The sequence below is a fragment of the Pseudomonas sp. MYb13 genome (genome assembly GCF_002980075.1).
GTDB lineage: Bacteria > Pseudomonadota > Gammaproteobacteria > Pseudomonadales > Pseudomonadaceae > Aquipseudomonas > Aquipseudomonas lurida.
Genome location: NZ_PCQI01000003.1, coordinates 57672 through 170731, shown reverse-complemented (window position 1 = coordinate 170731; position 113060 = coordinate 57672). Strand labels below are relative to the sequence as shown.

The 113060-nt window shown below is 60.5% G+C and carries 107 protein-coding genes, 1 tRNA gene and 2 pseudogenes (2 of these 110 cut by a window edge); 63 read left to right on the top strand and 47 right to left on the bottom strand.

Annotated features, from left to right (window positions below):
* From CQ002_RS07680 to CQ002_RS07655, 6 genes are all read left to right on the top strand, one after another.
* Positions 1-593, top strand: partial view of a UDP-glucose 6-dehydrogenase gene (locus CQ002_RS07680; RefSeq protein ID WP_034105251.1) — the end only. Its footprint begins 799 nt before the window's first position; only the last 593 of its 1392 coding nucleotides appear in the window; the start codon falls outside the window, past its left edge; the stop codon is at positions 591-593.
* 3 nt (positions 594-596) lie between these two features.
* A complete protein-coding gene (locus CQ002_RS07675; protein ID WP_105162290.1) occupies positions 597-2219 on the top strand; it encodes a glycosyltransferase family 39 protein in 1623 nt (540 codons plus the stop codon).
* Between the two features lie 144 nt (positions 2220-2363).
* Positions 2364-2618: a type VI secretion system contractile sheath small subunit gene (locus tag CQ002_RS28765; protein WP_034105244.1), complete on the top strand. Its 255-nt coding sequence runs from the start codon at positions 2364-2366 to the stop codon at positions 2616-2618.
* Between the two features lie 175 nt (positions 2619-2793).
* The gene (locus CQ002_RS07665) at positions 2794-3504 is read left to right on the top strand and encodes an HPP family protein (protein WP_105162291.1); all 711 of its coding nucleotides are present in this window, start codon (positions 2794-2796) and stop codon (positions 3502-3504) included.
* 141 nt (positions 3505-3645) lie between these two features.
* Positions 3646-4749: an enoyl-CoA hydratase/isomerase family protein gene (locus tag CQ002_RS07660; protein ID WP_034105240.1), complete on the top strand. Its 1104-nt coding sequence runs from the start codon at positions 3646-3648 to the stop codon at positions 4747-4749.
* Between the two features lie 3 nt (positions 4750-4752).
* Positions 4753-5904: an acyl-CoA dehydrogenase family protein gene (locus tag CQ002_RS07655; RefSeq protein WP_034105238.1), complete on the top strand. Its 1152-nt coding sequence runs from the start codon at positions 4753-4755 to the stop codon at positions 5902-5904.
* A 131-nt stretch (positions 5905-6035) separates the two neighbouring features.
* On the opposite strand, the gene CQ002_RS07650 is transcribed toward CQ002_RS07655, so the two are convergent.
* Genes CQ002_RS07650 through CQ002_RS07635 form a run of 4 tightly spaced genes read right to left on the bottom strand, consistent with a single transcriptional unit; the run spans position 6036 to position 9922 of the window.
* Positions 6036-6809, bottom strand: coding sequence for an enoyl-CoA hydratase (locus CQ002_RS07650; RefSeq protein ID WP_034105237.1), 774 nt, complete (start codon positions 6807-6809; stop codon positions 6036-6038).
* A gap of 11 nt (positions 6810-6820) precedes the next feature.
* Entirely contained in the window at positions 6821-7948 is a 1128-nt protein-coding gene (locus CQ002_RS07645) for an acyl-CoA dehydrogenase (RefSeq protein WP_034105235.1), read from the bottom strand.
* 9 nt (positions 7949-7957) lie between these two features.
* Positions 7958-9142: an acetyl-CoA C-acyltransferase gene (locus tag CQ002_RS07640; RefSeq protein ID WP_105162292.1), complete on the bottom strand. Its 1185-nt coding sequence runs from the start codon at positions 9140-9142 to the stop codon at positions 7958-7960.
* Positions 9143-9154: 12 nt separating this feature from the next.
* Positions 9155-9922, bottom strand: coding sequence for an SDR family NAD(P)-dependent oxidoreductase (locus CQ002_RS07635; protein ID WP_034105232.1), 768 nt, complete (start codon positions 9920-9922; stop codon positions 9155-9157).
* A 213-nt stretch (positions 9923-10135) separates the two neighbouring features.
* Between CQ002_RS07635 and CQ002_RS07630 the strand changes: the two genes are divergently transcribed.
* From CQ002_RS07630 to CQ002_RS07610, 5 genes are all read left to right on the top strand, one after another.
* Positions 10136-11029: a bestrophin family protein gene (locus CQ002_RS07630; RefSeq protein WP_034105231.1), complete on the top strand. Its 894-nt coding sequence runs from the start codon at positions 10136-10138 to the stop codon at positions 11027-11029.
* A gap of 76 nt (positions 11030-11105) precedes the next feature.
* Positions 11106-12164: a HEAT repeat domain-containing protein gene (locus CQ002_RS07625; protein ID WP_098466523.1), complete on the top strand. Its 1059-nt coding sequence runs from the start codon at positions 11106-11108 to the stop codon at positions 12162-12164.
* 122 nt (positions 12165-12286) lie between these two features.
* Positions 12287-13786 (top strand): ATPase domain-containing protein, encoded by a 1500-nt coding sequence (locus CQ002_RS07620; protein ID WP_034105227.1) that lies wholly within the window; start codon positions 12287-12289, stop codon positions 13784-13786.
* A complete protein-coding gene (locus CQ002_RS07615; RefSeq protein ID WP_034105225.1) occupies positions 13786-15456 on the top strand; it encodes an ATP-binding protein in 1671 nt (556 codons plus the stop codon). The genes CQ002_RS07620 and CQ002_RS07615 overlap by 1 nt, the downstream gene beginning before the upstream one ends.
* Positions 15457-15598: 142 nt before the next feature.
* Complete coding sequence (locus tag CQ002_RS07610; RefSeq protein WP_105162293.1) at positions 15599-20335, top strand: hypothetical protein; 4737 nt, start codon at positions 15599-15601, stop codon at positions 20333-20335.
* Between the two features lie 46 nt (positions 20336-20381).
* On the opposite strand, the gene CQ002_RS07605 is transcribed toward CQ002_RS07610, so the two are convergent.
* From CQ002_RS07605 to CQ002_RS07585, 5 genes are all read right to left on the bottom strand, one after another.
* Positions 20382-20759, bottom strand: a complete 378-nt coding sequence (locus tag CQ002_RS07605) for a response regulator (RefSeq protein ID WP_003217591.1) — start codon at positions 20757-20759, stop codon at positions 20382-20384.
* A 78-nt stretch (positions 20760-20837) separates the two neighbouring features.
* The gene (locus tag CQ002_RS07600; protein WP_034105219.1) at positions 20838-22031 is read right to left on the bottom strand and encodes a hybrid sensor histidine kinase/response regulator; all 1194 of its coding nucleotides are present in this window, start codon (positions 22029-22031) and stop codon (positions 20838-20840) included.
* Positions 22025-22630 (bottom strand): chemotaxis protein CheB, encoded by a 606-nt coding sequence (locus CQ002_RS07595; RefSeq protein WP_034105217.1) that lies wholly within the window; start codon positions 22628-22630, stop codon positions 22025-22027. The genes CQ002_RS07600 and CQ002_RS07595 overlap by 7 nt, the downstream gene beginning before the upstream one ends.
* Entirely contained in the window at positions 22627-23457 is an 831-nt protein-coding gene (locus tag CQ002_RS07590; RefSeq protein ID WP_371919443.1) for a protein-glutamate O-methyltransferase CheR, read from the bottom strand. The genes CQ002_RS07595 and CQ002_RS07590 overlap by 4 nt, the downstream gene beginning before the upstream one ends.
* Positions 23458-26955: a response regulator gene (locus CQ002_RS07585; RefSeq protein WP_105162294.1), complete on the bottom strand. Its 3498-nt coding sequence runs from the start codon at positions 26953-26955 to the stop codon at positions 23458-23460.
* A 277-nt stretch (positions 26956-27232) separates the two neighbouring features.
* Between CQ002_RS07585 and CQ002_RS07580 the strand changes: the two genes are divergently transcribed.
* The 3 genes from CQ002_RS07580 to CQ002_RS07570 all read left to right on the top strand — a co-directional run bounded on the left by CQ002_RS07580 (position 27233) and on the right by CQ002_RS07570 (position 32911).
* A complete protein-coding gene (locus CQ002_RS07580) occupies positions 27233-30841 on the top strand; it encodes a hypothetical protein (protein ID WP_234010311.1) in 3609 nt (1202 codons plus the stop codon).
* A gap of 149 nt (positions 30842-30990) precedes the next feature.
* Entirely contained in the window at positions 30991-31353 is a 363-nt protein-coding gene (locus CQ002_RS07575) for a response regulator (protein ID WP_034105214.1), read from the top strand.
* A gap of 157 nt (positions 31354-31510) precedes the next feature.
* Positions 31511-32911, top strand: a complete 1401-nt coding sequence (locus CQ002_RS07570; protein WP_034105213.1) for a DUF1254 domain-containing protein — start codon at positions 31511-31513, stop codon at positions 32909-32911.
* A 44-nt stretch (positions 32912-32955) separates the two neighbouring features.
* Here the strand turns inward: CQ002_RS07570 and CQ002_RS07565 are convergent, their stop codons facing one another.
* Positions 32956-33627 carry a DUF3313 domain-containing protein gene (locus CQ002_RS07565; protein ID WP_069023794.1) on the bottom strand — a complete coding sequence of 224 codons (672 nt, stop codon included), beginning with the start codon at positions 33625-33627 and terminating at the stop codon, positions 32956-32958.
* Between the two features lie 90 nt (positions 33628-33717).
* Positions 33718-34212, bottom strand: coding sequence for a hypothetical protein (locus CQ002_RS07560; RefSeq protein ID WP_105162295.1), 495 nt, complete (start codon positions 34210-34212; stop codon positions 33718-33720).
* Positions 34213-34378: 166 nt separating this feature from the next.
* Between CQ002_RS07560 and ccoN the strand changes: the two genes are divergently transcribed.
* The 3 genes from ccoN (at position 34379) to CQ002_RS07545 (ending at position 36800) form a co-directional block, all read left to right on the top strand.
* Complete coding sequence (gene ccoN, locus CQ002_RS07555) at positions 34379-35806, top strand: cytochrome-c oxidase, cbb3-type subunit I (protein WP_105162296.1); 1428 nt, start codon at positions 34379-34381, stop codon at positions 35804-35806.
* 1 nt (position 35807) lies between these two features.
* On the top strand, positions 35808-36017 hold the full coding sequence (locus CQ002_RS07550) for a cbb3-type cytochrome c oxidase subunit 3 (RefSeq protein WP_034105204.1): 210 nt from the start codon (positions 35808-35810) through the stop codon (positions 36015-36017).
* Positions 36018-36107: 90 nt separating this feature from the next.
* On the top strand, positions 36108-36800 hold the full coding sequence (locus CQ002_RS07545; RefSeq protein ID WP_034105202.1) for an aspartate/glutamate racemase family protein: 693 nt from the start codon (positions 36108-36110) through the stop codon (positions 36798-36800).
* Here CQ002_RS07545 and CQ002_RS07540 read toward each other — a convergent pair.
* From CQ002_RS07540 to CQ002_RS07525, 4 genes are all read right to left on the bottom strand, one after another.
* Positions 36797-37309, bottom strand: a complete 513-nt coding sequence (locus tag CQ002_RS07540) for a GNAT family N-acetyltransferase (protein ID WP_098466532.1) — start codon at positions 37307-37309, stop codon at positions 36797-36799. The genes CQ002_RS07545 and CQ002_RS07540 overlap by 4 nt on opposite strands.
* A gap of 61 nt (positions 37310-37370) precedes the next feature.
* On the bottom strand, positions 37371-38435 hold the full coding sequence (locus CQ002_RS07535) for a DUF1176 domain-containing protein (protein ID WP_105162297.1): 1065 nt from the start codon (positions 38433-38435) through the stop codon (positions 37371-37373).
* A gap of 53 nt (positions 38436-38488) precedes the next feature.
* Positions 38489-39628 (bottom strand): glycerate kinase, encoded by a 1140-nt coding sequence (locus tag CQ002_RS07530; protein ID WP_034105196.1) that lies wholly within the window; start codon positions 39626-39628, stop codon positions 38489-38491.
* 91 nt (positions 39629-39719) lie between these two features.
* Complete coding sequence (locus tag CQ002_RS07525) at positions 39720-40826, bottom strand: sugar diacid recognition domain-containing protein (RefSeq protein ID WP_034105195.1); 1107 nt, start codon at positions 40824-40826, stop codon at positions 39720-39722.
* 162 nt (positions 40827-40988) lie between these two features.
* Here CQ002_RS07525 and CQ002_RS07520 point away from each other — a divergent pair, with 162 nt between their 5' ends.
* Positions 40989-42299: an MFS transporter gene (locus CQ002_RS07520; protein WP_069023790.1), complete on the top strand. Its 1311-nt coding sequence runs from the start codon at positions 40989-40991 to the stop codon at positions 42297-42299.
* Positions 42300-42348: 49 nt separating this feature from the next.
* On the opposite strand, the gene CQ002_RS07515 is transcribed toward CQ002_RS07520, so the two are convergent.
* A complete protein-coding gene (locus tag CQ002_RS07515; protein WP_069023789.1) occupies positions 42349-43053 on the bottom strand; it encodes an SDR family oxidoreductase in 705 nt (234 codons plus the stop codon).
* A 100-nt stretch (positions 43054-43153) separates the two neighbouring features.
* Here CQ002_RS07515 and CQ002_RS07510 point away from each other — a divergent pair, with 100 nt between their 5' ends.
* From CQ002_RS07510 to rarD, 3 genes are all read left to right on the top strand, one after another.
* Positions 43154-44056 (top strand): LysR family transcriptional regulator, encoded by a 903-nt coding sequence (locus CQ002_RS07510; RefSeq protein ID WP_034105190.1) that lies wholly within the window; start codon positions 43154-43156, stop codon positions 44054-44056.
* 80 nt (positions 44057-44136) lie between these two features.
* Positions 44137-45147 (top strand): aldo/keto reductase, encoded by a 1011-nt coding sequence (locus CQ002_RS07505; protein WP_069023787.1) that lies wholly within the window; start codon positions 44137-44139, stop codon positions 45145-45147.
* A gap of 226 nt (positions 45148-45373) precedes the next feature.
* Positions 45374-46255 (top strand): EamA family transporter RarD, encoded by an 882-nt coding sequence (gene rarD, locus CQ002_RS07500; RefSeq protein ID WP_105163135.1) that lies wholly within the window; start codon positions 45374-45376, stop codon positions 46253-46255.
* Between the two features lie 56 nt (positions 46256-46311).
* On the opposite strand, the gene hppD is transcribed toward rarD, so the two are convergent.
* The gene (gene hppD, locus CQ002_RS07495; RefSeq protein ID WP_034105188.1) at positions 46312-47388 is read right to left on the bottom strand and encodes a 4-hydroxyphenylpyruvate dioxygenase; all 1077 of its coding nucleotides are present in this window, start codon (positions 47386-47388) and stop codon (positions 46312-46314) included.
* Between the two features lie 245 nt (positions 47389-47633).
* Positions 47634-48557 carry a DMT family transporter gene (locus tag CQ002_RS07490; protein WP_105162298.1) on the bottom strand — a complete coding sequence of 308 codons (924 nt, stop codon included), beginning with the start codon at positions 48555-48557 and terminating at the stop codon, positions 47634-47636.
* Positions 48558-48634: 77 nt separating this feature from the next.
* Here CQ002_RS07490 and CQ002_RS07485 point away from each other — a divergent pair, with 77 nt between their 5' ends.
* The 3 genes from CQ002_RS07485 (at position 48635) to CQ002_RS07475 (ending at position 51692) form a co-directional block, all read left to right on the top strand.
* Positions 48635-49504, top strand: coding sequence for a LysR family transcriptional regulator (locus CQ002_RS07485; RefSeq protein ID WP_098466536.1), 870 nt, complete (start codon positions 48635-48637; stop codon positions 49502-49504).
* Positions 49505-49586: 82 nt separating this feature from the next.
* A complete protein-coding gene (locus tag CQ002_RS07480; RefSeq protein ID WP_034105182.1) occupies positions 49587-51128 on the top strand; it encodes an EAL domain-containing protein in 1542 nt (513 codons plus the stop codon).
* A 198-nt stretch (positions 51129-51326) separates the two neighbouring features.
* A complete protein-coding gene (locus tag CQ002_RS07475) occupies positions 51327-51692 on the top strand; it encodes a histone-like nucleoid-structuring protein, MvaT/MvaU family (RefSeq protein ID WP_034105180.1) in 366 nt (121 codons plus the stop codon).
* A 112-nt stretch (positions 51693-51804) separates the two neighbouring features.
* Here CQ002_RS07475 and CQ002_RS07470 read toward each other — a convergent pair whose 3' ends face one another.
* Positions 51805-52341: a DUF4946 domain-containing protein gene (locus CQ002_RS07470; protein WP_034105178.1), complete on the bottom strand. Its 537-nt coding sequence runs from the start codon at positions 52339-52341 to the stop codon at positions 51805-51807.
* 196 nt (positions 52342-52537) lie between these two features.
* Between CQ002_RS07470 and gloA the strand changes: the two genes are divergently transcribed.
* Complete coding sequence (gloA, locus tag CQ002_RS07465) at positions 52538-53059, top strand: lactoylglutathione lyase (RefSeq protein WP_034105176.1); 522 nt, start codon at positions 52538-52540, stop codon at positions 53057-53059.
* Between the two features lie 94 nt (positions 53060-53153).
* On the opposite strand, the gene ahpF is transcribed toward gloA, so the two are convergent.
* From ahpF to CQ002_RS07450, 3 genes are all read right to left on the bottom strand, one after another.
* The gene (gene ahpF / locus CQ002_RS07460; RefSeq protein ID WP_105162299.1) at positions 53154-54719 is read right to left on the bottom strand and encodes an alkyl hydroperoxide reductase subunit F; all 1566 of its coding nucleotides are present in this window, start codon (positions 54717-54719) and stop codon (positions 53154-53156) included.
* A gap of 126 nt (positions 54720-54845) precedes the next feature.
* The gene (gene ahpC / locus CQ002_RS07455) at positions 54846-55409 is read right to left on the bottom strand and encodes an alkyl hydroperoxide reductase subunit C (protein WP_010210361.1); all 564 of its coding nucleotides are present in this window, start codon (positions 55407-55409) and stop codon (positions 54846-54848) included.
* A 105-nt stretch (positions 55410-55514) separates the two neighbouring features.
* On the bottom strand, positions 55515-56471 hold the full coding sequence (locus tag CQ002_RS07450) for a site-specific integrase (protein WP_105162300.1): 957 nt from the start codon (positions 56469-56471) through the stop codon (positions 55515-55517).
* A 170-nt stretch (positions 56472-56641) separates the two neighbouring features.
* Between CQ002_RS07450 and CQ002_RS07445 the strand changes: the two genes are divergently transcribed.
* Positions 56642-57649 carry a DNA-binding protein gene (locus CQ002_RS07445; protein WP_105162301.1) on the top strand — a complete coding sequence of 336 codons (1008 nt, stop codon included), beginning with the start codon at positions 56642-56644 and terminating at the stop codon, positions 57647-57649.
* Here CQ002_RS07445 and gorA read toward each other — a convergent pair whose 3' ends face one another.
* Both gorA and galU read right to left on the bottom strand, forming a co-directional pair.
* A complete protein-coding gene (gene gorA, locus CQ002_RS07440) occupies positions 57650-59008 on the bottom strand; it encodes a glutathione-disulfide reductase (RefSeq protein ID WP_105162302.1) in 1359 nt (452 codons plus the stop codon).
* Between the two features lie 105 nt (positions 59009-59113).
* On the bottom strand, positions 59114-59953 hold the full coding sequence (galU, locus tag CQ002_RS07435) for a UTP--glucose-1-phosphate uridylyltransferase GalU (RefSeq protein ID WP_003173830.1): 840 nt from the start codon (positions 59951-59953) through the stop codon (positions 59114-59116).
* Positions 59954-60263: 310 nt separating this feature from the next.
* Here galU and CQ002_RS07430 point away from each other — a divergent pair, with 310 nt between their 5' ends.
* Positions 60264-60449, top strand: a complete 186-nt coding sequence (locus tag CQ002_RS07430) for a hypothetical protein (RefSeq protein ID WP_012724166.1) — start codon at positions 60264-60266, stop codon at positions 60447-60449.
* A gap of 144 nt (positions 60450-60593) precedes the next feature.
* Positions 60594-60875 (top strand): hypothetical protein, encoded by a 282-nt coding sequence (locus CQ002_RS07425; protein ID WP_034105166.1) that lies wholly within the window; start codon positions 60594-60596, stop codon positions 60873-60875.
* 9 nt (positions 60876-60884) lie between these two features.
* On the opposite strand, the gene CQ002_RS07420 is transcribed toward CQ002_RS07425, so the two are convergent.
* Both CQ002_RS07420 and CQ002_RS07415 read right to left on the bottom strand, forming a co-directional pair.
* Positions 60885-61115 carry a hypothetical protein gene (locus CQ002_RS07420; RefSeq protein ID WP_034105164.1) on the bottom strand — a complete coding sequence of 77 codons (231 nt, stop codon included), beginning with the start codon at positions 61113-61115 and terminating at the stop codon, positions 60885-60887.
* 225 nt (positions 61116-61340) lie between these two features.
* Positions 61341-61694: a hypothetical protein gene (locus CQ002_RS07415; protein ID WP_012724161.1), complete on the bottom strand. Its 354-nt coding sequence runs from the start codon at positions 61692-61694 to the stop codon at positions 61341-61343.
* Positions 61695-61906: 212 nt separating this feature from the next.
* Between CQ002_RS07415 and CQ002_RS07410 the strand changes: the two genes are divergently transcribed.
* The 4 genes from CQ002_RS07410 (at position 61907) to ada (ending at position 64200) form a co-directional block, all read left to right on the top strand.
* On the top strand, positions 61907-62209 hold the full coding sequence (locus CQ002_RS07410; RefSeq protein ID WP_034105160.1) for a DUF1883 domain-containing protein: 303 nt from the start codon (positions 61907-61909) through the stop codon (positions 62207-62209).
* Between the two features lie 25 nt (positions 62210-62234).
* Complete coding sequence (locus CQ002_RS28290; protein ID WP_098467678.1) at positions 62235-62402, top strand: hypothetical protein; 168 nt, start codon at positions 62235-62237, stop codon at positions 62400-62402.
* 4 nt (positions 62403-62406) lie between these two features.
* The gene (alkB, locus tag CQ002_RS07405) at positions 62407-63072 is read left to right on the top strand and encodes a DNA oxidative demethylase AlkB (protein WP_105162303.1); all 666 of its coding nucleotides are present in this window, start codon (positions 62407-62409) and stop codon (positions 63070-63072) included.
* A gap of 75 nt (positions 63073-63147) precedes the next feature.
* The gene (gene ada, locus CQ002_RS07400) at positions 63148-64200 is read left to right on the top strand and encodes a bifunctional DNA-binding transcriptional regulator/O6-methylguanine-DNA methyltransferase Ada (protein WP_105162304.1); all 1053 of its coding nucleotides are present in this window, start codon (positions 63148-63150) and stop codon (positions 64198-64200) included.
* Between the two features lie 87 nt (positions 64201-64287).
* Here the strand turns inward: ada and CQ002_RS07395 are convergent, their stop codons facing one another.
* Positions 64288-64881, bottom strand: coding sequence for an ABATE domain-containing protein (locus tag CQ002_RS07395; RefSeq protein ID WP_105162305.1), 594 nt, complete (start codon positions 64879-64881; stop codon positions 64288-64290).
* A 174-nt stretch (positions 64882-65055) separates the two neighbouring features.
* Between CQ002_RS07395 and CQ002_RS07390 the strand changes: the two genes are divergently transcribed.
* From CQ002_RS07390 to CQ002_RS07355, 8 genes are all read left to right on the top strand, one after another.
* On the top strand, positions 65056-65934 hold the full coding sequence (locus tag CQ002_RS07390) for an alpha/beta fold hydrolase (protein WP_034105151.1): 879 nt from the start codon (positions 65056-65058) through the stop codon (positions 65932-65934).
* A 109-nt stretch (positions 65935-66043) separates the two neighbouring features.
* Complete coding sequence (locus CQ002_RS07385; protein WP_034105149.1) at positions 66044-67102, top strand: nitronate monooxygenase family protein; 1059 nt, start codon at positions 66044-66046, stop codon at positions 67100-67102.
* 119 nt (positions 67103-67221) lie between these two features.
* Positions 67222-67980: a molybdate ABC transporter substrate-binding protein gene (gene modA / locus CQ002_RS07380; protein ID WP_034105147.1), complete on the top strand. Its 759-nt coding sequence runs from the start codon at positions 67222-67224 to the stop codon at positions 67978-67980.
* Complete coding sequence (gene modB, locus CQ002_RS07375; RefSeq protein ID WP_034105145.1) at positions 67981-68661, top strand: molybdate ABC transporter permease subunit; 681 nt, start codon at positions 67981-67983, stop codon at positions 68659-68661. It abuts the gene before it with no gap.
* The gene (gene modC / locus CQ002_RS07370) at positions 68661-69746 is read left to right on the top strand and encodes a molybdenum ABC transporter ATP-binding protein (protein ID WP_081327109.1); all 1086 of its coding nucleotides are present in this window, start codon (positions 68661-68663) and stop codon (positions 69744-69746) included. Before modB ends, modC begins: the two co-directional genes overlap by 1 nt.
* 78 nt (positions 69747-69824) lie before the next feature.
* Positions 69825-70862: a DNA topoisomerase IB gene (locus CQ002_RS07365; protein ID WP_034105143.1), complete on the top strand. Its 1038-nt coding sequence runs from the start codon at positions 69825-69827 to the stop codon at positions 70860-70862.
* A 124-nt stretch (positions 70863-70986) separates the two neighbouring features.
* On the top strand, positions 70987-72609 hold the full coding sequence (locus CQ002_RS07360) for an ABC-F family ATP-binding cassette domain-containing protein (protein ID WP_034105141.1): 1623 nt from the start codon (positions 70987-70989) through the stop codon (positions 72607-72609).
* A 69-nt stretch (positions 72610-72678) separates the two neighbouring features.
* Complete coding sequence (locus CQ002_RS07355; RefSeq protein WP_034105139.1) at positions 72679-73383, top strand: YoaK family protein; 705 nt, start codon at positions 72679-72681, stop codon at positions 73381-73383.
* Between the two features lie 143 nt (positions 73384-73526).
* Here CQ002_RS07355 and CQ002_RS07350 read toward each other — a convergent pair whose 3' ends face one another.
* The 4 genes from CQ002_RS07350 to CQ002_RS07335 form a co-directional block, all read right to left on the bottom strand.
* Positions 73527-73880, bottom strand: coding sequence for a hypothetical protein (locus CQ002_RS07350; RefSeq protein WP_034105137.1), 354 nt, complete (start codon positions 73878-73880; stop codon positions 73527-73529).
* Between the two features lie 173 nt (positions 73881-74053).
* A complete protein-coding gene (locus CQ002_RS07345) occupies positions 74054-74365 on the bottom strand; it encodes an AzlD domain-containing protein (protein WP_034105135.1) in 312 nt (103 codons plus the stop codon).
* Positions 74362-75057, bottom strand: a complete 696-nt coding sequence (locus CQ002_RS07340; RefSeq protein ID WP_034105133.1) for an AzlC family ABC transporter permease — start codon at positions 75055-75057, stop codon at positions 74362-74364. Before CQ002_RS07340 ends, CQ002_RS07345 begins: the two co-directional genes overlap by 4 nt.
* Positions 75058-75128: 71 nt before the next feature.
* Positions 75129-75344, bottom strand: a complete 216-nt coding sequence (locus tag CQ002_RS07335; protein ID WP_010210327.1) for a hypothetical protein — start codon at positions 75342-75344, stop codon at positions 75129-75131.
* A 177-nt stretch (positions 75345-75521) separates the two neighbouring features.
* On the opposite strand from CQ002_RS07335, the gene CQ002_RS07330 reads away from it, so the two are divergent.
* From CQ002_RS07330 to CQ002_RS07285, 10 genes are all read left to right on the top strand, one after another.
* Positions 75522-75878, top strand: a complete 357-nt coding sequence (locus CQ002_RS07330; RefSeq protein ID WP_069023768.1) for a metalloregulator ArsR/SmtB family transcription factor — start codon at positions 75522-75524, stop codon at positions 75876-75878.
* A gap of 19 nt (positions 75879-75897) precedes the next feature.
* On the top strand, positions 75898-77181 hold the full coding sequence (locus CQ002_RS07325) for an arsenic transporter (RefSeq protein WP_069023767.1): 1284 nt from the start codon (positions 75898-75900) through the stop codon (positions 77179-77181).
* A 14-nt stretch (positions 77182-77195) separates the two neighbouring features.
* Positions 77196-77666 (top strand): arsenate reductase ArsC, encoded by a 471-nt coding sequence (locus CQ002_RS07320; RefSeq protein ID WP_034105125.1) that lies wholly within the window; start codon positions 77196-77198, stop codon positions 77664-77666.
* An 11-nt stretch (positions 77667-77677) separates the two neighbouring features.
* Entirely contained in the window at positions 77678-78364 is a 687-nt protein-coding gene (gene arsH, locus CQ002_RS07315; RefSeq protein ID WP_034105123.1) for an arsenical resistance protein ArsH, read from the top strand.
* Positions 78365-78414: 50 nt separating this feature from the next.
* Positions 78415-79206, top strand: a complete 792-nt coding sequence (locus CQ002_RS07310) for an AraC family transcriptional regulator (protein WP_034105121.1) — start codon at positions 78415-78417, stop codon at positions 79204-79206.
* Between the two features lie 74 nt (positions 79207-79280).
* Positions 79281-79892 carry a LysE family transporter gene (locus CQ002_RS07305; RefSeq protein ID WP_034105120.1) on the top strand — a complete coding sequence of 204 codons (612 nt, stop codon included), beginning with the start codon at positions 79281-79283 and terminating at the stop codon, positions 79890-79892.
* Positions 79893-80210: 318 nt separating this feature from the next.
* Positions 80211-80504, top strand: a complete 294-nt coding sequence (locus CQ002_RS07300; RefSeq protein ID WP_098466552.1) for a hypothetical protein — start codon at positions 80211-80213, stop codon at positions 80502-80504.
* Positions 80505-80727: 223 nt separating this feature from the next.
* Complete coding sequence (gene mgtA / locus CQ002_RS07295) at positions 80728-83442, top strand: magnesium-translocating P-type ATPase (protein WP_105162306.1); 2715 nt, start codon at positions 80728-80730, stop codon at positions 83440-83442.
* A gap of 65 nt (positions 83443-83507) precedes the next feature.
* Positions 83508-83855: a DUF2493 domain-containing protein gene (locus tag CQ002_RS07290; RefSeq protein WP_034105114.1), complete on the top strand. Its 348-nt coding sequence runs from the start codon at positions 83508-83510 to the stop codon at positions 83853-83855.
* Between the two features lie 18 nt (positions 83856-83873).
* On the top strand, positions 83874-84695 hold the full coding sequence (locus CQ002_RS07285) for a hypothetical protein (protein ID WP_105162307.1): 822 nt from the start codon (positions 83874-83876) through the stop codon (positions 84693-84695).
* 141 nt (positions 84696-84836) lie between these two features.
* Here CQ002_RS07285 and CQ002_RS07280 read toward each other — a convergent pair.
* Positions 84837-85391 (bottom strand): annotated as a pseudogene (locus CQ002_RS07280) (tellurite resistance TerB family protein); the annotation flags it as partial.
* 109 nt (positions 85392-85500) lie between these two features.
* Here CQ002_RS07280 and CQ002_RS07275 point away from each other — a divergent pair.
* On the top strand, positions 85501-86028 hold the full coding sequence (locus CQ002_RS07275) for a DinB family protein (protein ID WP_105162308.1): 528 nt from the start codon (positions 85501-85503) through the stop codon (positions 86026-86028).
* On the opposite strand, the gene CQ002_RS07270 is transcribed toward CQ002_RS07275, so the two are convergent.
* A complete protein-coding gene (locus CQ002_RS07270; protein WP_069023761.1) occupies positions 86000-86473 on the bottom strand; it encodes a GFA family protein in 474 nt (157 codons plus the stop codon). The genes CQ002_RS07275 and CQ002_RS07270 overlap by 29 nt on opposite strands.
* A 197-nt stretch (positions 86474-86670) precedes the next feature.
* Between CQ002_RS07270 and CQ002_RS07265 the strand changes: the two genes are divergently transcribed.
* A complete protein-coding gene (locus tag CQ002_RS07265) occupies positions 86671-86952 on the top strand; it encodes a hypothetical protein (protein WP_105162309.1) in 282 nt (93 codons plus the stop codon).
* Between the two features lie 113 nt (positions 86953-87065).
* On the opposite strand, the gene CQ002_RS07260 is transcribed toward CQ002_RS07265, so the two are convergent.
* A complete protein-coding gene (locus tag CQ002_RS07260; RefSeq protein WP_105162310.1) occupies positions 87066-87530 on the bottom strand; it encodes a hypothetical protein in 465 nt (154 codons plus the stop codon).
* Positions 87531-87755: 225 nt separating this feature from the next.
* Between CQ002_RS07260 and CQ002_RS07255 the strand changes: the two genes are divergently transcribed.
* Positions 87756-87842, top strand: a tRNA-Leu gene (locus CQ002_RS07255).
* Positions 87843-88006: 164 nt separating this feature from the next.
* Here CQ002_RS07255 and CQ002_RS07250 read toward each other — a convergent pair.
* Positions 88007-88204, bottom strand: coding sequence for a hypothetical protein (locus CQ002_RS07250; RefSeq protein ID WP_105162311.1), 198 nt, complete (start codon positions 88202-88204; stop codon positions 88007-88009).
* Between the two features lie 281 nt (positions 88205-88485).
* Between CQ002_RS07250 and CQ002_RS07245 the strand changes: the two genes are divergently transcribed.
* Complete coding sequence (locus CQ002_RS07245) at positions 88486-89091, top strand: cysteine hydrolase family protein (RefSeq protein ID WP_034105091.1); 606 nt, start codon at positions 88486-88488, stop codon at positions 89089-89091.
* Between the two features lie 63 nt (positions 89092-89154).
* Here CQ002_RS07245 and CQ002_RS07240 read toward each other — a convergent pair whose 3' ends face one another.
* From CQ002_RS07240 to pstS, 6 genes are all read right to left on the bottom strand, one after another.
* Positions 89155-89745, bottom strand: a complete 591-nt coding sequence (locus CQ002_RS07240) for a hypothetical protein (protein WP_105162312.1) — start codon at positions 89743-89745, stop codon at positions 89155-89157.
* Positions 89745-90443 (bottom strand): hypothetical protein, encoded by a 699-nt coding sequence (locus CQ002_RS07235; RefSeq protein ID WP_098466560.1) that lies wholly within the window; start codon positions 90441-90443, stop codon positions 89745-89747. The genes CQ002_RS07240 and CQ002_RS07235 overlap by 1 nt, the downstream gene beginning before the upstream one ends.
* Positions 90444-90474: 31 nt before the next feature.
* Complete coding sequence (gene pstB / locus CQ002_RS07230) at positions 90475-91236, bottom strand: phosphate ABC transporter ATP-binding protein PstB (RefSeq protein ID WP_217268052.1); 762 nt, start codon at positions 91234-91236, stop codon at positions 90475-90477.
* Between the two features lie 76 nt (positions 91237-91312).
* A complete protein-coding gene (gene pstA, locus CQ002_RS07225) occupies positions 91313-92206 on the bottom strand; it encodes a phosphate ABC transporter permease PstA (protein WP_034105082.1) in 894 nt (297 codons plus the stop codon).
* Positions 92203-93171 (bottom strand): phosphate ABC transporter permease subunit PstC, encoded by a 969-nt coding sequence (pstC, locus tag CQ002_RS07220; protein WP_105162313.1) that lies wholly within the window; start codon positions 93169-93171, stop codon positions 92203-92205. The genes pstA and pstC overlap by 4 nt, the downstream gene beginning before the upstream one ends.
* Before the next feature lie 74 nt (positions 93172-93245).
* Positions 93246-94274 carry a phosphate ABC transporter substrate-binding protein PstS gene (pstS, locus tag CQ002_RS07215; RefSeq protein ID WP_069023754.1) on the bottom strand — a complete coding sequence of 343 codons (1029 nt, stop codon included), beginning with the start codon at positions 94272-94274 and terminating at the stop codon, positions 93246-93248.
* Positions 94275-94460: 186 nt separating this feature from the next.
* On the opposite strand from pstS, the gene ppk2 reads away from it, so the two are divergent.
* The gene (ppk2, locus tag CQ002_RS07210) at positions 94461-95378 is read left to right on the top strand and encodes a polyphosphate kinase 2 (protein ID WP_105162314.1); all 918 of its coding nucleotides are present in this window, start codon (positions 94461-94463) and stop codon (positions 95376-95378) included.
* A gap of 47 nt (positions 95379-95425) precedes the next feature.
* Here ppk2 and treS read toward each other — a convergent pair whose 3' ends face one another.
* From treS to CQ002_RS07195, 3 genes are all read right to left on the bottom strand, one after another.
* A complete protein-coding gene (gene treS / locus CQ002_RS07205) occupies positions 95426-97489 on the bottom strand; it encodes a maltose alpha-D-glucosyltransferase (RefSeq protein WP_105162315.1) in 2064 nt (687 codons plus the stop codon).
* 42 nt (positions 97490-97531) lie between these two features.
* Positions 97532-100741 carry a hypothetical protein gene (locus CQ002_RS07200; RefSeq protein WP_144401145.1) on the bottom strand — a complete coding sequence of 1070 codons (3210 nt, stop codon included), beginning with the start codon at positions 100739-100741 and terminating at the stop codon, positions 97532-97534.
* Positions 100742-100983: 242 nt separating this feature from the next.
* The gene (locus CQ002_RS07195; protein ID WP_034105075.1) at positions 100984-101751 is read right to left on the bottom strand and encodes an AraC family transcriptional regulator; all 768 of its coding nucleotides are present in this window, start codon (positions 101749-101751) and stop codon (positions 100984-100986) included.
* A gap of 188 nt (positions 101752-101939) precedes the next feature.
* Between CQ002_RS07195 and CQ002_RS07190 the strand changes: the two are divergent.
* The 5 genes and pseudogenes from CQ002_RS07190 to CQ002_RS07170 all read left to right on the top strand — a co-directional run bounded on the left by CQ002_RS07190 (position 101940) and on the right by CQ002_RS07170 (position 108362).
* Positions 101940-103564, top strand: a pseudogene (locus CQ002_RS07190) (APC family permease).
* 12 nt (positions 103565-103576) lie between these two features.
* Positions 103577-104503 (top strand): 4-hydroxyproline epimerase, encoded by a 927-nt coding sequence (locus tag CQ002_RS07185; RefSeq protein WP_105162316.1) that lies wholly within the window; start codon positions 103577-103579, stop codon positions 104501-104503.
* A gap of 37 nt (positions 104504-104540) precedes the next feature.
* Positions 104541-105488, top strand: a complete 948-nt coding sequence (locus CQ002_RS07180; protein ID WP_105162317.1) for a dihydrodipicolinate synthase family protein — start codon at positions 104541-104543, stop codon at positions 105486-105488.
* A 60-nt stretch (positions 105489-105548) separates the two neighbouring features.
* Positions 105549-107120, top strand: a complete 1572-nt coding sequence (locus CQ002_RS07175) for an aldehyde dehydrogenase (NADP(+)) (RefSeq protein ID WP_105162318.1) — start codon at positions 105549-105551, stop codon at positions 107118-107120.
* Positions 107121-107123: 3 nt separating this feature from the next.
* Positions 107124-108362: an FAD-binding oxidoreductase gene (locus tag CQ002_RS07170; RefSeq protein ID WP_105162319.1), complete on the top strand. Its 1239-nt coding sequence runs from the start codon at positions 107124-107126 to the stop codon at positions 108360-108362.
* Positions 108363-108400: 38 nt separating this feature from the next.
* On the opposite strand, the gene CQ002_RS07165 is transcribed toward CQ002_RS07170, so the two are convergent.
* The 3 genes from CQ002_RS07165 to CQ002_RS07155 all read right to left on the bottom strand — a co-directional run bounded on the left by CQ002_RS07165 (position 108401) and on the right by CQ002_RS07155 (position 111299).
* A complete protein-coding gene (locus CQ002_RS07165; protein WP_105162320.1) occupies positions 108401-109324 on the bottom strand; it encodes an ADP-ribosylglycohydrolase family protein in 924 nt (307 codons plus the stop codon).
* A gap of 37 nt (positions 109325-109361) precedes the next feature.
* Positions 109362-110342, bottom strand: coding sequence for a GlxA family transcriptional regulator (locus CQ002_RS07160; protein WP_052211099.1), 981 nt, complete (start codon positions 110340-110342; stop codon positions 109362-109364).
* A gap of 348 nt (positions 110343-110690) precedes the next feature.
* Positions 110691-111299, bottom strand: coding sequence for a LysE family translocator (locus CQ002_RS07155; RefSeq protein ID WP_034105062.1), 609 nt, complete (start codon positions 111297-111299; stop codon positions 110691-110693).
* Between the two features lie 742 nt (positions 111300-112041).
* Here CQ002_RS07155 and CQ002_RS07150 point away from each other — a divergent pair.
* The 3 genes in view from CQ002_RS07150 to CQ002_RS07140 are tightly spaced (at most 37 nt apart) and all read left to right on the top strand, a layout consistent with a single transcriptional unit that may run on beyond the window.
* Complete coding sequence (locus CQ002_RS07150; RefSeq protein WP_034105060.1) at positions 112042-112572, top strand: GNAT family N-acetyltransferase; 531 nt, start codon at positions 112042-112044, stop codon at positions 112570-112572.
* Positions 112573-112827: a hypothetical protein gene (locus CQ002_RS07145; RefSeq protein ID WP_034105058.1), complete on the top strand. Its 255-nt coding sequence runs from the start codon at positions 112573-112575 to the stop codon at positions 112825-112827. It abuts the gene before it with no gap.
* Positions 112828-112864: 37 nt separating this feature from the next.
* Positions 112865-113060, top strand: partial view of a Pathogenicity locus gene (locus CQ002_RS07140; RefSeq protein WP_105162321.1) — the 5' portion only. It continues 59 nt past the right edge of the window; the window shows 196 of its 255 coding nt (coding positions 1-196); it begins with the start codon at positions 112865-112867; its stop codon lies beyond the right edge, outside the window.

Here is a 113060-nt window from a genome sequence, read left to right as displayed (position 1 = left end):
TCCCCAAGGACATGCGCGCCCTGATCCACAGCGCCAAGCAGGCCAACTGCTCCAGCGACCTGCTTGAAGCGGTGGAAGCCATCAACCAGCGCCAGAAAAGCAAGCTGTTCGAACGCATCAATGCGTTCTTCCACGGCAACCTGCGCGGCAAGACCTTTGCCCTGTGGGGCCTGGCGTTCAAGCCCAACACCGATGACATGCGTGATGCGCCCAGCCGTGTGCTGATGGAAGCCCTGTGGGCCGCGGGTGCCAACGTGCGCGCCTTCGACCCGGAAGCCATGCAGGAAACCCAGCGCATCTATGGCGATGATCCACGGCTGATGCTGATGGGCACGCCGGAATCCACCCTGGGCGGCGCCGATGCGCTGATCGTCTGCACGGAATGGCAGCAGTTCAAGGCACCGGACTTCGACCTGATCCACCAGCGCCTGAAAACCCCGGTGATCTTTGACGGTCGTAACCTTTACGACGGTGAGCGCCTGGCGCGCAAAGGCTTCCACTACTACCCGATCGGCCGTGGCGACTCCTGCCAGTTGCCAATTCCCCAGCAGCAGTGGGTAGCTCACGTGGCAGAACAGGTCGTGGAAGCCTGATACGTGAACAAAGTCCAACCGCCCCTGTTAACGCCAACGATTCGCCGCCAATCCCTCGGGCTGGGGTTGCTGGCGCTGTTGCTGTTCATCGCCGGCAGCTGGCACCAGGCGATCATTGGCTTCGACTCACGCTTCGTGCTGTTCGCCCAGGAAATGCTGCGCCATGGGCCGGGCTTCTTTCCCACCACCTATGGGCAGCCCTACGCGGATTACCTGGCGACATCCACGGTGCTGACCTGGCTGCTGTCATTGCCCCTGGGTCAGGTCACCAGTCTCACGGCCTGGCTGCCCACGGCGATGGCATCGGCGTCGATCGTGGTCCTGGTGTATCGGCTCACGGCGCCCTACTCCCCGCGCTGGGGCCTGCTGAGCATTGCGATGCTGTTGCTGAGCAGTAGCTTTATCAGCGAAACCCGTGCGGTGTCCCTCGACCAGATGCTGGCCGCCATCGCGCTGGCCGTGTTCTACCTGGGTTATGCCCATGACCATTTCGGGGTGGGCAAACGCCTGCACTGGCTTTACCTGCTATTGATCGTCGGTTTTGCGATCCGTGGGCCCATTGGCCTGGTGGTGCCTACCGGCGTGCTGTGCAGCTATTACCTGATCAACCGGCAATGGCGCCAGCTGTTGAGCTTCGGCTTACTGGCACTGGCGTTGCTGGTGGCGTGTGTTGGCCTGCTGTTGCTGATGGCCAAGCTGAGCGGCGGAGAGAGCTTCATGCAGGACGTGATCCGCATGCAGTTCCTTGGCCGGATGGATGGCAGCGAAGGCTCCAGCGGCGTGCTGTATTACTTCACCAGTTCCCTGGGCAACTACGCCATGGCTTATCCGATGGCACTGTTGGTGCTGCTGGCGATGGTGGTCAGCGGGCGACGTGCACCGGGGCCCGCGTTGCAGTTGGTGTGGTACTGCGCGGCCGCAGGTTTGCTGGTCATGGTTGGCCTTTCGATTCCCCAGGCAAAAAAGGCGCGCTATGTGTTGCCCATGTTGCCGATGGCCGCGATCATCGCAGCGTACCCGTTCCAGGTGGTGCACGGGCGGTTCTTTGCCTGGCTGCGTGGGCTGATACTGGGTATCTGGACGGTGTTGCCGGGGCTATTGATCGCCGGATTACTGCTGGCACGTCCGCGCTATCCGGAACAATTGAGCCATCTCGGCGCGGTGTTCGCGCTGCTGGGTGCACTGCAGGCCCTGGCACTGTTGACGCTGTTCAAAGCACGCCTGCGCCCGGGCGGGCCCGCCGTGGCAGCCGTACTGGCCGTATGGGCGACCTTTATCCTGGTGGTCGAGCCGCTGGAGCGCAGTGTCTATGACACCCGCACCTTTACCCTGCAGGTGCATGAGCACGTGATGCAACAACGCGCGCCGGTGGTTTTGCACGGCCTGGGCAAAGACGCCAAGGCGATCAAATACATGGTCAACCTCGACTGTGACCAGGTGCCATTGTTTACCCAGCAAGCGGCTGACCTGAAGCCGATTCAAGGTCCCGCCTGGCTGGTCATGAGCGAAGCGGACTACGAAGCCTTGCAAGACCCGCGCTTTCGCGCCATCACCCCAACCCTGGCCGGTGAGTTCGACCGCAACCCTTATGTGCTGCTGCACCTGACCAAGCCCGCGCAACCCTGACGACGGCCCCAGCACAGAAAACTCCTACATAGCTTTGCGTAATAGCTGGTGCCATTTCTCTTCCCGGCGTCCAAAACCCGGCTGTAAACTCGCCCAGCTGGTGCGGTATTCATTCACCGCCACAGGTCATGGATTACAACAAGGATGTTGGAGGAGAACGCCGTGCCAGAGGATGTTTCGCTTGATCGCCCTGCTTTCTCGGCCCGTGCCGACGTGTATCTGGGCTACGTGCCCATGCCGTCGCTGGACCGACTGATGGGGTTGCGCGACATCCTGGTGGCATTGAAGGGCCCGCTCGCCAGTGAGCCAGGGCTACGGGAAAACCTGCAAAGACGCGTTATGGATGAAGAATTCCATAATCGCGTGCTCGGCAGGCTGTGCTGTTCGGTTTCGGTTTAGTCCCTTTATAGTTCATTATTTTTGCACTCAAGCCTCATTAATATGCATTGGCAGCCTGTTACGCAGGTCGGCACACTGCAGGGGTTCCTTCCCCCAAATGTTGGAACGTTCAAAGGGCTTCTCCGGGCAACCAGACAAGCCTTTTTTTTGCCCGCTGTTAACGGATTCTCCTTCAATGCTCGCTCGCTGGTTCCCCGCTGCTATCAACACCCGCCCCTCCGAATGGAGCCGTGCCGCGATCGGCATGGCCCTGGGTACCCTGTTCAGTGTCTGGCTCTGTTCCCAAGTGTTCGGCATGGAGGTGGCCCTGCACCTGCTCGGCCCCCTAGGCGCTTCGGCAGTGTTGTTGTTTGCGGTGTCGTCGGGAGCGTTGGCGCAGCCCTGGTCGATCATCGGCAGCTACCTGTGTGCCGGGGTCGTGGCGTTGCTGGTGGCCCGCGTCCTTGGGCCTTCCTTGAGCGGCGCCTGCCTCGCGGCGGGGATGACGGTGATACTGATGTGTTGGCTGCGGTGCCTGCATCCGCCGGCAGGTGGCCTGGCCATGACGCTGGTGTTGGCCGACCCTGCGTCCGCCGCCCTGGGGTGGTATGAATTGGGCGCAGTGCTGCTCGGTGCGGGTGCCCTGTTGAGTTGTGCACTGGCTTACAACAATGCCACTCGCACGCGTTATCCGAAGGGGGCTGCTGAAGCACCGGCGATTATCGTGACCCACCCTGACGCGGGGCCAGACCCTGCAATCACGGCAGCTGATTTGAAGCTGGCGCTCGCCGAAATGGAGCAGTTCTACGACGTGGAACCCACGGAGCTGGAGCAACTGATCCATGCCGCGCAAACTCACGCCAAGCGGCGTAGCATTGGTGAAGTGCTGGCAAGCCGGGTTGCCTGAGCCCCTCTTTTACTCCCTGCATAAATGCAAAAACGACCTGCATGATTCCGGGTTGTACTGGGCAAATTTGCACTGGTACGATCATGAGATGGTTCGTCCCCGAACATCTTGATAAAGAACAATAAAAGCAGGGAGTTATCGATGACTGCTCAGGTTTCAACCGAGGCAAGCCACGCAGAAACACTTCAGGACGAAGTCCTCGCCGAGGTCCGCAACCATATCGGCCACCTCACCCTCAACCGCCCCGCTGGCTTGAATGCCATTACCCTGCAGATGGTGCGCAGCCTGGCGTCCCAGCTGCAGGCATGGGCGGATGATCCGCAGGTGTATGCCGTGGTCCTGCGCGGGGCTGGCGAAAAAGCCTTTTGTGCCGGCGGCGATATCCGGTCGCTGTACGACAGCTTCAAGAACGGCGACACCCTGCACCAGGATTTTTTCGTCGAGGAATACGCACTGGACCTGGCCATCCACCATTACCGTAAACCGGTTGTGGCACTGATGGACGGGTTTGTCCTGGGCGGCGGCATGGGGCTGGTACAAGGCGCGGATTTGCGCGTGGTGACCGAGCGCAGTCGCCTGGCGATGCCGGAAGTGGCCATCGGTTACTTCCCCGATGTGGGCGGCAGTTATTTCCTGCCGCGTATTCCCGGTGAGCTTGGGATTTACCTGGGGGTCACCGGGGTGCAGATCCGGGCCGCCGATGCCCTGTATTGCGGGCTGGCCGACTGGTACCTCGACAGCACCAGGCTCGCCGACCTCGATCAGAAGCTCGATCGCCTGCAATGGCACGACGCGCCGCTCAAGGACCTGCAAGGCGTGCTCGCCAAGCTGGCGGTACAACAATTGCCCGATGCGCCGCTGGCGGCCTTGCGCCCTGCGATCGACCACTTTTTCGCGTTGCCGGATGTACCAAGCATCGTCGAGCAACTGCAGCAAGTCACTGTGGCCGACAGCCATGAATGGGCGCTGACCACCGCCCGCCTGATGCAGACGCGCTCGCCCCTGGCCATGGCCGTTACCCTGGAGATGTTACGCCGCGGCCGCCGCCTGCCCCTGGAGCAGTGTTTTGCCCTGGAGTTGCACCTGGACCGTCAATGGTTCGAACGCGGTGACCTGATCGAAGGTGTCCGCGCGCTGATTATCGATAAGGACAAGAGCCCGCGCTGGAACCCGCCGACCCTGCATGGGCTGGCCCTCAGCCACGTGGAGAGCTTTTTTCATCACTTCGAGAAGGTTGCGAACTAAGCCATGCAAGACATTGAATATACTGAAGAACAGGTAATGATCCGTGACATGGCACGTGACTTCGCCCGTGGTGAAATCGCGCCCTACGCACAAGCTTGGGAGAAGGCCGGCTGGATCGACGACGCCCTGGTGGCGAAGATGGGCGAGCTGGGCCTGCTGGGCATGGTGGTGCCGGAAGAATGGGGTGGCACGTATGTCGATTACGTCGCCTACGCCCTCGCCGTGGAGGAAATTTCTGCCGGTGACGGTGCGACTGGCGCCCTGATGAGTATCCATAATTCAGTGGGTTGCGGTCCAATCCTCAACTACGGCTCCGATGAGCAGAAACAAACCTGGCTGGCAGATCTTGCCAGCGGCCAAGCCATCGGCTGCTTTTGCCTGACCGAACCCCAGGCCGGGTCCGAAGCGCACAACTTGCGCACACGCGCCGAACTGCGGGACGGCCAGTGGGTGATCAATGGCGCCAAGCAATTCGTCAGCAATGGCAAGCGCGCCAAGCTGGCCATCGTGTTTGCCGTCACCGACCCTGATCTGGGCAAGAAAGGCATCTCCGCGTTCCTGGTGCCCACGGCAACGCCGGGGTTTGTGGTCGATCGCACCGAGCACAAAATGGGCATTCGCGCCTCGGACACCTGCGCTGTCACCCTCGACCAATGCACGGTGCCCGAAGCCAACCTGCTCGGTGAGCGTGGCAAGGGCCTGGCGATCGCCCTGTCCAACCTGGAAGGCGGGCGCATTGGCATTGCCGCCCAGGCATTGGGCATCGCCCGTGCAGCGTTTGAGGCTGCGTTGGTGTATGCCCGTGATCGTGTGCAGTTCAACAAGGCGATCATTGAGCACCAGGCCGTGGCCAATCTGCTGGCCGACATGCAAACCCAACTCAATGCCGCGCGCTTGCTGATCCTGCACGCTGCGCGACTGCGCAGCGCCGGCAAGCCGTGCTTGTCGGAGGCGTCCCAGGCCAAGCTATTTGCCTCGGAAATGGCGGAGAAGGTCTGCTCGTCAGCGATGCAGATTCACGGCGGGTACGGGTACCTGGAGGATTACCCGGTGGAGCGTTACTACCGGGATGCGCGGATCACGCAGATTTACGAAGGGACCAGCGAAATTCAGCGGATGGTGATTGCCAGGGAATTGAAGAACTACCCGCTGTGACCGACACACCACCCAACCCCTGCGGGAACTGACTTGCCTGCGATGCAGACGCCTCGGTTTATTCTTGTACCGAGGTGGTGCAATCGCGGGCAAGCCAGCGCCGGCAATGATTTGCGGCGCTGGAAGGTGGGTTATTTGTCTTTGAAATCCGGTGCACGCTTGGCCACGAATGCGGCCATGCCTTCCTTTTGATCCTGTGTTGCAAACGCGGCATGGAACACCCGGCGCTCAAAACGCACGCCTTCCGACAGGCTCACTTCAAATGCACGGTTCACGCTTTCCTTGACCATCATGCTGATCGGCACCGACTTGCCCGCGATCAGGGTGGCGACTTTCAGTGCTTCTTCCAGCAACTCATCGGCCGGCACAATGCGCGCCACGATCCCACAGCGTTCGGCTTCCACGGCGTCGATAAAGCGCCCGGTCAGGCACATTTCCATAGCTTTGGCCTTGCCCACCGCACGTGTCAGGCGCTGGGTGCCGCCCATGCCTGGCAGTACGCCGAGGTTGATTTCGGGTTGGCCGAACTTGGCGGTGTCGCCGGCGAGAATGAAGTCGCACATCAAGGCCAGTTCACACCCCCCCCCGAGAGCGAAGCCGTTGACGGCGGCGATGATCGGCTTGCGGCGGTTGGCCACGCGGTCGCTGTCGCTGAACAGGTCGTCAAGGTAGATCTGCGGGTAAGTCAGCTCGGCCATTTCCTTGATGTCGGCGCCGGCGGCGAAGGCTTTTTTCGAGCCAGTCAGCACAATGCAGCCGATTTCAGGATTGGCTTCCAGGCTGTCCAATGCCTGGTTCAGCTCGCTGACCAGCTGCGCATTCAGGGCGTTCAGGGCTTGCGGGCGATTGAGGGTAATCAGCCCGACGCGGCCCTGGACGTCGAGCAAAATGGTTTCGTAACTCATGTATCGGCTCCTTAGAGGTTGCGTGAGATGACCATGCGCTGGATATCGCTGGTGCCTTCGTAAATCTGGCAGACCCGCACGTCGCGGTAGATCCGCTCCAGGGGGAAGTCGTTCAGGTAACCGTAACCGCCCAGGGTTTGCAAGGCGGCCGAACAGACTTTCTCGGCCATTTCCGACGCAAACAGCTTGGCCATCGAGGCTTCCACCAACGCCGGCTTGCCGCTGTCGCGCAGGGCGGCGGCGTAATGCACCATTTGCCGGGCTACCGCGATCTGGGTCGCCATGTCTGCCAGGCGAAACGCTACGGCCTGGTGTTCGATAAGCGGCTTGCCGAAGCTTTCGCGCTCACGGGCATAGTCGCGGGCCGCTTCAAAGGCTGCGCGGGCCATGCCCACCGATTGCGAGGCGATGCCCACGCGCCCCCCTTCGAGGTTGGCCAAGGCAATCTTGTAGCCTTCGCCCTCCTCCCCGAGCCGATTGGCGACCGGCACCTTCACGTCTTCGAACAGCAACTGGCAGGTATCGGACGCATGCTGGCCGAGTTTGTCTTCGACCCGTGCCACGCTGTAGCCCGGCGAGTCGGTGGGCACGATAAACGCGGTGATCCCGCGTTTGCCCGCAGCCGGGTCGGTCACGGCAAACACAATCACTACCCCGGCATTCTGGCCGGAGGTGATGAACTGCTTGCAGCCGTTCAGGACGTAATGGTCGCCTTCCAGGCGCGCCCGGGTCTTCAGGCTGCTGGCATCGGAGCCCGCCTGCGGTTCGGTGAGCGCAAAGGCGCCAAGCATGGCGCCGCTGGCCAGGGGCTTGAGGAATTGCTCTTTCTGGTGGTCGTTACCGAACTTGAGAATCGGCACGCAACCCACCGAGTTATGCACGCTCATGATCGTCGAGCACGCACCGTCCCCCGCGGCGATTTCTTCCAGGGCCATGGCGTAGGCCAGGTAACCGGTATCGCAACCGCCCCACTGTTCCGGCACCAGCATGCCGAAAAAGCCCAGCTCGGCCATTTCACCGATGGCCTCCTTGGGGAAGCGGTGCTCGCGGTCCCATTCGGCGGCAAAGGGTTTCAGCCGTTCCTGGGCAAACTGCCGGGCGGCGTCGCTGATTTGCAGTTGTTCGTCATTGGGCAGCATCTGGACTCCTTAATACAGGCATTCGACGGCCATCGCCGTGGCTTCGCCACCGCCGATGCAAATCGCGGCGACCCCACGCTTGAGACCTTTCTGGCGCAGGGCCGAGAGCAGGGTCACCAGGATCCGTGCACCGGATGCACCGATCGGATGGCCCAGGGCGCAGGCGCCGCCATGAATATTGACCTTGGCGTGGGGGATCTCCAGCTTGCTCATGGTGACCAGGCTGACCACGGCAAAGGCTTCGTTGATCTCGAACAGATCGACCGCGTCCAGGCTCCAGCCGGTCTTGGTCATCAGCTTGCGGATCGCCCCCACCGGCGCCACGGGAAACAGCCCCGGTTCATCGGCAAATGCCGCATGGCCATGGATAACCGCCAAGGGCTTGAGGCCGCGCTTGTGCGCCTCGGACTGACGCATCAGCAACAAGGCCGCTGCCCCATCGGAAATCGAGCTGGAGTTGGCCGCCGTCACGGTGCCGCCTTCACGGAAAGCCGGTTTCAGGCTGCCAATCTTGTCGATCTTGGCCTTGGGCGGCTGTTCATCATGCAAGATGGTTTTCTGTTCTTTGCCCACGGTGACCTGCACCGGGACGATTTCAGCGGCGAAGCTGCCATGGGTAATGGCTTCTTGCGCACGGGTCAGCGAAGCGATGGCGAACGCGTCCTGGGCCTCGCGGGTAAAGCCGTTATGCAGGGCACAGTCTTCGGCGAAGGTGCCCATCAGGCGGCCTTTGTCGTAGGCGTCTTCCAGGCCATCGAGGAACATGTGATCAAGCACCTTGCCGTGCCCCATGCGGTAGCCGCTACGCGCGCGGTCGAGCAGGTACGGCGCGTTGGACATGCTCTCCATGCCCCCGGCAATGACCACGTCGACGCTGCCGGCCAAAAGCGAGTCATGGGCCAGGATTGCCGCTTCCATGCCCGAGCCGCACATCTTGTTGAGGGTGGTGCAACGCGTGGCCTTGTCCAGCCCGGCGCCCAATGCAGCCTGACGCGCCGGTGCCTGGCCGAGGCCTGCGGGCAATACACAGCCAAACAGCACTTCATCCACGGCATCGGTGGCGATACTGGCACGCTCGACGGCGGCGCGAATCGCAGCGGAACCCAGCTGCGGCGCAGTCAGGCCCTTGAGGTCGCCCTGGAAGCCGCCCATGGGCGTGCGCACGGCGCTGACAATAACGATAGGGTCGGTCATGGAGATTGCTCCTTATTTGGCCGCCATGCGCAAGGCGCCGTCGAGACGGATCACCTCACCATTGAGCATGCTGTTTTCAATAATGTGCCGCACCAGCGCGGCGTATTCGGCGGGTTTGCCCAGCCGTGGTGGAAATGGCACGCCGGCTGCCAGGGAGTCGCGTACTTCCGGGGTCATGCCGGCCATCATCGGTGTTTCGAAGATGCCGGGGGCAATGGTCATCACGCGAATACCAAAGCGCGCCAGTTCACGTGCAGCCGGCAATGTCAGGCTGGCGATGGCACCCTTGGACGCGGAATACGCAGCCTGGCCGATTTGCCCGTCAAATGCGGCCACGGAGGCGGTGTTGATGATCACACCGCGCTCGCCATCGGCATTCGCCTCGGTTTCAGCGATGGCGGCGGCGGCCAGGCGTAACAGGTTGAAGCTGCCGATCAGGTTGACGTTGATCACTTGGGCAAAGCTGGCCAGGCCGTGTGGCCCGTTCTTGCCGAGAATTTTTTCGCCACGCACCACGCCAGCGCAGTTCACCAGCCCGTGCAGGCCACCAAACGCTGCGACCGTGGCCTGCACGGCGGCTTCGGCGGCCGCTTCCTGGCTGATATCCGCGACAGCGCTGCGGGCGTTATCACCGAGCTGCTTGGCCTTGGCTGCCACGGCGTCGGCATTCAGGTCCACCAGCATGACCTTGGCACCGGCGGCGACCAGCATCTCGGCAGTCGCCGCGCCGAGGCCCGAGGCACCGCCGCTGACCAGGAAGATCTTGTTTTCAATCTGCATTGTTGTTTCCTTGAACGGTCCGAATCGTCGAAATAGTCGCCCCGCAGCGCACGCGCGGCAATGGTCAAAGCCTTCAACCTGCCTGACTGTTTTGGCCAGTCATCGACCTCGCCGATCAACCGGTCAGCCCAAGCGATTGGACGGCCAGGGATCAGGCTTCTAACCTGTAGGCCTGCGCCACCCCAACTGCTCCACGAAAAGAAGCCTGCATCGATGATAGTCCGCCCCAAACCCAACCTCCTGGGCATCCTGTTTTCCCTCAAGGGGTCGATTGCCAAGCGCATTGCCTTGCGCAGCCTGTTGGTGACCTTGCTGGCCTCGGTCATCGTGCTGGTAGAGACCCTGCACCCGGCGTATTTCTCCAAGGTCAACGCGACGCCGTTCACCCTGCTCGGGCTGTCGCTGTCGATCTTCATGAGCTTTCGCAACAACGCCTGCTATGACCGCTGGTGGGAAGGCCGCAAGCAACTGGGGCAGATGATCATCGATGTGCGCTCGTTGATTCGCGAAACCCAGGTGCTCAGTGATCCGGCCGAACGCGCTGGCTTGCTGCGCAACGTGTGTGGCTTTGCCCATGGCTTGATCGCACGCCTGCGCCACGAAGATGAGGCCCTGGCCATACAGCCTTGGGGCAAGGTCGCGCCCCACCACCCCAACCTCCCCGACAGCCTGCTGCAACAGCTGGGCGCGAGGTTGTCCGAGCTGGCCGAGCGAGGCGTGATCAGCGAATGGCGCTACACCCAGCTGGAAACCCGGTTGGTCAGTCTCAGCCAAGTGCAGGCGTCCTGCGAACGCATCAAGAGCACGCCACTGCCCTTCCCCTACACCCTGCTGCTGCATCGCACCATTTACCTGTTCTGCATCCTGTTGCCGTTTGCGATGGCCGAGCCGCTGGGCTGGTTGACGCCGGTGTTCACCGCCATCGTCAGCTACACGTTCTTTGGCCTCGATGAAATTGGCGACGACCTAGAGGACCCGTTCGGCTTTGACGAGAACGACCTGCCCTGCAATGCGATCCTGCGTACCCTGGAGCGCGAAGTCTTGGCTGCCCTCGGCGAAACCGATCTGCCGCCACCGCTGGAACCGGTGGAATACGTGCTGACCTGACACGGGTTTGACACCTGCCGTGGTCTGACCGAAGCTGACGACTTTGTACTAGCTGCCCAAGCTTTCGGACGCCTGCATGTCAAAGTCACGCCGTTACTCCATCATCGGCCTGTGCGCCCTGTTGTTGATTGTGCTGATCACCTGGTATTTCTCCCGTTCCACACCGGTGGCCGTGCCGCCCGCCATCGCCCATGGCTACGCCAAGGCCCTGAAACAGGCGCATAACGGTGAGCCCGGCGCGGCGCGCGTGTTGTACCAGCAACTGGGGCGGCCGGACTTGACTCCCGAGCGCCGGGCCGCACTGCATGCCGAACTGCCCAACTACCCCAGCCCCCAAGCCTTGAAGCTCGCGGACAAAGACCTGAGCAGCGATTCACCGCTGGTCCGCGAGGCGGCCATCCACAGCATTGTCGGCCTGGTGCCGACCGGCCAGCGCACGCTGCTGCTCGGCCCCGTGCTGGATGACCCCGAGCAGGAGGTGCGGTTTGCCGCCGCGAATGCGTTGCTTGGGTTGTCGCCCGACACCTTGGGCCTGTACTTCGGGCCCTTGCAGCAGGTGCTGGACGAGTTCATGAAAACGCTCAAGGCCCAGCCCGAAACCGCAGAAAGCTGGATCCAACTGGCGCGCCTCTACATCCACAGTGCCCTGTTGCCGGACGCGCAAAACGCCTTGGAACAGGCCATGCGCCTGCAACCGGACAACCTGCAGGCCGTCGTCGCGCAGATCGAACTGCTGGACAAACAAGGCAAGACTGACGAATCACGCCAGTTGCTGGCGCGCCAACTGGCGGCGCATCCCGAATCGGCCTACCTGCAACACGCCCTGGGCCTGTGGCTGTTGCACCATGGCGAACGCACCTATGCGCTGCTTGGCCTGTCCAAGGCGGTAGAGCTGGAGCCGGACAATCAGGATTATCGCTACGACCTGGCTACCACCCTGCACGCCCAGCAGGAATTGGAAGCGGCCCAGCGCCAACTGGAAGAAATCATCCAGCGCCATCCGGCCAATCGCAAAGCGCGGGTACTGCTCGTCAATTATTGGAAAGAGAGTGGCCAATTGCAGAACGTACAGGTGCTGCTGGCGCAACTCGAACAGCAGAATCCGGACGATCCCGCCTTGCAGCAAGGCCTTTGACGCCGCTCACGTCGATACAAATATTACGAAGTGTTGAACCGCCACAGGCCAGCACGGTCAAGAGTTTATGGCGCGCCTGAGGTGGCGCGTCCCTCTACTTGTACGTGACCTGAGGGCACTTCTTGTCTACATCCAAAGAGCTGTTCAGTGAAAAGGCGGCCACCGGCATCGAAGGTCTTGATGACATTCTTGCCGGGGGGCTATCGCGCAGCCACCTGTTCCTACTGGAAGGCGAACCCGGCACCGGCAAGACCACCGTCGCGCTGCACTTCCTGCAAGCTGGCGCCAAGAACGGTGAGACATGCCTGTACATCACGCTGTCCGAGACGGAGCGTGAGTTGCGCCAGGGCGCCGAATCCCACGGCTGGGACCTGGATGACAATATCCATATCTTTGAACTGACCCCACCGGAGAGCCTGCTCAACGCCGAGCACCAGCAGAGCCTGCTGTACTCCTCCGACCTGGAACTGGGTGAAGCCACCCGGCAGATCTTCGAGGTGGTCGAACGGGTCAAGCCGACCCGCGTGGTGGTCGATAGCCTTTCCGAGATCCGCTTGCTCGCCCAGAGCTCCCTGCGCTATCGCCGGCAAATCCTGGCGATCAAGCATTACTTTGTGCGCTACGACGCCACCGTGCTGCTGCTGGACGACCTGACCACCGAATCCCTCGACAAAACCGTGCACAGCGTCGCCCACGGGGTGATCCGCCTGGAAGAGCTGACCCCCAACTACGGCGCCGAGCGCCGCCGCGTTCGGGTGGTGAAATACCGCGGGCAAAAGTACCGCGGCGGCTTTCACGACTTCACCATCATGGCCGACGGCATCCATGTGTTCCCGCGGCTGGTCGCGGCCGAACATCGCGGCGGCTACGTGCGTGAGACATTGAGCAGTGGCATCGCCGAACTCGATTCATTGATGGGCGGCGGTGTCGAGACCGGCTCCAGCAGCTTGATCCTCGGCCCGGCGGGTACCGGTAAGTCGCTGATCTCGATGATCTTTGCCGCGGCCGCCGTGGCCCGTGGCGAGAAAGCCGCGCTGTTTATCTTTGATGAAGAGCTGGGCCTGCTGTTCGAGCGCATGAAAAACATGGGCATCGACCTCGCGGCCCTGCAGGCCACCGGCAATCTGCTGATCGAGCAGGTGGACGCTGCCGAGTTGACCCCGGGCGAGTTCTCCCACCGGGTGCGCCGTTGCGTGGACGAGCGTGGCATCAAGACCGTGGTCATCGACAGCATCAACGGCTACCAGGCTGCCATGCCGGAAGAAAACGCGCTGATCCTGCACATGCACGAACTGTTGCTGTACCTGAACCGTCGCGGCGCCGCGACCTTCATGACAGTCGCCCAGCACGGCCTGGTCGGTGACATGCAGGCGCCGGTGGACATCACCTACCTGGCCGACACTGTGATTCTGCTGCGTTACTTCGAGGCGCTGGGCAAGGTACGCCGTGCCATTTCGATCATCAAGAAACGCACGGGCATGCATGAATCGACCATTCGTGAATACCGCATCGGCAACCGCGGCCTGACGGTCGGCGAACCCCTGGATAACTTCCAGGGCGTATTGCGCGGTATTCCAACGTTCACCGGCACCGGCTCGCCTCTGCTCAAGGAAGAGGGATAGTGACTGCCCTATCCCCTGTCTCCGAGCGTGCAATCATCCTGGCGCCCTTGGGTCGTGACGGCTCATTGGCGCTGGCGATGCTCAATGAGGCCGGCTACACCGGCATGATCGCCAGCAACCTGACGATGCTCTGCGACGCGCTTGAAGAAGGCGCGGGACTGCTGGTGATTGCGGCCGAGGCCCTGCGCGGTGTCGACCTTGAGCCGCTGCTGGAGCACCTGCACCATCAGCCGGCCTGGTCGGACCTGCCCATCGTATTGATGACTCACCACGGCGGCAGTGAACAGAATGGTTCCTCCCACCTCAGTGGCTTGCTGGGCAACGTGACCTTCCTGGAGCGGCCCTTCCACCCCATCACGTTGATCAGCCTGGTGAGCGCCGCGTTGCGTGGGCGCCGGCGGCAATACGATGCCCGTGACCGGCTGATCGACCTCAGCGAAAGCGAGCTGCGCCTGCAACGCACGCTGGAAACACTTGAACAGCAAGTCGAGGAGCGCACTGCCCAACTGCGTACTAATGAAGAGGCGTTGCGCCAATCGCAGAAAATGGAGGCGGTCGGGCAATTGACCGGCGGCATCGCCCATGACTTCAACAACATGCTGACCGGCATCATCGGCAGCCTGGAGTTACTACGAAGGCGTGTTGCTCGCGGCAAACTGGACGATCTCGACGGCCTGATCGACCTGGGTGTGACGTCGGCTAACCGCGCCGCTGGCCTGACCCACCGCTTGCTGGCCTTCTCCCGTCGCCAGTCACTGGATTCCAAGCCCGTTGAGATCAACCAACTGGTCACCTCCATGGGCGAGCTGTTGCAACGCAGCATCAATGAAAGCATCGCCCTGGATATGCGCCTGGCCGCTGAACTGTGGACCGCCGAAGCCGACCCCAACCAACTGGAAAGCGCCCTGCTCAACCTGGTGATCAATGCGCGCGATGCCATGCCCGGCGGCGGCAAGCTGGTGGTCGAAACCAGCAACCGCCACCTCGACAGTGTGTTTACCGCGGCCTATGGCACGTTGACGCCAGGCGATTACGTCGAACTGAGCGTCAGCGATACCGGCTGCGGTATTCCCGAACACTTGCTAACGCGCGTGTTTGACCCGTTTTTCACCACCAAGCCCATCGGCCAGGGCACCGGCCTGGGGCTGTCGATGATTTATGGCTTCGCGCGCCAGTCCCACGGGCATGTCACCATCCACAGTGAAGTCGGCATAGGCACCACGGTCAGCCTGTTCCTGCCACGCTTTGTTGGCGAACTGCACACCCAGGAGCCGCTCAACCCGACATTGCTGTCCGTCGCCAATGTGGGTGAAACCATATTGATCGTCGAGGATGACCCGGCGGTGCGGGTGCTGGTCTGTGCCGTGCTCAAAGAGTTGGGTTATGCGTTTGTCGAAGCCGGTGATGCCGACACGGCGTTGCCCATCCTTGAGTCCGAGCAGCGCATTGACCTGTTGATCAGTGACGTCGGCCTGCCGGGCATGAACGGACGGCAGATGGCGGAAATCGGTCGCAAGATCCGGCCCGGGCTCAAGGTGTTGTTTATCACCGGGTATGCCGAACACGCGGCAGTACGGGGTGGTTTCCTGGACCCCGGCATGCAGTTGATCACCAAGCCGTTTACGTTTGATCTGTTGACGGCGAAGGTGCGGGAGATGATTCACGCGTGAGCTAGCTGCCGAAAAGCGCTGACATATTGAACAGCTGGGGGGACTGGAACCGTAACACCCCGGGGGGACACGAAGGTTTACACCGACGCGCATGAAAATTCGCTGAGGTCAGCCTGAAATTACCTTACGAGTCCGTTCAACCATGATTCCTTCCAGCCACGTTACCGCTCGCCGTCAACTGCCGCTGACTGCTGAACTTGAAAACCCGATCGTCAACCGAACACAGGCTGCAGCGCACGACAGCAATCCTGTCAGCGGGCCCGGACCCTTGGATGGCGACGCACAGGCCAAAGGCGACAGTGAATTGGCCGGCCTAGTGGCGCATGCGCTGCGGCTGGGGGCTCGTACCGGTCGAGTGGGTGATATCAACCATATTCCCCCTGCTTCAGCCTTCGGCCAGTGGTGGTCACACCTGCACGCTGTGATGAACAACCCACATTTCGTCAGGTGGGCGGCTGGCCAGAAAATTGATCGGTCAAAAGCGATAGAGATCAACCCCAGGGAAAACTACATCACCGCGATGGTCGACGGTCAGCGCAAGACGTTTTCGGGCTTCGATCACGGCTACGCCTGGACCTCGATGATGGCGCCGATCATGCGAGCGGTCAAAGCGGCGACCTCAGACTCTGGCTACATTTACAGCGCCTCAAACACGACATGGGCACCTTATTGGGCTATCGCGGACTTTTATGGCGAACCCATCATTGGGCAAACCAGAGAATCTGCCGAAGCGCGTGCCACCGAACTCGAACACGCAAAGGCCTTCGGCCCGACCTCACTTGCGCCTGAGCGATCCGAGGGGGTTCTGCAGGAGGAAAAGGCCAACCTGGCCAATAGCCACGATCAAACCAACGTCGCGTCGGCGCTGATCGATATCGTCCTGGCGGTCGACGATTTGTCCGCAGAACTGCTCTACCGCACGACCAAGGATCCCCTGGATAGCCTGTACCTGTCACCGTCGTTTGTCGAAGACAAGATTGAGCAACTTATCCGCAATAAAATGGGTAGCGTCAGTCTCTCACTGCATGCCGACTCCCCCTTCCAGCCGTCGCAAGAAAGCCCAACCGTCAGCCTCCACACCTACATCAGCGACAACGGCTGGGACGTGCCCAAGCACCGCGACGAGCTTTTCAATCTCGGTCGCAGCCTGACCACCCCGCCACTTTCCCAGCCTCCTCACGGAAACTTTGGTGGGGCGTTGTCCTGGCCTGTCCCATTGAATGATGACGACCGGTACAACGTGAGAAATGCCCTGCGCCGAAACACCCTGGGTCTCAGTGAGCTGCAACATTATGACGAAGACAAGGGTGTACTGGGATACCTGACACACAACCAGTCGTTTGCACCTTACCAACTGCATGACCCGGCGCGGTTTATCCAAACCTTGCTCGCTACACCGAAGGCCCAGGCACTGGGTAAGGCACTGCAGGAAAAGTTTGATGGCATATCGACTTCGCAGAGCAACAACGACTGGACTTTGGGTGCCTTGGGCGCCACGCTTGATAAGGAATCCGAAGCCGGAAACACGTCCGCTCCCGCCCGGACAGGCATCGCCGGGTTTGATATGGCCCGCTACGAACACTGGGGCCAGCATCCCTCTGTGGTGGTAGCAGGCCTGGTCAGCCACTTGGTTGCAAAAGGACGCGCCAGCGCCGAGCTGGCGCCTATCGCAGCCCATGTGCTGCTGTCTCGCAGGGCGCCAGCTTTCCTGGTCAAGGATATTCCCGAAAAAATCACCTACGGCTCTCATAGCTGGGTGAGCTTGAGCACTGCTGTGGCGCGCCTGGAGAGCCAGGCGCCGGGTGCGACTGCGCACATGAAATACGCAGAAGTGATGCAACGGGCTGCGCTGGCGCCCGTGACCGAACAGGCGCGGCAGGTGGAGCAAAGCGCTCAGCGGGATGCGCTCAAAGACTGGGGAGTTGCCCACGGTATTATCCCGCTCGATACTCTGGACGACTACACAGACGAGCAGATGCGGCGTGTCTTCAGCGCATTCAACACTCAAGTGTCGGCGCTGCACGAAGCCTCGCAAGTGCAGTCGACACCGATGCCCGAGCGCCCGAAGATCGCGCTCAAGGCGCTCCAGGAGGTCTTCGGAAATCTGCCATTCGAAAAAAAATGTATTACGCCCTTCGTTGAGAACCGTGACTTTCCCGGACCTTACTCGGTGTTGGATCTTTACCTCAAGGGTGAACTCAGGGGAACAGAATGGACGTCATCGTCCGCCGACATCGACGTAAGACGTATAGCCGCGAACGCAGGCAAACTCCCTGACGTAAACGAGATTTTTCACACTGAGCTCTACCGGTATTTTTCCTCGGCGCAACAGTCGACCGCCACGCACGTCAAGCATCTGATTGCAGCACTGCCGCTCGAGGATAGAAAAAAGCTTGAGTACGGAAAAATCACCTTGCTCAAGGAATATCTGCTTCCGAGCGTTCACTACCGCAATAGGTATAGCGAAAACTGGAAAGTACCTGGCAGCCTATTGGTAAAAGCGCAACTGGGTGGCAACGTCGACATTTATGAAGTCAACACGAAGCAAAACAGTGTTCGCAAACGCAATGAACTCATCGGCCACCCCACAGGGCGTGGCGTGTTGATGGATATTTACGTTCATAAAATGCTTTTGGAGGTTAAGCCTACCGGTAATTACCCATCCAACATCGCTGGCGAAAAACCCCTAAGGGGTACGCCAGACAGCTTTGCCAGCGAGAAGACCCGCTACATTGCCGACGCCCTGGTGCAAGACCTCGGTATCCGGGCGCTCGAGGATGAAGCCAGGGGCATCACGACCTTCGACACCGAAGTCCCGTTCTACAAAAAAGCCCGCGAGTTCATGCTCGATCTCATCCCCCTGCGCTCGGCGATCCAGAACTTCCGAGCCGGTAACATCGGCGATGGCATGGTTGACCTGGCCTTCGACGCGTTCGGTTTTGCCGTGGGTATAGGCACAGCAGCCAAAGGCGGCAAAGCACTCCAGGCCGGCGCGTCGACCCTGAATCGATTTTCTCGCGGAGCAAAAATCGTTGGCCGGGGCGCCCTTGGGAGCCTCAACCCGGTGGATGGTTGGATGGACTTGGCCCGGGGAGGCACACGGTTGATCAAGCAAGGCACCCGTCATGCAATGTCGGCAGGCGCGAGCGCAGTCAACGCGCTCAAGGGCGCCGGGCACTATGACGTGCTCAAGGCGGCGAGCAAACACTACGACGCCGTAGCGACGGGCACTTACAAGCGTGCAGAAGAGACTCTTGAAGGCGCTGCAGTGCTCAGGCATGGAAAATGGTACCGCTACGATCCAGCCTCGAGCCAAGCGTTCGGCACGGCGCTCAGTGACTTCTTACCGTCCATGGGCGGCACCTCTCCTGCCTTTGGAGACTGGGCGGTGGGTCAACGGGTATTAACGGACAGTGAAAAAGCGATCAAGGCCCGATGGGACGCGGCGGTCAAACGTTCCAAATTTGGCGTGGGAAAGTTTGAATTTGAAGCGGCGTATTACAGTACGAATCCACCCAAGGACTTGATGAACAAAACAAAAAATATGACAGCGATGGAATTGATGGCGCTGGCGCAAGGCAACACTACCCAGGCAGGCGTCATGGGGACGCTGGTCAGGCAATATGACAACTTGGCGTTTAAGCAGGGAAAAAAAACGGCGACCCAGTTTATCGACACTATCGACCCGGATTTCGGAACGGTATTTCCAATACCGCAAACCGTTTATCTCAGCTCGACAGCGCAGTTCTCTGACGGCCAGTGTGCAGCCCTATCACGCGCCCTTGCGACCGCCGTCGAGCAAGGCAAAGAGAAAACACTGATCAACAACCTGTTCAAGGCTGCTGCCCGTCCTGATACGGCAGAAGCCAGAGAGTTCATGCGCACCCTCAGTCGCCTTCAAACCTTTACCGGGGGAGAAAGTACCTTTCATGCACAGAAAGTGTTGCGACAGGTGACCCCTCAGGACATGGTCCGGGAGCTTTCTCGCTCGACTGTCACCCAATCCGTCATGATCGATTCGCCGGGACATGCGATGGCGGCAGGCGTTGTGGTTGATGGCGCCGATAAAAAATACTATTTCTATGACCCCAACGCGGGCGTCGCTTTCTTCCCAAGCGCCGAGGCAATGGAGACAGGGCTGACCAAACTATTCAATGATAAACGTCTGCAAGGCCAGTACAGAACGCATGGGGTTGATCCCAAACGCTTGGAATTCAAGATTTTTGACCACGACGATGGGTGGAGAAAACTGGCTAGTATCGACGAAGTGAGCTTCACAAAACTCTTTGACGTCCCCCTTCACGAAAATGCGGTGGCCAGCATCTCCCATGAGCGGTTGAAGGAGCGATGGGACACCTTGCAAAAGGTCCCGGGCAATGAAGGATTAAACTGCTATCAGGCTTCGCTGCGTGTCGCCCAGGCAGAACATAACCTTACACCCGAAGCCGTCGATGCAGTCAAAGCGGCTACGAAGGGAGGCGGTGCCACCAGTTATACACCGCGCTACCTGGAGTTGATGGGGATCACGCCTGACGACCTCAAAACCACCTTTAATGCAGCGGATATCAAAGAGTCCGGGTTTCTCAACTTCAAGCATGGCAATGACGGTGGGGAATTTGGTCACACCGTCTACATTCAGAAAACCGACAATAATGAATTATTCCTGTTCAACACCAACAGCCCTGACCTGGACGTGGCCATGATCAAGAATGGCAAGCCGATAGAGATAAGTGGCGGAATGACGGTGTTTCATCTCGATGACGCGGGTCAAAGAGGCCTGCAAGGGTTTCTGGACGGGATCGCTGTTGGAAAAGACTGGCAGTTTGTCTACACACCCGTAAGCACAGTCACGGCCAATGTACAGGGCCTGCCGCACTGATCAGGTAGAAATGGCGGCAGCGTAGCTATCGTCGCCGCCGCTCCCTTCACGCCAACAAACGCTGGATATGCTCTTGCAGCGTATCCAGGTCGAACGGCTTGGCCAGGATCGGCGCGTTTCGCGTGATCGGGCTGTTGCAGTCGAGGATTTCCTGCGGATAACCACTGATAAAGATGACCTTCAACTCGGGGCGCAACTTGATCGCCGGTTCGGCGATCTGCACGCCGGAGATCCCCCCCGGCAGGCGGTAGTCAGTGACCATCAGGTCCAGGTGCGGCTTGGTGGCGAGGATTTCGAAGGCCTGCTCGCCATCGATTGCCTTCAACACCCGGTAGCCCAGCCCGGCCAGGTATTCACCCAGCACAAACATAATGGATTCGTCGTCTTCGACGATCAGTACGACGTCTTGTGCATCTTCACTCATGGGAAGCCTTTGTCAGGTCATTTGCTGCAATTACGACCATGGGGTCATGCAGAGGTTGCGTCGAGGTGACGATTGATTTCACGCCGGTGCGTCCAGGGGCAGGCACACGCGAAACAGGGCGCCCTCGCCTATCTGGCTTTCGACCTCGATGGAGCCGCCATGAGCCGCGACGATCTGCTCGGAAATAAACAGGCCGAGGCCAAGACCCGCCGCCACCTGGCTGGCCGAGACCCGCTCGAACTGCTGGAAAATACGCTTCTGGTTCTCTTCGCTGATACCGATCCCCCGGTCACGCACTTCAACCCGCGCTTCTCCATGCGCGGTATACACGCGCACGTCCACAGGGCTCTTGGCCCCGTAGCGCAGGGCATTGGTGAGCAGATTGGTCACGACCTGCTCGATGCGGAATTCATCCCAGTTGCCCTCGACCGGCCCTTCAGCGCTCAGTTGCATGGACGAGTCGGCGGCCGCCACTTGCGGGGCGAAGTTTTCCACCAGGTTGCGCACCAGTTGCGTAAGGTCAAAGCGCGCCGGGCGAATGGACAGCTTGCCCGTGCGGATACGCGACACGTCGAGCATGTCTTCGATCAAACGGATCAGGCTCTGGATCTGGCGCTCGTCGCGATCGACCATGGCGTGCATCTTGTCCAGGGTGAATGCGGCGGCGTTGTCCCGGGCCAGGTGCATCTTGCGCAGCTGTGTCTCGAGGATCAGCCCATTGAGGGGCGTGCGCACTTCATGGGCGACGATCGACATGAAGTCGTCACGCATGCGCACGGCCTGCTCCAGCTCGGCCTGGGTAGCCTGCAGGCGCGTCAGCAGCAACTCCTGCTCGCGACGGCTACGTTCCAGGGCTTCGACCTGCTGCTTCATGGCCTTGCTCTGGCGATACAGATCGACGAACACATTGACCTTGCTCTTCACCGCATGGATATCCAGCGGCTTGTGCAGAAAGTCCACGGCACCGCTTTCGTAACCCTTGAAGGCGTAATTGAGCTCGCGGCCGGCGGCACTGACGAACACAATCGGGATGTTCTTGGTTTTCTCGGTACCGCGCATTAATTCGGCCAGCTCGAACCCGTTCATGCCGGGCATCTGCACGTCGAGAATCGCCATGGCGAATTCGTGCTCCAGCAACAGGGACAAGGCCTCGTCGGCGCTCAATGCCTTGAATACCTGGCGGTCCTCGCGCTTGATCAGCGCTTCGAGGGCCAGCAGGTTTTCCGGCAGATCGTCGACGATCAGCAGTTTGGCCTGGACAGTACTTAACATGGGGAATATTCCAGGGAAGCCAGCAATGAGCCAATGCGGCTCAACGTCAGAATGTGGTCGGGTGTATGCAGCGCCAGCGCTGCGCGGGGCATGACGGCAACACGTGCTTCAGAGGGCTCTTGCACCACGGTGGTCCCGCCTTGTTGCTTGACGTGGGCCAGCCCGCGGGCGCCATCCTGGTTGGCGCCGGTCAACAGAATGGCAAGCAGGCCTTTGCCGTAGGTATCGGCGGCAGAAACAAACAGGAAATCAATTGCCGGCCGCGAGTGGTGCACGCGGTCTTCCTGGCTCAGCGACAGGCTGCGATCATGCTCCACCGACAGGTGATAACCGGGGCCGGCGAAATACAGGGTGCCGGGCTTGAGCACTTCCTTGTCGCGCGCTTCAACCACCGGCATGGCGACACGCCGGTCAAACACCTCGGCCAATTGGCTGCGACGCTCGTCCGGCAAGTGCAGTACGGTGATGATTGGCAAGCCGAAGTCTGCGGGCAACTGAGCGAATATCGTCAGCAACGCCTCCACGCCACCAGCGGATGCGCCGATGACGATAGCTTCTATGCCCCGGACCGATGCCGGGCTGGCAGCCGCTTGATTCATAGCTTCCGGTAGATCCGTTCCTGTTTGACCAACGCTTCGAATTGTTTCCCGTAGGCGGAGAAATCCAGCGTTTCCTTACTGCCCAGCACCAGGAAGCCGCGATGACACAGCGACTCATGGAACAAACCAAACGCCCTATCTTGCAGCTTTTTATTGAAATAAATCAGGACGTTGCGACAGGAAATTAATTGAGTTTCTGAGAATACACTATCGGTTGCCAGGCTGTGGTCGGCAAAGGTGACATTCTCGCGCAGCGTTTTGTCGAAGATCGCGTAATCGTATGCCGCAGTGTAGTAATCGGCAAATGAACGTTGGCCGCCGGCTTGCTGGTAATTGGCGGTGTAGGCCCGCACGTTCTCCAGGGAGAAAATCCCCTGCTTGGCCTTGTCCAGTGACGCCGGGTTGATGTCAGTGGCGTAGATAATCGTACGCTCCAGCAGGCCTTCTTCGCGCAGCAGGATGGCCATGGAGTAGACCTCCTCGCCCGTACTGCAGCCCGCGATCCAGATCTTGATCGATGGGTAGGTCTTGAGTAGCGGTACCACTTCCTGGCGGATCGCCAGGAAGTGCGACGGGTCGCGAAACATCTCGCTCACCGGGATCGTCAGGAATTGCAGCAACTGCATGAACGCCGCCGGGTCATGCAGCACGCGCTCCTGCAGGGCGGATATGGTCGCGCAATCGAACTGGCGCAGCGCATGGGCCACGCGGCGTTTCACCGACGCCCCGGAGTAATCCCGGAAGTCATAGCTGTACTTGAGGTAAATCGCCTCGATCAACAGGCGCAGCTCAATGTCGCTGCTTTTGTCCAAAAAACATTGCTCCACTTAAATGCGTTCCATCTTCGGTAGCCATACGCGAATCAGTGAGAACAGACGATCCAGGTCAATCGGCTTGGCCAGGTAATCGTTGGAACCCGCCGCGAGGCAGCGCTCCTGATCGTCCTTCATGGCCTTGGCCGTCACCGCGATGATCGGCAGCTTTTTCCAGCGCGGGTCCTGGCGGATCAAGGCGGTGGCCTCGTAACCGTCCATTTCCGGCATCATCACGTCCATCAGCACCAGGTCGATATCGTCGACTTCATTGAGTTTGTCGATAGCTTCACGGCCGTTACGCCCGATGACCACTACCGCACCCTTGTGCTCCAGGGCGCTGGTCAGGGCGAAGATATTACGCACATCGTCGTCGACCAGCAGGATCTTGCGCCCCTCGAAGACCTTGTCGCGGCTGCGCGCGGTCTTGAGCATCTTCTGGCGGTCATGGGACAGCTGGGATTCGACTTTGTGCAGAAAGAGTGTGACCTCATCCAGCAAGCGCTCCGGCGACCGGGCTCCCTTGATGATGATAGAGCGCGAATACTTGCGCAGCTCGGCCTCTTCATCGCGGGTCAGGTTGCGACCGGTGTAGACGATAACGGGCGGGAACGAGCAGATATCCTCGGTGGCCATGCGCTTGAGCAGTTCGTTGCCGAGCATGTCCGGCAGCTTGAGGTCGATGATCATGCAGTCGTAGATATTGGTCCGCAGCAAGTCCAGGGCGGCCTGGGCGAAACCCACGTCGGTGATCTCGATGTCATCGTCGCCGATCAGGCGGGCAATGCTGTCGCGCTGCAGGTCGTCGTCCTCTACCAGCAGCACACGCTTGACCTTCTGTGTCAGCTTGGCTTCCAGGCGCGCAAACACGTCCTTGAGCTCTTCGCGGGTGGTGGGCTTGACCGCATAGCCGATGGCGCCCATGTGCATGGCGGCTTCGACACGGTCCTCCACAGAGATTACATGCACCGGGATATGGCGGGTGTTGGCGTGCTCTTTGAGGCGCTGCAGCACGGTCAGCCCGGAATGGTCCGGCAGGCGCATGTCCAGCAGGATCGCATCGGGCACGTATTCCTCGGCCAGGCTGTAGCCTTCGTCTGCGCCGTGCGCCACGAGGCAGTGATAGCCCAGCTCATGGGCCAGGTCGAACAGGATACGGGCGAAGTTCGGCTCGTCCTCCACCACCAGGATGCAGCGTGTGGTGAACGGCGCCTTGTCACGGTCGTCGGCAAAGCGCGGGATCTGGCTGGTATCGGCCACCGGCAGCGGCGATACCTTGACAGGCACCGGCGCGGGCGCCACGGCGACCTGGCGTGGCTGTTCGACCGGGGCGGCGTTTTCTTCACGCTCGACATACTTTTCCGGCAGTACCAGGGTGAAGACACTGCCCTTGCCGGGCTCACTGCTCACGCTGATGTAGCCGCCCAGCAGGGTCGCCAGGTCACGGGAGATCGACAGGCCCAGCCCCGTGCCGCCATACCGGCGATTGGTGGTGCCGTCGGCCTGGCGGAAGGCTTCGAAGATGCTTTCCTGCTGGTCCGGGGCAATGCCGATGCCGGAGTCGCGAACCGTGAAGGCAATACCCTCCCCTGGCGCGCGGGACACGCTAAGGCTGACGTCGCCCTGTTCGGTGAACTTGACCGCGTTGGACAGGAGATTCTTGAGGATCTGTTCCAGGCGCTGGCGGTCGGTAAACAGCATGGTCGGCGAACCTTCCTGGACTTCCACGTGAAAGCCCAGCTTGCGATCGGCCGCCAACGGCTCGAACATCCCGCGCAGGCCGTCCACCAGGCGCGCCACACTGGAGTTTTCCGGGCGCACTTCGAGCTTGCCGGCCTCCACCTTGGAGATGTCGAGGATGTCATTGATCAGGTTGAGCAGGTCATTGCCGGCGGAATAGATCGACTCGGCAAACTTGACCTGTTCGGCGCTGAGGTTTTCCTGGGGGTTCTCAGCCAGCAACTTGGCCAGGATCAGCGAGCTGTTGAGCGGCGTGCGCAGCTCGTGGGACATATTGGCGAGGAATTCGGACTTGTACTTGCTGGAGCGCTGCAGTTCTTCGGCGCGATCCTCCAGCTCGATCTGAGCCTGGTTGAGCTCGATGTTCTTGCGGTCCATGGCGTCGCGTTGCTCGGCCAGTGTCTGCGTCTGCTCGGCCAGCTGTTCGTTGGTCTGCTCCAGCTCGGCTTGCTGGGTTTCCAGGTGAGCCTGGGATTCCTTGAGGATACGCGACTGCTCTTCCAGCTCTTCGTTGGCGGTCTTGAGCTCTTCCTGCTGCACTTGCAGCTCTTCGTTGAGCTGCTGGGTTTCGGCCAGCACTTCCTGCAGGCGCTGGCGATAGCGGGCCGCCTCGATGGAGGTGCCGATATTGCCTGCGATGAGCTCCAGCAGCTCTTCGTCGCGCTCCTGCAGCGGACGCAGGAAGCCCAGTTCGAGCACGCCATTGACGCGATCATCATCGCTGGTGGGCATGACCAGCACGCTGCGGGTATGCCCTTCACCCAGGCCGGAGCTGACCTTGAAGTAGTCCACCGGCACATCGTCCAGGCGAATCAGGCGATCCAGTTGGGCCGCCTGGCCGACAATGCCTTCGTCACTGTAGATCGCTTGTTCCAGCTGTTCCTGCTCGCGGGAGAAGCCGTAGGTGGCCACGCGCCGCAGGCCGCCGTGTTCTTCACGCACGTACAGCGCGGCAACGGCGGAGCCCATGTACTGGGCAAAGAATTGCAGGATATTGCGCCCGAGCATGTTCAAGCTGAGTTGACCGAGTACCTGTTCAGCCAGTTCAGTCTGGCCGTTGCGCAGCCAGGCTTGTTGTTCCAATCGGCCTGCAATCTTCTGTTGCGACGCGAGGTTTGCGCTGTAACTCTCTGACAACGCGACTAAATTCCTACGACCGATATACGCCAGGAAACCACTCAGGCCTAGCACGAAGACCAGGTACAGGGTGACGCTGACCACGGTGGTGCGGGTGACTTCCTGGTTGCGGGTGATGCGGAATTGCTGCTCCATCGCCACCGCGTCGTCGTATTCCTTGCGGATCTCGTCGGTCAGGCGCTTGCCGCGGCCGGCCTTGACCGCACTGCGGTAATCGCCGCTGTTGCGCTGCATATCAATCATCGACTGGGCGTAGTTGTTCCACTCGACCTGCAGCGCTTCCAGGCGTTTGAGGCGATCCACCTGCTGCGGGTTGTCCGCTACCAGTTCCTGCAGGTTGCGCAGGTCGGCAATGATCCGTGGCTTGGCCACTTCGTAAGGATCGAGGAAATGCTCGTCGCCGGTGATCAGGAACCCACGCATGCCGGTTTCCAGGTCGACGGTCAGCTTGGACGACTCATTGAGGTTGTTGATAACCCGATCGGTGTGCTCCACCCATTGAATGACCGACAACAGATAAGTGATCAAGACGACGAAAAACACAGCACTGAGCACGCCCACACCCAGGGGCAATGCCACGTTTCTGCTCAGCAGGTTACGAAAGCTGTTTTCATCGACGGACGACGCGGGAGTCATGGGCATGCCTTGGCCAAAGGTGGAAAAACCGGGAGTTTGCCCCAAAGTCGCGCGCAAACGCTATTTTTCTCTATCTCAAAGCCATTACGTCCTTGCTCGACAGGCGAGAATTCTGCGGTGAACGGCCGCTTTTCGTCCTGCCGCTGATTTGACTTCTTACATACCCGGGCATTTGGCACAGGAACCCCTCGACCTTTTTGGCTCACCCAAAGACGTGCAGGGGAACAGGGAACCTCCTCTGGAAAAGCACCTATGTCATTCACGAAGGTACCCTTCTATGCTCAATCACGTCTCTTCTACCCCGCCACAGCCGACACCCATGGTTCCGGCATTGCTGCCCCGCGATCCGACCCCTGCAGGCTCAACGGTATCGATCCACACTGAGCGCGCGCCTGCCTTACCCCTAACCCGCACGCCCACTGTCCCCGTCACACTGGGGCACCGGGGGCTGAAGGCTGCGCTGGGCGACCGCCAGAACTGGCAAACCCTGGCGCAAAAACTCAAGGAAATCGTGAGCCGACCCGGGATCACTGACGCTGCGCCGGCGATACTGAAGGCATTGAGCAGTACGCCCATGGATTTGCACCCTGAGGCGTCTTACCCGATCGATAACGGTACGGCCGTGACGCTGAGGCACTTTATCGAGGCCCACGGCTTGCGCGTACCGAGCAACCTGTTCGAACTGACCGCCCTTGGGGATGCTGCGACCGTGCGCGCCTTGCCTCACCCCTTCGGCAACTTCGGCGGCGCGTTGTCCTGGCCCATCCCCCTGGATGAGGACGCCCAGTCGGGATTGCTCAGGCGAGCCGCCCGCCTTGTCCGCGAGCATGATGATGCGCCGCACAGTGGCCAACCGGAGGGCGTACTGGATTTTCTGCGTCGTGACCTGCCACTCACCGGGGAGACCTTATCGGACCCCGCCAAAACGCTGGAAACGCTTGTCACATCAAGCCGCGGACAGGCATTGGGGACCCAACTTCAAACTGACTTCAACGCAATTTGCACGGGGTGGAGCGCCAGCGACTACGCCCTGGCGGCCATCCACCTGAGCCTGGACCCCGCCAGCATCAAGGCATCGCCCCGCAATACCGTGGCGGGTTTTGACCTGGGGCAGCCTCAGCACTGGGGGAAACCCGCTTCGGCGGTACTCCAGGGGCTGGCCGCACACTTGGTCGCCACCGGCAAGGCAAGCGCTGAAATGGCCCACGTGGGTGCGTACCTGTTACTGATGAGGCGCGCGCCCGAGTTTCTGATCAAGGACATTCCCCCCAGTGTCACGTACGGCAGCCCGGCCTGGGTCAGTCTCTCCATTGCCGCGGCTACTCAGGAGGCCCGTTCACCCGGGACAGTGGCGAACATGACATTTGCCCAGGTCATGCTCAACGCCGAAGCGACCGCGCTGGCCAACCCGCAGGCCACGGCATTGGCGCAGACATCGGCGCTGCTCGACTGGGGCGTCGCTCATGGCGTGCTTGCACGCAAGCCCGACAGTGCGTACACCCATGCCGAGGTGGAGCAGACAAGAGCGACGTTCAATCAACAACAAACCGATTGCAAAGAAGCGTCTGCTTCGCTGGACAAGGACATCCCCACCCGCAAAGCGATCGCACTGGAAAAACTCAAGGAACGCTTCGGTGACCTGGGCGCGCTCTTTGAAGAAAAGCTCATATCCAGCGAAGGCGGAGGCGGAACCGGCCAGCAGACCAAGCTGACAGGCAAGCACTCACTGCTGGATATCGCGATGATGGACCTGGATGATCCCGCACCGTTTTACTCGGCTGACAGCCGAATCCCCTTGGCAGCGTTGAACGCCAACCCTAGGTTTGGTGTAAGGCAGGTATTTGACCAGCAATTCGACGCGGCTATCCAGGACCGAAAGACCGCCACAAGCGTCTCGATCAAGCACCTGATCGCGCAGCTTCCACTGGAAGATCGCAACAACCTTGAATACGGAGAGATCAGTTTCTATCAGGACACCTCTCACACCCTGGGGCGCGACTTCACCTCCAAATACCCGGATCCCAATAGCCAGGACTTGCTGGTGAAAACCACGCGCGCCGGCGTGACCACCGCGTACGAAATCAGCTTGGCCAGGGGCGAGATCAAATCCATCCCTCTGCATCGTGTGGAATTAAGCAGCACCCGGGAAGCCAACAAAGTCTACGAGACCAAACTGTTCACACCTGCCGGCAGTGAGCCCCACCACCGCCGCGAGACAACGCCCCTCGGCGCATTGCCGCCAGCGAGCTTCCGCTCGGACCGATCCCACAACATTGCGGATGCGTACATCAAGCACCTGGATTTCGACAACCCGAATGTAAAGTCGTACGCCAGAGGCCAAACCACACGGGACGAGCAGGCGGCAAGAGCGCTGCCCGTTGAGCAGTTTTTCCTGAACCTGGTGCCCTTCAGGTCAGCCATTGTCAACTTCCAAAAAGGCAACTACGGCGAGGGGGCGTTGGACCTTTCACTGGATATCTTTGGTTTTCTCACGGCGGGTGCCTCTACGGCAGGAAAACTGATCAAGTTGGGCGGCTCCGCCCTCTCCACAGGTGGCAAGGTGCTACGGGCCACCCGATTGATTGGTGCTGCGGCCATTGGCACGCTCAACCCTTTGGCCGGAGTGGGCGATGCGGCGGTGGGAACCGTCGGCGCGCTGGGCAGAGGCGGTCGGTATCTGCTGTCCAAAGGCACCGAGGCCGTCAACCTGCTCAAGGGGGCTTCCGGAAACTACAACCTGTTGAAAGCCGCCAGCAACGACAATGTGGTCGTCGCAACGGGGATGCTGAACGTTGCCCCGCGCGCTGTCGAAGGGGCCGCCGTGCTGAAGAACGGCCAATGGTATGCGTTTGATGTCGACAGGATGTGCGCTTACGGCGGACCGCTTCGGGGGTTCACGCCAGCAACCGTGGCGACCAAGGGCCAGATCAATCAGAGCTTTATAGACTGGCTCTACCGGCGACTCGCAGGCGATGAAGTGCCCACGACGGCGTCGCCGACCGTATTGGGCCAATATGTGCCCAAGGCATTCGAAGCAGCCCTGGAGACTGCCAGGCGCCCCAATAACATCAAGGACTTCGAGTTTGGCTATGCCCATGGTCATCCGGAGAAAGTGCCTGGTTATTCATCGAGCATGAACATGCTTGAACTCCAGACGCTGGCTTCTCAACGCTTTTTGGGGCCTGAAGACGTAGGCACTCTGGCCAAGCAAATCGAACGCCAGAAAGTGAAACTGACCCAGGACGGTTTCATGCTGTTCCAGCGCGATATCCAGGCCGCTGGCGGCACCGTGACGCCAATGCCTCAAGAGCTGTACCTCAGCCAGGTCCGGCTTGCTTCAGAAGGCGAATGCGCGGGTATCGCCAATACCCTTGCGCTGGCACTCAGGTCCGGCGATGAAAATACCTACCTGGGGAATATGTTCAAGGCTGCCGCCGCCTCTCAAGCACCGGGTGCCAAGCAGTTCATCGACAACCTCCATGATTTTCACCAGGCGGTCAATGGCTTCGAAACGTTCCATATGGGGAAGCCGGTCAGGCAAATCCCCTATCAGGAGATAGCCGCTGAACTCAGCCATGCCGCACCGCCCAAGACCCTCAGGATCGCCACGCGAGACCACGCACTGCTCGCGGGTGTGATGACGCGGGACAACAAGCCGGTGTGGTTCTACTTTGACCCGAACTTCGGGCTGGCCAAGTTTGACTCGGCCGACGCGATGAAGAATGGCCTTGAGCGAACCATGAACCGGGGAACCAGCCCGTTCCAGCATCGGGCCCTGGGTGAACACCCGGCATCCCCGGAGTACAGGGTGAGTGATTTTGACGCCAGCGACGTGAGTACCTACCACCTTCCTGCCGTCAGGCGCATGGCGTCGGTGCCGTTATGAGTGATCGAACAACCTGACGGGACATTCGGCTCCATGAAGGTCACAATGCCAGCAATTACTTTGGAACTTGCTGGCGTTGTCGCCACTCATTACTGAATTGTCTTTTGACCTTTCACGCTCAGCCCCCTTATCTTTCAGGAATGTTTACTATGTCCACCACCTCCACCATCCTTGTAGTCGAAGACGACGCCATCGTGCGCATGCTGATCGTCGATGTCTTGGAGGAGTTGGAATTCAACGTGCGCGAGGCTGCTGACGCTGAGGAAGCGCTGGCAGTGGTGAAAGACGCCGACACCGTCATCGACCTGATGATGACCGACGTCGGCCTGCCGGACATGGACGGCAAGCAACTGGCCACCAAGGTGCGTGAACTGCGCCCTGCCCTGCCTATCCTGTTCGCCAGCGGCTATGCAGAAAATATCGACGTACCCGCCGGCATGCAGGTGATCGCCAAGCCGTTCTCCATCGATCAGTTGCGCGACAAAGTCAAATCGATGCTGCCTGCGCTTTAATCCTGGCAAGTCTCCAAGTGCCGCCTGCCTAGGCGGCATTTTTGCGTAAAGCGTGTAGAGATTAACGTGACCTTGGGCCGATAAAATCGGACACTCAGCGCTTTCACGCGCCGTTCAAACAGATTCTTCAAAACGCATTCAGGAAGGACGCAACAACATGATTGCAAAACCGACGCGCCTGCTGTTGGCGAGCCTCTCGATACTCATGAGCACCGGTGCCTGGGCCGACTTCACGGCAACGCCCGACGAAGCGCGGGCCATCGCCAAGGAAGCCTACCTGTATGGCGTCCCGGTGGTGGAAATGTACAAGAGGCTCTACACCCAGGCCGTTGACAAGGGCGGCGCCAATTACAAGGCGCCGTTCAACCATATTGGCAACACCGCCCAGGTGTTCACCCCCAAGGACACTGCGTTCGCTACGCCAAACGCAGACACGCCCTATTCCTTCGTGTGGATGGACCTGCGCAGCGAGCCGCTGGTATTGACCTTGCCGAAAATCGAGGACAACCGCTATTACTCGGTCCAATTGATCGACCTCTATACGCACAACCTTGCTTACCTGGGTACTCGCAGCACCGGCAACAACGGTGGCCACTACATGATCGCCGGCCCCGACTGGAAGGGTCAGCAGCCGGTGGACGTCGACCGGGTGATCTACAGCGAAAGCACGATCGCCTATGCCCTGTACCGCACGCAGCTGTTCGACGAGAAGGACCTGAACAAGGTCAAGCAAATCCAGAACGGCTACAAAGTCCAGTCGCTGAGCAGCTACGTGAAGCAAGCTGCCCCGGCCAAAGCGCCGAAAATCGAATGGCCCAAGCCCACCGCCACCATGACCGAAGGGCCGCAGCTGTTTCGCTACTTGAACTTCATGCTTGCCTTCGCCGCGCCCCAGGACAGTGAAAAAGACCTGCTGGCACGTTTTGCCAAAATCGGCATCGCCCCCGGTGCGCCGTTCAAGGTCAACCAGTTGACGGCCGAACAGCGCAAGGCGCTGGACGCAGGCATCGCTGATGCCAGGGCTGAGTACAGCGCATTCAAGAAAGACAAGATCGACACGCACCAGGTGTCCAGCAATGACCTCTATGGCAATCGCGATCGCCTCCAGAACAACTACCTGTACCGTTTCGCCGGGGCCGAACTGGGCATTTTCGGAAACTCGGCCAGTGAAGCCGTGAACCTGCGGTACACCCTCGACAGTGAGGGCAAGCCAGCCAATGGCGCACGGCACAGCTATACCGTGCATTTTGCCAAGGACCAACTGCCGCCCACGGATGCGTTCTGGTCACTGACCATGTACGACGCCAAGACCCGGTTGCTGGTGCCTAACCACAAAAAGCGCTACCTGATCAATTCGCAGATGCTGGATAGACTCAAGCGGGATGCCGATGGCGGCTTGACCCTGGCATTGCAGCATCATGAACCGCCCAAGGACGAGCAGAGCAACTGGTTGCCCGCCCCTCCCGGTCCGTTTTACGCCGTGCTGCGCATTTATCTGCCCAAGCCCGAGGTCGTCAATGGCCAATGGAACCTGCCACCGTTGACACCGCTGAAGTAACACCACGCTGGCGAGGGGCTTGGCGTGTCGCTGCCAACCCTGAACTAGTGCTTTTTCAGCTTCAGGTAAGACTGATGCAGGTCCGCGGCCCAGCCGTCGATCACGGCCTTCACGTCGTTGGCCTGCATCACCTGGGTGTCATTGGCCAGCGGCTTGCCGGTACCTTTGCGCACCACTTGGGCGAGGACCCGGCCGTTGGCGCCGTCGAGAAACTGCGCTTCCGTGCCCAGGGTGGTTTCCTGGTCGCGGATCCCGGTACCGGCACTGACCGCTGCCGCTACCAGCGCGACCGGGACGAATTCATAGGGCTTGAGGCTTTCGGTCTTGCTGCTGACGGCGGTAATCGCGGCGCGCACCACCATGACCCCTGGGCCGGGACCGTTTGCCAAGGGCAGCGATTTTGCCAGCTCGCGCTTGAGCGCCTGGTTGAAGTAATCGTTGATGCCGCGCAGGGTGCTGTCCGGGATCTTCGCCGTGGCCTGGGGCTTGGGGTAGAACTGTGTCGGTTCGATGTACACCGCGTTGTAACGGCTCAAATCGAGGGTTGGATCGACCCAGCGCATGACTTCAGCACCCGATGGCGACTTGGCTTCCTTCAGTTGGCTGTAGTCAGAGAGAAAACCAGAGTATTCATCTGGTTGCGTAACCTTGCTGGCACACCCCGCCAGCCCGAGCGAAGCGATGCACAGCGTGCAGATCAATGGCTTTAGGTTCATCTTCAAACTCCCTGGCAGTTGGCGTTGGGACACTGATCTCTAGGTATAGCCAATCCTGGAGAAATAGCCCTGTGCCCACCACCAGGCTGCTCAGCCGCGCTCGCGCGGAATCAGGCTTTGCAGCTGCGACGCCAGGAAGTTAGCGTCGAAAGCGAAGGTGTCCGGGTCTTTGAGGCCGTTGGTCTTCTTCCATAACCAGTCGTTCTTATCCGCAGGCAGCACCAGTGACACACTGCCGTGCCGTGCGGCGGTCAAGCCGATGACCGAGACGGAGATCAACCCGCCCACGCCCATCACATCCGGCACGAACTCCACCGGCTTGCCGGTGATCTGCACGATCAGTTTCTCGGTCTTGAACGGCGACGTCTGCGCCGGCACGCTCGGGCCGCTGGCCACGTAAGGTTCACGGTGGACTTCGAGCAACCCGACGGTCTTGACCGGCTCCAGCCACTGCTCGACCTGGTCGAATAGTTCGCCGAGCTTTTGCGCCCATCGGGCCGACTGCAGGTCGAACTGCTGTTTTTTATACGCTTCGCTGTCGGCGTAATGACGAAGCATCTCGCCCAGTTGTTGTACATCGTCCATTGCGAATTTCCTTGGGTGAGCCAGGTTGCGTACCACGATCATGGCAGATGCGGCCCCTCAACGTACGGCTTAAAACTGATCCGCAACAATGAGGTTTTACTGAGCCTGTTTTGTTTTGCCCGCGCTTCCTACAGTGCCGCCACTTGGAACCGTGGGAGGACTGAGCATGAGCACAGCAACAACTGGGCAGGCCTATAACTACAAGGTCGTGCGCCAATTCGTTATCGCTACCATCGCCTGGGGCGTGGTAGGCATGGCCATGGGCGTGTGGATTGCCTCGCAGCTGGTCTGGCCCGAGATGAACCTGGATTTGCCCTGGACGACCTTTGGTCGCCTACGGCCCTTGCACACCAGCCTGGTGATCTTTGGCTTCGCTGGCAGCGCACAGTTTGCCGCCAGCTATTACGCGGTGCAGCGCACCTGCCAGGTGCGCTTGTTTTCTGACCGCCTCGCTGCCTTTACCTTCTGGGGGTGGCAGTCGGTCATCGTGATCATGTTGATCAGTTTGCCGTTGGGCTATACCACTACCAAGGAATACGCCGAGATCGAGTTCTCCGGCGCGGTCTGGATGGCGGTGGTCTGGGTGGCCTATGCCATTGTGTTTTTCACCACCGTGGTACGGCGCAAAACCCGGCATATCTACGTGGGTAACTGGTTTTTCGGGGCGTTCATCCTGGTGATCGCCATGTTGCATGTGGTCAACCACCTGGCGATCCCGGTGGGCTGGTTCAAGTCTTACCCAGTGTATTCAGGTGCGACGGACGCGATGGTGCAGTGGTGGTATGGGCATAACGCCGTAGGATTTTTCCTGACCACTGGTTTCTTGGGGATGATGTATTACTTCGTGCCCAAACAAGTCGGGCGCCCGGTGTACTCCTATCGCTTGTCCATCGTGCACTTCTGGGCACTGATCACCCTGTATATCTGGGCTGGCCCGCATCACTTGCACTACACCGCGCTGCCGGACTGGGCGCAGTCCCTGGGCATGGCGATGTCGCTGATCCTGCTGGCGCCTAGCTGGGGCGGGATGATCAACGGCATGATGACGTTGTCCGGGGCTTGGCATAAGTTGCGCACCGACCCGATCCTGCGTTTCCTGGTGTTGTCGTTGGCGTTCTATGGGATGTCGACGTTCGAAGGCCCGATGATGGCGATCAAGACCGTCAACGCCCTCTCCCACTACACCGACTGGACCATTGGCCATGTGCACGCCGGCGCCCTGGGTTGGGTGGCGATGATTACCTTTGGCTCGCTGTACCACATGATCCCCAAGGTGTTCGGTCGTGAGCAGATGCACAGCGTGCCGCTGATCAACCTGCATTTCTGGCTGGCAACGATCGGCACCGTGCTGTACATCGCCTCGATGTGGGTCAACGGGATTACCCAGGGCCTGATGTGGCGGGCTGTGAACGACGACGGCACCCTCACCTACTCATTTGTCGAGGCGTTGCAGGCCAGTCACCCAGGGTTCGTGGTGCGATTTGCCGGTGGCGTGTTCTTCCTCACCGGCATGGTGCTGATGGCCTACAACACGTGGCGCACGGTGCGGATCGCGGACTTGGAAATAGCCCAGCTCGATGCACGGATCGCCTGATATGTGGGGCTGGCTGATGGTGGCGTGCCTGTATGGCGCGGTGGAGTACTGCTTGCGCGGGGAATCTGACAAGAGCCTGGACGACGCCAGCTTGATGCCCTTCGCCGATGACCCGGAGGTGGCGCGGCGCGTGGAACAAGCGACCGGCAAGCAGATCAACGCGGTGGCGCCGCAAGCGGCCAGGCCGGGCTGGACCCACTTGGACATGTGAAACTGCACCGGTCATTTTGCCGACAACTGCGTATGACTAATCAACCGCCGATGCGTAAGGTGAAGCGACTTTCCTTGTCAGGAGCATCGCATGCGCACCATCGGCCTTATCGGCGGCATGAGCTGGGAATCCAGCGCCGAGTATTACCGCATCATCAACCAATGCGTGCGCGACCAACTCGGGCCGCTGCGTTCGGCACAATTGTTGATGTACAGCGTGGATTTCGGTCCGGTGGAACAGGCTCAACACGCGGGCCGCTGGGATGACGCCGCGCTGATCCTCGAAGATGCCGCACGCCGCCTGCAGGCTGGTGGCGCCGAATGCGTGGTGCTGTGTACTAACACCATGCATTTGGTTGCGCCGCGTATTGAAGCGGCAGTCTCGATTCCGTTCCTGCATATCGCCGATGCGGCCGGCGCTGCGGCCGTGGAGGCCGGCACGCTCACGGTCGGCCTGCTCGGTACCGCGTTCACGATGGAGCAGGACTTCCTCAAGTCACGCCTGGCAGCCCAAGGCCTGACCGTGCTGGTGCCCGAGGCGGACGAACGCCAGGCCGTGCACCGGATCATCTATGAGCAATTGTGTGTCGGCGTGATCAGCGATGCGTCGCGCAAGGTTTACCAAGGTGTGATCGAGTCCCTGGCCGCACGCGGCGCCCAGGCGATCATCCTCGGTTGCACGGAAATCAGCCTGCTGATCAAGCCCGAGCACAGCGACCTGCCGCTGCTGGACACCACCGCGCTGCATGCGCAGGCTGCGGTGGCGTTTGCCTTGCAGGACTAAGCCGACTGGCGCAGGCGCGCCATGCTCACGGTGTCGACAAACCGGCCGTCACGCAGGGCGTAGTCGCGTAATACGCCTTCGACCTCAAAGCCGAACTTGCGGTACAGCGCCTGCGCCGCTTCGTTGTCGGCATACACCGTGAGTTCCACCCGGTGCAGGTTCATCCAGTTGTCGGCGACGTCCAGCGCGGCCGACAACAGCCGCGAGCCGACGCCCTTGCCCTGCCACGCCGTCGCCACGCCCATGCCAAAAGAACCCACATGGGCCTGACGCACGCGCAGGTACTGTTCCAGGCCAAGCTGGCCAATGACCTCGCCAGCGTGCACCGCCACCAGCTGCAGCCGGCGCTCATTGTCCTGGACCAGCCTGTTGCGCCACGCCTCGACCGACTGGAAAGGCATTTGCAACACCTGGCGGCATACAGCCGGTTCGTTATAGAGCGCAGCGACGCCTTCAAGGTGGGCTTCGGTAAAGCGCTGGATCACGATAGGGGTTTCAGGTGTGTGCATTGTGTTTCATCCGTTGAAAAACAAGTGGCCGGCCAGTGTAGGGGGCATAACGGCCCGATGGCTAGGGGCCTGGAAGGGTCGACCACAACGATGGCCAATCACCGTAACCGACCCCGGTACAGCGCGGCATCATGTGAAATTCGCGGAGCCTGAAGCGTTCCCCGTCAAACACCCAGGAACCTCCGCCGCCACAATCGCCTATCCCACGTTGCTTGTAGAAATAACTCAGGGTGCCGGAGGCTTCGTCATACCCCACCGAGCCTTGTAGCGCAGCGCCATCCAACGGCAGCGGCTCCAGGTCGAGCGAGGTTGTCTCATAGGGCGCCTGGCGCTGGCGGCTGTTGACGTCGAACTCGCAGTTGTAGGCCGCGCAGTCATAACGCACCACCGTCATTGCCTGCTGTGCCGTCAGTGCCCCGGCCTCCGCCTCAGGTTCTCCTTCCTCTGGCTTGACCGCCTGCAACGCAGCGGCCACCAGGCCCGCCTGCTCCTGCGTCGTCAGGGACGGTGGCGTAACGAACCTGCGCAACACGGGCGTCGGCGCGCGCGGCGGCACTTCACTGGCCGCCCGTTTGCCGGGACGGGCCAGGGCCGTCACGTTATCCACGCGTCCCTGTACGGCATCCATCAACAGCAGCGAGGCACTCAGCCCACTGAGCGAGACATGCGCCGCCTCATCGCCTGGGAGCTGCAAGCGCTCGCCATTGCGCAGACGCTGCAACCAGCGCCGCGCCGCAGCGTTTTCGATCACGCCATAAGCGTGCACGTCGGGATCGCCGCCTTGATCGTCCAACTCGACGTGCAGATCCTGGGTCAATTCCAGGCCCAGGGGTTGGCCGTCCAGCAGCAAAGTGGAAAGGTCGACGTCCTGGCCCCGATGATCAAAACGCAGGCGCAAATACCCCTGTGGGCCGGCCTGGTGCCAGAGGTGCAAGGTCAGTGAACTGTAGTCTTCTTCATCCACGCCACTGGGTGCGCTGAGGGCATGGCAGTTGCGCAGGTTGTCGCAGCCCACCACCCATTGCTTGATCTCCCGTAGCAGCGGCACGGATTCGGCGGGCGGTTGTGCGACAGCGGGGGCAGCGGCGCTGGTGAGTAACAGGGCCAGGATTGCGGGGCGCAGCATGAGGACTCTCCGTGTCTAAAAGGCGCGGATTGTCCCATGTTCGTGATTACACGTCAGCGCTTGCCAGCGGTGCGCCACAGCCGCGCAATATCGGCCGCCCGCTCGCTCAGCAAACGCGGCGCTTCGCTGCACGCCTGCTCCAGGCTCATCGGCCCGGAGGGCAAGGCGAACGCCGCTGCCACGCCGTGAGCGTACATCTGCTCGTAGCCGTCGCCCAGCGTGCCGGCAATCACGATGACGGGCACGTTGTGTCGCTGGGCAATACGCGCTACGCCGAACGGCGTTTTGCCCCGCAGGGTCTGGGCATCGAAGCGGCCTTCACCGGTAATCACCAGGTCGGCGCCACGTACGGCTTCGTCCAGACCGACCAGTTCGGCCACCACCTCCACCCCGGCGCGAAATTGCGCGCCCAGGAAGGCCTTGGCGGCGAAACCCAGGCCGCCGGCGGCGCCGCTGCCGGGCTCGTCGCGCACGTCCTTGGGCAGGACGCTGGCGCAGTGATCGGCAAAATGGCCGAGGGCGGCGTCCAGTTCCTGCACTTGCTCGGGATTCGCGCCTTTTTGCGGGCCGAAAATCGCCGAGGCGCCGTGCGGGCCGCAGAGCGGGTTGTTGACGTCGGCGGCGATGTCGAAACGCACCTGTGCCAGGCGCGGGTCGAGTTGCCCAAGGTCGATGGTGGCCAGGCGGCTCAACGCCAGGCCACCAGGCGGCAGTGCTTGGCCTTCGGCGTCAAACAGTTGCACGCCGAGCGCCTGCATCGCACCGGCGCCGCCATCGTTGGTGGCACTGCCGCCAATCGCCAGGATAATGCGCTCAGCGCCGGCATCCAGGGCCGCGCGGATCAGTTCGCCGGTGCCATAGGTGCTGGTCTTGCACGCATCGCGTTGCCCCGGCGGGACCAACTGCAGGCCGCTGGCTTCGGCCATTTCGATGAGCGCGGTGCGGCTGTCGGCCAACCAGCCCCAATGTGCTTCAACCGCTGCGCCGAGCGGGCCGCGGACGTTTTGGTGACGCAACTGGCCGTTGCACGCCGCGAGCACCGAATCGACCGTGCCTTCACCGCCATCCGCCATCGGGCACTGGATCAATTGCGCATCCGGCCAGACCTGGGCCAACCCGCTCGCAATGGCCTGGGCGACGCCTTCGGCGCTCAGGCTGTCCTTGAACGAGTCGGGGGCGATGATGATTTTCATGGGCTTTCTCCGGTTTTTATGACGCCCATGCTGCCAGTTGGCACCGCCGCTGACGCCAGTCCGATGCACAAGTACGGACGAGGTTTGTTGTTCATTCCGACAAAGGCTGGGGCAACAACTGTACGCCGAGGTACAGCGCAAGCATGCCATCCAGGGTCAAGGGGTCAACGCCACTGAGTTCGGCAATGCGTTCCATGCGGTAGCGCAGGCTGTTGCGGTGAATGCCCAGCGCGTCGGCACAGGCCTGGCTTTGCCCGTCGTGTTCGCACCAACTGCGCAGGGTTGCCAGCAGTTGGCCGTTACTGTCCTTTGCCAGCACTTTGCGCAGCGGGTTGAGCAGTTCGTCCAGGGCGTCGTCGTTGCGATGGCGCCAGAGCATGACCGGCAGGCGATAGCGGTTGAGGGTCAGCAGCCGTGATTGCGGCAATACATCGCGCCCATACGCGAGCAAATCACCCACGCGTCGATAGCAGCGGCGCAGCCCCGCGAGCCCATCTGCCTGCCCGCCCACGGCAACGCGCAGGATGTTCCAGCCGAGGCCTTCGAGCTTGTCCAACAGCCGTGGGTTGTCGACCTGCACCGCTGCCGGCCGGCACCACAGCAATGAATATTGCGCCGAACTGACACACCAGCTGTCTGGATAGCGCGAGGTCAGCCAGGCACTCAAGGCCTCCGCCGATTGCCCCGCACCCAGTTCGAACAGGTACGGCGTGCGTGCCATCTGCGGCTTGAGCCCCAGTTGTTGGGCTTCATCCACCAGGCGCGGTGAGTCGCCGGTGTCGGCCAGCAGCAACGCCAGCAAATCATCACAACGCTGGCGCCGCCACTGTTGCTCGGCCTGCTGGTGGCGGTGGCTCACCAGCATTTCGGCAGTCATGCGTACCAATTCGGCATAGGTGCGCAAGCCTTCCGGTTCGCCGGTGATGCCGAGAACGCCGATCAGGCGCCCATCATGCAGCAACGGCAGGTTGATGCCCGGCTGCACGCCCTTGAGGTGCTTGGCGGTCTGGCCGTCGATTTCCACCACGCGGCCATTGGCGAGTACCAGTTGCGCGCCTTCATGGCGCGTGTTGATACGCTCGGGCTCGCCGCTGCCCAGAATCAGGCCCTGGCTGTCCATGACGTTCACGTTATAGGGCAGTATCGCCATGGTGCGATCAACGATATTCTGCGCCAGGTCATGATCCAGCTCGAACATGGGGCTAATTTCCTGGAAAGCGATGGGTTGTTCATCGGCACAGCGCAATTACCGCTTCACTGTGCGCAAGCACAAAGACAGCGGCCTGCAAGGTGGTCGAGACTCTTTGGGCGATCAACGTTACCTTCGCATCGCAAAAAATCATAATAAAGAGAGACTCCCATGTCACAGAGCGCCGCAGCCACACTGGCCACCGATGACGATAAAAACGCCATCTACAAGCGCATTACCCTGCGCCTGATCCCCTTCATTTTCATCTGCTATCTGTTTAACTACCTCGACCGGGTGAACGTTGGCTTTGCCAAGTTGCAGATGCTCGATGCGTTGAAATTCAGTGAAACCGTTTACGGCCTCGGTGCCGGGATCTTCTTCATCGGCTACGTGCTGTGCGGCGTACCGAGCAACCTGGCGCTGACCAAGTTCGGTCCGCGGCGCTGGATTGCACTGATGATGATCGTCTGGGGCACGCTGTCCACCTGCCTGCTGTTCGTCACCACACCGACACACTTCTACACCCTGCGCCTGTTTACCGGTGCCGCCGAAGCCGGCTTTTTCCCCGGTGTGGTGCTGTACCTCTCGCAGTGGTTCCCGACCTTCCGCCGTGGGCGGATCATGGCGCTGTTCATGTCGGCGATCCCGGTGTCGGGCCTGCTGGGCAGCCCGTTCTCCGGCTGGATCCTCAACCACTTCGCTGCAGGCCAGGGCGGCCTGGCAGGTTGGCAGTGGATGTTCCTGCTGCAAGGCATTCCGACGGTGGTCCTGGGCGCCCTCGCCTACTTCCTGCTCAGCGACAGCTTTGCCAACGCCAAATGGCTGAAGCCCCACGAGCGAGCGGTGCTGGAGGCCGACCAGGCGACTGACCTGGCCAACAAGCCGAAAACCACCACCGATTCGTTGGCTGACGTGTTCAAGAACCCGGCAATCTGGGCATTCGGCCTGATCTATTTCTGCATCCAGAGTGGCGTGTATGCGATCAACTTCTGGCTGCCGTCGATCATCAAGAACCTGGGGTTCAGCGATAACCTGGTGATCGGCTGGCTCAGTGCGATCCCGTACTTGCTGGCGGCGGTGTTCATGTTGCTGGTAGGTCGCTCCGCGGATTTGCGCAAAGAGCGTCGCTGGCACTTGGTGGTGCCGATGTTGATGGGTGCTGTCGGCCTGGTGATCGCAGTGAACTTCGCCACCACCCCGGCTATCGCCATCCTCGGCCTGACCATCGCCACCATGGGCGCGCTGACCGGCCTGCCGATGTTCTGGCCGGTGCCCACCGCCATGCTCAGTGCGGGCGCGGCGGCAGGTGGCCTGGCGTTGATCAACTCCATGGGCCAGATGGCCGGCTTCCTCAGCCCGTATATCGTCGGCTTTGTGAAGGATGCCACTGGCACCACGGATGTGGCGCTGTACTTGCTGGCGGCGGTGATTGTCGCCGGTAGCCTGCTGGCATTGCGGATGACGCGCACCCTGAAAGTCTAACGCCGCCGAATGTGCGGGCAAGCCCGCCCGCACATTGTTTGTTCGGTGTCTACAACAGGCCGCCGCCGTCGATATCGATCACGGCACCCGTCATGAAGCCGTTCTCCATGGCCAACACATACCCCGCCGCCACTTCGTCCGCCTGCCCCACTCGCCCGACCGGCAATGCCCCACCGGCCTTGGCAAACATCGCCAGGCGCTGCTCTTCAGCCAAGCCTGCATACGCCGGCGTATCGATCACGCCAGGGCTGATCACGTTGACCCGGCGCGGGGCCAGCTCCTTTGCCAGCTGCTTGCCCAATGCTTCGGTCGCGGCGTTGATGCCGGTCTTGATGAACTGGCCCGACGCCAATTTGCGTCCCAATTGCCCTGAGGTCAGGCTGATGCTGGCGTGTTCGTCGAGATATGGCAGCGCCCGTTGAATCGCCCGCAACGCGCCCCAAAGCTTCACATCGAAGTTTTCCTGGGCCTCGGTCAGGTCGGTTTCAACCAGGGTCTTGGCACGTACGCTGGGGCCTGAGGTGTAGACCAGGTGATCAAAGCGCCCGACGCTTTCGAACAGACGTTGCAAGGACGTCGCATCGGTGACATCCACCGGCTCGCTGCGCACGCCGTTTTCCACGCCGCTGACCAAGCGCCGTCCCGCCATCACCACGTGCGCACCTCGCGCAGCAGCGGCCTTGGCCACGGCCGCGCCGATTCCGCTGCTGCCGCCGATCACGATGACCGTTTTGCCGTTGAGAGAAGAAGTCATGGGGAAATTCCTGATGAAGAAAGTGAGCGTTCATCTTTACAGCTTGGTAATCGACGAAAAATCCCGGTAAAACGACAAGATCTTTAAAGGATTTTTACAAATGAGCTCGACCCTTGACCTTGAAGTGTTCGTGCGTACCGCCGACACCGGCAGTTTGTCTGCCGCTGCACGCGGGCTGGGCTTGACCCCGGCCGCTGCCAGCATCGCGCTCAAGCGCCTGGAAACCCGCCTGGGTATTCGCCTGCTGGCACGCTCGACCCGCAGCATGCGGCTGACTGAAGAAGGCCGGCGCTACCTCGAGAGCGTGCGCGTCGCATTGGAAGCGCTGTCCGAGGGCGAACAGGCGATCAAGCAGCAAGGCCAGAGCCTCAGCGGTTTGCTGCAACTGGCGGCGCCCTCGGATTTCGGGCGCAATGTGCTGCTGGGCTGGCTGGATGAGTTCAAACTCGAACATCCCACTATCCGCCTGCAATTGCTGCTCAACGACAGCAATGCCGACCTGTTTCGCGACACCGTCGACATCGCCCTGCGGTTTGGCGTGCCCAGGGATTCCAGCCTGGTGGCACTGCCGGTGGTGCCCGATCACCACCGCATCCCCTGTGCCAGCCCGGATTACCTGGCGCGCCATGGCACCCCCCTCACGCCGGCTGACCTGGCGCAGCACAACACCCTGCGCTACATGCGCCAGGGCCGCGCGAACAACACGTGGTACTTCCGCCAGGGCACGGTGCTGCAGGAGGTCGAGGTGTCGGGCGACTACCTGAGCGATGACGGTGAAATCGTACGGCGCTGGGCCTTGGCCGGTCACGGCATCGCCTACAAGGCCAATCTGGATATTGCCCAGGACATCAAGGCTGGTCGCCTGGTGCCTTTGCTGCCGGATTGGCAGGGTGAGCCCACGCCGTTCAACCTGATGTGCCCCCACCGCCTGCAAGTATCGGAACGGGTGAAGGTGCTGCATCGCTTTCTACAGGCGCGTTGCAAGACACTGCTGAGCACATGAAGAAACGCGCGCAGGGCTTGTCCCAGAGCCTCTGAGTCTGGTATTGCATGGGCACGTTTCCCTGCCTTGAGGAGTTATCCATGATCTACCGCACATTGGGCCAGTCCGGGTTGAAGGTCAGCGCCTTGACCCTGGGCACCATGATGTTTGGCGAACAGACCAACACCGAGGACTCGCTGCGCATCATCGACAAGGCCTGGGACCAGGGGATCAATTTCATCGACACCGCCGACGTTTATACCGGTGGGCGCTCCGAGGAAATCGTTGGCGAGGCGATTGCGCGCCATCGCGAGGACTGGGTAGTCGCGTCCAAGGTGGCGATAGGCCCTACCGATGGCCTGCCCAACCGCAGTGGCTTGAGCCGCAAGCGCATTTTCAATGCCTTGGAAGCCAGCCTCAGCCGCCTCGACACCGACTACCTCGATATTTACTACCTGCACCGCGAAGACCACGACACACCGCTGGAAGTCACGGTATCGGCGATCGGCGACCTGATTCGCCAAGGCAAGATCCGTTACTGGGGCCTGTCCAACTATCGCGGCTGGCGCATTGCCGAAGTGATTCGCGTGGCCGAACGCCTGGGCGTCGACAAGCCGGTGATCAGCCAGCCGCTGTACAACATCGTCAACCGCCAGGCCGAGGTCGAGCAGATTACCGCTGCGGCTGCCTACGGCCTGGGGGTGGTGCCCTACAGCCCGCTGGCGCGTGGCGTGCTCAGTGGTAAATACGCTCCGGACGTCACCCCTGAGGCCGGCAGCCGCGCGGCGCGCCAGGACAAACGTATCCTGGAAACCGAATGGCGCGTGGAGTCCCTGCGCATCGCCCAGCAGATTCAGCAGTACACCCAAGGCCGTGGCGTGGGCATCGTGGAGTTTGCGATTGCCTGGGTACTGAACAACTCGGCGGTGAGTTCGGCGATTGTCGGGCCGCGCACCGAGGCGCAATGGGATGCCTACATCGGCGCATTGGACGTGAAGATCACGACGCAGGACGAGGCGTTCATTGACTCGCTCGTGACACCGGGGCATTCGTCGACGCCAGGGTTCAATGATGTGGGGCACTTTGTATCGGGTCGCGTAGCGCGCGCCTAAGCCGGGAAACCTGGCTTTTTGCACTGGCAAAACCCAGTGTGGCGAGCGGGCCTGCCCCGCTCACCACGACACGCCCGCTCGCCACAGGGTTTGAACCAAACACCTGCGCGTAAAAATATTTTGCGTCAAACGCCCCAAAACAGCGCAACCCTCTCTCGCCAAAAGCACCATAATCCCCTGCTGAAATCCCCCCTCTTTTGTATCAATGGTTTTTCGCGAGGACAGTGTGTCTAAAGGTGTTGTGTTATCGGTCTTGGCCTCGGTGCTGTTTGCCGTGATGTATTACTTCACATCATTGCTCACTCCATTGAGCGGCCTGGAGATTTTCGGCTGGCGCATGTTGCTCACTGTGCCGTGCATGACGGTCTTCATGATCGTCAGCGGCGAATGGCGGCGCGTGTGGGAGCTGGTACGCGTGCTGGCGGGCAGTCCGCGCCTGATCGCGGGTGTGTTGCTCTCTTCTGCCTTGCTCGGCGTGCAGCTGTGGCTATTCATGTGGGCGCCGCTGAACGGGCGCAGTCTGGATGTGTCGGTCGGTTACTTCCTGCTGCCACTGACCATGGTGCTGACGGGGCGCCTGGTATGGGGCGAGCAGCTGTCCTACTTGCAACGAATCGCAGTATTTCTTGCAGCCCTTGGAGTGGTCAACGAGCTGTATCAGGCTGGCGGTTTCTCCTGGGCAACGCTGGTGGTGATCATCGGCTACCCGGTCTATTTCATCGTGCGCAAATACCTCAAGACCGACCACCTGGGCGGTCTCTGGCTGGACATGGCGCTGATGCTGCCGGTGGCCTGGTGGTTCGTGCAGAGCGGTGAGCAAGGCTTTGCGGTCATGGAGGCCCACCCGAAGCTGTACGCGTTGATCCCCATGCTGGGCTTGATCAGCGCGTCGGCGCTGGTGAGCTACATCATCGCCAGTCGGTTGCTCGCGTTCAGCCTGTTCGGACTGCTCAGCTACGTCGAGCCTGTGCTGTTGCTAGGCGTGGCATTGATCCTGGGCGAGGGGATCAAGGGCGGCGAATGGCTGACCTACATCCCGATCTGGCTGGCGGTGATGGTGCTGGTGTTTGAAGGATTCAAGCATTTGGTGCGCCAGCGCAAGGCCTGATGCGCAGGCAATAAAAAGCCCGGCCGGGACATCCCTCGGCCGGGCTTTTTTTTTACTTACTCGGCGGTCAACACACCACGACGCACCTGGTCGCGCTCGATGGACTCGAACAGCGCCTTGAAGTTGCCCTCGCCGAACCCATCATCGCCCTTGCGCTGGATGAATTCGAAGAACACCGGGCCCATCAGGGTTTCCGAGAAGATCTGCAGCAGCAGGCGCTTGTCGCCTTCGATGGAAGAACCGTCCAGCAGGATACCGCGTGCCTGCAACTGATCCACCGGCTCGCCGTGGTTTGGCAGGCGGCCTTCGAGCATTTCGTAGTAGGTGTCGGGCGGCGCGGTCATGAAGCGCATGCCGATATTCTTCAACGCGTCCCAGGTCTTGACCAGGTCGTCGGTGAGGAAAGCCACGTGCTGGATGCCCTCGCCGTTGAACTGCATCAGGAACTCTTCGATCTGCCCGGCACCCTTGGACGACTCTTCGTTCAACGGGATGCGGATCATGCCATCCGGTGCACTCATGGCCTTGGAGGTCAGGCCGGTGTACTCGCCCTTGATATCGAAGTAGCGCGCTTCGCGGAAGTTGAACAGTTTCTCGTAGAAGCTGGCCCAGTAGGCCATGCGGCCGCGATAGACGTTGTGGGTCAGGTGGTCGATGACCTTCAGGCCTGCGCCCTGAGGGTGGCGTTCTACGCCGTCGAGGTACACGAAGTCGATGTCGTAGATCGAGCTGCCTTCGCCAAAACGGTCGATGAGGTACAGCGGCGCACCGCCGATGCCCTTGATCGCCGGCAGGTTCAGTTCCATCGGGCCGGTTTCGATGTGGATCGGCTGCGCGCCCAGCTCCAGGGCACGGTTGTAGGCTTTTTGCGAGTCCTTGACGCGGAACGCCATGCCGCACACCGAGGGGCCGTGTTCGGCCGCAAAGTAGGAGGCGATGCTGTTGGGTTCGTTGTTGAGGATCAGGTTGATCTCGCCCTGGCGGTACAGGTGCACGTTCTTGGAACGGTGGGTCGCGACCTTGGTAAAGCCCATGATCTCGAAGATCGGCTCCAGGGTGCCCGGCGTCGGCGACGCGAACTCGATGAATTCAAAGCCCATCAGGCCCATTGGGTTTTCGTATAGATCTGCCATGATTTGGCGCCTCATCATTCTTGTGTTTGAAGGTTTCAATTGCCAGCAAGGATGAGGAGCACGGGCGGCGCACAGGAGAGGCCTCGCACGCTGCGGGCGAGGAAGTCACCAAAGATGAGGGGGGAGCCGAGTAGCTTCATGGTTACATCAGTCTCTGACGGCTTAGGCTTGCGTGAGCGCAAGTCCATATTCTTGTATGCGTAAATCGATTCTACACAGCGTAACAGTGTTTGTCCGTACTCTTATCAAATCCCCATTGCCCTGCCCCGTGCAAGGGGTTTGTTGCACAGGTAGATGCCCAGCAGGATCACCCCGCCGCCCACCAGCATCGGTAGGGTCAACTGTTCGTCGAGCAGCAGGGCGCCACAGATCACCGCCGTGAGTGGATTAAGCGCGATAAACACGCCGGAGCGCGTCGCCCCGATACGCCGGATGCCATCGTAATAGCCGATATAGGCGAGTGCCGAGCCCAGCACGCCCAGGTACGCCAGGCTCAGCACCTGCGGTAACTGCAGGCTGCCAATGGCCTCAAGCGTCACTCGCCCCAGGACCAGTGTGGTGAGGATGAGCATCAGGGTACCCAGCAGTATCGACCAGGTGACCGTCTGCAACGGGCCGAGGCTCTGATTCAGCCCACGGGAACACAGCGAGTAGACGCCCCACCCCACGACGCACCCGAAGATCAACAGATCTCCACGCCAGGTCTGGGTTGCTGGGTTCAGCACCTGCGGGTTACGACTGACAATCACCACGGCGGCGCCGGCCAGGCAAAAGGCGATACCGATGACCTTGATGGCACCCAGGCGCTCCTTGAACAACCACCAGGAGGCCAGCCCGATCACCGCCGGGTTCAACGCCACGATCAATGAGGCCCGCGACGCGTTGATGAACTGCAACCCATAGAAAAAACACAGGTTGTAGAAAAAGATGCCAAAGAAACCCAGTATCGCCAGTTGCCCCATCTGTCGAAGACTGGGGCGGGACAAGGCAATACGGGCGCACCCCATGAATGCCAGCAGGGCCAGGCTCGCCAGTACGAACCGCAGGCTTGCCGCCAGCAAGGGGTCGAGTGCGCCGGTCAAATAGCGACCGGCCACGAAGGTGCCGCCCCAGATCATGGTGACGGCGGCCAACTTCACGTAAATGATGCGATCCGAGGGTGAATGCACGGGCTGAGGCTCTAATGGCTTGAGGACCCCTGCATTCTTCTGGTAATACGGTGTCATCGTAAAATGAGTAATTGCTCATGACTCTGACCCAACTCGAAATTTTCTCGCTGGTTGCCGAACTGCAGGGCTTTACCAGTGCAGCTCACCGCCTTGGTATCAGCCAGTCGGCGGTGTCCCACGCGATCAAAGGCCTGGAACAGGAACTGGGGGTGGCGTTGTTCAGGCGCCACCAGGCCCACGTGGAGCTCAGCGATATTGGCACGCAGCTACTGGGGCGCGCACGGGCGATGCTGGGGCTGGCCAATACCCTGCAACAGGAAGCGGCGGACGCGCGTGGCATGAAACGCGGGACCCTGCGAATCGGCTCATTCGGCCCGACCGCCTCGACCTACCTGCTGCCGAAGATCCTCAGCTGTTTTCGCCTGGAATACCCTGGCATCGAAGTGCATGTGGACGAGGGGCCCGACAGGCAAGTGATCCATTGGCTTGACGAGCGCCGGATTGATATTGGTTTTGTGGTGCTGGAGCAGGAGCGCTTCGATACCTTCGCGGTGTTCGAGGATCAGATGGTGGCGCTGCTGCCGGCCGATCACAGGCTGGCAACCTGCGAACACGTGAGCCTCAAGGATCTGTGCAGCGACCCTTTCGCGCTGACGGAGGCCGGCTCCGCTGAACTGGTGGTACGCCTGTTCAATGAGGCGCGGCTGACCCCGAATGTGCGTTATCGCTGCTCGCAATTGCTGAGTACCCTGGAAACCGTAAGCCGCGGGGATGCAGTAAGCGTAGTGGCGCAGGCATCGTTGCCTGCTGGGCGCGATTCGCGCTACGTGCAACGCGCGCTGGCACCCCGCGTGTCGCGCCGGGTTGGCCTGGCGGTTCTGGATCGGCGCCAGTCTTCGCCAGCGGCGCTCGCGTTTATACGTATCGCCCAAGGACTGGAACTGTAGCAACTCGACACTCGCCGAGCTTATTCTGGCCCAGCCATCTATTATCGATTGAATCTGATCCCTGCAGCAGGCCGTTCCCTTCATGCCCCTGACCGTCAACGGCCCGCGAAAACGCGCCACTCGTTACTTGATCACGTCACTCAGTGTGTTGCTACCCATTGCGCTCGGGGTGGTCATTCTGCATTGGCAGGCCGAACGCACACTGGAACAAAATACCGCCCAGACTGCCCAGGAGGCGGTGCGCCAGTTCGATCTGATGCTCGACAACACTGCCCTCGCTGCCCAGGCCTTGCTACCGTTGGCGGGCCAGCCCTGCGATAACAGCGCGAAACTGGCCCTGCGCGAACAAGTCACGCGTCGGCCGTTCGTGCGTGCAACGACCTTGTCCTGGCAAAAAAATATCTACTGCAGCTCGCTGTTTGGCAGCGACTACGAATCACCGGTCAACCCGGACGACTACGTGGACGGGCGGTTATGGTTGATGAATGGCAACCCGGTGACGCCGGACACCGCACTCCTGGTTTACCGACTGGTAGACGGTGACAAAGCCGCTTTTGCGTCGATTGACGGTTACCACCTCACTAATGCGCTGCGCCTGATCAGCCGGTTCGCCCACTTGGTACTGCAGGTCGGCCCGAATTGGCTGGGCGCCGATGGCAAAGTGCATGACACCGCAGTACCGACGTTTGCCGTGGCCCATCATCACTTGGCGTCCGAACGCTATCACTACAGCGTCGATGCAGGCATGCCTGCCGGTGAAGTGTGGCGTTACATGCGAGCCCGATACCCAGCGGTGTTCAGCCTGGTGGTGTTCTTCGGCGTGCTGGCGGGCGTGCTTGCACATTGGTTGCAAAAGCGCTCTTCGGCACCGACTCACGAACTGCAACGGGCGCTGGGGGCCAATGAGTTCATCCCGTATTTCCAGCCGGTGGTGCGGGGTGATACGCGCGAGTGGGCAGGATGCGAAGTGCTGATGCGTTGGCAACACCCCAAGGAAGGCTTGGTGCGCCCCGACTTGTTTATCCCCCTGGCCGAACATTCAGGCCTGATCGTGCCGATGACGCGTGCGCTGCTGCGCCAGACCGCCACGCAACTGGCGCCCCATGCCGCGCGATTCAGCCCTGGCTTTCATATTGGCGTGAATATCACCGCACGCCACTGCCAGGATTTGGCGCTGGTGGACGACTGCCGTGAGTTTCTCGCGGCCTTTCCCGTCGGCCAGGTAACCCTGGTGCTGGAGTTGACCGAGCGTGAGTTGATCGAGCCCACCGACATCACCCGTCGCCTGTTCGACGCCTTGCACCAACTGGGGGTGATGATCGCCATTGATGACTTTGGTACCGGCCATTCCAGCCTGGGCTACTTGCGTAACTTCAATGTGGACTACTTGAAGATCGACCAGAGTTTTGTCGCCATGATCGGTGCCGATGCACTATCACGGCATATTCTGGACAGCATCATAGAACTGTCCGGCAAGCTTGACTTGGGCATCGTTGCAGAGGGTGTGGAAACCACGCAACAGTGCGAATACCTGGCGGCTCAAGGCGTGGATTTCCTGCAGGGCTACCTGTTCGGAAAGCCTTTACCCTGCGATGAATTTATTAAATCCCTGAGCCGCCATTGAATACCCCTGCACTACCTGGGCGGAAATAATGTTGTTCAAACAAAAGACATGATTTACTCGTGGCACATTAACTACTACAATTTTTCCTGCCTGTGCAGAATTCGCGGGACGGCTTCTTTCTTGAGTCGCCTTAAAGCGCTTGGCTTATAGCTTTGTCTGCAGTTGATATCAGCCAAATACACTATTGGAGTACAGATTTTGTCCAGACTCGCCGAATTTCGCGCAGCAGAAAAAGCCCTTCAAGAGCAGCTTGCCCAGCTGGAATCCCTGAAGAACGACGCCGGCCTGAAGAAAGAAATCGAATTCGAAGAAAAGCTTCAAGCCCTGATGAAAAGCTATGGCAAAGGCCTGCGCGATATCATTTCCATCCTTGATCCGAACCCGGGCAAGTCCAGCGCTGCTGCCGCTACCGCACCCAAACAGCGCCGCGCTCGCGTGGTCAAGGTTTACCAGAACCCACACACCGGTGAGCTGATCGAAACCAAAGGCGGCAACCACCGTGGCCTCAAGGCCTGGAAAGAACAGTACGGCGCCGCCACTGTAGATTCCTGGCTTCGCGGCTGATCGCCTGCACTAATAAAGAGCCCCGCTGATGCGGGGCTTTTTTTAATTCAATCGTTCGAATCCGAACTTAAATAACGTTTCATTATGTTCAGCATGGACGCCTGTTACACACTTAAAGTTTCAGGCTATCGCGCACCGAACTGACTTCATCCTTGCTGGCTTCGTACGCAGCGGCCTGCCCCGCGTATGAAAAAACATAGGCCTTATCGGTATCAACCGCCCCGACCAATGTTTGTGAAAGCACGTGACGCCCGTTCTCGGTAACCACGCAAGTAGTTTCCAGCGCTTCAAGGCGGCTCAATGTTGTAGGGCGCATCTTGCTGCACACACTTTGATACCCTCCCTGGGCAAAGTCTTTCTGGATGGACTTGCGCATCTCCAGCAATACCCCCTGGAGATTAACCTTGTGGCCCGTTTCAATCGGCGTGCCGGTCAATTCGATGACCATCAGGGTCGCGCCATTTTCATCATTCTTGATTGCTCGCTGCCGAGACACGGGCCGTGGCGCTACTGGCGCCTCACCGTCAGCCACGACCTCTTCGATCTGCCAGCCGCTGGGCCAATGAATCTCGGGGTCGGCCGCCATGGCCAGGGGGCTGGCCAACAGCAAACACACGACGCTCAACAGCGGTTTACGAAGTTCGATCATCATGCACAATACTCAAGGTCCAAGGGCCAAAGTTTGAGCCCCGGCGCCCATGGGCCGCAAGGCCTGCGAGGGCTTTTTCATTTGGCGCCCGGGGCGAGCCTTGCGTATCATGGCCCGGCTGCACGGATGCCAGCCGCAAGCCAAGGAACCGCTCACATCTTAGAGCCGCGTTTGCCCCATTTTTTCTGGAGGGCCCATGAGCCTGCACGAACTGAACACTTTCCCGGGCGTCACCGCCCAACCTGACACCGCCACCGCCCACTTCGTGTTCAACCACACCATGCTGCGGGTCAAGGACATCACCAAGTCGCTGGACTTCTACACCCGCGTCCTGGGCTTTTCCCTGGTTGAAAAACGTGACTTCCCGGAAGCCGAATTCAGCCTGTACTTCCTGGCCCTGGTGGACAAGTCCCAGATCCCCGCTGACGCCGCCGAGCGTACCCAGTGGATGAAGTCGATCCCCGGCATCCTGGAGTTGACCCACAACCACGGCACCGAAAACGACGCCGACTTCGCCTACCACAACGGCAACACCGACCCGCGCGGCTTTGGCCATATCTGCATCTCGGTGCCGGATATCGTTGCGGCGTGTGAGCGTTTCGAAGCCCTGGGCTGCGACTTCCAGAAGCGCCTGACCGACGGCCGCATGAAGAGCCTGGCGTTCATCAAGGACCCGGATGCGTACTGGGTTGAAATCATTCAGCCAGCGCCGATGTAATCGTCACGAAAGTCTGTAGGAGCCCGCTCCGGCAGAACACAAAAAAAAGCCCCATGATCACTCATGGGGCTTTTTTCATTTCCGGGCCCTGGGTTTATGCAGGCGCAGAGGTACGGATCAGGTGATCGAAAGCACTCAAGGAAGCCTTGGCACCCTCACCCACCGCGATCACGATCTGCTTGTACGGCACCGTCGTGACGTCACCGGCAGCGAATACGCCGGGCAGTGACGTCTCGCCACGGGCATCGACGATGATCTCGCCGCGCGGTGTCAGCTCTACGGTGCCTTTGAGCCAGTCGGTGTTTGGCAGCAAACCGATCTGTACAAAGATCCCTTCCAGATCGAGGGTCTTGAACTCGCCGTTGTCTCGATCCTTGTACGCCAGGCCCGTGACTTTCTGGCCATCGCCTTTCACTTCACTGGTCAGCGCACTGGTGATCACGTCGACGTTAGGCAGGCTGTAGAGCTTGCGCTGCAAAACAGCGTCGGCGCGCAACTTGCTGTCGAACTCGAGCAGGGTCACGTGGCTGACGATACCGGCCAGGTCGATGGCGGCTTCGACGCCGGAGTTACCGCCGCCGATCACCGCGACACGCTTGCCTTTGAACAGCGGACCGTCGCAGTGCGGGCAGAAGCAAACACCCTTGGCCTTGTATTCCTGCTCGCCCGGCACACCCATTTCTCTCCAGCGGGCACCGGTGGCCAGGATCACGGTCTTGGACTTGAGGGTCGCACCGCTCTCAAAACGAATTTCGTGCAGGTCACCGGCGTTTTTCGCCGGGATCAAGCTACTGGCGCGCTGCAGGTTCATGATGTCCACGTCGTACTGGCGTACGTGGGCTTCCAGGGCGCTGGCCAGTTTCGGGCCTTCGGTTTCCTGTACCGAGATAAAGTTCTCGATGGACATGGTGTCCAGCACCTGCCCGCCGAACCGCTCGGCAGCGACGCCGGTGCGGATACCTTTGCGTGCGGCATAGATCGCTGCCGCCGAACCGGCTGGGCCACCGCCGACGACGAGGACATCAAAGGCGTCTTTGGCGCTGATTTTCTCGGCGGCTTTTTCGATACCGCTGGTGTCGAGCTTCGCGAGGATTTCTTCCAGGCCCATGCGGCCCTGGCCGAAGTTCACACCATTGAGGTACACGCTTGGCACCGCCATGATCTGGCGTTCGTCGACTTCAGCCTGAAACAGCGCGCCGTCGATGGCGACGTGGCGGATGTTGGGGTTGAGCACAGCCATCAGGTTCAGCGCCTGGACCACGTCCGGGCAGTTCTGGCAAGACAGCGAGAAGTAGGTCTCGAAGCTGAACTCGCCTTTGAGGGCGCGGATCTGTTCAATCACTTCGACACTGGCCTTCGACGGGTGGCCACCGACTTGCAGCAGGGCCAGCACCAACGAAGTGAATTCATGGCCCATGGGGATGCCGGCAAAACGCAGGCTGATATCGGCACCCGGGCGGTTGATGGAGAACGAAGGCTTACGCGCATCATCACCATCGGTTTTCAGGGTAATCAGCGTGGTGAGGCTGACAACATCCTGCAAGAGGGCAAGCATTTCCTGGGATTTCGCACCGTCGTCGAGGGAGGCGACGATCTCGATCGGCTGGGTGACCCGTTCCAGGTATGACTTCAACTGAGCTTTAAGATTGGCGTCCAACATACGGGCGATTTCCTATTAATTCGGTTTATTGCAGACAAAAAAACGCCCGAGCGAATCTCGCCCGGGCGTTTCGAGGGCGGATGCAGCTTACTTAAGTGCGGAATACCGCCCTTGAGACTTCACGACTTAGATCTTGCCGACCAGGTCCAGGGACGGAGCCAGGGTGGCTTCGCCTTCTTTCCACTTGGCTGGGCATACTTCGCCTGGGTGGGCAGCTACGTACTGAGCGGCCTTGATTTTGCGCAGCAGCTCGGAAGCGTCACGGCCAACACCACCGTCGTTCAGCTCAACGATCTTGATCTGACCTTCTGGGTTGATCACGAACGTACCGCGGTCTGCCAGGCCAGCTTCTTCGATCAGTACGTCGAAGTTGCGGGAGATGGTCAGGGTTGGGTCGCCGATCATGGTGTACTGGATTTTGCCGATGGCTGGCGAAGTGTTGTGCCAGGCAGCGTGGGCAAAGTGGGTGTCGGTCGACACGCTGTAGATTTCGACGCCCAGTTTCTGGAATTCGGCGTAGTTGTCAGCCAGGTCTTCCAGTTCGGTTGGGCAAACGAAGGTGAAGTCGGCTGGGTAGAAGAACACAACGGACCACTTGCCTTTCAGGTCAGCGTCAGACACATCTACGAAGTTGCCGTTTTTGTATGCGGTAGCTTTGAACGGTTTTACTTGGCTGTTGATGATAGGCATCGTTGACTCTCCGTCAGGGGTTATGAAGTTGATGAGATGAATCCTACCCACTCTCTGCGCCGATGGCTCATTGGCAAACCTGATGCTGACGATTGGTTTTCCCTATCAGGTGACTGTATTAATAGAAGAAATCTCAAAGCAGTGGGTGGCCAAGGTCATGCCCAGAAAGGGCGTCGCTTCAACATAGCGCATGGCAGATTTCATGTCGCTCCAGCCGACGTAACTCATCAACGACTTCAGGTCCCAGCCACTGCGATGGGCCCAGGTGGCGAAGCCGCGGCGCAACGAGTGGCTGGTGTATTGCTCGGCGGGGATGCCGGCACGTTCCAGCGCCTGGCGCAGCAGTGGGATGACGCTGTTGGGGTGCAAGCCCTCCTCCCCCAGGTTGCCCCAGCGATCAATACCGCGAAACACCGGGCCACGAACGAGGGCCGAGGCGCTGAGCCATTCGCTGTAGGCCTGCACCGGGCACAGGCGCAGCAGTGCTGGCGTGTGGTAGGTCTTGCCGAGGTTGTCGCGGTCGCTTTTGCTGCGCGGCAGGTACAGGCTGATGCCGGCGCCGGGCGTAGCCTGCACATGCTCGATGTCGAGCCGGCACAGCTCATCGCTACGAAAGCCGCGCCAGAAGCCCAGCAGGATCAGCGCGGTGTCACGCTTGGCACGCAGCAACCGCGGCGCGTCCTGCGCCTGTGCCGCCGCCTTCGCTTCAGCGTCTAGCGACGCGACCACCTGCTCCAGGTGCTTGAGCTGCAGCGGCTCGGCCTGCTTCTCCTGCGCCGGGTGCACGGCACGGATGCCCTTGAGCACCTTGCGCACCACCGGCGCCTTGGTCGGGTCGGGAAACCCCTGGCTTGTATGCCACTGGGCCAATGCCGAAAGCCGCAGCTTCAAGGTATTGACGGCCAGCACGCCGGCGTGGGCGACCAGATACCGCGCCACGCTGTCGCTGGTTGCCGGCAGGAAACCGCCCCAACTCACTTCGAAATGCTCGATCGCCGCGCGATAGCTTCGCCGCGTGTTATCGCGGGTGGCGGCGTTGAGGTAACGATCCAGATCGCTCATGGGAGGCCTATTCGTACTGCTGGCAGGTGCTTTCGCGGACTAAATGCGTATGACACGGGATAATACGCCAATATCCCATCTGATAATTAACGGATTTCAAAGAATTTTCACACGTGATATAGTATGTAAATACATGATACGTACCACATTACGAAATCGACGGAGACCCCATGGCTCGCGGCGGCATCAACAAAGCAGTAGTTCAAACGGCACGCCTGGCGATCCTCGCCCGCGGCGAAAACCCCAGCATCGATGCAGTCCGCATCGAGATGGGCAATACCGGCTCGAAAACCACGATTCATCGCTATTTGAAGGAACTGGATGAGAGCGAAACCCGCGTCACCATCACCGAAGCCCCTATAGACGACGAGCTGGGTGAACTGGTGGCACGGCTGGCCCAACGCCTGAAAGAAAAAGCCCAGGAGCCGATCGACCTGGCCCTGGCGCAGTTCGAACAGCAGAAAGCCGCCCTGCTCGCTCAGGTGCAAGCCCTCGAAGAGGCCCATGGCCAACTCAAGCAACAGTTCGATATTCAAACCGCCGCCCTGGCAGAAGAAAGCGCCGCCCTGCACACCGCCAGCACCAGCCTGCAAACCGAACAAACCCGTAACGCCGGGCTGAGCCAGGCGTGCAGCGATTACGAGTTACGGATCAACGACAAGGACGAACAGATTCGTTCACTGGAAGAAAAGCACCTGCATGCCCGGGACGCCCTGGAGCACTACCGCACTGCAATCAAGGAGCAGCGCGAGCAGGAACAGCGTCGCCACGAAGGCCAGTTGCAGCAGGTGCAGGCTGAACTGCGCCAGGCGCAGCAGAGCGCCATGGTGCGCCAGGATGAAATCACCCAGCTGCACCGCGACAATGAGCGACTGCTGATTGAGCATCGGGTAACCGTGAAGGAATTAACGGCGCTGCAGGAGCAATCCCGCAAAGATCAGGCCCAACAACTCAAGTTGAGCGAACAGGTCGGCCTGATCGACAGCGAGCGCACCCTGCTTCAGGAGCGCCTGCGTGTCGCGGTGCTGGAGAGCCAGTCTCGCCAGGAAGCGCTGACTGAACACCAGCACACCAACAAGGCGTTGGAGCTGGAGCTGATCAAGGCCCAGGCCAGTATCGAGGCATTGCGCCTGGCGGCCGCCGTTGCGGCGACGCCAGAGGCAACCTCCAAAGCCTGATCAGCCCGCCACTGGCGTGCGCATGGTGACGAACTCTTCCGCCGCCGTGGGGTGCACGCCGATGGTCTCGTCGAAATGCTGCTTGGTCGCGCCCGCCTTGAGCGCGATTGCCAGCCCTTGCACGATTTCACCCGCGTCCGGACCGACCATATGGCAGCCCAGCACGTGGTCGGTGTCGGCGTCGACGACCAACTTCATCAGGGTCTTCTCCTGGCACTCCGTCAGGGTCAGCTTCATCGGCCGGAAACGGCTTTCAAAGACCTGCACCTTGTGGCCCTTCTCTTTCGCTTCTTCCTCGGTCAGGCCCACGGTGCCGATGTTCGGCAGGCTGAACACCGCCGTAGGGATCATCGCGTAATCCACCGGACGATACTGTTCAGGCTTGAACAGGCGGCGCGCCACGGCCATGCCCTCGGCCAGGGCGACCGGAGTCAACTGCACACGACCGATCACGTCGCCGATCGCCAGGATCGATGCTTCGGCGGTCTGGTACAGGTCATCCACCTCGACGAAGCCGCGCTTGTCGAGTTTCACGCCGGTGTTTTCCAGCCCCAGGTTATCCAGCATCGGACGACGCCCCGTGGCGTAGAACACGCAGTCGGCTTCCAGCACACGGCCGTCCTTCAGCGTTGCCTTCAGGCTACCGTCGGCTTGTTTGTCGATGCGCTCGATGTCGGCATTGAATTGCAAATCCAGGCCGCGCTTGGTCAGCTCTTCTTTCAAGTGCGTGCGCACCGAACCGTCGAAGCCGCGCAGGAACAGGTCGCCGCGATACAGCAGCGTGGTCTGTGCGCCCAGGCCATGGAAGATCCCCGCGAACTCGACGGCAATGTAACCACCACCGACGACCAGGACGCGCTTGGGCAATTCTTTGAGGAAGAACGCTTCATTGGAGCCAATAGCGTGTTCTCGGCCTGGAATCTCCGGGATCTGCGGCCAGCCACCCGTCGCGATCAGGATGTGCTTGGCGGTAAAACGCTCGCCGTTGATCTCGACCTGATGCGGATCAATCAGGCGCGCATGCCCCTCATGCAAGGTCACACCGCTGTTGACCAGTAGGTTGCGGTAGATACCATTGAGGCGGTTGATCTCGCGATCCTTGTTGGCAATGAGGGTCGCCCAATCAAAGTTCGCCTCACCCAGGGACCAGCCAAACCCGCTGGCCTGCTCGAAATCTTCGGCAAAATGCGCGCCGTACACCAGCAGCTTTTTCGGCACGCAACCGACGTTGACGCAAGTCCCGCCCAAGTAGCGGCTTTCCGCCACGGCCACCTTGGCACCATAGCCTGCGGCAAAGCGCGCCGCGCGAACACCGCCGGAACCGGCGCCAATTACATACAGGTCAAAATCGTAGGCCATTTCACTCTCCTCGGCAGGACATCAGCATACCGACTTACATGGGGCTGAAAAACGAAAAAGCCACCCGAAGGTGGCTTTTTTAGAACAGGCCGCTTACACCGTGAATCAGTAAGCCTTGCCCGTCTTGTAGAAGTGCTCGTAGCAGAAGTTGGTTGCCTCAATGTAGCCTTCAGCGCCGCCGCAGTCGAAACGCTGGCCCTTGAACTTGTAGGCAATCACGCAACCGTCTTTGGCTTGCTTGAGCAGGGCGTCGGTGATCTGGATCTCGCCACCCTTGCCTGGCTCGGTTTCTTCGATCAGCTTGAAGATGTCCGGGGTCAGGATGTAACGACCGATGATCGCCAGGTTGGAAGGCGCGTCTTCCGGTGCTGGCTTTTCAACCATGTCACGTACGCGGATCAGGCCATCGCCAATGTCGTCGCCGGCAATCACGCCGTACTTGTTGGTTTCGGTCGGGTTCACTTCCATCACTGCAACGATGGTGCAACGGTATTTCTGGTAGAGCTTGACCATCTGGGTCAGCACACCGTCGCCTTCCAGGTTCACACACAGGTCATCTGCCAGTACCACGGCGAACGGCTCGTCGCCGATCAGTGGACGGCCGGTGAGAATGGCGTGGCCGAGGCCTTTCATCTGCGTTTGACGGGTGTAGGAGAACGAGCACTCGTCGAGCAGTTTACGGATACCAACCAGGTATTTTTCCTTGTCGGTGCCCTTGATCTGGTTTTCCAGCTCGTAGCTGATGTCAAAGTGGTCTTCCAGTGCGCGCTTACCGCGACCGGTCACGATGGAGATTTCGTTCAGACCGGCATCCAGTGCCTCTTCGACGCCGTACTGAATCAGTGGCTTGTTCACCACCGGCAGCATCTCTTTGGGCATGGCCTTGGTCGCTGGCAAGAAGCGAGTGCCGTAACCGGCTGCTGGGAACAAGCATTTCTTGATCATATGGGTCCTTACAAAGGGCTGTGCGTACGGAATTCGGCGCAGTCTAATGAGGCCGCAGTCACCTTACAATGGGTCCTGCTGGCGTTGCGATGTCATCATAGAGAAAAAATGTCGGCGTAAGTTCCGCTCAAGTTGGACCGCGTATTTTCACCGGCACGGCAAAAAATGCCTGCACCTCAATGTTTCAAAGGGCTGCAACCTTTTTAGCACGCTTTCAGGCCTGGAACACTGACCTAGAATAACTTGCGCGGCCCCGCGGCATTTGGCGCTATCATTAGGCCCTTGAACCAGACCACGAGATACTTGATAGATGTCAGAACCAAAAGGCGTGAACGGCTACCTGATCACCAAGCGAGCGGACGGTTGGCACCTGATCAACTTCCATGGCGACAGCGTCGCTGGGGCATTCGCCAGTGAAAGCCAGGCTATCGCTGTAGCGGAAGTGTTTGTGGACGAAGCGGGCCACGCGTCGAGCAAACGGCCGAAAGGCAAGTAAGCCTCAACGCCCTGCGCAAAAAAGCCCCGGAGAACGGGGCTTTTTTTGTGTTTGCCTGTACGTAGATGGCAGTTCGCTATAATCTCGCCGGAACGCCCCACGACAGTGTCAGCGCCCCTTCAACACCCTCGATGATGAACACACATGAACAAGATTCTGGCACTGACTGCGGTACTGGCGCTCGCCGGCTGCACCACCTCTTCTGACGTCTATCTGAAAAACGGCGAACAAGGCCTGACCATCGACTGCTCCGGCGAAGCCAATTCCTGGGCCAGCTGTTACGAGAAGGCTGACGCCTCCTGTGCGGGCACCGGCTACCGCATCGTCGGCACCGAAGGCACGCCTTCGCTCAAGGAAAGTGAAAAGACCCTCGGCCAGGACGTGGGTAACTTCAAAAGCCGCAGTGTGGTGGTGGTCTGCAAGTAAGCGTCAGGCCTACAGCTGAATATCGGCGAACTTGATACCCAGGCCCCGGATGGTCTCTACCAGGTCATCCAGGCGCGGGAAAGACTCGACTTCATCCTGATCGTCGACCAGGAAAAAACTGCGCCCGCCGCTTTTCTTGAAGAAGACGATCCACTCCGCCAGGTCGGCCGGGTTCTGGATGATGTGGGTGGCCGATATCTGGCCTTCAGCCTGGCGAGCCCTGACGTGTTCACGCTTCATGAAAAATTTCCCAAAGAAGACAAATGCCACACAAACAGAAGGTTTGCGCGGTATTTTTTGTAGTGATAGAGCGAGAGTTTAACGGATGCCCTGCCTCGTCGGCACGTCTTCTGCCGCCTGGATCGCCTGGCCGGCGCCCTTCAGGCCCATAAAAAAGCCCGGCCCCGCGCATGCGGGGCCAGGCTCTTTATCGGATTTGAAGTCGCGGTGTGAAACGCGGCCGTATCAGCCGGAAATACACTCTTCGCCCGCCTTCTTCACATCACCGGGACGGATCGGCACATTGGACATGCTCTCGTAGAGCTTGATGCTGCTGCCACTGGAACGTTCATCAATTTCAAATATGGCCGAAGGATCGGCGGAAAACTTCTGCGGCACGATCACCTGCACACCACCGTCCTTATGCGGTTCGATCTGCGGTGGCCGGCGGGTCGCGGATAATTTCTGCACCACACACGCGGCGTATTCCTGTGGTTTCTTCCCGGAAATGACCGCCAAGGTCGGCGGGGTCTGCTTGATATCTGCAACCGAAGCACACCCACCAATCGCCAGGGCCAGAACCAACACACTCCACTTCATATAAAACCTCCGATAAAGACCCTACGACAGCGGGGATGGTATTTTTCTCCCGCCCACGTAGGATTTATCCCTGATAACTCGGTAAATAACTGTTTTAAATTGTCGACGTCGTTGAAGACGGGCCGATAATAAACGCGCTGGGGCTGATAAACTCCATCTTAACCTACGTATCGTTCTGATTTTTCAGAAAAAGCCCTTCTGGAGACACCCTCATGAAATTCATCCACCAGCGCGAGCACCTCAACGAGGGAGACATTGTCGTCATCGAATGCTCGCAGACTTGTAATATTCGCCTGATGAGCGACGCGAATTTTCGCAGCTTCAAAAATGGCGGCCGCCATACCTACCACGGTGGCGCCTTCGACACGTTCCCGGCCAAAATCACCGCGCCGAGCACCGGTTTCTGGAACATCACCCTGGACGTCGTGACGCGCCGTGCTATCAGCGTGACCCGCAAGCCTGCGCTGTCCCACAAGATCCGCATTGTGCGTCGCACCAGCTCCAAACTGAGCTGACCCGAACACCTGACAGGAAATGACCGTGACTGCTACCACCAAATACGTGATCAAGTACAAGCTCAACGGCGAACGCCGCTTCGAGTTCGCCCAACTGCACACCAACAGCGTGGAAGAAGCCAAGCAAGCCCTGGCGAAGATTCACGATGCCAGTGATGAAATCACCGACATCAATGTGAGCAAGGCGCTGTAAGCCGATGCCTGGCCCCACCGCTGACCTGTTCGCCGATGATGCCTTGCAGCAACCTGCAGGGCGCGAGCAAATTGGCGAACAGTCCTATGTGCTAAGGGGCTACGCCCTGCCCTGGATTGAACGCCTTCTGCCGGAATTGCGACAGGTGCTGGCGCAATCACCGTTTCGGCAAATGGTGACACCCGGTGGGTTCACCATGTCGGCCGCCTTGAGCAGCTGCGGCGACCTGGGCTGGACCACCGATACCTCCGGTTACCGCTACTCATCACTGGACCCGCGCACGCAGCAGCCCTGGCCACCCATGCCGGACGCCCTGCGCCAACTGGCTATGGTGGCGGCGGCAGAAGCCGGCTTTGTCGACTTCGCTCCCGACGCCTGCCTGATCAACCGTTATGTGCCAGGCGCAAAAATGTCCCTGCACCAGGACAAGAACGAGCGCCGCTACAGCGAACCGGTGGTGTCGGTGTCCCTTGGGTTGCCGGCGATCTTCCTGTTTGGTGGGCATGAGCGCAGTGACAAGACCCGCAAAGTGTCGCTGTTCCACGGCGATGTGGTGGTCTGGGGCGGCGTGGATCGCCTGCGCTTTCACGGTGTGATGCCGATCAAGGAAGGCGTGCATCCGGTCATGGGCCCGCAACGCATCAACCTCACCTTTCGCACCGCTGGCTGATTTGAGCGCAAGCTTCAGAGTGCCAGGCGTTCGCGGCACGGCTACTCTGGCCATGATCCGTCAAGAGTGCTGACCATGACTACCGAACAAGACCCCCGCTGGGCAGCCATTCTTGCCCGAGACCCCAAGGCTGATGCGCTGTTCGTCTACGGCGTGAAGACCACCGGCGTGTACTGTCGCCCCAGCAGTGCTTCGCGCTTGCCGCGCCCGGAGAACGTCGAATTCTTCGACACGCCGGCACACGCCGAGGCCGCGGGTTATCGCGCCAGCAAGCGCGCGGCCGGGGACCAGACCCAGCTCGCCGCGCACCATGCGCAACGGGTGGCAGACGCCTGTCGCCAGATCGAGCAGGCTGAGACCCCACCCAGCCTTAACGCGCTGGCCTTGCAAGCCAACATGAGCCCCTTCCATTTTCACCGCGTGTTCAAGGCCGTCACCGGCCTGACTCCCAAGGGCTACGCCAGTGCCCATCGCTCGCGCAAAGTGCGCGAGGGCCTCAAGGGCGAGCGCACGGTAACGGATGCGCTGTACGACGCGGGCTTCAATTCCAACAGCCGTTTTTATGAGTCGGCCAATCAGTTGCTCGGCATGACGCCCGGTGACTACAAGGCCGGTGGTACCAATAACGCGATCCTATTTGCGGTAGGGCAATGTTCACTGGGGGCGATCCTGGTGGCACAAAGTGCCCGTGGCGTGTGCGCGATTCTGCTGGGCGATGACCCGGACCAACTGGTGCGCGACCTGCAGGATCAGTTTCCCAAGGCCGAACTGGTGGGCGCCGACCAGCGCTTCGAACAGTTGGTCGCACAGGTCGTGGGGCTTATCGAGGCGCCTGCGGTCGGCCTGGACTTGCCACTGGACCTGCGCGGCACGGCCTTTCAGGAACGGGTGTGGCAAGCCTTGCGCGATATCCCGCCGGGCAGCACCGCCAGCTACGCACAGATCGCCGAGCGCATCGGCGCACCAAAATCCTTCCGTGCGGTGGCACAGGCGTGCGGCGCTAACAGCCTGGCGGTGGCAATCCCCTGCCACCGCGTGGTGCGCAGTAATGGCGAGCTATCAGGCTACCGCTGGGGCGTGGAGCGCAAACAGCAGTTGCTCGCCCGGGAGAAGGCGCGAAAGCCCTAGCGGATACCGATACCGACAGCGCCAGGCCTGCCACCCGGTGTATTGCCTCGACGTCTTGCGCCTGGATGTTGTGAAAAGCTATCGCCTTTAAAGCTTCAGCTTGCGCTTGCGAAACTCGGCGACCTTATGCCGGTTGCCGCACAATGCCATGCTGCACCAGCGACGCTTGTGGGCCTTGGTACGATCATAAAACCACAAGATGCATTCCGGATGTTCGCAGCGGCGGATCAACTTGAAATCCCCCTCCACCAATAACGTGGTGGCTGCTTCGGCGATCGGCGCGAGGAACTGCGCCGCGGTCTGCTGCTTGCGCTGGCGCTCGATCCGTGGCGCCTCGCAGGCTGGCCAGACCAACTGCGTATGGCTCACCGCCTTGCGTAAAAAGGCGTTCAGCGCTGCCGGGTTACCGGGCTGCTGGGCTTTACGTGCGGCCACCAGTTCACGGATCACTTCGCGTAACGCTCGCGCAGCGGCGAGTAAAGCACCGGGTTCAAACTCGGGCACGTTGTTGGGCTCAACCCACCGCACGCGCACCAGCCAGGCGACTACGTCGGCATCAACCTGCCAGAAATCCCACGGTACACCGTCGATATTCGCCAGGGTATTGAGCATATCCAGCACCGGATCGTCGGCCAGGACATAGGGTTCCGAGGGGGCGGCAGTCGCTGGGGAAAGGGTCATGGTCAATCCTCTTGAGAACGCTGGCATCGTAACCGCTATTTCCTTTCTTGGGTAGTTACAACGCACGTAAAGATAACCTGAATAAATCGTTTGACAGGTCACCATTTTGCGCGCAGCTTTTGAAAAGCTGTAACCCCTATTCCATCCTATTCAAGTTACAAAGGTATCCCTCTCATGACCACTCCAGCGCCCATTGTTCACTATCGCCACGTCGAGGCAGACGGCGTGCGCATGTTCTACCGTGAGGCCGGCGACCCCTGCGCGCCGGTCATGCTGCTGCTGCACGGTTTCCCCAGTTCATCGCACATGTATCGCGACCTGATCCCATTGCTCGCGACGCGCTTTCGCGTAATCGCCCCGGATTTGCCGGGTTTCGGCTTTACCGAGGTGCCGGCCGAGCGCGGTTACCACTACAGCTTCGATAACCTGGCGATCACGGTTGGGCATTTTGTCGATGCATTGGAATTGAGCCGGTACGCCCTGTACGTCTTCGATTACGGTGCACCGGTCGGGCTGCGGTTGGCAGTGGCCCACCCAGAGCGGGTGAGTGCCCTGGTGTCGCAAAACGGCAACGCCTACCTGGAGGGACTGGGGGATGCGTGGGCACCGATTCGTGCCTATTGGGCAGAGCCGAGCCACGCCAACCGAGAGGTGATCCGCAACGCAGTGATCAGCCTTGAAGGCACGCGCTACCAATACCTGCACGGTGTGAACCAGCCGGAGTTGGTGGCGCCCGAATCCTACATGCTCGACGTACTGCTGATGCAGCGCCCCGGCAATGACGAGATCCAGCTGGATCTGTTCCTCGACTACCGCAACAACCTGACGCTGTACCCGACATTCCAGGCCTTTTTCAGGGACAGGCAAGTACCGACGCTGGTGATCTGGGGCCAGAACGATCCGTTCTTCATCCCGCCAGGTGCCCACGCCTACAAAACCGATAACCCCAACGCCGTGGTGGAGTTGCTGGACACTGGCCACTTCGCCCTGGAAACCCACGCAGCCGCTATCGCCGAGCGGATTCACGCGGTGTTGGGCAACGCCGTCAATTGATGGCACACCACGAAAGCGCGCGTTCGTCCAGTGAATAAAACAGACTGGCCGGGTGCCTAGGGCCCTGCTAAAACAGCGAAAAGCCTCATCAACGCTGGAGAAGCACCCCATGAGCACCTGGCCAGACACCCGCCTTCTCGACCTGCTGGGCATCGACGTGCCGATCATCCAGGCCCCCATGGCCGTTGGCACCACCACCGCCATGGTTATTGCCGCCAGCCAGGCGGGCGCGCTGGGTTCACTGCCGGCGGCAGCACTGAGCATCGAGCAACTGCGCGATGCACTGACCACCCTCCGCCAGGCGAGCCAACGGCCTATCAACGTCAATTTCTTCTGCCATCAACCGCCCGCACCCGATGCAGCGCGTGATCGACGCTGGAAGGAATTACTGGAGCCCTACTACCGCGAATTGGGCGCCGACTATGAGGCGCCGACCCCGGTCTCGAACCGCGAACCCTTCAACGACGCGGCTTGCCAAGTAGTCGAGGAATTTCGCCCCGAGGTCGTCAGCTTTCACTTTGGCCTGCCGGAAAAATCCCTGCTGGACCGGGTAAAAGCCACCGGCGCCAAAGTGCTGTCCTCGGCCACCACCGTGGAAGAAGCCCTCTGGCTGGAACAGCACGGCTGCGACGCCATTATCGCAATGGGGAGTGAAGCCGGCGGGCATCGTGGCTTGTTTCTCAGCGATGACCTCAACACCCAGATCGGTTTGTTCGCCCTGTTGCCACAAGTCGTCGACGCCGTAAGCGTGCCAGTGATTGCTGCGGGTGGTATCGGTGATGCGCGCGGGATCGTCGCGGCGTTCGCCCTGGGCGCTTCGGCGGTCCAAATCGGTACGGCGTACCTGTTCACTCCCGAAGCCAATGTCACCGCGTCCCATCATTATGCGTTGCGCCATGCCCAGGCCAGTGAGACCGCGCTGACCAACCTGTTTACCGGTCGCCCGGCACGCGGCATTGTCAACCGCGTGATGCGTGAGCTGGGTGCGATCAACCCCGCCGCGCCTGCCTTCCCGACCTCCGGCGGCGCGCTGATTCCGCTCAAGGCCAAGGATGAGGCGGGCTTCAGCAACCTGTGGTCCGGCCAGGCCCTGCGCCTGGGCAAAGACACCACCACCTATGAGCTGACGCGCGAATTGGCGGAGCAGGCACTGGCCAAGCTCAGCTAGCACTGTCCTGCGCGGCAACTTTGCACTGTACCGGCAATGGCCAACCGCTATATATTCTCATACATAGCGGTTAAGCCTTCTACCTATAACAAGCCGTACACCCTCACAGGAGCTGCTTCATGAAGATTCACGCCTCACGCCTGGCCATCCTGGTCGCTGCCCTCGCCTTCGGTTCGGCCCATGCCGATGAAGTCCAGGTGGCCGTGGCCGCCAACTTCACCGCACCGATCCAGGCGATTGCCGCTGACTTCGAAAAAGACACCGGTCATAAATTGGTGGCTGCCTACGGTGCTACGGGGCAGTTCTATACCCAGATCAAGAACGGCGCGCCATTCGAAGTGTTCCTGAGCGCCGACGACACTACCCCGCAGAAGCTCGAAACCGAAGGCGACACCGTCAAGGGCTCGCGCTTCACCTACGCGGTCGGCACCCTGGCCCTGTGGTCAGCCAAAGAAGGTTACGTCGATGCCAAGGGCGAAGTGCTGAAGAAAAACCAGTACGCGCACCTGTCGATCGCGAACCCCAAAGCCGCGCCCTACGGCCTCGCCGCCACCCAGGTATTAGCCAGGGAAGGCCTGACCGAGAAGGTCAAAGACAAGATCGTCGAAGGCCAGAACATCACCCAGGCCTATCAGTTCGTGTCTACCGGCAACGCCGAGTTGGGCTTTGTCGCCTTGTCGCAGATCTACAAGGACGGCAAGGTCACCAGCGGTTCGGCGTGGGTTGTTCCAGCCTCGATGCACGACCCGATCAAACAAGACGCCGTGATCCTGGCCAAGGGCAAGGACAGCGCAGCTGCCAAGGCACTGGTTGAATACCTCAAGGGGCCCAAAGCCGCTGCTGTGATCAAGTCCTACGGTTACGAGTTGGCCCAGTAAATGCCGTTATCGAGTGCCGACTTTTCCGCGATCTGGCTGACCATCAAGCTGGCTTCATTGACCACCGTGATCCTGCTGGTCATCGGCACTCCGATTGCCCTGTGGCTGTCGCGCACCCGCTCCTGGTGGCGCGGTCCGATCGGCGCTGTCGTGGCCCTGCCGCTGGTGTTGCCACCGACGGTGATTGGCTTTTACCTTCTGCTGACCATGGGCCCCAATGGCTACTTTGGCCAGTTCACCCAATGGCTGGGCCTGGGCACCCTCACCTTCAGCTTTGCCGGGTTGGTGATTGGCTCGGTGATCTATTCGATGCCGTTCGTGGTGCAGCCATTGCAGAACGCCTTCTCCGCCATCGGCACACGCCCGCTGGAAGTGGCCGCGACGTTGCGGGCCAACCCATGGGACACCTTTTTCAGCGTGATCCTGCCCCTGGCGCGACCCGGGTTCATGACCGCGTCGATCCTGGGTTTTGCGCACACCGTCGGTGAATTCGGCGTGGTGCTGATGATCGGCGGCAATATCCCGGACAAGACCCGGGTGGTGTCGGTACAGATCTACGACCATGTGGAAGCGATGGAATATGCCCAGGCTCATTGGCTGGCCGGCTCCATGGTGGTGTTCGCGTTCCTGGTATTGCTGGCGCTCTACTCCAGCCGTAAAACCAAAATGGGCTGGAGTTGATGTCGATGATTGATGTACGCCTGCACCTTGCGTATCCGGGCTTTGGCCTCGATGTGGACCTGCACCTGCCCGGCCGCGGCGTCACCGCCCTGTATGGGCACTCCGGTTCCGGCAAGACCACCTGCCTGCGCTGTATTGCTGGGCTGGAGCGCGCCGATGACGGTTTTATCCAGGTCAATGATGAAGTCTGGCAAGACAGTCGCAACGGGGTGTTCGTGCCACCGCATAGGCGTGCTGTGGGGTATGTGTTTCAGGAAGCCAGCCTGTTCCCGCATCTGTCGGTACGGGCCAACCTGGAGTTCGGCCTCAAGCGCATCCCCCGCCAACAGCGCCGTGTGGACATGGCCCAGGCCACGCAATTACTGGGCATCGGCCACCTGCTTGACCGCCATCCCCAACATCTTTCCGGCGGTGAGCGCCAGCGCATCGGCATCGCCCGTGCCTTGCTCACCAGCCCAAGCTTGCTGTTGATGGACGAACCCCTGGCCGCCCTCGACAGCAAGCGCAAAGGCGAAATCCTGCCGTACCTCGAACGCCTGCACGATGAACTGGAGATCCCGGTGCTGTATGTCAGCCATGCCCAGGATGAAGTGGCACGCCTGGCCGATCACATCGTGTTGCTCAGTGACGGCAAGGCCTTGGCCAGCGGCCCTATCGGCGAGACCCTGGCGCGGCTCGACCTGCCCATGGCCCTGGGCGACGACGCCGGTGTCGTCATCAACGGCACGGTCAGTGCCTACGACGAGCACTATCAGTTGCTCACCCTGCAACTGCCGGACAGCGCCCTGCAAATGCGCGTGGCCCATGCGCCGTTGGCACTGGGCAAGGCGCTGCGTATCAAGGTGCAGGCGCGTGATGTCAGCCTGAGCCTGCAAGCCGAGGAACACAGCAGCATCCTCAACCGCCTGCCGGTGACGGTCACCCAGGCGATCCCGGCGGACAACAGCGCTCACGTGCTGGTGCGCCTGGATGCCGCCGGCACGCCGTTGCTGGCGCGGATCACGCGGTTCTCCCGCGACCACTTGCAATTGCACCCCGGCCAGGCGCTGTGGGCGCAGATCAAGGCCGTCGCGGTATTGGCATAAGCAACCTTTTGGCACCACCGCATACGGCTGCGGTCAATCAGACATACCGGCCTGATTTGTTGCCAAGGAACCTGCCCCATGTCCGACTCTGCGCTACCCCGTGACCTGCATTACGTTGACGACACCCAGCCTGGCATCCGTCGCAAGACGGTGCGCGGCAAGTTCCACTACTTCGACCCCAAGGGCGTACGCATCACTGATGCGGATGAGATCAAGCGCCTTAACGCCCTGGCGGTCCCTCCGGCCTATACCGACGTGTGGATCTGCGCCGATCCGAGCGGCCACCTGCAAGCCACCGGCCGCGATGCCCGTGGGCGCAAGCAGTACCGCTACCACGCGCGCTGGCGCGAGGTGCGCGACAGCGACAAGTACGCTCGGCTGCAGGAATTCGGCAACGCCCTGCCGAAACTGCGCAAACAGTTGGAAGCGCAAATCGCCGAACCCGGCTTCACCCGCGAAAAAGTGCTGGCCACGGTGGTGATGCTGCTGGATGCGACGCTGATCCGCGTCGGCAACACCCAATATGCGCGGGACAACAAGTCCTACGGGCTGACCACGTTGCGCACCCGCCATGTGGACGTGAAAGGCAGCGAGATCCAGTTCCAGTTCCGTGGCAAGAGTGGCGTCGAGCATCAGATCAGCGTCAAGGACCGGCGCCTGGCCACGGTGGTCAAGCGCTGTCTGGAATTGCCGGGGCAGAACCTGTTCCAGTACCTGGACGAAGACGGCGAGCGCCACACCGTCAGCTCCCATGACGTGAATGAATACCTGCACAGCCTTACCGGTGCGGACTTCACCGCCAAGGACTACCGCACCTGGGCCGGCACCGCCATGGCGCTGGCAGTGTTGCGGGAGTTGGAGTGGCAACCTGAGTCCGATGCCAAGCGTCACGTCGTGGCCATGGTCAAGGATGTCGCCAAGCAACTGGGTAACACCCCGGCGGTGTGTCGCAAATGCTACATCCACCCCGCCGTGCTGGAGCATTTCAGCCTGGGTGAACTCTCCAGGCTACCCAAGCCGAGGATACGCAAAGGGCTCAAGGCCGAAGAGGTGGCCTTGGCGATGTTCCTTGAACAACTGGCGGCGGACTTGCCGAAAAAAGCCAAGGCGGGTTAGGCTTGGCCTCCCTTCCGACGCACGGGACGACCGCCGACGTGAACCACTAAGCCTTCCAAAATGTATCTGCAACGAGCCGCCTGGCGCGCTTGTTGGCCTGTCCGACATTTTTTTGGAGGTGCTGATGACTGACGTCAACCGGCCGCCCACGCTTGTTTCCTTGCAACACCTGAGTGTCCAGTTCGCCAATGGCGAAACCCTGCTCGACGACCTGAGCCTGTCCATCGACCACACGCCCACCGGGATCGTGGGGCGTAACGGCCGCGGTAAAAGTATCCTCGCCAAATTGATCGCAGGGGTGTTGCCGCCCTCCTCCGGCACACTGAACGGCCCATCCCGCGTGACGTACGTACCGCAGAGCATCGTGGTAGCACCGGGCGAAACCGTCGCTGACCTCACCGGCACCGCCGCGACCCTGGCAGCCCTGGCTCGCATGGCCCAGGGCGCGGCGCAGGTCGATGACCTGGCGTTGATCGATGACCGCTGGGACCTGGCCGAGCGTTTGCGCAGCGCCCTGGATGCAGCGGGCCTGCAAGCACTGGGTGCCGATACCCCGGCCGATCGGCTCAGCGGCGGCCAGTTAGCCCGGGTCGCCGTGATAGGTGCACTGTTATCCACGCCACCTTTGCTGGTGCTCGACGAACCCACCAACCATCTCGACAGCGACGGCCGTGCCTGGCTGCTGCGCGTGCTCGGGGCTTGGCGCGGTGGCCTGGTGGTGGTCAGCCATGACCGGCAATTACTCAACACCATGGCGCGCATCATTGAACTGTCGCCGCTCGGCGTCCACGTATATGGCGGCAACTACGATGACTATCGACAACAGCGCGATGCCCAGCAACAGGCTGCCATCGCCGCACTGGAACACGCACGCCTGGAGCGCAGTCGCAACCGTCGACGCTTGCAAAAGGAGCATGACAGCCTGCAGCGTAACGCTGCTCGCTCCCGCAAGCATGCCGAGACGGCCAACGTCGACCGGTTCACCAAGGCGCGCTGGAAAGGCGCCGCCACGGAAGTTGTCAGCAGCGTGCGCAGCACGCATTGGCAACACAAACATGAACTGGATGCCCAGGTGCGCGAGGCCTACGAACGGGTCGAGGATGAAACACCGACGCTGTTGGCGTTGCCCGCCTCAGCAGTGCCCAACGGCCGCCAGGTGCTGTCGCTGGTAGACGCACAACTGCCGTGGTTGCCCTCCACCTGCCTGAACATCCACCTCGCCGGCCCGGCGCGCGTCGCCGTGCGCGGGCCAAACGGTTGCGGCAAGTCGACGCTGCTCAAGGTATTGGCGGGCGAGTGGCGGGCGGTGAGCGGAGAATGCCGCGTGCAGGTGCCCAGCGCCTATATCGACCAGCACCTCACCCTGCTGGATGACCGACGCAGCATCATTGAACAGCTTAACCTGCTGGACACACCACTGGCCGAAGCCGAACTGCGTACGCGCCTGGCCTTGCTGCAACTGGACGCCTTGCGTGTCACCCAGCCGGCCGGCCAACTGAGTGGCGGCGAACGCTTGAAGGCGGCGATGGCCATCGCGTTGTGGCGCGAGGTGCCGGCGCAGCTGCTGTTGCTGGACGAGCCCACCAATCACCTGGACCTCGAATCGGTGATGGCTTTTGAGCAGGCGTTGCACGGTTTTACCGGCGCCCTGCTGGTGGTGTCCCATGACCCGGCGTTTGTGCAGGCGATCAAGCCGACGCACTTTCTGGATTGGCATTGTGCAGGGTGGACCCTGGAGCGTGCCTGAGGTCATTGCATGCGCGCTGAAAGCGTCCTACGGTAGTGGCCGGATAATCTCACCGAGGAACCCGGCCTTATGCTGCCTTCGCCGCGCAAGCCCTACGTCAATGCTGCACTCGCCCATCGACAGCGCTGGCGTGGCCGTGTCGGGCTGATGCTGGTGGCCAGCCTGTCGGTACTGGCGGGCATGACCGATGCTATCGGCTTTATGGCGAGCGGCGACTTTGTTTCGTTCATGAGCGGCAACACCACGCGCCTCGCGGTGGCGATCAGCGCAGGAGACCTTGGCTTGACCGGGCGGCTGCTGTTGCTGGTCGCGACATTTGTGGTGGGTAATGCGTTGGGCGTGGTGGTCAGCCGAATGAGCCGCCGCCATGCCTTGCCTTTGCTGCTGTGTATTGCCGCCCTGCTATGCGGTGCGGCATGGCTGCCGTTCGCCGATACGTTGCTTGCGCTGCTGGCGGCGATCATCGCAATGGGCATGCTCAATGCCGCCGTGGAAGAGGTCAACGGGCTGCCGGTGGGACTGACCTACGTAACCGGAGCGCTTTCACGCTTTGGCCGCGGGTTGGGTCGCTGGCTGCTCGGGGAGCGCCGCAGTGGCTGGCGCGTGCAGTTGATCCCCTGGGCCGGGATGTTTGTGGGGGCAATCATTGGCGCGCTGTTGGAGCAACAGATGGGCTTGAAGGCGTTGCTGGTCAGCGGCGTGTTGGCGGGCTTGCTGGGGCTGGTATCCCTCAAGATTCCGCGTCGCTGGCACCTGGGTTACATGCCGCGCTGAAGAAAGGGGATGCTCGCCCGACGTTTAGGCCTCGACGTCCGTGTGCTGGTAAAGAGCCATCATGTCGGGCGAGCGGGTGAATCATAAGCTAATGCCTGGCGACTGTCGTGCCAGGCATTTCCGAAAACCACTAAGGTAACGGATTACAGGCAAGTCGCGAGTGCGGCCAAGCGGCGCTTGGCTGGCATGTTGTCTTCTGCTGCGTAGTACTTGATGGTGGAGCCGTTGCCCGCGCTTTGCACGTCGACGAAGTAGTCCCCAGCGGTGGTGTAAACGGTAAAACCGCCCGCCGCGATCGGCTCCTTGAAGCCGCCGGCGTCAACGCCGAACACGCTTTCGTCCTGCCAGCCGAACTGGACGCATTCGGCAACTACCAGGGTGGCCTTGTCCGAAGCCAGGGTTTTGTAAGGCGTGCCCGCGCGCGCCTCCTTCATCTTCGAACCCGCGCAACCAGCCAGGGCCGCCAGTACCAGTGCGCCAATTACCACCTTGTGCATGCCATTGCTCCGTTGGAAAAAAACGCGACTGTACCATTGCCGTGGCGCGGACTGACGGCTGCATGAACTTTGTTTCACTGTGAAGGAAGCTGGCGCCCTCTATATTGGCCAGGCTCATTTTTAGAAGTATCCCTTCTGCCCGCCCTCCCGCGGGCTTTTTTTCGCCTGTATTCTCAGAGCAGCCAGCGGAACAGATAGAACAACGCCATGCTCAGCAACACGGTCATCAACACGTTGCGCGTCCAGAACATCAACGCCACCGCACTGATGCCTGCCAACAGGTAAGGGTTGGCCGGGCTCAGGTTGAGGTGGTGATCGGCCAGGAAAATGATCGGCCCGCAAATCGCGGTGAGCATCCCCGGTACGGCAAACCCGAGGAACTCCCGCGCACCACGGTTGAGGCGCACGGGAAGGCGCGGCTCGATGAACAGGTAACGGTTGAAAAATACCACCAGGCCCATGGCCACAATCATGATGTAGATCATCGCTGCCCCACTCCCAGTCGTTTGCAGGCATACCCCGCGCTCATGCCCAGCACGCCGGACACCACCACCGCCGATTCCCAATGCAGGAAACTCAGCCACACCGAAAACAACAGTGATACGGCCACGCAGACCACCGTCGGGATGTCGCGCACCACCGGCGTGATCAGCGCGATAAACGTGGCCGCGATGGAAAACTCCAGGCCCAGTTGATCAAGGCCGGGAATGCTTTTACCGAGCACGATGCCCGCCAGGGTAAAGAGGTTCCAGGCGATATAGAACGTCAACCCCACGCCCAGGGCGTACCAACGGTTGAAGGTCTCACGGTCGTAGTGACTGACCAGTGCAAAGAATTCGTCGGTCAGCAGAAAGCCCAGGCTCATGCGCCAGCGGGCCTTGAGGGGTGACAGGATCGGGCGCAAGTGCATGCCATACAGCAAATGTTGAGACGTCAGCAGCAACGTGGTCAGTACGATGGAAATCAGGCTGGCGCCGCTCTTGACCATACCGATGGCGACCAACTGGGCAGCACCGGCAAACACAATGGCGGACAAGCCCTGGGCTTCCAACGGGCTGAATTGCGCATCGATGGCCATGGAGCCGGCCAGCAGTCCCCACGGCGCGCACGCCAGGGACAGGGGGATAACGGCGATCGCGCCGCGAGCGAAGGCGTAATGAGGTAAGGCGGTAGGCATGGAAACGGCTCATCGACAGACAGTCGACAAGCATGCCATTGCAACAATGGAGCTGTCTTGAACGATCTTGCTCAGGCGAGCCTGACTGACACTTGCTCTACCGAATCACGCGCTTCACGCAGTTCGTAGGCGTCCTGGTTGAGCCGGTGAATGGTATTGAGCAGACGCTGGCGCAGCACCTCATCGCCCAGTTTTTCGACGGCACGCATCAGGTCGAACGCCGCGGTTTCGTTATTGTCCGCGACGGAGTCCAGGGTCTTGCGCAGGTTGCGAGTGGCACGGGTCACGCGGTGTCTTCCTTCATCAGCAATGGGCAGGCACTTTAGGACATTCATGTTTCATTTTAATTTCAAACACTTGTGGCGAATTCAAGCCCATTTGATCCACGTCAATCGAAGCCGCGCTTGACTAATACATATGGAAATACGTATATTCGGATAAACCTATATAAAAAGGCCCTGACCATGTCGGACCTCACCTCGCCCCCCACCCTGTTCAAATGCCTGGCCGATGCCACGCGCACGCGCCTGACGTTATTGATCCTGCGCGAAGGCGAACTTTGCGTGTGTGAATTGATCCATGCCTTGGACGAAAGCCAACCCAAAGTTTCACGTCACCTCGCGCAACTGCGCAGTTGCGGGTTGCTGTTGGACCGTCGTCAGGGTCAATGGATCTACTACCGCATCAACCCGGCATTGCCCGACTGGGTGACCGAGGTGCTGCACACCACCCTGCAAGCCAACCAGCCATGGTTGCACATCGACGCACAGCGTCTGGATGCAATGGGCGACAGACCACAACGGGCCAGCACCTGCTGCTGAGCCATCGGAGCGTTTATTCATGCTTGTCGCAATTGCCATTTTTATCTTCACCATCGTCCTGGTCATCTGGCAGCCAAAGGGTTTGGGCGTCGGCTGGAGTGCCACGATGGGCGCGGTCCTGGCCCTGGCCTCTGGCGTGATCAGCCTGGCCGACATTCCGGTGGTGTGGCACATCATCTGGAATGCGACAGGGACCTTTGTCGCGCTGATCATCATCAGCCTGTTGCTGGACGAGGCAGGCTTCTTTGCCTGGACAGCGCTGCATGTTGCACGTTGGGGACGCGGGCGCGGCCGGCGCTTGTTCGCGTACATGGTGTTGCTGGGCGCCCTGGTGTCGGCGCTGTTCGCTAACGACGGTGCGGCGCTGATCCTCACACCCATCGTCATGTCGATGCTACTGGCCCTGCGTTTTTCCCCGGCGGCGACCCTGGCATTCGTGATGGGTGCAGGGTTCATCGCCGACACGGCGAGCCTGCCGCTGGTGGTGTCTAACCTGGTCAATATTGTCTCGGCGGATTACTTCAAGATCGGCTTCAACGAATACGCCGCGGTGATGGTGCCGGTGAACGTCGTCAGCGTCGCGGCCACGTTGGCGGTGCTGTTGTGGTTCTTCCGCCGTGACATTCCGCAAACCTACGACCCGGCCGACCTCGAAGATCCTGCCAGTGCAGTCCACGACCGCGCCACCTTCCGGGCCGGCTGGTGGGTGCTGGGTATCCTGCTGGTCGGCTGCTTTGCCCTGGAGCCGCTGGGCATTCCCATCAGCGCGATTTCCGCTGTCTGCGCCGTACTCCTGCTGGTAATCGCCGCCAAGGGCCACACGATCTCCACGCGCAAAGTGCTTAAGGAAGCACCGTGGCAGATCGTGATCTTTTCCCTCGGCATGTACCTGGTGGTCTACGGCTTGCGTAACGCCGGCCTCACCACCTACCTCGCGACCTGGCTCGATACGTTCGCCACTTACGGTGTGTGGGGCGCGGCCATGGGCACGGGTGTGCTGACGGCGCTGCTGTCCTCGGCGATGAACAATTTGCCGACCGTGTTGATCGGCGCGCTGTCCATCGAGTCCAGCCATGCCGTGGGCGTGGTCAAGGACGCGATGATCTACGCCAACGTGATCGGCAGCGACCTGGGCCCTAAAATCACCCCTATCGGCAGCCTCGCCACCTTGCTGTGGCTACACATCCTGGCACGCAAGGGCATCACCATCACCTGGGGCTACTACTTCAAGGTCGGCATCGTACTGACCCTGCCGGTGCTGTTGGTCACCCTTGCCGCCCTCGCCTTGCGACTGAGTTTCTAAAAGGAGATCGCTCCATGAAAGTCCTGTTCATGTGTACCGCCAACAGCTGCCGCAGCATATTGTCCGAAGCGATGTTCAACCACTTGGCGCCAGAAGGTTTCGAGGCGATCAGCTCCGGCAGCTTCCCCAAGGGCCAGGTCCTGCCGCGCAGCCTGAGTACGCTGCAGGCCGCCGGCATCAGCACCGAGGGTTTGTACAGCAAGGGCAACGAGGCCTTTGAGGGCAGCCCGCCAGATGTGGTGATTACCGTGTGCGACAAGGCGGCCGGCGAAGCGTGCCCGGTGTATTTCGGCCCGTCTGTGAAGGCGCACTGGGGGTTGGAAGACCCTTCGGATGTGCAGGGTGACGATGCACGCGTGCAGGCGGCATTCGACGCCACGCTGAAGACCATTGCCACTCGCTGCCGGGCGTTTTTCATCCTGCCGTTTGCCGAGCTCAGCCCAACTGAACTCAAGGCAGAACTCGCTCGAATTGCCGAGCTGTAATCGGAGGCCCTATGACCAGCCTGCCCAACCTGGACCTGTCGCTGATCCCATCAAAACCGGACGGCTTGGCCCAACCACCCCGCATCCTGCTGCTCTACGGCTCGACCCGCGAACGCTCCTTCAGCCGCCTGCTGGTAGAAGAAGCCGCACGCCTGTTGCAGCACTTCGGTGCGCAAACGCGCATCTTCAACCCGAGCGGTTTGCCACTGCCCGACGATGCGCCGCGTGACCACCCCAAAGTCCAAGAACTGCTGGAACTGATGCAGTGGTCCGAAGGCCAGGTATGGTGCTCGCCCGAGCGCCACGGTTCGATGTCAGCGGTGTTCAAGGCGCAGCTCGACTGGGTGCCACTGGCCCTTGGCGCAGTGCGCCCGACTCAAGGTAAAACCTTGGCGGTGATGCAGGTGTCCGGCGGGTCCCAGTCCTTCAATACGGTTAACCAGTTGCGCGTGCTGGGGCGCTGGATGCGCATGTTCACCATCCCCAATCAATCCTCGGTGCCCAAGGCGTTCATGGAGTTCGACGATCAGGACCGCATGAAGCCCTCCGCCCTGTACGACCGCGTGGTCGATGTAATGGAGGAACTGGTGAAGTTCACCCTGCTGCTGCGCGAGCGCCCGGACCTGGTGGACCGCTATTCGGAGCGCAAGGAAAGCGCCGACGAACTCTCGCACCGCGTCAATCAACGGTCGATCTGAGCCCGCCTGCCAGCGTATGCTCGTGCCTGTCTCCTGGCTGAGTTGAATCGATGAGTACCGTGCGACACGCCTGGCTGGGCCACTATGAAATCAGCAGCACCGCCTGCACCGGCCTGACCTTTGCCCGCCATAGTCATGATGAATGCGTGATCGGCGTGAACCTGCTGGGCGAAGAAAAAGTCTGGCTCGACCGTCGGGAGTTCCACGCCGGACCCGGCGCCATCACCTTGTACAACCCCGGCCAGATTCAGGGCGGCGGTGCGGCAGACGGCGCGCCCTGGCATTTTGTGAGCCTGTACGCCACGGCGGATCAATTGGCGACGGACCTTGGGCTGGCGCACCTGGAGTTTGATCGTTCACTGTGCTTCCAACCTGACCTTGCGCTGCGACTGGCGACGGCGATCAAGGGCGCGTTGAGTACCGACACGCTGGATCGCGAACTGAATGAAGAGGCGTTGGTGCTGCTGCTGGGCGAAGTCGTGGATATCAGCGGTGTGCGTCTGCCAGGCAGCACTGGCACCGGCAAGCCTCTGATCAGTCGCGCCCAGGAACTGCTTTCCGAGCAACTGCATCAACCCCTGACGCTGGACCACCTTGGCGCTGAGCTGGGCCTCTCCAAATTCCACCTGCTGCGCGCCTTCCAGAAAGAAACCGGGCTGACGCCCCGTGAGTGGGCCATGCAGTTGCGTACGCGCCGCGCCAAGGGGCTATTGCGCAACGGCATGGCAGCTTCCGACGTCGCTCATCACCTGGGCTTTGCCGATCAAAGCCACCTCAATCGGCACTTTCGCTCCGCCTACGGCATCACGCCGGGTCTCTATCAAAGCGCTGTTAAACGCTGAACAGCGCAATCTGGTCCAAGACACCACCACGGCTCATCCTCACACTGCCTGCCATCTCTTGAAGGAATGTGGGCATGCTGACGATCTTCTTTTACGCATTGGTATTCGGTTTTGTGTTCTGCCTCTCCCCCGGTGCCGTGCTGGCGGAGACCCTGCGCCGTGGCTTGCTGCACGGCTTCACACCGGCCTTGCTGGTGCAGTTCGGTTCACTGGTGGGCGATGCAGTGTGGGCGATAATCGGCCTGACCGGCATCGCTTTGCTGATCCAGCATGACGCCGTGCGCGTGCCGTTGACGGTGGTGTGTGCGTTGTACCTGGCTTGGCTCGGCATTCGCAGCATGATCGACGCCTGGAAGCTACCTGAGTCAGACGATGCACCCGCCAGCACCCGGCAAAATGCGCTGGCGGTGGGCGCGGCAATCTCCCTGGCCAACCCGAAAAATATTGTCTACTGGGGCGCCCTGGGCAGTGCACTGTCGGGCATCGTCGGCGCCACGCCAAGCCAGGGGCAGACGCTGATGTTCTTTGCCGGGTTCATGCTTGCGTCGGTGCTGTCGTGCTTTCTGATTGCGGCGCTGGTCAACCTCTTGCGCAAGAACGCCTCACCGTTGTGGCAGCGCATCAGTCATGGCGCTTGTGGCGTGGTGTTGATCTATCTGGCCGTTCTGGCGGCACAGGGTATATGAAGTTATATACATACTAACTTCCGAGCGCCTCTTGTCTGAATGAACTCTGAACATCGAACACTTTAATTATTCATGCGTTGACATTTTGTAACCATCTGAGTAGATTGCCCGTGCCCGCAACTGGGGCCTTTTTTAAACCTCACAAAAGAAGCCAATGGACACAGTATCTAGTCGCTGTCCGAGCACCGCTTACGCGGGCATCGGGCGCCAAACCCAGAATATGACAGGACTCGCCACCCCGGTCCGGTAAGCTGCGCTAGAGCTCGACGCTCCACCGTAACTGCCTCGCCGGTCGCCTGTCCGGTCCCGAGGTGTGTTATGACCTTGCTAACCCTTGCTTTACCCGATGTACGCACCCTTGCCGCCGCCCTGCGCGCCAAGCTGTGCCGCGAGCCCGTTGGTTTTTCGCCGACCCGCTCGGCCTTTGCTGCACCCTCCCCTCAAGTGCGTCCGGCCCACCCGCTGGTGCACTGGCGTGTCTGCCCTGCTACTGGCCAGCTGGTACAGCAGTGGGATCACGCCGACACTCAAGACCCCCAAAGACCGCAGGTTTCCAGACGGGCCCAGGCCGGCCTGTTGCTCGGTCTTTACCTGAGCACTCGCGCTGCCTGAACCGGCTGGAAACAGCAACTTCCTGACTACTATCCTGGCGTTCTTTATCAATACGTCCAGTGGTAGCCCGCTGTGCGCGTTTTAACTAACGCCCCAGCAGAAGTTATGTAACCCCCTTATTTAAACCGATCGCGAAGTTGGCGACTCGGCATGCTTTCGCTCGCCTGTAGCCAGGTAAGTAACGGGTATGTTTTGTCGAAAATTGGCGACAGGAGTACACACAATGAGCGCCGTAAAAAACCCGCCTCTGCATAAAAAGAATGGCACCGACGCCGACACCAAACTGTCGATGCGTGCCGCCCGCGAAGCCCACAACGGCCTGTCGGCCACCCTGGCGAACGTACGTGCCACCCAGGACGGCTTGACCGAACTGGACGCCTCCGCTCGCCTGCAACGTGAAGGCTACAACGAAGTTGCCCACGATAAGCCGCCGCACGCCATCGTGCAGTTCCTGCACGCACTGAACAACCCGTTCATTTACGTGCTGCTGACCCTGGGCGGCATCAGCTTCTTCACCGATTGCTGGCTGCCGATGCAGGAAGGCGAAGACGCTGACCCAACCAAAGTCATCATCATCATGACCATGGTGCTGCTCAGCAGCCTGCTGCGGTTCTGGCAGGAACACCGTTCGGCCAAATCCGCCGAAGCCCTGAAAGCCATGGTGCGCACCACGGCCACCGTGCTGCGCCGTGAACAAGTGGGCGCCCAACCGTCTCTGCGCGAAGTGCCGATGCGCGAGTTGGTGGCTGGCGACATCGTGCAGCTGTCGGCCGGCGACATGATCCCCGCCGACATCCGCCTGATCGAATCCCGCGACCTGTTCATCAGCCAGGCCGTACTGACCGGCGAAGCCCTGCCGGTGGAGAAGTACGACACCCTTGGCGATGTCACGCAGAAGTCCGCCGGGCCGGTGGCCGCCGACCAGGGCAACCTGCTGGACCTGCCCAACATCTGCTTCATGGGCACCAACGTGGTCAGCGGCCGTGCCAAAGCCGTGGTGGTCGCCACCGGGCCGCGCACTTACTTTGGCTCCCTGGCCAAGGCGATTGTCGGCTCGCGCGTACAAACCGCGTTTGACCGTGGCGTGAACAGTGTCAGCTGGTTGTTGATCCGCTTCATGCTGGTGATGGTGCCGATCGTGTTCTTCCTCAATGGCTTCTCCAAGGGCGACTGGGGCGATGCGTTCCTCTTTGCCCTGGCGGTTGCGGTTGGCCTCACCCCGGAAATGCTGCCGATGATCGTCAGCGCCAACCTGGCCAAGGGCGCCACCGCCATGGCCAAGCGCAAAGTGGTGGTCAAGCGCCTCAACGCGATCCAGAACTTCGGTTCGATGGACGTGCTGTGCACTGACAAGACAGGCACCCTCACCCAGGACAAGATCATCCTTGAGCATCACGTCAACGCCTTCGGCCAGCGCGATGATGCCGTACTGTCCCTGGCCTGGCTCAACAGCTACCACCAGAGCGGCATGAAGAACCTGATGGATCAGGCGGTGGTGCAATTCTCGGAGCAGAACCCGAAGTTCCAGGTGCCGTTTGCCTACAGCAAGGTCGATGAGCTGCCGTTTGACTTTGTCCGCCGCCGCCTGTCGATCGTGGTCAAGGATGCCGCCGACGACCAACTGCTGGTGTGCAAAGGCGCCGTGGAAGAGATGCTGGGCATTTCCACGCATGTGATGGACGCCGGTACAGCCGTGCCGCTGGATGAACGTCGCCGTGAGGAACTGCTGGCGATCGCCAACGACTACAACGAAGACGGCTTCCGTGTACTGGTGGTGGCCACCCGTCACATCCCTAAATCGCTGGCACGCCAGCAGTACACCACTGCCGATGAGCGCAATCTGGTGATCCAGGGCTTCCTGACCTTCCTCGATCCGCCGAAGGAAACCGCTGGCCCGGCGATTGCGGCCCTGCAACAGATCGGTGTGGCCGTCAAAGTACTGACCGGCGACAACGCGGTGGTCACCAGCAAGATCTGCCGCCAGGTCGGTCTCGATCCAGGCCAGCCGCTGCTGGGTGCCGAAATCGAAGTGATGGACGACGCCACCCTGCTACGCCGGGTGGAAGAACGCACCGTGTTCGCCAAGCTCACACCGCTGCAGAAATCGCGGGTACTCAAGGCGCTGCAAGCCAATGGGCACACCGTGGGCTTCCTCGGTGACGGGATCAACGATGCGCCGGCACTGCGTGATGCAGACGTGGGCATCTCGGTCGACAGCGGTACGGACATTGCCAAGGAATCGGCTGACATCATCCTGCTGGAGAAGAGCCTGATGGTGCTGGAAGAAGGCGTGCTCAAGGGCCGCGAAACGTTCGGCAATATCATGAAGTACCTGAACATGACCGCCAGCTCCAACTTCGGCAACGTGTTCTCGGTGCTGGTGGCGAGTGCATTCATTCCATTCCTGCCGATGCTGTCGATCCACCTGCTGCTGCAGAACCTGATGTACGACATCTCCCAACTGGCGCTGCCGTGGGACAAGATGGACAAGGAATACCTGGCCAAGCCGCGCAAGTGGGATGCAAAAAACATCGGCCGCTTCATGATCTGGATCGGGCCGACCTCGTCGATCTTCGACATCACCACCTTCGCGCTGATGTGGTACGTGTTCGCCGCCAACAGTGTGGAAATGCAGACGCTGTTCCAGTCCGGCTGGTTTATCGAGGGGCTGCTCTCGCAAACCCTGGTCGTGCACATGCTGCGTACCCGCAAGATCCCATTCTTCCAAAGCACCGCCGCCTGGCCGGTGTTGATGATGACCTGCGTGGTGATCGTGCTGGGGATCTACGTGCCGTTCTCGCCGCTGGGCACCCTGGTGGGCTTGCAACCGCTGCCGATGGCCTACTTCCCATGGCTGGTGGGCACCCTGCTCAGCTACTGCTGCGTGGCCCAACTGATGAAGACGATCTACATCCGCCGCTTCAAGCAGTGGTACTGATCTTCCCCGCCGTTTAAACGGTGGCGGTCGCCCGGCCGCCACCGAGCAATACAAGGAAACACCTTATGCGCGTCTTGATCTGTGCAGGTCGTCATTACGCCGACACCAAAATGTCCCGCCAAGTGCTGGACGCTTACCACCGCCTGCGCCCGGTGCAGGTACTGATCCACGGCGGCAACCAGTTCCTCGGCAGCGACGTCGAGGACTGGGCGCGGGAACTGGGTATCGATGTGGTGCGCTACCCGCCCAACTGGCAACGCCACGGCAAGCAGGCGGAGCGCCACCGCAACCATTTCATGCTGACTGACAGCCGCCCCGACGTGGTCATCGCCCTGCCGGGTGGCGACGACACTTGCGAGCTGGTCTGCCAGGCCAAAGCCAGCGGCATTCCGGTGCTGACCGTAGAGAGCTGAATTCAAGCGAGGTGCATCATGCACAAAAAACACACCCGCGAGCGCCAGGACGGGTTCGCCAAATACCGTGCGCGCCACTATCGAGGCGCACGTCACACCTTACTGCTGCTGCCGGCGACCAAACGTCGCGCATTGCAGCGCAACCTGATCTTCATCGGCCTGACCCTGGGTATCCTGCTGGTGATTGCCTTGTTGTCGAAGGCCAATGCCGCCGGTGGTGCCTATGCGGTCGACGACGGCGCGATCAATGCGCCAGGCGAATGCAACGTGGACGCCTGGTTTACCGCCAATCGACACCAGGGCAGCACCCATAATGAAACGCTGTCGCCGGCCTGTACGTTCCGCTCGATGCCCTCGGTGCAGTGGGGCGCGGCCCTCTCACGCGCCACTGACGCAGGCCAAGGTCAAACCCAGGTGAACCCGCAGCTCAAGGCCCAGGTATGGTCGCGACAAGACCTGGGCCTGGAAATGGCCGTGGCGGCCGGCGCGCACTTTGCGCTGGATCGGCGGCACGGGTTTGATGGCGCAGACGTCAATATTCCGCTGACGTGGCAGCCGCTGGAGCCACTGCGCCTGAACCTGAACGCCGGCTGGTCCCATGCCTACAACGATGGCGACCCACAACACCGCCTGACCTGGGGCAGCGGCCTTGAGTACCAGGTGGCGCCCTCGTTGACACTGATCGCCGAGCGTTACGGCCAGGAAGGCGGCGATCAGGCCTGGCAGGCCGGGCCCAGGTTTCATCTGGGTGAGCGTGTCGACGTGGACCTGATTGTCGGGCGCAGCCTGATCGGCGAGCGTGCGCAGTGGCTGACCACGGGAGCCACGTTGCGTTTCTAGGCACCACTGAAGACGGATGTAGGGGCTGGCTTGCCTGCGATAGCGGTGTGTCAGGCAACGGAGATGTCACTTGGACTACCGCTATCGCAGGCAAGCCAGCTCCCATATTTACCCAGGTTCAACTCGACGTTTGCACTTCAGTCAGACCTTGGCCTGTTGTTCCAGGTGCAACTGCAATTGCGGGTCGATCTGCAGTTGCCCCGCCAGGTCATCCAGGTAATTGCGCTCGGCATCCTGCTGATCGTCCACCAGCATCACACTGGCCAGGTAAACCTCTGCCGCCACGGCCGGGTCACTGGCGAACTCGGCGAAGTCCGCAGCATCCAGGGGCTTGGCGACTTCGGCGTCGAGCCACTGTTGCAGTTGGGGGTCGTCGGTATGCCGTCCCAGCTCAGTGGAAATCAACTGCTGCTCTGATTCATCGATGCGGCCGTCGGCTTTGGCGGCAGCGATCAAGGCGCGTAATACTGCATGGCTGTGGGCTTCGGCTGCGGGGCCGTCAAGCTGGTCCACCGTCTGGAAGGCTTGCTGCGGCGCAGTGGCCTGCTGGCGCTGCCAGGCCTGATAAGCCTGGAACGCCGCCATGCCCAAGGAAGCCAGCGCTGCGTAGTTCATCCCGCCAGAGCGTCCCTGGGTCGGACGCGCGCCTGTTGCCCCGCCCAACATACCGCCCAGACCTCCCAGCAGGCCTCCCAGGGCGCAGTGTAGGCTTATTACAACCATAGCCCGCCGCTGCTGGAACACCATGACCGCCGAGCGGGCACAGCCTATGATGGCGTCACCGTGCCTTCGAGGGAAAACCGCAGTGAACCGGATTGAGCACATTGTATTGATGGCGAGCTACAACCAGTGGATGAACCGCAAGCTCTACGACGCAGCCCGTACGCTGTCGGATGCGCAGTTGCGTATCGACCGCCAGGCGTTTTTCGGCTCGATCCTCGGTACCCTGAACCACCTGGCCCTGGGCGACACGGTCTGGCTCAAGCGTTTTGCCCGGCATCCCGCCGACTACGCAGCACTGGTGCCGTTGAACACCATTGCAACACCTGTTGACCTCAAGCACCTGGCCTTTGCCGATATCCAGGAATTGGCGACCCGTCGCGCCTGGCTGGATCAGCTCATCGTCGACTGGGCCAACACTGTGCAGGAGCCCGAACTGGATCATCGCCTGCACTACACCAACATGCGGGGTGTGGCTGCCGAGAAGAACTTCTTCAGCCTGCTGGTGCATTTCTTCAATCACCAGACTCACCACCGAGGCCAGGCAACCACCTTGCTGGCCCAGGCGGGGTTGGATGTAGGGGCTACGGACTTACTGGCGCTGATTGACTGAACGCTGCATACGCCTGCAGCAAGCGCGGAAACGCCTGGGGTTCGGGCAATTGCGCAAAGCTTTCAATCGCCGGCGTGGACGCCCAGGGCAGCTTTTCGCTGGTCCAGGTTTCCATGAATGGCACGTACGCGCCGGCGTTATCCAGCAAGGTTGCGCGTACATTGACGAATTCATCGATGCCATGGGGGCGCGTGAACAGCCAGCTCATGCAATGCGGGCAAAAATAATGGCGGTCCACCCCCTTCAGCCCCCCCACCACCGGGCATCCCTGGGTCACGGTAAAACCGCTGGCCGGGATCAGCGCGCTCAAGGAAAACGCGCTGGAAGACATTTTCTGGCAACCGCTGCAATGGCAGGCCATGGTGATTACCGGGGCTGCACTCACGCTGAAACGCACACGCTCGCAGCGACAGCTGCCCTCATGTGACGGGGTGTCGTCGCTCATCATCGCTTCCTTTTTATTGATGGGTAGCGTGGCAGGTTAGCGCCCGCGCCCAAGGTTGACCAGGCTGGCAAACAAAACCGAACGCTGCCTCGTCGGTGGGGTCGAAATCCCAGGTGCCGGGATATTTTAGTGCCCCGCCCTCCCCGCGCGCATTGTGTGTCTACCCATGCGCGTACCCCCAAGAAGGAGACGCTTACATGGTCATTCACTTCAAAGTCGCAGGGCATCTGGCCTGTGGTCACCACGGCACCAACCTCCCTTCCAGCACAGAGCTGAACCGAGTCAAATGCCGTACCTGCCGCAACACCGAAGCCTACAAGGACGCGCGCCGCACCCAGCGCAACGCCGCCCGCCGCGCCAACCGCAAAGCCAGGACCCACACGGTCATCGACTGGCGCAGTGCATGGACAAAACGCCTCACCGATCTGCCCGGCCTGCAGCGCTTGCCACGCGGTTTCAGCGGCCAACCCTTCGTGTAAGCCACAGATGCAAAAAAGCCCCGCACAACGGGGCTTTTTTTATGTTCACTCAACCCTGGTCACAAACCGCTCTACTCCGGGCCCGATAGCCCGGCGGCGGCGCGTCAGCCGGGTTACTTGACCTTGCTGCTCAAACTGTCAAGGCTGCGCTTGAGATCATCAACACTGCGTTTCAAGCCATCAATATCGCTTTTCTGCCGATCGATCGTGCTTTTCTGATCCTCGACCGTGCGCTTGAGGCTCGCCACTTGGCTGTCACTCGAACTGGCGCTCGAACCGTCTTTGCGCTTGAGCGCCTCGAATGCCTCGTCCTGCCGTTCCAGCTTGCTCTTCAGGCCTTGCAGCTCGCCATCGCTGCGTTTCTGCGCGGCTTGCAGTTGCTCGATATCGGCAATCGATATGTTCGACGGCTTCAACACATACTGATTACCAGCCTCATAGGAGGCCCCCGCCAACCGGTCACTGCCCGACGCGTTGAAATCCCCCCACCTCGCGGCATCCCCGGCCTGCGCCGTACCCGACAACAGCGCCATGACACCAACTGCCACCCACCAAGAGCGCTTGCGAAGACTGAACATAAACCGATTCCTTTCCAGACTGCCGGGATGGCATATCGCTATGACTGCCTTTCAGGCAGCTTGTTCCCGTCCTGCAGGAATACTCTGGCTCACCTTTCAAAGCAGGTGTAGATCACTGATCTGCCAAGCATTTTCGCGCGCGCCTTTATGCAAGAAAGCGGCCTTCCGACCTTGCGTCGAAGCGCCTGGGTCTATATATTCCCAACCCTGCTACACCGCGCTACCGCCCGAATGGCGAAACTGGTAGACGCATGGGACTTAAAATCCCCCGCTCGTAAGGGCGTCCCGGTTCGATTCCGGGTTCGGGCACCATCTTTTGCTCTACTGACGGCCGTCAATGTCCGTAGACCCTTTAAAACTCGCCGTCTGGCGAGTTTTTTCGTTTATAGCATTCCTTTTGTTTCCAAGTGATCCCGGCATTTTCAAGGTCAATAGCTGGGGTAGGCCCCTGCCAACCCAGGACAACGCCTGGCTGATCAGTTGTTGGGGTGTTCGCTTGCGACTGAATCGGCAGCATCCACATCCGACATATCTTCTTCGAGCGGTGCGTCGTCGTCCGGCGGCACTGGGATAGCGTCCTCATCGCGCCGTGGGTCGTGCCCAGCTTCGTTATCGGTGCCACGGGTGACATCCTGCTGTGACATATTCCCTGGGGCGTTCTTGTTGATTTCCATGCTGGCTCTCCGGTCGTACGCTCGGGATATCCGCGCTTATGAATGAGAGACGGCACGGCATCCAGAGTGCCGGGCAATAGACGAATGGCGCCCATAAGCTGCCATGCACCGGGCGAGGCCCCTGTTCACCCGGCCGGACGAGTCGGTCCAAAGGGTTGACCCCGCAATGGTTTTTCCGGGCGACGGCGCCGGCACGCGGCAACGCGCTCACCGTGGCGTTGAAAGTTTCCTACGCTTGACACTCGAACGCAGTGATTGAAACCACATATCGGAGACTCACCATGAATCCCCACACCACCGCCCTTGTCCTGATCGAATTCCAGAACGACTTCACCACGCCCGGTGGCGTGTTCCATGACGCCGTCAAAGACGTCATGCACACCTGCGACATGCTGGCCAACACCGCGACCACGGTGCAACAAGCGCGCAAGCTGGGGGTAAAGATCATCCACCTGCCGATCCAGTTCGCCGACGGTTATCCGGAACTGACGATGCGCCACTACGGCATTCTCAAGGGCGTTGCCGACGGCGGCGCCTTCCGTGCCGGCAGCTGGGGGGCCGAGATCACCGATGCGGTGATGCGTGAAGCCGGCGATATCCTCGTTGAAGGCAAGCGCGGGCTGGATGGCTTCGCCACTACCGGCCTGGACCTGGTGCTGCGCAACAATGGCATCCAGAACCTGGTGGTAGCCGGGTTCCTGACCAACTGCTGCGTCGAAGGCACAGTGCGATCAGGGTATGAGAAAGGTTACAACGTGGTGACCTTGACCGACTGCACGGCGACGTTCACCGATGAACAACAGAAGGCGGCCGAGAACTTCACGCTGCCCATGTTTTCGCAGACGCTGCGGCATACCGAGTTTCTTGGGGCATTGAGCGCCAAGTAACCTATAAAAAAGGGGCGACTGATCACTCAGTCGCCCCTTTTTTGCTAGACCATCGATGATGGCTTAGCCGTTCAACGTCAGGCCCGGATAGGCCCGCACCGGCACTTTGTGTCGCTGCGGTTGCTGACGGGCCAGTTGTATCTGGACCTGCGCGACGGCCTCCAGCACGCGTTGCGCCCATTGCTGGTCTTCCGGGTCCACCACCACGACACGGAAGCCGTGATCGAAGCCTTCAAGCTGTACGCCCTCGGAGTCGTCGACATGCAAGTCGATGTCGAACGCCGGCGGGAATTTCGACGGAGTGCTCGACAGCCCGCGTTCGCTAAGGGCCTGGTTGTGCCGCACGCTGTTGACCACGCCATCGACGTGGATGCCGTACAGCAACAACCAACGGCGAATATAAGCCGGGGTGCGACCGGAAGAGGTGTAGACCCACACGCTGCAACCCTGGCGACGCAGTTCACGGGTGAGGGAGCGGGTGCCGCTGCGCAGCGGCTCACCCAGCCAACGATGCACACACGCCGGCAAACGGCTGTGTTCGGTCGCGCTGTGATGGAGTTGGCACGCCAGCGTGTCATCGATATCGAATGAAATACGGATGCGCTGACGCTTGAACACACGCGTAATGGTGTCTAGCACTGGAAACCTTCCCATCAATGGCCCCCCTGGTAGGCGGGCGCCGGTGCGTCGTTCAGGAAAAACTCCATGGGATCAGGGGCCTTATCTTCCAGGAACGCTGCATATTTTTTCTTGATCTTGGGCAATTCATACAATGCCATTACGCCATGCTTGGCGGAATTACGGATCACCGAGGACGGGTTGAAGTAACCCTCGGCGTTGTCCAGCGTCAGTACGAACGGCGCCAGCCCCTCGCGCATCAGCAGGTAACTGACGATCAGCGAACCACTGCGGTTATTGCCTTCAATGAACAACTGCGGCTTGCTGAGGACGCGCACATAGACACCGGCTGCGCGCTTCCACACTGATTCACTGTGGTGCTTGCAGTACCAGTTGTACAAATCCTTGATGCCGCCCTCGACATTGTTGAAAAAGTGCACTTCGGTCGCAGCCAGGTGCTGGGCGTATTCTTGCCTGCGCATCGGGTCTGTGCCGCAGAGCACCGTGGCATTGATCTCCAGCATCAGGTTCAACTGCTGAAGGTCGAACAAGTCGACACCGCGCGCCACATAGTCGTCAATCAAGGCATAGCCTTCAAGCACATTCTGCAGCACTTCGTCCGTCAACGGGTCGCGTGGCTCGGTAAAGTCCCGGCTGAGCTGGGCAAAACGGCCCTGCACCTCACGCAGTGCGCGTTCGATCGCGAGCAAATCAAGACGACGTATTGCAGTCATTGGCAATCCTGGAAAACGGTAGATGGCAGGGTCAGCTGAACTTGCCGCTGATGTAGTCCCCGGTCATTTGTTCCCGTGGGCTTTCGAAGATCTGGGTGGTCGGGCCCATTTCCACCAGATAGCCGGTGCGGGTGCCTTGGGAGATGTCCACCGAGAAAAACGCGGTGGTATCGGCCACACGAATCGCTTGCTGCATGTTGTGCGTCACCAGCGCGATGGTGTAGTCCTTTTTCAACTCGACCATCAGCTCCTCGACCCGGCGCGTAGCAATCGGGTCCAGCGCCGAGCAGGGTTCGTCCAGCAACAGCACTTCCGGCTCGGTAGCAATGGCGCGGGCGATGCACAGGCGTTGTTGCTGGCCGCCCGAGAGCGACAGGCCGCTGACCTTGAGCTTGTCCTTGACCTCGTCCCACAGCGCCGCACCTTGCAGCGCGTGCTTGACGCGGTCGCCCAGGTCGCCTTTGTAGCGGTTGAGCCGCAGGCCAAAGGCCACGTTGTCGAAAATGCTCATCGAGAACGGGTTCGGCTGTTGGAACACCATGCCGATGTAACGGCGCACGACGACCGGATCAACGCCCTTGCCATACACGTCCTGGCCAAGGAAATGCACATGACCCTCGAAGCGAAAGCCCTTCACCAGGTCGTTCATGCGGTTGAGGCTACGCAGTACGGTGGACTTGCCGCAGCCGGACGGGCCGATGAAGCCGGTGATCTTGTTCTTCTCGATCGGCACATGGCTGTCACGCACCGCCATGAAGTTGCCGTAGAAAATCTTGTCCAGCTTGCAGTCCATGACCACAGGCGACTGGGTGATAAACGGAGCGGCTACTTGCGCAGATGACATATTCAAAATTCAGGTGCTCCCGTTCTTAGTACTTGGGCTTGCCGAAGATACGGCTCACGATATTCACGACCAGCACGATCATTACCAGCACCAACGAGGCCGCCCATGCGAGCTCGAGCTGGTTGTCGAAAGGCATGCCGGAGAAGTTGTAAATCAGCACGGCCAGGGACGCCGTCGGATTCATGACTGCCAGGTTGCCGTCGTGGTAGATCCAGTAGTTACTGAACAGCGCAGTGAACAACAGCGGCGCGGTCTCGCCGGCGGCACGCGCCACGGCGAGCATCACACCGGTGAGGATCGCGGGCATGCCGGTGGGCAAGACGATTTTCCAGATCACCTGCGAGCGGGTGCAGCCCATTCCGTAGGCAGCATCCTTCATGATCTTGGGCACCATCTTCATCGACTCTTCGGCCGTCAGCACCACGATAGGCAGCATCAGTACGGCCAGCGCCACGCCACCTGCCGGTGCCGAGTAAGTCCCGGTGGTCATGACCACCAGGGCGTAGGCAAATACACCTGCCAGAATCGACGGCAAGCCCGTGAGCATCTTGGCGGCAAAGCGCGAGGCGTTCGCCAGCTTGCTATCCGGCCCCAGTTCTGCCAGGAAAATCGCGGCCAGGATGCCCACCGGCACGGCGATGGCTGCGGCAATGCCGACCATCACGAAGGTGCCTGCCATGGCGTTGCCGAAACCACCGCCGGTCTCGAAACCGGTCGGGGGCAGTTCGGTGAACACTTCCAGGCTCAGGCGCGCGCCGCCCCGGGTGATCAGCATGTAAAGCACGGAAATCAGCGGCACGCTGGCCAGCAGCGCGCCCAGCCACACCAGGGTGGTCAGCACCAGGCTGCGCAGGGCTCGGCCTTCGAACCGGCGCTGCAGGCTTGGCATGGCGGTGATGGGCGATGAGAGGTCAGTCATTGCTTGGTACCTCGCTGGGCGTAGACCATGATCATCGAACCGATGATGTTCACCAACAGCGTGATGAACATCAGCACCAGTGCGGCGTACATCAATACTTCGATCTCGTTCGGGCCGGCTTCGGGGAAGTTCAGCGCCAACAAGGCCGCCAGGGTATTGGCCGGTGCGAACAGCGAAAGAGAAATGTTGTTAGCGTTACCGACCAGCATGGCCAGCGCCATCGTTTCACCTAGGGCGCGGCCCAGGCCCAGTACCAGCGAACCGAAGATGCCAGTGGCAGCAGATGGCACCATCACCTTGAGAATCGCTTCCCAATGGGTGGTGCCCATGCCGTAGGCGGCTTGCTTGGTTTTCATCGGTACACCCGTGAGGGCGTCCTGGGAAACGGCGGCAATGGTCGGCAGAATCATGATGGCCAATACCAATGATGCCGGTAACAGGCCCGGCCCGCTCAAGGAGGTGCCGAAGAACGGAATCCAGCCGAGCTCGCTGTTCAGCCACGCCGTCAACGGGCGGATCGCTGGAATCACCACATAGATACCCCACAGGCCGTAGACGACGCTGGGGATGGCTGCGAGCAATTCGACGATGGTGCGGAATACCGCAGCCAGCTTGGCGGGTAGAAAATCCTGGGTGAGGAAAATCGCCATGCTGACGCCGAAAAAACCTGCGATCAGCAACGCGATGAGGGCGCTGTAAAGCGTGCCCCAAATAGCCGGCAGAATGCCGTATTTGCCTTGGTTAACGTCCCAGACACTGCCGAACAGCACGTCAAACCCGTGCTTTTCCATGCCTGGAAGAGCCTTGCGCCCTACTTCGAAGACCAGCGCGAAAACCAGCGCCAGCACCAGCACTACGCCTATGCGTGCTAGCGCACGGAAGGTGCGGTCAACCATGAAGTCCTTCGTGGACGGCGGCTGGCACGCAGAATCCGGGTTAACCGGTACGACAAAAGGTGTGTTCATGGGCTAATTCCGGAACAAGGGGGGAACGCTCCCGGCACGGTTGAAAACCCCTACCGGGAGCGGCCTGGCGAGCCTTACTGGATGTTGGCGGAAGCTTTACGAACTTGATCGACAACCGAAGGCGGCAATGGGATGTAGCCCATCGAGTCGGCGATTTTCTGACCTTCGGTCAGGCTGTACTCAACCATGTCACGCATGGCCTTGGCCTTGGCCGGGTTGCCGTTGTCCTTGCGGAAGATCATCCAGGTGTAGGAGGTGATCGGGTAGGACTTGGCGCCATCCGGATCCGGCAGCCAAGCCACCAGGCTTTCCGGCATTTTTACCGCAGCCAGGGCTTCGGCGCCGCTCTCGGCGTTCGGTACCACGTACTTGCCGGCCTTGTTCTGCAACTGGGCAAAGTCAACCTTGGCGAGTTTGGCGAAGCCGTATTCGATGTAGCCGATCGCGCCTGGGGTCTGGCGCACGGTGGCGGTCACGCCATCGTTCTTCGGCGACTTGATGAATTTGTCGCTGGCCGGCCAGTTGACCGTATTGCCTTCGCCCAAGTCCTTCTGGAACTCAGCGTTGATCGCCGCCAAGTGCTTGGTGAATACGGCCGTGGTGCCGCTGGAGTCTGCGCGCACCACAACGGTGATCGGCATGTCAGGCAGTTTCAGGCCAGGGTTGGCGGCGACGATCTTCGGATCGTTCCACTTGGTGATCTTGCCCAGGAAGATGTTGGAGTAAACATCGCGAGGCAACTTGAGTTCCTTAGGGTTGCCCGGCAGGTTGAACGCCAACACGATTTCACCGGCAGTCATCGGCAGCAACTGGGCGCCTTCGGCAACCTTGGCGATGTCTTCGTCTTTCATGGCCGAGTCACTGGCGGCAAAGTCGACAGTCTTGTTCAGGAAGTCCTGTACACCCGCACCGCTACCCTTGGACTGGTAGTCAACGGTAACGCCAGCACTTTTCTTGCTGAAATCCTTGAACCAGGTGAGGTAGATCGGCGCTGGGAAACTCGCACCGGAACCGGTCAGGCGGATGCTCTCGGCAGCAAACACCGAGGTGGCACTGAGAGAAACCGCAACGGCGAGTGCAGCAGACTTCATCAGACGTTTCATTCAGGAAAATCCTTGTGAATTACGGGCTCGGCAACTCTGCAACAATCTTGTTACGGTTTTATGAACGTGGAATGGCAAAACGCCTCGTTGTCCCCCTCTCCTGCCGCAAACGCGCATTTTGATGTAATTGGTTCGTAACAAATTGCGACTAAGACTTTGCCATCCTCCACGACGCGAGTTCCGCCCATGTCCTCAATAGAAGACACCTTGATGCAGCGCATCCACCGTGAGTTGCTCGATCACAGTGACGAAGAGCTGGAACTGGAATTATCCGAAGACGGGCACGACCTGAACGCCCTGTTTGACGAGCACGTCGGTGAGAGCCACGAGAAAGCCGCCCGGCGCATCTACTTCAGTGAACTGTTCCGCCTGCAGGGCGAACTGGTGAAACTGCAAAGTTGGGTGGTCAAGACCGGCCATAAGGTGGTGATCCTGTTCGAGGGGCGAGATGCCGCTGGCAAAGGTGGCGTGATCAAGCGCATCACCCAGCGCTTGAACCCCCGGGTGTGCCGCGTGGCCGCCCTGCCCGCGCCGAATGACCGCGAGCAGACCCAGTGGTACTTCCAGCGCTACGTCTCGCACTTGCCGGCCGCCGGCGAAATCGTGCTGTTCGACCGCAGTTGGTACAACCGCGCCGGCGTCGAAAAAGTCATGGGGTTTTGCAATGACGACCAATACGAAGAGTTCTTCCGTACCGTGCCGGAGTTCGAACGCATGCTCGTGCGCTCCGGCATCAAGTTGATCAAGTACTGGTTTTCGATTTCCGACCAGGAACAGCACCTGCGCTTTCTCAGCCGCATCCACGACCCGCTCAAGCAGTGGAAACTCAGCCCCATGGACCTGGAATCGCGTCGGCGCTGGGAAGCCTATACCAAGGCCAAGGAGATCATGCTCGAGCGCACCCACATCGCCGAAGCGCCGTGGTGGGTGGTGCAGGCCGATGACAAGAAGAAGGCGCGGCTCAACTGCATCCACCACCTGCTCGGGCAGATGCCCTATGAAGAAGTGAATCTGCCGGTGATCGAACTGCCACAGCGCGTGCGGCAGGAGGATTATTCCCGTAGCCCGACGCCCCCGGAACTGATCGTGCCCCAGCTCTACTGATCCCGCGCTTGAGCGGCGAGCGGGCAAGCCCGCTCGTCACAAGTAAGCTACAGCGGTGAGTTGCTCACCACCCGCAGCGCCAGCCCCTCATACGCATCCAGTGTGATCGTGAACGCGCCTTCCGCCGTAAGATCGCCTTCCACCCGCTCATTGATAATGTCCACCACCATCCCTGCGGCAATATCGGGCAGATGCAGGGTTTCGGTGATCGGTGTGGCCCCGAAGTTCAGCGCGGTGATTTGCGTGCCTTTGCCGGCCGGTAATTCGTGGACCATCACCAGCAGCCCCGGGTTCTCGACTTCCGGCACCTGGATCTGGCGGCTGGCGGCAATGTCGTAGGCACGCCGCACCGCGAGGATTTTCTGCAGTTGCGAGGCAAAGGACTCGGGGTCCTGCAATTGGCTGTTCAAGCTGCCATACAGGCTTTTCGAGCGCGGCATCTGCCCGGCGGACAGTTGCGCATCGGGGTTGAGGTCCACCAGGTCATAGGCGCCGCGATGAATCCAGCGTGTGTCGCCGTCCTGCATCAAATGCTCGACCTCTTCGGCCGCCAGTGGCAGTGCACCCACCAAATCCCAGCCCGACAAGGCAAACACGCCTGGCTGCATGGCGTTGTACATCACCAGCAGCAGGTGGATCTGGCGGATCTGCTGGATATCTGCGGGGGTGATCGCATCCAGATCCCGAATACCCAGCGCCGCCGTGATGATGCTGGCCGTGGTGCAGGACACACCGTTGGTCACGAACTTCAAATTGTATGGCGCATGCTCGCCGGCCAGTCGTTCGTACATCTGTTCGCGAATGTGCTCGCGCAGGATATTCCCGGGGAACGTCTGGCCCTGGTAAAGGAACGTGTCATGGGCGTGCAGGGTCCAGAAGTGCACCAGCTCCAGGGTCAATTCATCGTGGTTCTGCAGCGCGTGGATCAGCGAGCCGGGGTCGATGCCCTGGCGGTGCATTTCGCGCAGCATCAAGCGAAGGAACTCGGCGTCCCCCATCAGCAGCGCGTGTTGGTACGCCGGGCGGGTGATGAAGTCATAGGACAGGTCGGCACCGCCATGGGACATGGACGCGATGTCATCCACGGTGAGGTTCAACTCCTGGAAACTGAAGCCGCCCGCCTTGCGAATCGCCCCGCCCAGTAACTGGTTGCCGGTGATCGACAGCGGATGGCTCTCGGACCACGCCGTGCCATCCAGCTTGCGCTCCACACCGAGGAACCCATTGGCGTCCAGGCGCAGGATCTTGGCGCCCATCACATCGATGGCGTGCAGCGCATCACCGATGATCATCTGCTGCGCGGCGAAGGTGGGGTCCAGCCAATTCAGCGACGGCTGCCCTTCCTTGAAATAATGCAGGTACACCCAGCGACGCGGCTTGCCATCCACGCCCAGTACCACCTGGGTGGCGCTCCAGTCGGTTTCCTTGACGCCAGGCTCGAAGAAGATCACCCGCTGCAACTGGCCGACGATGTAGTGCTTGTCGCGCAATGCATCAACCTGCGCAGGGCTGAGGTTCTGCGCATCGCGGCCCTCGGCCACGTCGGGCAGCAACGGCCAGTCTTCCTCGCGGATTTCTACCATGTGGTAAAGGCCGGGATAGTCCTCGTACGCCATCTCGGCCAGGCGAAAATCCGCGCCCTTGCCGGTGTGGGACGGGATCACATCGTCGATGATCACCGCGTTGTGCGCCGCCGCCATGCGCGTCAACGCCTGCAACTGCGCCTCGGTGCCCAGTTGCGGGTCAATCTCGAAACTGATGCGGTCGAAATTACCGTCGATGGTCGGTGTGTGCTGCATGCCACTCAAACCGCCGGATTTCTTCAGCGGGCCGTTGTGGATGCCTTGGATGCCGATCTTCGACAAGGCATGCCACAGCGTCTCATCCCCCAACGCCTCCAACACTGTGCCGCCTTCACGGGTCACGATCGACGCCGGGTACGCGGTAAACCATACCGACGACAACGCCGAGGCATCGCGTGGTCGGGTCTGCGCGTAAGGCTGCTGCCACAACCGGCCCTGGCCCGAATAGAGCTTGGCCCGCTGGCGTGCCGCGTGCAGCATCGATTGTTCCACCAGCCAGTTCACATGGTTGTTTTCAGCCGCCGTCATAAGCTTTGTACCTGTCGTCGTGAAGGAGTCCAGCGCGGCGATTTAAGCTTCCAGATCCCCGGCCGTATTCATATGAGGCGTCGAGGGGCTATTCGTTGCATTGAATAACGGGTCGCGTCTTTCGAAATAAGCAGCATGCTCCGGACTGGCATGGCGATGGACGAATTCCCTCATCATCTCAGACTGCGGCAGAAAGTCTGAAGCCACAAGCATGCCCCAGCGTTCGCTTGGGATCGTGTTCAACATTTCAGTCGATTTCAGGGTGGCCATCGACAACAACGGGACCAGCATTTCGTTAGAGATCAGAGGCTGTTTAAGTAAGTACAGTTGCAGCTTGTGATGCTCGTCAGGATGAAGCTGCCAGAGAAAATCGCCCAAAACCTCCACATTCAGGACAATGAAACTATTGAAATCCGCGCTTTTCTTCCTATTGCGATGCTCCGCCTTGGTGTGGAAACGTGGCATGAGGCTCCCGGCATTCGCTCGAAAATACGACCAAACCGCCTCAGCTTTGTCACTGACTCTATTGGCAGCCAACAACCGCTCCCACAGTTTCTCAGGGGCGCTTGCAAGTGTCGTGAATTGACAGTTGGTGCGATCCAGCAATGGATTGACCCACTCAGACTCGGCACCGATAGCCGCAAGCAACGCGGCCAATGACTCTGCGGACTCATCCAGCAAGCCAGTCTGGCTAAGTAATTGCTGGGCCAGTCTCTGTGGGTCACGCTGCAGCAACCTGTCGATCCCTTCCAGTCCAAGCGCTGTCAGGCGACGGTAAGTCACAGGCGATTGCTGCTGGGAGTCCGATTCAAAAGACGCACATATCAAAAGGAGCATTTTCAGCTCGGGCGCTATAAACCCCCAGCTCACCAATTGCTTAAGGTCATTCGCCGCGACAGTGTCGCTGAGGTTATAAAGTTGCACGGGGTGTTGACGCAACCAACCCCAAGTGGCCTCGCCCTCGGCAAGCAATGAGACAACATGGCTGACGTCCTGCAACCCTTCGAGGATTTCCAGCACACCATGGTCGCAGTCTTCCAGCGCGCTGATTTGCCCATGGCTCAAGCTGCTGACCATTACGCAGAGCAATGCCTGCCTTGGACCGCTGTCCACAAACCGTTTCGACGAGAACAATCCCTCAAGAGACTCAGGGTCGATGTCGTAGATGGCTTGAATCAAGGTGGGGGCGTTTTCGCTCGTCAGGATGTAATCCACCACACTGGCAAAGCGCGGCATGAATTGCGCTGCTGTGCTGAGGATCGCGCTTAGCTTCCACCAATGAGGGCCATGATCCGCAGCCGTGTATTGACTGCACAGGTAATCGACCAACCCTGCAATCAATCCGCGCCCCTCCCCCAAGGCTTTTTGGTCAAGTTTGCCGAGCACTCTCTCAGGATTGTTGACGACTGTCATCACATCCGGTGACTCACCACCGCGCAAGGCCAGGATCAGGTTCTTGTCATCTTGCGTCAGGGACCCCTCGTAGAAGAACCCCTGGTAATCGTAATAGTCGGTATCGAGATACCCTTCACGCATCAGGTAAATCAAGGCTTTCGTACCCTTGAGCTTCTGGGCCAGTACTTCGCCATACTCCGCTTTTGCGGCCTCTCTGAACGACATTCGCTGGATGCGGATGCTTTGGTCGTTGAGCGCTTCGATCTCCCTGGCAAACACCTCCCGCTCAGCCGTCAGTCGAGAAGCGCGTTCTCGGTATGACATCAACTGCAAGACGCCCTCGCTTTCAACCGTCTTCACTTGGGCGCCAAAGCTGATGTGATGACGACTCTCCATAGACAGCGTCCGGTCCGTCTTGAAGATTTCATCAAAAAACTTGTCTTGTACAAACTCTGTCAACGTCACTGTCACTTCGTTGTCATACGTGAGATCGGTGGTGTCCACCGGATTGATCAGCTTGACGACCTGGTACCAGACGCAAACTCTCAGCTCTTCCAGACTGGCAACGTGCTCGCGCTCCATAATTGCCAGTTGCTCTCGCAGATAAGATACCTGCGCCTCAATCTCTTTTGCCTGGGCAATACGCCAATCACCAAACTCATTGAAGACAGAAAAAATCGGCCCGCGTCGCTTGGTCAGCTCGGCACAAGCCTCCGGGTATAGGTTGCGCACGACCACCATCGCCAACAGTTTGTTGGCGTCCAGTCTCACACCGCGACCACCCAACAGGCTGGAGAACAAGTCCAACTCATTGACGATGTTCTTGATCAACCGCATATCGTCGATGTAGTAACACACCGTCTCGATCAACTCTGGGTCGAAACGGCGAATTGAATCAAAGCGTTTTGCCTTGAGCAGGTCCGTCATCTTTTCCTGCGAGTTCTCCGAGTTGACCACGGGAACCACAGGAATGATCAGGTCGAAGAACTTTGCCTGGTCGTCGGCGAAGAACAGTTCATCGCGTATTGCATAGATGAAATGCACAGGACGCGCGACTTGCGGTGATTGCTTGATGGTGAAGTTAATTTCACGCAGGCGGAAGAACACATCCTGAATGCCGAACCGGTCAAGGTCCTCGATCACGACGACGTTAATATCACTACGTTCGAAACAGTAGATAATCTCGTCGACATGCTTGTGCAGCACTGACCCATGATGAATGGATTCCAGTTTTCCGCCTTTGAGGGTCAGCCCGTCGATGCTGAAGAGCGACAAGTACTTCAACGCGCAATACAGCAAATACACACCTGCAGCCAGGATGAATGCGAGTGTGCAACTGTCCGGCACCCAAAGCAGTTGAGTGATAAGCCAATCGGGAACGTATTTGGGCATAGGATCTACGAAAGGCAGGTAGAGCCGCACTCCACTGGCAATCAATAGGGCAAAGAACACCGTATAAAACACGTTGCGGGCATTAGAAGCATGTACGATTCGTTTCAATCGCGTCTTTGGCACTTTTCGCGCAGGTACGGCGTAGAGCAGTTGTTGGACGATGGTTTCTTCAATGCGCGGCATCAGATCATCGTTTTTCGCCTGCGATTCAGCCGGCGATATGGCACGCTCTGCCGGGCTGTCTTGACTGAACGTGGCGAGAGAAATGAATACAGGCTCGTATTCGGGGTGACGATTAAAAAAAGTCCTGATCACACTGCTCTTGCCTGCGCCGTACCCCCCCGTTATCGCAATATTGCGAACCTGCTCGTTTTCGAGCGCGTGCAGCAACTCACTGACATAACGATCAGCGTGCGAGCCGTTAAGCAATACAGGCGTCAAGTCTACGAAACCTTCTTCATTCAAGGGCACCGCCTTGTGCGCCCTCCACATCTTGAAAAAGGCGCTAATACTGCGTTTGAACCTGATCACTATTCCTTGTGTCACTGAATCATCCTTTTGCAATCTGAGGTACGGCATGAAAGCGCCCACCATGATAGCTCACTGCCATCCTCGCAGTCCTGCAATCCAACTCAAGGTAGTTGATTGGTTCCACACAGCGGAGCGTTGCTATCGCCGACAAACCGGCGCCTACGGGCCGGTGATCGTCAGTGGGTATCGCGATACTGCCTCGGGGTAAACCCCGTCGACGCCTTGAACTGGCGGGTGAATGCGCTGTGGTCGGTGTACCCGCACTGCAACGCAACCTCTGTGATCGGCAGGTCGGTGTGCAACAAGCGGTGGGCATGCTCGAGCCGCACCTTCTGGATCATCTGCCGGGGCGTGAGGTGGAACACGCGCTTGCAGTAGCGCTCCAGTTGCGCCACGGAAATTCCGGCGATGCGTGTCAGTTCACCCAGGGTGACGCGACGGTTGAAATGCGCGCGGATGTGCGCATCCACGGCGGCCAGGCGTTGGTAGGCCGGGTGGCTTTCGCTGGCAGTCTGCAGGTCGACCGAAATGCCGGCCAGGCCAATGATCGCTCCCGCGTGGTCGTACAGCGGCCATTTGTGGGTCAGGCACCAGCCGGGTTCGCGGGTGCCGTAGAGATGCAGTTCCAACTGGTCTTCCAGTACAAAGCCTTGCTCGAGTACACGCCGGTCCTGCTCGGTGTAGCCCGGCCCCAGTTGTGCCGGGAAAACTTCGGCGCTGGTCTTGCCCAACAACGGTTGCAGCTGCCTGAGGCCACAGCGCAGCACCAGGGTGCGGTTGGCAAGTACGTAGCGGGCCTGGGTGTCCTTGATGAAAATCGCGGCGTTGGGGATCACATCCAGCATCGGTAATAGCTGGGCTACACCGGCCAACAGCTGCTCGATGCTGTGGGGACGGCTCGCCTCGCTCCCTTGGCCAAGGGTCGCAAACACGCTTTGCATCATGACAGTTGATCCCCTGCAGATGGCTTCGTCGCGTAGCAGAGTGCCCGATGCCCGGGGGGCTGTCGAGCGGGGAAAACTGTGCTGATTTCGTCATCGAAGCCGGCAAAAAACATCAATCGCGCCGCCGCCCATGCGTTCACTGTATGGCCACTGCATGCCTATCCAATAACTCACAAGAAGGCGACGCTATGTCAGGTCAGGGCAAGTTCAAGAAACAACTTTCATTGATGGACCTCACCTTCATCGGGCTGGGCGCCATCTTTGGTTCAGGCTGGTTATTCGCAGCCAGTCACGTGTCTGCGATTGCAGGCCCTGCGGGTATCATTTCCTGGCTTATCGGGGGGTTCGCGGTGCTGTTGCTGGGCATCGTGTACTGCGAACTGGGCGCCGCATTGCCCCGCGCTGGCGGCGTGGTGCGCTATCCGGTCTATTCCCATGGCCCGCTGTTGGGCTACCTGATGGGCTTCATCACGCTGATCGCGTTTTCCAGCCTGGTGGCCATCGAAGTGGTTGCCTCGCGCCAATACGCAGCAGCATGGTTTCCAGCGTTGACCAAGGCCGGTTCCAGTGACCCCACTACCCTCGGCTGGCTGGTGCAATTGGCCCTGCTGTGCCTGTTCTTCATCCCAATTACCGCAGCGTGAAAACCTTTGCCATCGCCAATAACCTGGTGAGCGTGTTCAAGTTCATCGTGCCGTTGCTGGTGATTGGCGTGTTGTTTACGTTCTTCAAGCCGGCGAACTTCCAGGTGCAAGGTTTCGCGCCCTTTGGCCTGTCGGGCATCGAGATGGCCGTGTCGGCCGGCGGGGTGATTTTTGCCTACCTGGGGCTCACGCCGATCATCTCGGTGGCCAGTGAAGTGAAGAACCCGCAACGCACCATTCCCATCGCCTTGATCCTCTCGGTGCTGCTCTCCACGGCGATCTACGTGCTGCTGCAAACCGCGTTCCTCGGTGGTGTGCCCACGCAAATGCTCGCCAATGGCTGGGCCGGGATCAGCCAGGAACTGGCGCTGCCCTACCGGGATATCGCCCTGGCGCTGGGCGTGGGCTGGCTGGCGTACCTGGTGGTGGCCGACGCGGTGATCTCCCCCAGCGGCTGCGGCAACATCTACATGAACGCCACCCCGCGCGTGGTGTATGGCTGGGCGCAGACCGGCACGTTCTTCAAGCTCTTCACTCGCATCGATGAGAAGTCCGGCATTCCGCGCCCGGCGTTGTGGCTGACCTTTGGCTTGTCGGTGTTCTGGACCCTGCCGTTCCCGTCCTGGGAAGCGCTGATCAATGTGGTGTCGGCGGCGCTGATCCTCAGCTACGCGGTCGCGCCGGTCACCGTGGCGGCGCTGCGCCGCAATGCACCCCAGATGGCGCGCCCCTTCCGGGTCAAGGGCATGGCGGTGCTTGGCCCGCTGTCGTTCATCATCGCCGCGCTGATCGTGTACTGGTCCGGCTGGAGCACTGTCTCCTGGCTGCTCGGGCTGCAGATCCTGATGTTCGGGGTGTACCTGCTGTGCGCGCGGTGGGTGCCGACCGCGCACCTCAATCTCAGCCAGCAAGTACGCTCATCCGCCTGGCTGATCGGCTTCTACGCGGTGACCATCCTGCTGTCCAAACTGGGCAGTTTCGGGGGCCTCGGTGTGATCAGCCACCCGTTTGACACGCTGGTGGTCGCCGCCTGCGCGCTGGGCATTTACTACTGGGGCGCAGCCACTGGCGTGCCAGCCCATCTGGTGCGCCTGGAACACGAAGCCGACGAAAGCGAAACCGTCGACGAGCCCCATGGCCGTGCCCCGCTGACGCCGGCAACCCACTGATTGGAGTGTTTTATGAAGCGATTGCATGTGATCGACTCCCACACCGGCGGCGAGCCCACCCGCCTGGTGATGAGCGGTTTCCCCACGCTCACCGGCAGCACCCTGGCTGAGCAGTTGGAAAACCTGCGCAGCGAGCATGATGAATGGCGCCGCGCCTGCATCCTGGAACCACGGGGCAATGATGTACTGGTGGGCGCGCTGTACTGCCAGCCGGTTACGCCGGGCGCCGTCTGCGGGGTGATCTTTTTCAATAACGCCGGCTACCTGGGCATGTGTGGGCACGGCACGATTGGCCTGGTCGCCTCCTTGCATCACCTGGGGCGTATCGTCCCCGGTGTGCACCGCATCGACACGCCCGTGGGCCTGGTCGAGGCGACGCTGCACGACGACGGCGCGGTGACACTGGGCAATGTGCCCGCCTACCGCCATCGCCGCCAAGTGCCGGTAGAGGTGCCGGGCCACGGCGTGGTGCTGGGCGATATCGCCTGGGGCGGCAACTGGTTTTTCCTGGTGTCCGAGCATGGCCAGCGCCTGCAAATGGACAATGTCGACGCCCTCACCGACTACACCTGGGCAATGCTCAAGGCCCTTGAGGAGCAAAACATCCACGGCGCAGACGGCGCCCCGATCGACCACATCGAACTGTTCGCCGACGACGACCATGCCGACAGCCGCAACTTCGTGATGTGCCCCGGCAAAGCCTACGACCGCTCCCCCTGCGGCACCGGCACCAGCGCCAAGCTCGCCTGCCTGGCCGCCGATGGAAAGCTCGCCCCCGGCCAGCCGTGGATACAAGCCAGCATCACCGGCAGCCAATTCGAAGGCCGCTATGAATGGGACGGCGAGCGCGTACGCCCGTTCATCACTGGCCGCGCCTACATGACCGCCGACAGCACCCTGCTGATCGACGCGCAGGACCCCTTTGCCTGGGGCATCTGAGCCCTCCCCTTACTTGACTGGAAACTGGAGTTAGCACATGAGCGACAACATCTTTACCGGCTGCATCCCCGCCCTGATGACCCCGTGCACGGCAGAGCGCACACCGGACTTCGACGCCTTGGTCGCCAAAGGCCGCGAGCTGATCGATGCCGGCATGAGCGCCGTGGTGTACTGCGGTTCCATGGGCGACTGGCCGTTGCTCACCGAGGCCCAGCGCCAGGAAGGCGTGGCGCGCCTGGTGGCGGCCGGTGTGCCGACCATTGTCGGTACCGGGGCGGTCAACAGCCGTGAAGCCGTGGCCCATGCCGCCCACGCGGCCAAGGTGGGCGCCCATGGCCTGATGGTGATTCCGCGCGTGCTGTCCCGTGGCGCTTCCGCTACCGCGCAGAAGGCGCACTTCTCGGCGATCCTCAAGGCCGCGCCCAATCTGCCGGCGGTGATTTACAACAGCCCGTACTACGGCTTCGCCACCCGCGCCGACCTGTTCTTCGAACTGCGCCGCGAACACCCGAACCTGATCGGTTTCAAGGAATTCGGCGGGGGTGCCGACCTGCGCTACGCCGCGGAACACATCACCTCCCAGGACGATAACGTGACCCTGATGGTGGGCGTCGACACCCAAGTGGTGCACGGTTTCGTCAACTGCAACGCCACCGGCGCCATTACCGGCATTGGCAACGCACTGCCTCGGGAAGTCCTGCAGCTGGTCGCGCTGAGCAAAAAGGCCGCCAAGGGCGATGCGAAGGCGCGCCGCCAGGCACGTGAGCTGGAGGCCGCGCTGGCGGTGCTGTCGTCGTTCGATGAAGGCTGCGACCTGGTGCTGTATTACAAACACCTGATGGTACTTAACGGCGACAAGGGCTACGCGCTGCACTTCAACGAGACCGATGTGCTCAGCGAGGCCCAGCGCCGCTACGCAGAAACCCAGTACACACTGTTCCGCCAGTGGTACGCCAACTGGTCGGCAGAACAGAACGTTGCTTGATGCCTCGCGTGCCGCTGCGGCGATCGCAGCGGCCCCCCCCCTTTTTTCCAGGACGACCCCATGACTCTGACGGGCAAGATGCTGATCGGTCAGCACGCCATTTCCGGTGACCGCGAGGCGATCCGGGCGATCAACCCCACCACCGAGGCAACCCTGGAGCCCGCCTACCTGGGCGGCAACGGCGACCACGTCGCACAGGCGTGCGCACTGGCGTGGGCGGCGTTTGACGCGTACCGCGAAACATCGCTGGAGGCGCGTGCCACGTTCCTTGAGACCATCGCCGCGCACATCGAAGCCCTCGGCGATGAACTGATCGACCGCGCCGTCGCCGAAACCGGCCTGCCCCGCCCGCGCCTCCAGGGCGAACGCGGGCGCACTTGCGGGCAACTGCGCACCTTCGCCCGCACCCTTCGCAGCGGGGAGTGGCTGGATGTGCGGGTAGACAACGCACAGCCGCAACGCCAGCCCCTGCCTCGCCCCGACCTGCGCCAGCGCCGCATCGCGTTGGGCCCGGTCGCCGTGTTTGGTGCGAGCAACTTCCCACTGGCGTTCTCCGTGGCCGGTGGCGACACCGCCTCTGCACTGGCCGCCGGTTGCCCGGTGATCGTCAAGGCCCACGGTGCTCACCCTGGCACCAGCGAACTGGTGGGCCAGGCGGTGGCGCAGGCGGTCAAGGCGTGTGGACTGCCGGAGGGGGTATTTTCGCTGCTGTACGGTTCGGACCGTGAGGTCGGTATAGCCCTGGTCACCGACCCGCGCATCAAGGCGGTTGGCTTTACCGGCTCGCGCAGGGGTGGCTTGGCGTTGACCCACGCCGCGCAGGCACGACCAGAGCCCATTCCGGTGTACGCGGAAATGAGTTCGATCAACCCCGTGTACCTGTTTCCGGCGGCATTGGCGGCCAGGGGCGAAGCACTGGCCCAAGGTTTCGTGGCGTCGTTGACCCAGGGTGCCGGCCAGTTCTGCACCAACCCAGGGCTGGTGATCGGGGTACAAGGGCCGGCCCTGAATCGCTTCATCAGCACCGCCAGGGAGTTACTGCCAAGCTGTGCCGCGCAGACCATGCTCACGCCCGGTATTGCCCGTGCCTACGGTTCAGGCGTGGGCGCGTTGACTGAACACGCCAAGGTTGCCGCAACGGGTTTGACCGCAACAGGTCCCAACCAGGGCCAGGCGTATATGTTCGTGACCCCGGCGCAGGCCTTCCTGGCCAATGAGCACCTGCAAGCCGAAGTCTTCGGTGCCGCATCCCTGATCGTCGTCTGCGCCAGTCCTGAAGAAGTACGCGAGGTTTCTGAACACCTGGAAGGCCAGCTCACCGCCACCTTGCACCTGGATGAAAACGACCTGCCCGATGCCAAGGCACTGCTGCCGGTGCTTGAACGCAAGGCCGGGCGCTTGCTGGTCAATGGCTGGCCGACCGGCGTGGAAGTGTGTGATGCCATGGTCCATGGCGGCCCCTTCCCAGCCACCTCGGATGCGCGCAGCACATCGGTGGGCACGGCGGCGATCCAGCGTTTCTTGCGGCCGGTGTGTTACCAGGGCTTCCCCGACGCATTGCTGCCCGATGCGCTCAAGCACGGCAACCCGTTGCTGCTGCGGCGCTTGCTCGACGGCCAGAGAGAGGCATAGGTGATGTCCGATCCCGATATCGCAGTGGTCGGCGCCGGTATTATCGGCGTTGCCTGCGCCCTGCAACTGGCGCGCCTTGGCCGGCAAGTGGTGGTAGTCGACCAACAGGCACCCGGCATGGGCGCGTCCTATGGCAACGCCGGGCACCTGGCGACGGAACAGGTGTTCCCGATTGCCGACGTGTCGATCCTAAAGCGCTTGCCCGCCATGCTGTTGGACCCCATGGGCCCACTGCGCCTGGATTGGAAGTACCTGCCGCACGCCCTGCCCTGGTTCCTGCGCCTGCTGCTGAACCTGCGTCCGGCGAGCTACCAGCGCACGGTCGCGGGGATCCGCGCGCTCAATGAAGGCAGCCTGGGCGCCTGGCAGCGCCTGTTGCACAGTATTGGGCGCGCGCATCTGCTACGCGAGGACGGCTCGCTGCTGGTGTTCGAGCAGGGCGACTCACGCCCGGCCCTCGAGGCACTGCAACGGCGCATGCAACAGCAGCAGGTGCCCGTGGACTTCTGGTCCGGCGAAGCCATACGCAAGGCTGCGCCGCTATTGAGCGACAACATTCAGGGCGGGCTGTTTTTTCCCGCGACCGGGCACTTCATAGACCCCTACCACGTGGTGGGAGAACTGGTTGAGGCCGCCAAGGCCAGTGGTGTGCAATTTCTCCAGCGTCGGGTGCTGGATGCCCGTCTTGAGGGACAGGGCGTGTTACTGACTACCGATCAGGGCACGTTGGCCGCACGCCAGGTACTCATCGCCTGTGGTGCGCATTCGGCCAGGCTCACTGCTGCATTGACCGGCAAAACAGTCCCACTGGACACGGAGCGCGGCTATCACCTGATGCTGCCCCACGAGCAGCATCGCTTGCCATTTGCCGTCACGTCCCTGGAACGCAAATTCATCATGACGCCTATGACCGACGGCTTGCGCCTGGCCGGCACGGTGGAATTCGCCGGTCTCGACACACCCCCGAACATGGAGCGTGCCTGGCAGTTGCACCGTCTGAGCAAAGGGTTGTTCCGCGAGGACTTGAGCGCACAGGATGCAACGACATGGATGGGGTTTCGGCCGTCCCTGCCGGACTCGCTGCCAATCATCGATCGGGTGTGTGGAGGGAAAGTGTTGCTTGCGTTCGGGCATCAGCATTTGGGGCTGACGCAGGCGGCGGTGACAGCGGAGTGGGTCGGTGAACTGGCGAGTTTGAACTCGGCACAGCCATTGGCGCTTTATCGCCTGGATCGGTTCTGAACAACGCAGGCCGCTCCACCACAACAGGGGCGGAATGCTCACTCAAGGATGGTCCTTCCAGTCGCGGCGTTAAACATGGCCTCGGCCATTTCCTCAATGTCATCACGCATGCATAGCTTCTCCAACCAGTCCGTCGGAATGCCTTGCACGCCATAGAACGCTCCCGCCAGCTGACCAACGATGGCGGCAGTGGTATCAGCATCATCACCCAGGTTCACGGCCGCCAACACTGCATCGACGAAGCTATTCGTGTGCTGTACACACCACAGCGCCGCCTCCAATGAAGCGACGGCGTAACCGGAACCGGTGATCTGCTCGCGGGGCTTGTTGGCGTATTTCCCTTGGGCAATTGCCACGACGTCTGGCGCAGTCAGGTCGGCGCAGGGGACGCTGAGCAAGTGCGTCTTGTGCGCCCCGTTCAAGGCGTTACACATTGCCCGTGCCAGCACCACGCAGCATTCGATTGCCTCCTGGGCGCCATGGGTCGTACGGGAGCCTTGACGGCAAAAGTCGTCGACGCTGTGCAGGTCGGGGAAGTAAAACAGCACCAGGGGAGCAAGGCGCATCATCGAACCGTTGCCCGCAGAAAAGGGATCGGTTGAACCTGCAAACGGGTCGCCGTTTTTCTCAAACGCCTCGAGCGCCGTGCGCACGGTCATGCCGATGTCGAAACAATCACCCGTGGAGCTCAAGTAGCCCCACTTCCACCAATTCAGGTAGCGCCCCATCTGGTCGGCCGCATCGAAACCACCTTTGCGCAGCAGGCTTTCAGCCAGGCACAGCGCCATTGAGGTATCGTCTGTCCATTGGCCGGGCTTCAGGTTGAAGGGCCCTCCCCCCACCATATCCGTAACCGGTGAGAATGTGCCGCGAGGCATGAACTCGACAGTGGTGCCGACCGCATCGCCGCACGCCAGGCCGAGCAAGCTGCCGCGATAACGATCCAAAAGCGTGAGAGACATGGGTCTTCCTTGAAAAGGTATTGAGTCAGGCATCACTCTACTTGACCAACCGCTTCTCCTTGGAGGGGCGGTATCCGAAATACGAGCTGTAACACTTACTGAAATGACTCGGCGACACAAACCCACACGCCACCAGCACCTCCACCTGCGACAACTCCGTGTGCTGCAACAGGCGCCGCGCTTCGGTCACGCGTAATTCCATGTAGTAGCGCTGCGGTGTGGTGCCCAATTGTTCCTTGAACAAACGCTCCAACTGGCGCCGCGATCGGCCGGCATAGACCGCCAGTTGATCCAGTTCCAGGGGTTCTTCGAGGTTGGTGTCCATCAGTTTCACGACCTCACGCAGGGGCGCGCTGACGTTGACGTTTTCCGTGGGCTTGATGCGGCGATAGCGCGACTCTTCGAAGGCCAGGATGTCTTCGATGCCTTCCACCAGCGCCTTGTCATGCAGGCCCTTGATCCAGTCCAGTGCCATATGGAACGCGCCGGACGGGCTCGACGCCGTCAGGCGATCCCGGTCGATCACGTAGGGTTCGCTGGTGACGTGGGCAGCCTTGGATACTTCCGCCAGCGCCGGGCGGTGTTCGGGGTGAATCGCGCAGCGATAGCCTTGCAACAGGCCCGCGCGACCGAGGAACCACGAGCCGTTCCACAAGCCAGCGAGGCTGATACCGTGTTCGGCGGCACTGCGCAGCAGGTGGATGAAGTCTTCGCTGGCCTTCAGCTCGGTGCGAAAACCGCCACAGATCACCAGTAGCGCCAGGTCTTGCAGGGCCGCCACATCAAGGCGCGCGTCCGGGCGGATGACCAGGCCCAGGTCGCTGATGACTTCGCCATCGTCCCAGCCAAAGGTGCGCGTGGCGAACAGCTCCGGACGCAGCAGGTTGGCGGTGACGAGTGTGTCGAGAGTCTGGGTGAATGCGGGCAGGGAGAAGTGTTCGAGCAACAGGAAGCCTACGCGGGTGACCGACGCAGGGTTGCAGGTCTCGTTGAGGTAGCGCAGGTTCTTGCCTTTCATGCCACCGCTGAATTGACGTCTTTCCATCGAGGGTTGGCCCACTTTTATTGTTGAGGCATGGCCGCCATCTTAGGGGTAAACACGTTGCCTGTCTCAGGCACTGAGCCTGAAAAAACCGTCCGCACTCAAAGCCCCCGGCACAACAGCTGCAGGCGCATCTGATACGGTTTTTTCTTTGCCATCTGCATCTGTATCGAAAAGCCACCTGGGCGGACAATAGCGCCATCCCCACCCCCTTCCCTTCGGAGGCCTTATGACCAAGATGGCACTTTTCCTGTTCGGCTTTTTGGTACTCACTATCGGTATCGGCCTGCTGGCAACCATCTCACCGGTTTAAGGCCGGCCGCCTCAGTTGACAAACAGCATCGGGTACAGCGAGAGCACCAGCAGGAGCGCCATCGACCCGTTGAACAGCCGCAACCACCGCGGCTCGCGCAACACATTACGCAAGCCGCTGCCGCAGCCGACCCATACACACACGCTGGGCAAGTTGACCACGGCAAACACCAACGCAATCACCAGCACATTGGTGACGTAGCCTTCGGCCGGCGTATAGGTGGTGATGGCGCCCAGCGCCATGATCCAGGCCTTGGGGTTCACCCACTGGAACGCCGCCGCGCCGAGGAAGGTCATGGGCTTACCTTGCTCGTCGTCGTTGTCGGACATGCCGCCCGCCGTCGCGATCTTCCACGCCAGGTACAGCAAGTACGCCGCCCCCACGTAGCGCAGCACGGTGTAGGCCCAAGGGAATACCTTGAACACCTCGCCCAATCCCAGGCCGACCGAGATCACCAGCACCATGAAGCCGATGCTGATCCCCAATGCGTGGGGCATCGACCGGCGGAAACCGAAGTTCACGCCCGAGGCGAGCAACATGGTGTTATTGGGCCCCGGCGTGATCGAGGATACGAAGGCGAACAGCACAAAAGCTGACAACAGGCTGGTAGACATGAACATGACGCGGCATCCAAACAGAAGTGGTATGCCCGTGACAGTAGAGGGTTAAGGGCCGCCCTGCCCCGTACAGCCAGGGGCGGATTGAGGCATACACTTTTTTGCCGAGGCTTTCACAAACCTTTCACAGACGACCGCCTATGGTGAACCCAGCTCCTAATGAACATCCTTTTAGCCCGCGCGCCCCACGCGGGCTTTTCTTTGCCCGCGATTTGCCACAGGCAAAAAAAGAGGCAGCCCTCTGCAGGGCTTGCCTCTTTTTGGCTGTCCGTTAACGCGGGCCTGGACCACCGCCTGGGCCGCCACCCTGACCGTGTCCGCCACCATGACCCCCACCACCGCCACCGCCCGGTGGCATGAATATCCAGCAGCCCGACAAGGTCGACAACAACGCGACCACCACAGCCGCCTTGGTTAGAACACTCAACTTCATGGCAACACTCTCTTACTTGGCGAGATCAACTTCTCGCTAGGTTTGACAGTGCCAACCGAAGTCCGTCACGGCGATCGTGTAACGCGTTGGTAGGCTTTGTATGCCTGACGATACAACGTGCCTTCACGTTCTGCGGCCGTGGCTCAGTACGCTGAACTGGCTGGATCCGGAGCGCACGGCTACCAGGTGCAGGGCCGGATTTCGAGGGATGCCCAGTTTTTGAAGAACCTCGCTTCGCCGCATAAGGCGTTAGGGCTGGGCTGGGCGTTGTGACACACTTCCTTGCCAAGCGCCGCCTGACACGAGGAAACCATGCTCCGTATTCATCAAGCGACCAGAACCGACATCGATGCCCTGCGCGAAGTCGGCTGTAGGACATATCAAGAACACTTTGCACAGATCTGGTCGCCTGCCGGGTTGCAAGCCTTCCTCGACCGCGACTTCTCCCCGGCCGCACTGGGCCAATCACTCGAATCATCCGACAGCCAGCTGTGGCTGCTCGCATCGGACGAAAGCTCGCAGGTTGTAGGCCTGGCTAAAATCAACTGGTCAGCGCCTGCTCCGATAACGGCTAAAATGGGCGCTGAGCTGCGCAAAATCTACTTTCTAAAATCTGCCGCTGGGCATGGGTATGGCAGGCAGCTTGTGCAATTCATTTGCGACCAAGCCGTACAGCGGGGGCACAACTTTCTTTGGCTGACGGTACTCAAGTCTAATCCGGATGCCCGGCGTTTTTACGAGGCGTGTGGATTCCAGTCGGTGGGGGAAATCCCGTTCAAGACGGACTTGGCTGAAATCGGAATGGATGTCATGGGCCTGAAACTGCAACAACCGGGGGACTGAATGGACGAGTTGATACAAGGGCTCGACGGCCCGAGGACCGCTCAGCAGGAATTGTTTTTCGACCTGGAGGACGCGGCGGCGATTATCGGTTGGTCGGTGGTTGAACTCACGGCGATGGCAGCTCGCGGCAGGACGCCGGATGAGGCCGTGACACTGATGAAAATATGCGCATTGCTGGCGGCGCAGCAGGAAAAAATTCACGGGTACGCAAATGAGGTGAAAGACCAGCGCATCGCCAGGTCTGAAATCATATAGCTGCGCTCGCTGACACACTCAAACAGGGAATTTACGCGTGGCATTTTCATTGGAAGAAAGAACGGCTTTACTCGCGCTCAAGGGCGTAGGTCCCATCATTATTAGCCGATTGGAGCAGATGGGGATCGAGTCAATGGACGCGCTTGCGCAATCGGATATCAATGACATCCTGGCGCAAGCGTCCGCCGCACTCGGGTCAACCTGCTGGAAGAACAGCCCTCAGGCGCGCGCAG

What these genes read in the sequence shown, in the direction of transcription:
- CQ002_RS28765 (WP_034105244.1), top strand. Translation starts at nt 2,364, where the DNA reads ATGTTGGAGGAGAACGCCGTGCCAGAGGATGTTTCGCTTGATCGCCCT.
- CQ002_RS07665 (WP_105162291.1), top strand. Translation starts at nt 2,794, where the DNA reads ATGCTCGCTCGCTGGTTCCCCGCTGCTATCAACACCCGCCCCTCCGAA.
- CQ002_RS07660 (WP_034105240.1), top strand. Translation starts at nt 3,646, where the DNA reads ATGACTGCTCAGGTTTCAACCGAGGCAAGCCACGCAGAAACACTTCAG.
- CQ002_RS07655 (WP_034105238.1), top strand. Translation starts at nt 4,753, where the DNA reads ATGCAAGACATTGAATATACTGAAGAACAGGTAATGATCCGTGACATG.
- CQ002_RS07650 (WP_034105237.1), bottom strand. Translation starts at nt 6,809, where the DNA reads ATGAGTTACGAAACCATTTTGCTCGACGTCCAGGGCCGCGTCGGGCTG.
- CQ002_RS07645 (WP_034105235.1), bottom strand. Translation starts at nt 7,948, where the DNA reads ATGCTGCCCAATGACGAACAACTGCAAATCAGCGACGCCGCCCGGCAG.
- CQ002_RS07640 (WP_105162292.1), bottom strand. Translation starts at nt 9,142, where the DNA reads ATGACCGACCCTATCGTTATTGTCAGCGCCGTGCGCACGCCCATGGGC.
- CQ002_RS07635 (WP_034105232.1), bottom strand. Translation starts at nt 9,922, where the DNA reads ATGCAGATTGAAAACAAGATCTTCCTGGTCAGCGGCGGTGCCTCGGGC.
- CQ002_RS07630 (WP_034105231.1), top strand. Translation starts at nt 10,136, where the DNA reads ATGATAGTCCGCCCCAAACCCAACCTCCTGGGCATCCTGTTTTCCCTC.
- CQ002_RS07625 (WP_098466523.1), top strand. Translation starts at nt 11,106, where the DNA reads ATGTCAAAGTCACGCCGTTACTCCATCATCGGCCTGTGCGCCCTGTTG.
- CQ002_RS07610 (WP_105162293.1), top strand. Translation starts at nt 15,599, where the DNA reads ATGATTCCTTCCAGCCACGTTACCGCTCGCCGTCAACTGCCGCTGACT.
- CQ002_RS07605 (WP_003217591.1), bottom strand. Translation starts at nt 20,759, where the DNA reads ATGAGTGAAGATGCACAAGACGTCGTACTGATCGTCGAAGACGACGAA.
- CQ002_RS07600 (WP_034105219.1), bottom strand. Translation starts at nt 22,031, where the DNA reads ATGTTAAGTACTGTCCAGGCCAAACTGCTGATCGTCGACGATCTGCCG.
- CQ002_RS07595 (WP_034105217.1), bottom strand. Translation starts at nt 22,630, where the DNA reads ATGAATCAAGCGGCTGCCAGCCCGGCATCGGTCCGGGGCATAGAAGCT.
- CQ002_RS07585 (WP_105162294.1), bottom strand. Translation starts at nt 26,955, where the DNA reads ATGACTCCCGCGTCGTCCGTCGATGAAAACAGCTTTCGTAACCTGCTG.
- CQ002_RS07580 (WP_234010311.1), top strand. Translation starts at nt 27,233, where the DNA reads ATGCTCAATCACGTCTCTTCTACCCCGCCACAGCCGACACCCATGGTT.
- CQ002_RS07575 (WP_034105214.1), top strand. Translation starts at nt 30,991, where the DNA reads ATGTCCACCACCTCCACCATCCTTGTAGTCGAAGACGACGCCATCGTG.
- CQ002_RS07570 (WP_034105213.1), top strand. Translation starts at nt 31,511, where the DNA reads ATGATTGCAAAACCGACGCGCCTGCTGTTGGCGAGCCTCTCGATACTC.
- CQ002_RS07565 (WP_069023794.1), bottom strand. Translation starts at nt 33,627, where the DNA reads ATGAACCTAAAGCCATTGATCTGCACGCTGTGCATCGCTTCGCTCGGG.
- CQ002_RS07560 (WP_105162295.1), bottom strand. Translation starts at nt 34,212, where the DNA reads ATGGACGATGTACAACAACTGGGCGAGATGCTTCGTCATTACGCCGAC.
- ccoN (WP_105162296.1), top strand. Translation starts at nt 34,379, where the DNA reads ATGAGCACAGCAACAACTGGGCAGGCCTATAACTACAAGGTCGTGCGC.
- CQ002_RS07550 (WP_034105204.1), top strand. Translation starts at nt 35,808, where the DNA reads ATGTGGGGCTGGCTGATGGTGGCGTGCCTGTATGGCGCGGTGGAGTAC.
- CQ002_RS07545 (WP_034105202.1), top strand. Translation starts at nt 36,108, where the DNA reads ATGCGCACCATCGGCCTTATCGGCGGCATGAGCTGGGAATCCAGCGCC.
- CQ002_RS07540 (WP_098466532.1), bottom strand. Translation starts at nt 37,309, where the DNA reads ATGCACACACCTGAAACCCCTATCGTGATCCAGCGCTTTACCGAAGCC.
- CQ002_RS07535 (WP_105162297.1), bottom strand. Translation starts at nt 38,435, where the DNA reads ATGCTGCGCCCCGCAATCCTGGCCCTGTTACTCACCAGCGCCGCTGCC.
- CQ002_RS07530 (WP_034105196.1), bottom strand. Translation starts at nt 39,628, where the DNA reads ATGAAAATCATCATCGCCCCCGACTCGTTCAAGGACAGCCTGAGCGCC.
- CQ002_RS07525 (WP_034105195.1), bottom strand. Translation starts at nt 40,826, where the DNA reads ATGTTCGAGCTGGATCATGACCTGGCGCAGAATATCGTTGATCGCACC.
- CQ002_RS07520 (WP_069023790.1), top strand. Translation starts at nt 40,989, where the DNA reads ATGTCACAGAGCGCCGCAGCCACACTGGCCACCGATGACGATAAAAAC.
- CQ002_RS07515 (WP_069023789.1), bottom strand. Translation starts at nt 43,053, where the DNA reads ATGACTTCTTCTCTCAACGGCAAAACGGTCATCGTGATCGGCGGCAGC.
- CQ002_RS07510 (WP_034105190.1), top strand. Translation starts at nt 43,154, where the DNA reads ATGAGCTCGACCCTTGACCTTGAAGTGTTCGTGCGTACCGCCGACACC.
- CQ002_RS07505 (WP_069023787.1), top strand. Translation starts at nt 44,137, where the DNA reads ATGATCTACCGCACATTGGGCCAGTCCGGGTTGAAGGTCAGCGCCTTG.
- hppD (WP_034105188.1), bottom strand. Translation starts at nt 47,388, where the DNA reads ATGGCAGATCTATACGAAAACCCAATGGGCCTGATGGGCTTTGAATTC.
- CQ002_RS07485 (WP_098466536.1), top strand. Translation starts at nt 48,635, where the DNA reads ATGACTCTGACCCAACTCGAAATTTTCTCGCTGGTTGCCGAACTGCAG.
- CQ002_RS07480 (WP_034105182.1), top strand. Translation starts at nt 49,587, where the DNA reads ATGCCCCTGACCGTCAACGGCCCGCGAAAACGCGCCACTCGTTACTTG.
- CQ002_RS07470 (WP_034105178.1), bottom strand. Translation starts at nt 52,341, where the DNA reads ATGATCGAACTTCGTAAACCGCTGTTGAGCGTCGTGTGTTTGCTGTTG.
- gloA (WP_034105176.1), top strand. Translation starts at nt 52,538, where the DNA reads ATGAGCCTGCACGAACTGAACACTTTCCCGGGCGTCACCGCCCAACCT.
- ahpF (WP_105162299.1), bottom strand. Translation starts at nt 54,719, where the DNA reads ATGTTGGACGCCAATCTTAAAGCTCAGTTGAAGTCATACCTGGAACGG.
- ahpC (WP_010210361.1), bottom strand. Translation starts at nt 55,409, where the DNA reads ATGCCTATCATCAACAGCCAAGTAAAACCGTTCAAAGCTACCGCATAC.
- CQ002_RS07450 (WP_105162300.1), bottom strand. Translation starts at nt 56,471, where the DNA reads ATGAGCGATCTGGATCGTTACCTCAACGCCGCCACCCGCGATAACACG.
- CQ002_RS07445 (WP_105162301.1), top strand. Translation starts at nt 56,642, where the DNA reads ATGGCTCGCGGCGGCATCAACAAAGCAGTAGTTCAAACGGCACGCCTG.
- gorA (WP_105162302.1), bottom strand. Translation starts at nt 59,008, where the DNA reads ATGGCCTACGATTTTGACCTGTATGTAATTGGCGCCGGTTCCGGCGGT.
- galU (WP_003173830.1), bottom strand. Translation starts at nt 59,953, where the DNA reads ATGATCAAGAAATGCTTGTTCCCAGCAGCCGGTTACGGCACTCGCTTC.
- CQ002_RS07430 (WP_012724166.1), top strand. Translation starts at nt 60,264, where the DNA reads ATGTCAGAACCAAAAGGCGTGAACGGCTACCTGATCACCAAGCGAGCG.
- CQ002_RS07425 (WP_034105166.1), top strand. Translation starts at nt 60,594, where the DNA reads ATGAACAAGATTCTGGCACTGACTGCGGTACTGGCGCTCGCCGGCTGC.
- CQ002_RS07420 (WP_034105164.1), bottom strand. Translation starts at nt 61,115, where the DNA reads ATGAAGCGTGAACACGTCAGGGCTCGCCAGGCTGAAGGCCAGATATCG.
- CQ002_RS07415 (WP_012724161.1), bottom strand. Translation starts at nt 61,694, where the DNA reads ATGAAGTGGAGTGTGTTGGTTCTGGCCCTGGCGATTGGTGGGTGTGCT.
- CQ002_RS07410 (WP_034105160.1), top strand. Translation starts at nt 61,907, where the DNA reads ATGAAATTCATCCACCAGCGCGAGCACCTCAACGAGGGAGACATTGTC.
- alkB (WP_105162303.1), top strand. Translation starts at nt 62,407, where the DNA reads ATGCCTGGCCCCACCGCTGACCTGTTCGCCGATGATGCCTTGCAGCAA.
- ada (WP_105162304.1), top strand. Translation starts at nt 63,148, where the DNA reads ATGACTACCGAACAAGACCCCCGCTGGGCAGCCATTCTTGCCCGAGAC.
- CQ002_RS07395 (WP_105162305.1), bottom strand. Translation starts at nt 64,881, where the DNA reads ATGACCCTTTCCCCAGCGACTGCCGCCCCCTCGGAACCCTATGTCCTG.
- CQ002_RS07390 (WP_034105151.1), top strand. Translation starts at nt 65,056, where the DNA reads ATGACCACTCCAGCGCCCATTGTTCACTATCGCCACGTCGAGGCAGAC.
- CQ002_RS07385 (WP_034105149.1), top strand. Translation starts at nt 66,044, where the DNA reads ATGAGCACCTGGCCAGACACCCGCCTTCTCGACCTGCTGGGCATCGAC.
- modA (WP_034105147.1), top strand. Translation starts at nt 67,222, where the DNA reads ATGAAGATTCACGCCTCACGCCTGGCCATCCTGGTCGCTGCCCTCGCC.
- modB (WP_034105145.1), top strand. Translation starts at nt 67,981, where the DNA reads ATGCCGTTATCGAGTGCCGACTTTTCCGCGATCTGGCTGACCATCAAG.
- modC (WP_081327109.1), top strand. Translation starts at nt 68,661, where the DNA reads ATGTCGATGATTGATGTACGCCTGCACCTTGCGTATCCGGGCTTTGGC.
- CQ002_RS07365 (WP_034105143.1), top strand. Translation starts at nt 69,825, where the DNA reads ATGTCCGACTCTGCGCTACCCCGTGACCTGCATTACGTTGACGACACC.
- CQ002_RS07360 (WP_034105141.1), top strand. Translation starts at nt 70,987, where the DNA reads ATGACTGACGTCAACCGGCCGCCCACGCTTGTTTCCTTGCAACACCTG.
- CQ002_RS07355 (WP_034105139.1), top strand. Translation starts at nt 72,679, where the DNA reads ATGCTGCCTTCGCCGCGCAAGCCCTACGTCAATGCTGCACTCGCCCAT.
- CQ002_RS07350 (WP_034105137.1), bottom strand. Translation starts at nt 73,880, where the DNA reads ATGCACAAGGTGGTAATTGGCGCACTGGTACTGGCGGCCCTGGCTGGT.
- CQ002_RS07345 (WP_034105135.1), bottom strand. Translation starts at nt 74,365, where the DNA reads ATGATCTACATCATGATTGTGGCCATGGGCCTGGTGGTATTTTTCAAC.
- CQ002_RS07340 (WP_034105133.1), bottom strand. Translation starts at nt 75,057, where the DNA reads ATGCCTACCGCCTTACCTCATTACGCCTTCGCTCGCGGCGCGATCGCC.
- CQ002_RS07330 (WP_069023768.1), top strand. Translation starts at nt 75,522, where the DNA reads ATGTCGGACCTCACCTCGCCCCCCACCCTGTTCAAATGCCTGGCCGAT.
- CQ002_RS07325 (WP_069023767.1), top strand. Translation starts at nt 75,898, where the DNA reads ATGCTTGTCGCAATTGCCATTTTTATCTTCACCATCGTCCTGGTCATC.
- CQ002_RS07320 (WP_034105125.1), top strand. Translation starts at nt 77,196, where the DNA reads ATGAAAGTCCTGTTCATGTGTACCGCCAACAGCTGCCGCAGCATATTG.
- arsH (WP_034105123.1), top strand. Translation starts at nt 77,678, where the DNA reads ATGACCAGCCTGCCCAACCTGGACCTGTCGCTGATCCCATCAAAACCG.
- CQ002_RS07310 (WP_034105121.1), top strand. Translation starts at nt 78,415, where the DNA reads ATGAGTACCGTGCGACACGCCTGGCTGGGCCACTATGAAATCAGCAGC.
- CQ002_RS07305 (WP_034105120.1), top strand. Translation starts at nt 79,281, where the DNA reads ATGCTGACGATCTTCTTTTACGCATTGGTATTCGGTTTTGTGTTCTGC.
- CQ002_RS07300 (WP_098466552.1), top strand. Translation starts at nt 80,211, where the DNA reads ATGACCTTGCTAACCCTTGCTTTACCCGATGTACGCACCCTTGCCGCC.
- mgtA (WP_105162306.1), top strand. Translation starts at nt 80,728, where the DNA reads ATGAGCGCCGTAAAAAACCCGCCTCTGCATAAAAAGAATGGCACCGAC.
- CQ002_RS07290 (WP_034105114.1), top strand. Translation starts at nt 83,508, where the DNA reads ATGCGCGTCTTGATCTGTGCAGGTCGTCATTACGCCGACACCAAAATG.
- CQ002_RS07285 (WP_105162307.1), top strand. Translation starts at nt 83,874, where the DNA reads ATGCACAAAAAACACACCCGCGAGCGCCAGGACGGGTTCGCCAAATAC.
- CQ002_RS07270 (WP_069023761.1), bottom strand. Translation starts at nt 86,473, where the DNA reads ATGAGCGACGACACCCCGTCACATGAGGGCAGCTGTCGCTGCGAGCGT.
- CQ002_RS07265 (WP_105162309.1), top strand. Translation starts at nt 86,671, where the DNA reads ATGGTCATTCACTTCAAAGTCGCAGGGCATCTGGCCTGTGGTCACCAC.
- CQ002_RS07260 (WP_105162310.1), bottom strand. Translation starts at nt 87,530, where the DNA reads ATGTTCAGTCTTCGCAAGCGCTCTTGGTGGGTGGCAGTTGGTGTCATG.
- CQ002_RS07250 (WP_105162311.1), bottom strand. Translation starts at nt 88,204, where the DNA reads ATGGAAATCAACAAGAACGCCCCAGGGAATATGTCACAGCAGGATGTC.
- CQ002_RS07245 (WP_034105091.1), top strand. Translation starts at nt 88,486, where the DNA reads ATGAATCCCCACACCACCGCCCTTGTCCTGATCGAATTCCAGAACGAC.
- CQ002_RS07240 (WP_105162312.1), bottom strand. Translation starts at nt 89,745, where the DNA reads ATGGGAAGGTTTCCAGTGCTAGACACCATTACGCGTGTGTTCAAGCGT.
- CQ002_RS07235 (WP_098466560.1), bottom strand. Translation starts at nt 90,443, where the DNA reads ATGACTGCAATACGTCGTCTTGATTTGCTCGCGATCGAACGCGCACTG.
- pstB (WP_217268052.1), bottom strand. Translation starts at nt 91,236, where the DNA reads ATGGACTGCAAGCTGGACAAGATTTTCTACGGCAACTTCATGGCGGTG.
- pstA (WP_034105082.1), bottom strand. Translation starts at nt 92,206, where the DNA reads ATGACTGACCTCTCATCGCCCATCACCGCCATGCCAAGCCTGCAGCGC.
- pstC (WP_105162313.1), bottom strand. Translation starts at nt 93,171, where the DNA reads ATGAACACACCTTTTGTCGTACCGGTTAACCCGGATTCTGCGTGCCAG.
- pstS (WP_069023754.1), bottom strand. Translation starts at nt 94,274, where the DNA reads ATGAAACGTCTGATGAAGTCTGCTGCACTCGCCGTTGCGGTTTCTCTC.
- ppk2 (WP_105162314.1), top strand. Translation starts at nt 94,461, where the DNA reads ATGTCCTCAATAGAAGACACCTTGATGCAGCGCATCCACCGTGAGTTG.
- treS (WP_105162315.1), bottom strand. Translation starts at nt 97,489, where the DNA reads ATGACGGCGGCTGAAAACAACCATGTGAACTGGCTGGTGGAACAATCG.
- CQ002_RS07195 (WP_034105075.1), bottom strand. Translation starts at nt 101,751, where the DNA reads ATGATGCAAAGCGTGTTTGCGACCCTTGGCCAAGGGAGCGAGGCGAGC.
- CQ002_RS07185 (WP_105162316.1), top strand. Translation starts at nt 103,577, where the DNA reads ATGAAGCGATTGCATGTGATCGACTCCCACACCGGCGGCGAGCCCACC.
- CQ002_RS07180 (WP_105162317.1), top strand. Translation starts at nt 104,541, where the DNA reads ATGAGCGACAACATCTTTACCGGCTGCATCCCCGCCCTGATGACCCCG.
- CQ002_RS07175 (WP_105162318.1), top strand. Translation starts at nt 105,549, where the DNA reads ATGACTCTGACGGGCAAGATGCTGATCGGTCAGCACGCCATTTCCGGT.
- CQ002_RS07170 (WP_105162319.1), top strand. Translation starts at nt 107,124, where the DNA reads ATGTCCGATCCCGATATCGCAGTGGTCGGCGCCGGTATTATCGGCGTT.
- CQ002_RS07165 (WP_105162320.1), bottom strand. Translation starts at nt 109,324, where the DNA reads ATGTCTCTCACGCTTTTGGATCGTTATCGCGGCAGCTTGCTCGGCCTG.
- CQ002_RS07160 (WP_052211099.1), bottom strand. Translation starts at nt 110,342, where the DNA reads ATGAAAGGCAAGAACCTGCGCTACCTCAACGAGACCTGCAACCCTGCG.
- CQ002_RS07155 (WP_034105062.1), bottom strand. Translation starts at nt 111,299, where the DNA reads ATGTTCATGTCTACCAGCCTGTTGTCAGCTTTTGTGCTGTTCGCCTTC.
- CQ002_RS07150 (WP_034105060.1), top strand. Translation starts at nt 112,042, where the DNA reads ATGCTCCGTATTCATCAAGCGACCAGAACCGACATCGATGCCCTGCGC.
- CQ002_RS07145 (WP_034105058.1), top strand. Translation starts at nt 112,573, where the DNA reads ATGGACGAGTTGATACAAGGGCTCGACGGCCCGAGGACCGCTCAGCAG.